The 115,343-nt window shown below is 63.8% G+C and carries 101 protein-coding genes, 8 pseudogenes and 1 riboswitch (2 of these 110 only partly in view); of the genes and pseudogenes, 67 read left to right on the top strand and 42 right to left on the bottom strand.

The window, feature by feature from the left end; genetic code table 11:
• The 5 genes from MSIMFI_RS05455 to MSIMFI_RS05435 all read left to right on the top strand — a co-directional run.
• On the top strand, positions 1-701 hold the 3' portion of the coding sequence (locus MSIMFI_RS05455; protein WP_191496435.1) for a helix-turn-helix domain-containing protein. It extends 130 nt beyond the left edge of the window; 701 of the gene's 831 nt are visible here — the last part of the coding sequence; the start codon falls outside the window, past its left edge; it ends in the stop codon at positions 699-701.
• A 38-nt stretch (positions 702-739) separates the two neighbouring features.
• Entirely contained in the window at positions 740-1,519 is a 780-nt protein-coding gene (locus MSIMFI_RS05450; RefSeq protein WP_191496434.1) for a DUF2127 domain-containing protein, read from the top strand.
• A gap of 414 nt (positions 1,520-1,933) precedes the next feature.
• Positions 1,934-2,683 carry a 5'-methylthioadenosine/adenosylhomocysteine nucleosidase gene (locus MSIMFI_RS05445; RefSeq protein WP_191496433.1) on the top strand — a complete coding sequence of 250 codons (750 nt, stop codon included), beginning with the start codon at positions 1,934-1,936 and terminating at the stop codon, positions 2,681-2,683.
• A gap of 10 nt (positions 2,684-2,693) precedes the next feature.
• Positions 2,694-3,158, top strand: coding sequence for an SRPBCC family protein (locus MSIMFI_RS05440; protein ID WP_224770089.1), 465 nt, complete (start codon positions 2,694-2,696; stop codon positions 3,156-3,158).
• Between the two features lie 39 nt (positions 3,159-3,197).
• A complete protein-coding gene (locus tag MSIMFI_RS05435; protein ID WP_191496431.1) occupies positions 3,198-4,004 on the top strand; it encodes an SDR family NAD(P)-dependent oxidoreductase in 807 nt (268 codons plus the stop codon).
• Positions 4,005-4,010: 6 nt separating this feature from the next.
• Here the strand turns inward: MSIMFI_RS05435 and MSIMFI_RS05430 are convergent.
• The 3 genes and pseudogenes from MSIMFI_RS05430 to MSIMFI_RS05420 all read right to left on the bottom strand — a co-directional run.
• Positions 4,011-4,739, bottom strand: a pseudogene (locus MSIMFI_RS05430) (AMP-binding protein); the annotation flags it as partial.
• A gap of 140 nt (positions 4,740-4,879) precedes the next feature.
• Positions 4,880-5,995, bottom strand: a complete 1,116-nt coding sequence (locus MSIMFI_RS05425) for a LuxE/PaaK family acyltransferase (RefSeq protein ID WP_224770234.1) — start codon at positions 5,993-5,995, stop codon at positions 4,880-4,882.
• A 200-nt stretch (positions 5,996-6,195) separates the two neighbouring features.
• Positions 6,196-6,831, bottom strand: coding sequence for a DUF5134 domain-containing protein (locus MSIMFI_RS05420; protein WP_191496429.1), 636 nt, complete (start codon positions 6,829-6,831; stop codon positions 6,196-6,198).
• Between the two features lie 121 nt (positions 6,832-6,952).
• On the opposite strand from MSIMFI_RS05420, the gene MSIMFI_RS05415 reads away from it, so the two are divergent.
• A complete protein-coding gene (locus MSIMFI_RS05415) occupies positions 6,953-8,866 on the top strand; it encodes a cytochrome c oxidase assembly protein (protein ID WP_191498039.1) in 1,914 nt (637 codons plus the stop codon).
• Between the two features lie 4 nt (positions 8,867-8,870).
• Here the strand turns inward: MSIMFI_RS05415 and MSIMFI_RS05410 are convergent, their stop codons facing one another.
• Positions 8,871-9,089, bottom strand: coding sequence for a heavy-metal-associated domain-containing protein (locus MSIMFI_RS05410; protein ID WP_191496428.1), 219 nt, complete (start codon positions 9,087-9,089; stop codon positions 8,871-8,873).
• Positions 9,090-9,398: 309 nt separating this feature from the next.
• Between MSIMFI_RS05410 and MSIMFI_RS05405 the strand changes: the two genes are divergently transcribed.
• Positions 9,399-11,063 (top strand): PE family protein, encoded by a 1,665-nt coding sequence (locus MSIMFI_RS05405; RefSeq protein WP_191496427.1) that lies wholly within the window; start codon positions 9,399-9,401, stop codon positions 11,061-11,063.
• Between the two features lie 130 nt (positions 11,064-11,193).
• On the opposite strand, the gene MSIMFI_RS05400 is transcribed toward MSIMFI_RS05405, so the two are convergent.
• From MSIMFI_RS05400 to MSIMFI_RS05390, 3 genes are read right to left on the bottom strand one after another with little or no spacing between them, the layout of a single operon-like run.
• Complete coding sequence (locus MSIMFI_RS05400) at positions 11,194-13,422, bottom strand: heavy metal translocating P-type ATPase (protein WP_191496426.1); 2,229 nt, start codon at positions 13,420-13,422, stop codon at positions 11,194-11,196.
• A gap of 60 nt (positions 13,423-13,482) precedes the next feature.
• Positions 13,483-14,862: an adenylate/guanylate cyclase domain-containing protein gene (locus tag MSIMFI_RS05395; RefSeq protein WP_191496425.1), complete on the bottom strand. Its 1,380-nt coding sequence runs from the start codon at positions 14,860-14,862 to the stop codon at positions 13,483-13,485.
• A 2-nt stretch (positions 14,863-14,864) separates the two neighbouring features.
• A complete protein-coding gene (locus MSIMFI_RS05390; protein ID WP_191498038.1) occupies positions 14,865-15,413 on the bottom strand; it encodes a TetR/AcrR family transcriptional regulator in 549 nt (182 codons plus the stop codon).
• Positions 15,414-15,590: 177 nt separating this feature from the next.
• Here MSIMFI_RS05390 and MSIMFI_RS05385 point away from each other — a divergent pair, with 177 nt between their 5' ends.
• Complete coding sequence (locus MSIMFI_RS05385; RefSeq protein WP_191498037.1) at positions 15,591-16,475, top strand: oxygenase MpaB family protein; 885 nt, start codon at positions 15,591-15,593, stop codon at positions 16,473-16,475.
• On the opposite strand, the pseudogene MSIMFI_RS05380 reads toward MSIMFI_RS05385, so the two are convergent.
• Positions 16,472-17,980, bottom strand: a pseudogene (locus MSIMFI_RS05380) (DUF4185 domain-containing protein). The gene MSIMFI_RS05385 and the pseudogene MSIMFI_RS05380 sit on opposite strands and share 4 nt — an antisense overlap.
• 228 nt (positions 17,981-18,208) lie before the next feature.
• Here MSIMFI_RS05380 and MSIMFI_RS05375 point away from each other — a divergent pair.
• Positions 18,209-19,114 (top strand): SDR family NAD(P)-dependent oxidoreductase, encoded by a 906-nt coding sequence (locus MSIMFI_RS05375; RefSeq protein WP_191496424.1) that lies wholly within the window; start codon positions 18,209-18,211, stop codon positions 19,112-19,114.
• Positions 19,111-20,670, top strand: a complete 1,560-nt coding sequence (locus tag MSIMFI_RS05370) for an AMP-binding protein (RefSeq protein ID WP_191496423.1) — start codon at positions 19,111-19,113, stop codon at positions 20,668-20,670. The genes MSIMFI_RS05375 and MSIMFI_RS05370 overlap by 4 nt, the downstream gene beginning before the upstream one ends.
• Here the strand turns inward: MSIMFI_RS05370 and MSIMFI_RS05365 are convergent.
• Both MSIMFI_RS05365 and MSIMFI_RS05360 read right to left on the bottom strand, forming a co-directional pair.
• On the bottom strand, positions 20,667-25,532 hold the full coding sequence (locus tag MSIMFI_RS05365) for a cation-translocating P-type ATPase (protein ID WP_224770087.1): 4,866 nt from the start codon (positions 25,530-25,532) through the stop codon (positions 20,667-20,669). The genes MSIMFI_RS05370 and MSIMFI_RS05365 overlap by 4 nt on opposite strands.
• Positions 25,533-25,693: 161 nt before the next feature.
• Positions 25,694-26,671 (bottom strand): sigma-70 family RNA polymerase sigma factor, encoded by a 978-nt coding sequence (locus tag MSIMFI_RS05360; RefSeq protein WP_191496422.1) that lies wholly within the window; start codon positions 26,669-26,671, stop codon positions 25,694-25,696.
• Positions 26,672-26,839: 168 nt separating this feature from the next.
• Between MSIMFI_RS05360 and MSIMFI_RS05355 the strand changes: the two genes are divergently transcribed.
• Positions 26,840-26,965 (top strand): hypothetical protein, encoded by a 126-nt coding sequence (locus tag MSIMFI_RS05355; RefSeq protein WP_263597331.1) that lies wholly within the window; start codon positions 26,840-26,842, stop codon positions 26,963-26,965.
• Between the two features lie 38 nt (positions 26,966-27,003).
• The gene (locus tag MSIMFI_RS05350) at positions 27,004-27,759 is read left to right on the top strand and encodes a DUF899 domain-containing protein (RefSeq protein WP_191498036.1); all 756 of its coding nucleotides are present in this window, start codon (positions 27,004-27,006) and stop codon (positions 27,757-27,759) included.
• Between the two features lie 58 nt (positions 27,760-27,817).
• Here MSIMFI_RS05350 and MSIMFI_RS05345 read toward each other — a convergent pair whose 3' ends face one another.
• Positions 27,818-28,042, bottom strand: coding sequence for a hypothetical protein (locus MSIMFI_RS05345; RefSeq protein ID WP_186241065.1), 225 nt, complete (start codon positions 28,040-28,042; stop codon positions 27,818-27,820).
• Between the two features lie 300 nt (positions 28,043-28,342).
• On the opposite strand from MSIMFI_RS05345, the gene MSIMFI_RS05340 reads away from it, so the two are divergent.
• Together MSIMFI_RS05340 and MSIMFI_RS29200 are read left to right on the top strand one after the other, a co-directional pair.
• Complete coding sequence (locus MSIMFI_RS05340; RefSeq protein ID WP_191496421.1) at positions 28,343-30,256, top strand: PPE family protein; 1,914 nt, start codon at positions 28,343-28,345, stop codon at positions 30,254-30,256.
• A gap of 135 nt (positions 30,257-30,391) precedes the next feature.
• Positions 30,392-30,934: a PE family protein gene (locus MSIMFI_RS29200; protein ID WP_318187375.1), complete on the top strand. Its 543-nt coding sequence runs from the start codon at positions 30,392-30,394 to the stop codon at positions 30,932-30,934.
• On the opposite strand, the gene MSIMFI_RS05330 is transcribed toward MSIMFI_RS29200, so the two are convergent.
• A complete protein-coding gene (locus MSIMFI_RS05330; protein ID WP_191496420.1) occupies positions 30,931-31,281 on the bottom strand; it encodes a nuclear transport factor 2 family protein in 351 nt (116 codons plus the stop codon). The genes MSIMFI_RS29200 and MSIMFI_RS05330 overlap by 4 nt on opposite strands.
• A gap of 68 nt (positions 31,282-31,349) precedes the next feature.
• On the opposite strand from MSIMFI_RS05330, the gene MSIMFI_RS05325 reads away from it, so the two are divergent.
• Both MSIMFI_RS05325 and MSIMFI_RS05320 read left to right on the top strand, forming a co-directional pair.
• Positions 31,350-32,210: a rhomboid family intramembrane serine protease gene (locus tag MSIMFI_RS05325; RefSeq protein WP_191496419.1), complete on the top strand. Its 861-nt coding sequence runs from the start codon at positions 31,350-31,352 to the stop codon at positions 32,208-32,210.
• Positions 32,165-32,680: an SRPBCC family protein gene (locus MSIMFI_RS05320; protein WP_396819461.1), complete on the top strand. Its 516-nt coding sequence runs from the start codon at positions 32,165-32,167 to the stop codon at positions 32,678-32,680. The genes MSIMFI_RS05325 and MSIMFI_RS05320 overlap by 46 nt, the downstream gene beginning before the upstream one ends.
• Here the strand turns inward: MSIMFI_RS05320 and MSIMFI_RS05315 are convergent.
• From MSIMFI_RS05315 to MSIMFI_RS05300, 4 genes are all read right to left on the bottom strand, one after another.
• Positions 32,662-33,450, bottom strand: coding sequence for an SDR family NAD(P)-dependent oxidoreductase (locus MSIMFI_RS05315; protein WP_191496417.1), 789 nt, complete (start codon positions 33,448-33,450; stop codon positions 32,662-32,664). The two genes, MSIMFI_RS05320 and MSIMFI_RS05315, sit on opposite strands and share 19 nt — an antisense overlap.
• 1 nt (position 33,451) lies before the next feature.
• Positions 33,452-35,041, bottom strand: coding sequence for an AMP-binding protein (locus tag MSIMFI_RS05310; protein WP_224770086.1), 1,590 nt, complete (start codon positions 35,039-35,041; stop codon positions 33,452-33,454).
• Positions 35,042-35,166: 125 nt separating this feature from the next.
• Entirely contained in the window at positions 35,167-35,904 is a 738-nt protein-coding gene (locus MSIMFI_RS05305) for a GntR family transcriptional regulator (protein ID WP_191496415.1), read from the bottom strand.
• On the bottom strand, positions 35,901-37,478 hold the full coding sequence (locus tag MSIMFI_RS05300) for an SMP-30/gluconolactonase/LRE family protein (protein ID WP_191498035.1): 1,578 nt from the start codon (positions 37,476-37,478) through the stop codon (positions 35,901-35,903). The genes MSIMFI_RS05305 and MSIMFI_RS05300 overlap by 4 nt, the downstream gene beginning before the upstream one ends.
• Positions 37,479-37,618: 140 nt before the next feature.
• On the opposite strand from MSIMFI_RS05300, the gene MSIMFI_RS05295 reads away from it, so the two are divergent.
• The 18 genes and pseudogenes from MSIMFI_RS05295 to MSIMFI_RS05220 all read left to right on the top strand — a co-directional run bounded on the left by MSIMFI_RS05295 (position 37,619) and on the right by MSIMFI_RS05220 (position 57,682).
• Complete coding sequence (locus tag MSIMFI_RS05295) at positions 37,619-38,506, top strand: SDR family NAD(P)-dependent oxidoreductase (RefSeq protein WP_191496414.1); 888 nt, start codon at positions 37,619-37,621, stop codon at positions 38,504-38,506.
• Positions 38,496-39,854: an aromatic ring-hydroxylating oxygenase subunit alpha gene (locus MSIMFI_RS05290; RefSeq protein ID WP_224770085.1), complete on the top strand. Its 1,359-nt coding sequence runs from the start codon at positions 38,496-38,498 to the stop codon at positions 39,852-39,854. Before MSIMFI_RS05295 ends, MSIMFI_RS05290 begins: the two co-directional genes overlap by 11 nt.
• Positions 39,851-41,026, top strand: coding sequence for an LLM class flavin-dependent oxidoreductase (locus tag MSIMFI_RS05285; RefSeq protein WP_191498034.1), 1,176 nt, complete (start codon positions 39,851-39,853; stop codon positions 41,024-41,026). The genes MSIMFI_RS05290 and MSIMFI_RS05285 overlap by 4 nt, the downstream gene beginning before the upstream one ends.
• On the top strand, positions 41,023-42,867 hold the full coding sequence (locus tag MSIMFI_RS05280; protein ID WP_191496412.1) for a flavin-containing monooxygenase: 1,845 nt from the start codon (positions 41,023-41,025) through the stop codon (positions 42,865-42,867). Before MSIMFI_RS05285 ends, MSIMFI_RS05280 begins: the two co-directional genes overlap by 4 nt.
• Positions 42,867-43,802: an SDR family NAD(P)-dependent oxidoreductase gene (locus tag MSIMFI_RS05275; protein ID WP_191496411.1), complete on the top strand. Its 936-nt coding sequence runs from the start codon at positions 42,867-42,869 to the stop codon at positions 43,800-43,802. Before MSIMFI_RS05280 ends, MSIMFI_RS05275 begins: the two co-directional genes overlap by 1 nt.
• Positions 43,795-44,967 (top strand): CaiB/BaiF CoA transferase family protein, encoded by a 1,173-nt coding sequence (locus MSIMFI_RS05270; RefSeq protein ID WP_191496410.1) that lies wholly within the window; start codon positions 43,795-43,797, stop codon positions 44,965-44,967. Before MSIMFI_RS05275 ends, MSIMFI_RS05270 begins: the two co-directional genes overlap by 8 nt.
• Before the next feature lie 186 nt (positions 44,968-45,153).
• Positions 45,154-45,537, top strand: a complete 384-nt coding sequence (locus tag MSIMFI_RS05265; RefSeq protein ID WP_224770233.1) for a type I restriction-modification system subunit M N-terminal domain-containing protein — start codon at positions 45,154-45,156, stop codon at positions 45,535-45,537.
• A pseudogene (locus tag MSIMFI_RS27825) lies at positions 45,491-45,649 on the top strand (AAA family ATPase); the annotation flags it as partial. The gene MSIMFI_RS05265 and the pseudogene MSIMFI_RS27825, both read left to right, overlap by 47 nt.
• 98 nt (positions 45,650-45,747) lie before the next feature.
• Positions 45,748-48,261, top strand: coding sequence for a S8 family peptidase (locus MSIMFI_RS05260; RefSeq protein WP_224770083.1), 2,514 nt, complete (start codon positions 45,748-45,750; stop codon positions 48,259-48,261).
• A pseudogene (locus MSIMFI_RS29575) lies at positions 48,258-49,676 on the top strand (type I restriction endonuclease subunit R); the annotation flags it as partial. The gene MSIMFI_RS05260 and the pseudogene MSIMFI_RS29575, both read left to right, overlap by 4 nt.
• 48 nt (positions 49,677-49,724) lie before the next feature.
• Entirely contained in the window at positions 49,725-51,431 is a 1,707-nt protein-coding gene (locus MSIMFI_RS29570; RefSeq protein WP_396820142.1) for a type I restriction enzyme subunit R domain-containing protein, read from the top strand.
• A complete protein-coding gene (locus MSIMFI_RS05250; protein ID WP_191496408.1) occupies positions 51,350-52,075 on the top strand; it encodes a M48 family metallopeptidase in 726 nt (241 codons plus the stop codon). Before MSIMFI_RS29570 ends, MSIMFI_RS05250 begins: the two co-directional genes overlap by 82 nt.
• A gap of 436 nt (positions 52,076-52,511) precedes the next feature.
• Positions 52,512-52,835 (top strand): WXG100 family type VII secretion target, encoded by a 324-nt coding sequence (locus tag MSIMFI_RS05245; protein WP_224770082.1) that lies wholly within the window; start codon positions 52,512-52,514, stop codon positions 52,833-52,835.
• A gap of 3 nt (positions 52,836-52,838) precedes the next feature.
• Positions 52,839-53,344: pseudogene (locus MSIMFI_RS05240) on the top strand (hypothetical protein); the annotation flags it as partial.
• On the top strand, positions 53,318-54,502 hold the full coding sequence (locus tag MSIMFI_RS05235) for an alpha/beta hydrolase (protein ID WP_318187401.1): 1,185 nt from the start codon (positions 53,318-53,320) through the stop codon (positions 54,500-54,502). The pseudogene MSIMFI_RS05240 and the gene MSIMFI_RS05235, both read left to right, overlap by 27 nt.
• 157 nt (positions 54,503-54,659) lie before the next feature.
• Positions 54,660-55,148 (top strand): hypothetical protein, encoded by a 489-nt coding sequence (locus MSIMFI_RS05230; protein WP_224770081.1) that lies wholly within the window; start codon positions 54,660-54,662, stop codon positions 55,146-55,148.
• Positions 55,149-55,275: 127 nt separating this feature from the next.
• On the top strand, positions 55,276-55,473 hold the full coding sequence (locus tag MSIMFI_RS05225; RefSeq protein ID WP_396819456.1) for a hypothetical protein: 198 nt from the start codon (positions 55,276-55,278) through the stop codon (positions 55,471-55,473).
• Between the two features lie 202 nt (positions 55,474-55,675).
• On the top strand, positions 55,676-57,682 hold the full coding sequence (locus MSIMFI_RS05220; RefSeq protein ID WP_191496403.1) for an acyltransferase family protein: 2,007 nt from the start codon (positions 55,676-55,678) through the stop codon (positions 57,680-57,682).
• Positions 57,683-57,849: 167 nt separating this feature from the next.
• Here MSIMFI_RS05220 and MSIMFI_RS05215 read toward each other — a convergent pair whose 3' ends face one another.
• Positions 57,850-58,515, bottom strand: coding sequence for an O-methyltransferase (locus tag MSIMFI_RS05215; RefSeq protein WP_191496402.1), 666 nt, complete (start codon positions 58,513-58,515; stop codon positions 57,850-57,852).
• 57 nt (positions 58,516-58,572) lie between these two features.
• Positions 58,573-58,746, top strand: a riboswitch (M-box (ykoK) riboswitch).
• Between the two features lie 239 nt (positions 58,747-58,985).
• On the opposite strand from MSIMFI_RS05215, the gene MSIMFI_RS05210 reads away from it, so the two are divergent.
• Together MSIMFI_RS05210 and MSIMFI_RS05205 are read left to right on the top strand one after the other, a co-directional pair.
• On the top strand, positions 58,986-59,174 hold the full coding sequence (locus MSIMFI_RS05210; RefSeq protein ID WP_186241082.1) for a hypothetical protein: 189 nt from the start codon (positions 58,986-58,988) through the stop codon (positions 59,172-59,174).
• Between the two features lie 104 nt (positions 59,175-59,278).
• Positions 59,279-60,955, top strand: coding sequence for an NRAMP family divalent metal transporter (locus MSIMFI_RS05205; protein ID WP_191496401.1), 1,677 nt, complete (start codon positions 59,279-59,281; stop codon positions 60,953-60,955).
• A 122-nt stretch (positions 60,956-61,077) separates the two neighbouring features.
• Here MSIMFI_RS05205 and MSIMFI_RS05200 read toward each other — a convergent pair whose 3' ends face one another.
• A complete protein-coding gene (locus MSIMFI_RS05200; RefSeq protein WP_191496400.1) occupies positions 61,078-61,833 on the bottom strand; it encodes a L,D-transpeptidase in 756 nt (251 codons plus the stop codon).
• Between the two features lie 235 nt (positions 61,834-62,068).
• On the opposite strand from MSIMFI_RS05200, the gene MSIMFI_RS05195 reads away from it, so the two are divergent.
• Positions 62,069-63,001, top strand: coding sequence for a LysR family transcriptional regulator (locus MSIMFI_RS05195; RefSeq protein ID WP_191496399.1), 933 nt, complete (start codon positions 62,069-62,071; stop codon positions 62,999-63,001).
• Here the strand turns inward: MSIMFI_RS05195 and oxc are convergent.
• On the bottom strand, positions 62,998-64,704 hold the full coding sequence (gene oxc / locus MSIMFI_RS05190) for an oxalyl-CoA decarboxylase (protein WP_263597330.1): 1,707 nt from the start codon (positions 64,702-64,704) through the stop codon (positions 62,998-63,000). The two genes, MSIMFI_RS05195 and oxc, sit on opposite strands and share 4 nt — an antisense overlap.
• A 198-nt stretch (positions 64,705-64,902) precedes the next feature.
• Here oxc and MSIMFI_RS05185 point away from each other — a divergent pair, with 198 nt between their 5' ends.
• A complete protein-coding gene (locus tag MSIMFI_RS05185) occupies positions 64,903-66,453 on the top strand; it encodes a FadD7 family fatty acid--CoA ligase (protein ID WP_191496397.1) in 1,551 nt (516 codons plus the stop codon).
• Positions 66,454-66,459: 6 nt separating this feature from the next.
• Here MSIMFI_RS05185 and MSIMFI_RS05180 read toward each other — a convergent pair whose 3' ends face one another.
• From MSIMFI_RS05180 to MSIMFI_RS29560, 5 genes and pseudogenes are all read right to left on the bottom strand, one after another.
• Positions 66,460-66,927, bottom strand: coding sequence for a DUF2231 domain-containing protein (locus MSIMFI_RS05180; RefSeq protein ID WP_191496396.1), 468 nt, complete (start codon positions 66,925-66,927; stop codon positions 66,460-66,462).
• Between the two features lie 6 nt (positions 66,928-66,933).
• Positions 66,934-69,093, bottom strand: a complete 2,160-nt coding sequence (locus MSIMFI_RS05175; protein WP_191496395.1) for an elongation factor G-like protein EF-G2 — start codon at positions 69,091-69,093, stop codon at positions 66,934-66,936.
• A gap of 127 nt (positions 69,094-69,220) precedes the next feature.
• Positions 69,221-69,628 carry a TIGR03668 family PPOX class F420-dependent oxidoreductase gene (locus MSIMFI_RS05170; RefSeq protein ID WP_191496394.1) on the bottom strand — a complete coding sequence of 136 codons (408 nt, stop codon included), beginning with the start codon at positions 69,626-69,628 and terminating at the stop codon, positions 69,221-69,223.
• Between the two features lie 350 nt (positions 69,629-69,978).
• A pseudogene (locus tag MSIMFI_RS29565) lies at positions 69,979-70,334 on the bottom strand (PGRS repeat-containing protein); the annotation flags it as partial.
• Between the two features lie 81 nt (positions 70,335-70,415).
• Positions 70,416-70,637: pseudogene (locus MSIMFI_RS29560) on the bottom strand (PE family protein); the annotation flags it as partial.
• 190 nt (positions 70,638-70,827) lie between these two features.
• Between MSIMFI_RS29560 and MSIMFI_RS05160 the strand changes: the two are divergent.
• The 5 genes from MSIMFI_RS05160 to MSIMFI_RS05140 all read left to right on the top strand — a co-directional run bounded on the left by MSIMFI_RS05160 (position 70,828) and on the right by MSIMFI_RS05140 (position 76,487).
• The gene (locus MSIMFI_RS05160) at positions 70,828-71,289 is read left to right on the top strand and encodes a nuclear transport factor 2 family protein (protein ID WP_191496392.1); all 462 of its coding nucleotides are present in this window, start codon (positions 70,828-70,830) and stop codon (positions 71,287-71,289) included.
• A 121-nt stretch (positions 71,290-71,410) separates the two neighbouring features.
• Positions 71,411-72,463, top strand: a complete 1,053-nt coding sequence (locus tag MSIMFI_RS05155; RefSeq protein WP_186241093.1) for a S1C family serine protease — start codon at positions 71,411-71,413, stop codon at positions 72,461-72,463.
• Positions 72,464-72,570: 107 nt separating this feature from the next.
• Positions 72,571-74,367, top strand: a complete 1,797-nt coding sequence (treS, locus tag MSIMFI_RS05150; protein WP_191496391.1) for a maltose alpha-D-glucosyltransferase — start codon at positions 72,571-72,573, stop codon at positions 74,365-74,367.
• Entirely contained in the window at positions 74,364-75,758 is a 1,395-nt protein-coding gene (locus MSIMFI_RS05145; protein ID WP_191496390.1) for a maltokinase N-terminal cap-like domain-containing protein, read from the top strand. The genes treS and MSIMFI_RS05145 overlap by 4 nt, the downstream gene beginning before the upstream one ends.
• Before the next feature lie 48 nt (positions 75,759-75,806).
• The gene (locus tag MSIMFI_RS05140; RefSeq protein WP_191496389.1) at positions 75,807-76,487 is read left to right on the top strand and encodes a YoaK family protein; all 681 of its coding nucleotides are present in this window, start codon (positions 75,807-75,809) and stop codon (positions 76,485-76,487) included.
• A 67-nt stretch (positions 76,488-76,554) separates the two neighbouring features.
• Here MSIMFI_RS05140 and ag85C read toward each other — a convergent pair whose 3' ends face one another.
• Positions 76,555-77,619, bottom strand: coding sequence for a diacylglycerol acyltransferase/mycolyltransferase Ag85C (gene ag85C, locus MSIMFI_RS05135; RefSeq protein WP_191496388.1), 1,065 nt, complete (start codon positions 77,617-77,619; stop codon positions 76,555-76,557).
• Between the two features lie 344 nt (positions 77,620-77,963).
• Here ag85C and MSIMFI_RS05130 point away from each other — a divergent pair, with 344 nt between their 5' ends.
• Positions 77,964-79,619, top strand: coding sequence for a PE family protein (locus MSIMFI_RS05130; RefSeq protein ID WP_191496387.1), 1,656 nt, complete (start codon positions 77,964-77,966; stop codon positions 79,617-79,619).
• On the opposite strand, the gene MSIMFI_RS05125 is transcribed toward MSIMFI_RS05130, so the two are convergent.
• The gene (locus MSIMFI_RS05125; protein ID WP_191496386.1) at positions 79,612-80,106 is read right to left on the bottom strand and encodes a metallophosphoesterase family protein; all 495 of its coding nucleotides are present in this window, start codon (positions 80,104-80,106) and stop codon (positions 79,612-79,614) included. The two genes, MSIMFI_RS05130 and MSIMFI_RS05125, sit on opposite strands and share 8 nt — an antisense overlap.
• 20 nt (positions 80,107-80,126) lie before the next feature.
• On the opposite strand from MSIMFI_RS05125, the gene MSIMFI_RS05120 reads away from it, so the two are divergent.
• A complete protein-coding gene (locus tag MSIMFI_RS05120; RefSeq protein ID WP_191496385.1) occupies positions 80,127-80,582 on the top strand; it encodes a MaoC family dehydratase in 456 nt (151 codons plus the stop codon).
• Between the two features lie 85 nt (positions 80,583-80,667).
• Here MSIMFI_RS05120 and MSIMFI_RS05115 read toward each other — a convergent pair whose 3' ends face one another.
• Positions 80,668-81,972: an acyl-CoA dehydrogenase family protein gene (locus MSIMFI_RS05115; RefSeq protein WP_191496384.1), complete on the bottom strand. Its 1,305-nt coding sequence runs from the start codon at positions 81,970-81,972 to the stop codon at positions 80,668-80,670.
• Positions 81,973-82,146: 174 nt separating this feature from the next.
• Between MSIMFI_RS05115 and MSIMFI_RS05110 the strand changes: the two genes are divergently transcribed.
• Positions 82,147-82,902, top strand: a complete 756-nt coding sequence (locus MSIMFI_RS05110) for an SDR family oxidoreductase (protein ID WP_191496383.1) — start codon at positions 82,147-82,149, stop codon at positions 82,900-82,902.
• Between the two features lie 45 nt (positions 82,903-82,947).
• Positions 82,948-83,877, top strand: coding sequence for a cation diffusion facilitator family transporter (locus MSIMFI_RS05105; protein ID WP_191496382.1), 930 nt, complete (start codon positions 82,948-82,950; stop codon positions 83,875-83,877).
• 18 nt (positions 83,878-83,895) lie between these two features.
• Here MSIMFI_RS05105 and MSIMFI_RS05100 read toward each other — a convergent pair whose 3' ends face one another.
• The 3 genes from MSIMFI_RS05100 to MSIMFI_RS05090 form a co-directional block, all read right to left on the bottom strand.
• Positions 83,896-84,120, bottom strand: coding sequence for a hypothetical protein (locus tag MSIMFI_RS05100; protein WP_186241103.1), 225 nt, complete (start codon positions 84,118-84,120; stop codon positions 83,896-83,898).
• A 43-nt stretch (positions 84,121-84,163) separates the two neighbouring features.
• Entirely contained in the window at positions 84,164-85,876 is a 1,713-nt protein-coding gene (gene ctaD / locus MSIMFI_RS05095; RefSeq protein WP_191496381.1) for an aa3-type cytochrome oxidase subunit I, read from the bottom strand.
• A 79-nt stretch (positions 85,877-85,955) separates the two neighbouring features.
• A complete protein-coding gene (locus MSIMFI_RS05090; RefSeq protein WP_186241105.1) occupies positions 85,956-87,038 on the bottom strand; it encodes a F420-dependent hydroxymycolic acid dehydrogenase in 1,083 nt (360 codons plus the stop codon).
• An 88-nt stretch (positions 87,039-87,126) separates the two neighbouring features.
• On the opposite strand from MSIMFI_RS05090, the gene MSIMFI_RS05085 reads away from it, so the two are divergent.
• Positions 87,127-87,732, top strand: coding sequence for a GNAT family N-acetyltransferase (locus tag MSIMFI_RS05085; RefSeq protein WP_191496380.1), 606 nt, complete (start codon positions 87,127-87,129; stop codon positions 87,730-87,732).
• A 254-nt stretch (positions 87,733-87,986) separates the two neighbouring features.
• Here MSIMFI_RS05085 and MSIMFI_RS05080 read toward each other — a convergent pair whose 3' ends face one another.
• Entirely contained in the window at positions 87,987-88,157 is a 171-nt protein-coding gene (locus tag MSIMFI_RS05080) for a hypothetical protein (RefSeq protein ID WP_186241107.1), read from the bottom strand.
• Positions 88,158-88,549: 392 nt separating this feature from the next.
• On the opposite strand from MSIMFI_RS05080, the gene ligD (MSIMFI_RS05075) reads away from it, so the two are divergent.
• The 3 genes from ligD (MSIMFI_RS05075) (at position 88,550) to MSIMFI_RS05065 (ending at position 91,052) form a co-directional block, all read left to right on the top strand.
• Positions 88,550-89,542 (top strand): non-homologous end-joining DNA ligase, encoded by a 993-nt coding sequence (ligD, locus tag MSIMFI_RS05075; protein ID WP_186241108.1) that lies wholly within the window; start codon positions 88,550-88,552, stop codon positions 89,540-89,542.
• The gene (gene ligD, locus MSIMFI_RS05070) at positions 89,542-90,483 is read left to right on the top strand and encodes a non-homologous end-joining DNA ligase (protein WP_191496379.1); all 942 of its coding nucleotides are present in this window, start codon (positions 89,542-89,544) and stop codon (positions 90,481-90,483) included. Before ligD (MSIMFI_RS05075) ends, ligD (MSIMFI_RS05070) begins: the two co-directional genes overlap by 1 nt.
• 80 nt (positions 90,484-90,563) lie before the next feature.
• A complete protein-coding gene (locus MSIMFI_RS05065) occupies positions 90,564-91,052 on the top strand; it encodes a DUF2231 domain-containing protein (RefSeq protein WP_191496378.1) in 489 nt (162 codons plus the stop codon).
• 138 nt (positions 91,053-91,190) lie between these two features.
• Here the strand turns inward: MSIMFI_RS05065 and MSIMFI_RS05060 are convergent, their stop codons facing one another.
• Positions 91,191-91,865, bottom strand: a complete 675-nt coding sequence (locus tag MSIMFI_RS05060; RefSeq protein WP_191496377.1) for a TetR family transcriptional regulator — start codon at positions 91,863-91,865, stop codon at positions 91,191-91,193.
• 70 nt (positions 91,866-91,935) lie between these two features.
• On the opposite strand from MSIMFI_RS05060, the gene MSIMFI_RS05055 reads away from it, so the two are divergent.
• The gene (locus tag MSIMFI_RS05055) at positions 91,936-93,021 is read left to right on the top strand and encodes a ferredoxin reductase (RefSeq protein ID WP_191496376.1); all 1,086 of its coding nucleotides are present in this window, start codon (positions 91,936-91,938) and stop codon (positions 93,019-93,021) included.
• Between the two features lie 81 nt (positions 93,022-93,102).
• A complete protein-coding gene (locus tag MSIMFI_RS05050; protein WP_191496375.1) occupies positions 93,103-94,215 on the top strand; it encodes a fatty acid desaturase family protein in 1,113 nt (370 codons plus the stop codon).
• 329 nt (positions 94,216-94,544) lie between these two features.
• Here the strand turns inward: MSIMFI_RS05050 and MSIMFI_RS27820 are convergent.
• The 3 genes and pseudogenes from MSIMFI_RS27820 to MSIMFI_RS05035 form a co-directional block, all read right to left on the bottom strand.
• Positions 94,545-95,159: pseudogene (locus MSIMFI_RS27820) on the bottom strand (PPE family protein); the annotation flags it as partial.
• Positions 95,160-95,300: 141 nt separating this feature from the next.
• On the bottom strand, positions 95,301-96,422 hold the full coding sequence (locus tag MSIMFI_RS05040) for a DUF1214 domain-containing protein (RefSeq protein WP_191496373.1): 1,122 nt from the start codon (positions 96,420-96,422) through the stop codon (positions 95,301-95,303).
• Positions 96,419-96,994 carry a TetR/AcrR family transcriptional regulator gene (locus MSIMFI_RS05035; RefSeq protein ID WP_191496372.1) on the bottom strand — a complete coding sequence of 192 codons (576 nt, stop codon included), beginning with the start codon at positions 96,992-96,994 and terminating at the stop codon, positions 96,419-96,421. Before MSIMFI_RS05035 ends, MSIMFI_RS05040 begins: the two co-directional genes overlap by 4 nt.
• Positions 96,995-97,091: 97 nt before the next feature.
• Here MSIMFI_RS05035 and MSIMFI_RS05030 point away from each other — a divergent pair, with 97 nt between their 5' ends.
• Both MSIMFI_RS05030 and MSIMFI_RS05025 read left to right on the top strand, forming a co-directional pair.
• Positions 97,092-98,255: a sulfotransferase family protein gene (locus tag MSIMFI_RS05030; RefSeq protein WP_191498033.1), complete on the top strand. Its 1,164-nt coding sequence runs from the start codon at positions 97,092-97,094 to the stop codon at positions 98,253-98,255.
• A gap of 10 nt (positions 98,256-98,265) precedes the next feature.
• Entirely contained in the window at positions 98,266-99,156 is an 891-nt protein-coding gene (locus MSIMFI_RS05025; RefSeq protein ID WP_191496371.1) for an alpha/beta fold hydrolase, read from the top strand.
• Between the two features lie 19 nt (positions 99,157-99,175).
• On the opposite strand, the gene MSIMFI_RS05020 is transcribed toward MSIMFI_RS05025, so the two are convergent.
• Positions 99,176-99,388 (bottom strand): TOBE domain-containing protein, encoded by a 213-nt coding sequence (locus tag MSIMFI_RS05020; protein ID WP_191496370.1) that lies wholly within the window; start codon positions 99,386-99,388, stop codon positions 99,176-99,178.
• 41 nt (positions 99,389-99,429) lie between these two features.
• Positions 99,430-100,035: a TetR/AcrR family transcriptional regulator gene (locus tag MSIMFI_RS05015; protein WP_191496369.1), complete on the bottom strand. Its 606-nt coding sequence runs from the start codon at positions 100,033-100,035 to the stop codon at positions 99,430-99,432.
• A 114-nt stretch (positions 100,036-100,149) separates the two neighbouring features.
• Here MSIMFI_RS05015 and MSIMFI_RS05010 point away from each other — a divergent pair, with 114 nt between their 5' ends.
• Positions 100,150-101,478 carry a cytochrome P450 gene (locus MSIMFI_RS05010; protein WP_191496368.1) on the top strand — a complete coding sequence of 443 codons (1,329 nt, stop codon included), beginning with the start codon at positions 100,150-100,152 and terminating at the stop codon, positions 101,476-101,478.
• Here the strand turns inward: MSIMFI_RS05010 and msrA are convergent.
• On the bottom strand, positions 101,472-101,987 hold the full coding sequence (msrA, locus tag MSIMFI_RS05005; protein ID WP_191496367.1) for a peptide-methionine (S)-S-oxide reductase MsrA: 516 nt from the start codon (positions 101,985-101,987) through the stop codon (positions 101,472-101,474). The genes MSIMFI_RS05010 and msrA overlap by 7 nt on opposite strands.
• Positions 101,988-102,026: 39 nt before the next feature.
• On the opposite strand from msrA, the gene MSIMFI_RS05000 reads away from it, so the two are divergent.
• The 4 genes from MSIMFI_RS05000 to MSIMFI_RS04985 are packed head-to-tail and all read left to right on the top strand — an operon-like array spanning position 102,027 to position 104,811.
• Positions 102,027-102,533, top strand: coding sequence for a nuclear transport factor 2 family protein (locus MSIMFI_RS05000; RefSeq protein ID WP_191496366.1), 507 nt, complete (start codon positions 102,027-102,029; stop codon positions 102,531-102,533).
• Complete coding sequence (locus MSIMFI_RS04995) at positions 102,530-103,570, top strand: NAD-dependent epimerase/dehydratase family protein (RefSeq protein ID WP_191496365.1); 1,041 nt, start codon at positions 102,530-102,532, stop codon at positions 103,568-103,570. Before MSIMFI_RS05000 ends, MSIMFI_RS04995 begins: the two co-directional genes overlap by 4 nt.
• Before the next feature lie 52 nt (positions 103,571-103,622).
• Positions 103,623-104,408: a class I SAM-dependent methyltransferase gene (locus tag MSIMFI_RS04990; protein WP_191498032.1), complete on the top strand. Its 786-nt coding sequence runs from the start codon at positions 103,623-103,625 to the stop codon at positions 104,406-104,408.
• A 25-nt stretch (positions 104,409-104,433) separates the two neighbouring features.
• Positions 104,434-104,811: a DUF427 domain-containing protein gene (locus MSIMFI_RS04985; protein ID WP_186241124.1), complete on the top strand. Its 378-nt coding sequence runs from the start codon at positions 104,434-104,436 to the stop codon at positions 104,809-104,811.
• On the opposite strand, the gene MSIMFI_RS04980 is transcribed toward MSIMFI_RS04985, so the two are convergent.
• Positions 104,795-105,205, bottom strand: a complete 411-nt coding sequence (locus MSIMFI_RS04980; protein WP_186241125.1) for a nuclear transport factor 2 family protein — start codon at positions 105,203-105,205, stop codon at positions 104,795-104,797. The two genes, MSIMFI_RS04985 and MSIMFI_RS04980, sit on opposite strands and share 17 nt — an antisense overlap.
• A 79-nt stretch (positions 105,206-105,284) precedes the next feature.
• On the opposite strand from MSIMFI_RS04980, the gene MSIMFI_RS04975 reads away from it, so the two are divergent.
• Positions 105,285-106,187 (top strand): DNA-3-methyladenine glycosylase family protein, encoded by a 903-nt coding sequence (locus MSIMFI_RS04975; protein WP_191496364.1) that lies wholly within the window; start codon positions 105,285-105,287, stop codon positions 106,185-106,187.
• Between the two features lie 13 nt (positions 106,188-106,200).
• Here MSIMFI_RS04975 and MSIMFI_RS04970 read toward each other — a convergent pair whose 3' ends face one another.
• Positions 106,201-107,619, bottom strand: coding sequence for a chloride channel protein (locus tag MSIMFI_RS04970; protein ID WP_191496363.1), 1,419 nt, complete (start codon positions 107,617-107,619; stop codon positions 106,201-106,203).
• 94 nt (positions 107,620-107,713) lie between these two features.
• On the opposite strand from MSIMFI_RS04970, the gene MSIMFI_RS04965 reads away from it, so the two are divergent.
• The 4 genes from MSIMFI_RS04965 (at position 107,714) to MSIMFI_RS04950 (ending at position 111,299) form a co-directional block, all read left to right on the top strand.
• Positions 107,714-108,673 carry a pirin family protein gene (locus MSIMFI_RS04965; RefSeq protein WP_191496362.1) on the top strand — a complete coding sequence of 320 codons (960 nt, stop codon included), beginning with the start codon at positions 107,714-107,716 and terminating at the stop codon, positions 108,671-108,673.
• Between the two features lie 2 nt (positions 108,674-108,675).
• On the top strand, positions 108,676-109,311 hold the full coding sequence (locus MSIMFI_RS04960; RefSeq protein ID WP_191496361.1) for a TetR/AcrR family transcriptional regulator: 636 nt from the start codon (positions 108,676-108,678) through the stop codon (positions 109,309-109,311).
• Between the two features lie 73 nt (positions 109,312-109,384).
• A complete protein-coding gene (locus tag MSIMFI_RS04955; protein WP_191496360.1) occupies positions 109,385-110,320 on the top strand; it encodes a class I SAM-dependent methyltransferase in 936 nt (311 codons plus the stop codon).
• A gap of 46 nt (positions 110,321-110,366) precedes the next feature.
• Positions 110,367-111,299 carry a class I SAM-dependent methyltransferase gene (locus MSIMFI_RS04950; RefSeq protein ID WP_191498031.1) on the top strand — a complete coding sequence of 311 codons (933 nt, stop codon included), beginning with the start codon at positions 110,367-110,369 and terminating at the stop codon, positions 111,297-111,299.
• A gap of 45 nt (positions 111,300-111,344) precedes the next feature.
• Here the strand turns inward: MSIMFI_RS04950 and MSIMFI_RS04945 are convergent, their stop codons facing one another.
• Positions 111,345-112,904, bottom strand: a complete 1,560-nt coding sequence (locus MSIMFI_RS04945; protein ID WP_191496359.1) for a MauE/DoxX family redox-associated membrane protein — start codon at positions 112,902-112,904, stop codon at positions 111,345-111,347.
• Between the two features lie 1,410 nt (positions 112,905-114,314).
• Here MSIMFI_RS04945 and MSIMFI_RS27815 point away from each other — a divergent pair.
• The gene (locus MSIMFI_RS27815; protein WP_224770080.1) at positions 114,315-114,638 is read left to right on the top strand and encodes a nitrilase-related carbon-nitrogen hydrolase; all 324 of its coding nucleotides are present in this window, start codon (positions 114,315-114,317) and stop codon (positions 114,636-114,638) included.
• Between the two features lie 99 nt (positions 114,639-114,737).
• Complete coding sequence (locus MSIMFI_RS27810) at positions 114,738-115,247, top strand: carbon-nitrogen hydrolase family protein (RefSeq protein ID WP_224770079.1); 510 nt, start codon at positions 114,738-114,740, stop codon at positions 115,245-115,247.
• Between the two features lie 22 nt (positions 115,248-115,269).
• Here the strand turns inward: MSIMFI_RS27810 and MSIMFI_RS04935 are convergent, their stop codons facing one another.
• Positions 115,270-115,343, bottom strand: the end of a protein-coding gene (locus tag MSIMFI_RS04935) for a GAF domain-containing sensor histidine kinase (RefSeq protein WP_318187374.1). It continues 1,405 nt past the right edge of the window; only the last 74 of its 1,479 coding nucleotides appear in the window; its start codon lies off the right edge, out of view; its stop codon occupies positions 115,270-115,272.

The raw sequence follows: 115,343 nt of genomic DNA, 5'->3' as shown, positions 1-115,343 counted from the left end.
GGGTCAGCCGCGATCCCGCGACGAAGACCTTTACGTTGGGCCCGGCACTGGCGGTGGTTGCGGCGCGGACGGACGCCGTGCGATCGCTCGCGCATGCCGCTCGCGGCGCGGCCATCCGAACCTCCGCCGAGGTTGGCTACGCCGGTTCTGTGGTGGAACGGTTCGACGACTCTCTCGTAATCACCGCGTTCGCGGGTCACGACGCCACCGCGCCTGCGGGACTGCCCGGTGATCGCATTCCCTATGCCCCGCCCTTCGGTGTAGCGTTCGCCGCCTGGGACACCAGCTATGGCCAGCGTGCCTGGATCGAGCGCGCGGGCTCCAACGCCGATTGCACCCGGCGTCTCGAACTCGTCTTGGCCCGCACGCGCGAACGCGGATTCGACGTTGACTGGACGACGCCCGCGCTTGCCCAAGCGGCCCAATTGGTCGGAACGCTGCATAGCGACGAAATGCCGGCGCCGGTGCGACAGATCATAGACCAGCTGCTTGCCGAGTTCACCACCATCGGTTACCTCTCCGATGACGATCCCGGCCGGGCCAGGCAACCGGTGGCCACCATCGCCGCACCGGTTTTCGACCACCACCGGCGAGTGGCCCTCATTGTGGCGGTACATCCGCTGTGCGCCCTCACGCGACGGCAGGTTCAGTCCATCGGGAAACGCCTCACCCGGGAAACGGCGGCGTTGAGCCGGTTCTGAAAGAATGATCGGCGCATTCTGGCAGCGAAGGAGCGCAAGTGGGTAAGCGTGAAAATCGTGGCACCAACCGGTGGGAGCTGATTACCTGCGCACTCAGCGGGCACGCCACCTATGCACCCGATGACGAGGCACTCGCTGAACGACTCAGCGCGAAAACGAAACTTGGTGAAGTGTGGCGGTGCCTGCGCTGCGGCGATTTCGCCCTTGGCGAGCCCCACGGTCGGGGACATCCCGAAGATGCGCCAATGATCATGCGCGGCAAGGCGTTACGTCAGGCGATCATCATTCGTGCGCTCGGGGTTGAGCGATTGTTCCGGGCGCTGGTGTTAGCGCTCGCCGCGTGGGCGGTGTGGGAGTTTCGCGGTGCGCGTGGCGCGATCCAAGCCACCCTGGACCGCAACCTGCCGGTCTTCCGCGCCGCCGGTTTCAAGGTCGATCAGATGTCTGCGATACACGAGCTGGAAAAGGCATTGGCGGCAAAGCCATCGACATTGGCCGTGATAACCGTCATGCTGGCTGTCTATGCGGTGCTGCAAGTCGTCGAAGGCGTCGGCCTGTGGTTGCTGAAGCGCTGGGGTGAGTACTTCGCGGTGGTGGCCACCTCGATCTTCCTGCCGCTGGAGATCCATGACCTAGCCAAGGGCATCACGATGACCCGCGTGGTGACCTTCACCATTAACGTGGCCGCGGTGATCTACCTGCTGGCCTCGAAACGGCTGTTCGGTCTGCGGGGTGGCCGCAAAGCCTATGACGAGGAACGCCATGGCGAGCAGCTGCTCGACCTGGAGCGGGCCGCCATGATGTCTGACGTTGCCTAACCTATTTCCTGACGCCGGCGGATTCTTGTGGCGATCCAGTCACACCAGCCCTGAGCTGTGTTTGACGCCACAAAATGCCTTTTCGCGCCGTTTACCCTCCCGCGGCGTACTCGCAATAGAGTCACGGTGAAATGTCAGTCAGGTGGCGCACTGTCGCCGGATTGACGAAGGACCGAAGCCGTGTCAACACTGCCGCCCTGGATCAGCAACAGCCCTAATAACTTCGATGTGGTCGCTCCGATCAAGGCACGCGCCTGCGACGCGCTGCACGCCGTCTTGAGAAACAGACGACGCCGGTTTGCGGGCAACCCGCGGCTCATGCGTCGGGGCGTTGAGCGCTGCTGATAGGCACTGAGCAGGCAAGCCGCCTTACCAACTCGGCCAGAAGCATCGACCGTCGATACAATCTCACGGGTGACGATCGGCATCATCTGTGCGCTCCCGCAAGAGCTGGCATACCTGCGCGGCCGGCTTCGCGACGCCAAACGCACCGAAGTCGCCCAGATTGTCTTCGACGCAGGCGAACTCAAAGCGCGCCGGGTCGTAGTGGCCACTGCGGGAATGGGAAAAGTCAACTCCGGGTTAGTAGCGACGTTGCTCGCCGACCGATTTGGTTGTGGCACTATTGTTTTCACCGGAGTCGCCGGCGGACTGGATCCGCAACTGTGCGTCGGTGACATTGTCATCGCCGATAGAGTCGTGCAGCACGATTTCGGCCTCCTCGAGAATGAGCGGTTGCTTCCCTATCAGCCTGGACACGTTCCCTTCATTAACCGCACCGAGCGCCTCGGCTACGAGATCGACCCCCAATTGTTAGCCCGTGTCCAAGATCGTCTCGAAGGCCTTGCGCTTGCGCCCCTGTCGAACGTCGCAGACGCTCGGCCGCCACGAATCCATTACGGCACCATCCTCACCGGCGACCAGTATCTGCATTGCGAGCAAACACGTATCCGCCTCCACAACGACTTTGGCGGTGCCGCTATCGATATGGAAAGCGGTGCGCTAGCGCAGATCTGCGAATCGTTTGGCATCCCTTGGCTGGTCATCCGTGGGCTCTCCGATAATGCTGGCGCCGAATCTGGGCCGGACTTCCGTCGCTATGTCAGCGAGGTGGCGGCCAGGTCGGCTCGCATTCTGCTGGAATTGCTGCCCGCTTTGGCTTAGGAGGTGGATTGTGCCTGAACGTATCGTGAGCGCCACCCGCGAAATAGCGGCCAGTGCGGACCGGATCTTCGAACTGATCGCCGATCCGTCCCGTCAGCCGAGCTGGGACGGCAACGACAACCTGGCGGTCGCGGCTCCGGGGCAGCGGGTCCGTCGGGTTGGGGACATCTTCAGCATGACGCTGAGCATGGGTGCGGTGCGGGAAAATCATGTGGTGGAGTTCACTGAAGGTCGCCAAATCGCTTGGCGTCCTGCGGAACCCGGCAAGCAGCCGCCGGGTCACCTGTGGCGCTGGGAGCTGACGCCGGTGAGCGACACCCGCACCAGCGTGACCCATACCTACGATTGGACGGCGCTGACCGACGCCAGTCGCCTCGACCGCGCGCGGGCAACGACTGCCGACATGCTTCGCGCATCGATGGACCGCCTTGCCGCGATCGCGGAGGGCTCCGATGCGGCGGCCGACACGCCTTAGCGCCTTCTACCGCAACGTTGTGCCCGGTACGGTCACCGTATGGCTCTCCCACCACCAGGAAACGACCGCGCTGCCATTGTCACCGGTGCCTCGTCAGGCATCGGCGAGGAATTCGCCAAGATACTTACCCGGCGCGGCCATCAGGTCGTCCTGGTCGCCCGCCGCGTCGATCGTCTGGAAGAAATCGCCGCACGGCTGGGCGCGAACGCGCATCCGCTGCCGACGGACCTGTCCGACCGAGACGACCGCGCGAGCCTGCCGGACCGAGTCGATGCACTTGGACTTGTTCCGGACATTCTGATCAACAACGCCGGACTATCGACCCTAGGCGTTGTCGCGAAATCTGTTCCCGAGAAAGAACTTAACCTAGTCGAGGTCGACGTGGCCGCCGTGGTCGATCTGTGCAGCAGATTCCTGCCGGGAATGGTGGACCGGCAATTGGGCGCTGTGCTCAACCTGGCATCGGTCGCCGCGTTGGGTCCGCTTCCGGGTCAAGCGGCGTATGCGGCGGCCAAGGCGTTCGTGTTGTCCTACACCCACAGTCTTCGCGGTGAGCTGCGTGGCACCGGGGTTGTCGCGACCGCGTTGTGCCCCGGACCGGTGGACACCGGCTTCGGTGACGCGGCTGGGTTCACCAAAGAGGAAGCCGACGCCGCGTTGCCGCGGGCCATGTGGGTTCCGGCCGACAAGGTCGCAAAGGCCGGAATCGATGGGCTAGCTGCCGGCAAGTCGGTCGTCGTCCCGGGTGGGGTTAATCGGGTGTCTGCGGCGCTGTTCCGGGTTGCACCGCCGGGGCTGATGCTGCCACTGTTGACACGCAACCACCCGGCGATGAAACGTAGATGACCTTCCTCACTTGGTCACCATCCGCAGGCGTCGCTGCAGATATAGCTCGCGAACCTTGACGCGCTGCAGCTTTCCGCTGGTGGTGCGTGGCAAGGACCCGCTGGGGACAAGGACGATGTCGTCAATGCAAAACCCGAAAGCGCCTCGGACGGCGGCTCCTACCTCGGCGCGGACCCGATGATGTTCGTTATCAGGGGCTTTGGTACCTACCACCGCGACAACCGATTCCCTCCCACGACTCGCATCAGGCGGCAGCGAAAAGACCGCGGTTTGACCGTCGCCGACCACGGGTAAGTCGTCGATTGTTCGCTCGACGTCGTAGGGCGGGAAGTTCCGGCCACGTACGATCAGCATCTCCTTGTGGCGACCCACCACGAAAAGCTCCCCGTCGCTGAGAAATCCGCGGTCTCCGGTGTCGAACCAGCCGTCCTTAGGGGCCTGCACGGCGCCGTCGCGCGACAGATAGCCAAGCATTATCGACGGGCCGCTGATCTGGATGTCCCCCTCCGTTCCCTCTGGGCCGGCGATCCCCTCCGAGTTCACGATTCGCACGCGGATTCCGTCGACGGGCGAACCGCACGAGACAAGGGGCGGCTGGGTGTCCTCGCTGTGCAGCGCGCGTACCCGGCCAAAGTTCGACGGACCAGGCGCTGCCTTCCGGAGGGCGACCGTGGTTGCCACCACCGACTCGGCCATCCCGTAACACGGCACCAGGACATCACGTCGCAGACCAAGGGGTGCAAAGCTTTCGGTGAAGTACTGCAGGTTGAATCGCGCCGGTCTCGTTGTTGCCGAGACGTCGGGGTGGGAAGCCGCCCGGAGTTACCAGGATTGGTGAAGTGATCGATGGCCGTCGGACTGAATCGGGGCATCGGCTACGTGCGTCCCGTTGCGTTCGCCAGTTCGCATTCGGCGGCGACTTCACGCGAATCGATGTACTTCTCGATACTGACAGCGCAGCAGCCAATTTCGGCGCAATGCCGACGACGGCGAAAACGCACCGTTTGGCCGGTTTGGCCGGAGTTGCCGCATGGGCAGTCGCCCTCGTCGACCTCACCGACGTCGTCGGAAAGCAAGAAGCCGGGATACGCAGTGTTAAGCGCGTCCAGGATGGCGATGCCGCCGGTCTTGCCCGGCGCGAGTTCGACTGCGGGGTCAGAGATGTCGCGGATCGACACGTAGCACCACGGCGGAACGTGCTTGCGATTGTGCTCGCATTCGATGGCGAGCATGTTCGACTCGATCATGCCGTACATGTCGCGGACGCGACTGCGGTCGATTCCAAGAACCGCCTCGGCTTTGTGGTCGAACCCATCGCGGCTGATGGATTTCCCGGTGTACTGTTTCCAGCCGCCGAGCATGATGATCAGCGATTCGGGGTCAAGTGTCAGCGGAATGGCTTCCGGTTCAAGGAATCTCATGAACCGTGCGATGATGAACGGCGGCCCGATGAGGTGCCGGGTCATCTTGCCCTCCCAATTACGCAGGCACGCAAGCGCTTCCTCGGGGTCGAACGAGTAGTCGCGCACGACGTAGCGATGGTCGTCCAGCATCCCGGTGAGCAGGTTGAACACCTTGACCATGCCCATCTCGGGGACCTCGGCCGTGGACGGACACAGGAACAGTCCGGCGCCTTTGGAGATGCCAAAGAAGTCTCGGTAGCAGCCGAACAACCCCACCGACGCCCGGGTGACGGTCAGTGCGTCTCGTCGGGCAACCGATGGGACCCCGCTGGTGCCGGTCGAGCGGATCTCCATCTCGACGTCGGCAAGACCGGATGTCAGCAGCACATGCCCGCCGGCTTGCTTGAACATTCCGACTGGAAGCAAGGGGATGCGATGCAGGTCTGGATAGTCGCCGATGTCAGCGGGTTGGATCTGTGCGGCCTCGCATTGTGCACGATAGAACCCGTTGCGTTGGAAATGATAAGCAAGCGCCCCACGTACGGCGTTGGTGAGCGATCGTTGCCACTCGGATCTCGGTACTCGCAGGGCACGGACATCTCCTTCGCCGGCCGCGCACGACCTATTGAGCTCACCTCGGGGCGCAGACGCGGCGACGCAGTTGACGCTACGCAACGTAGTAGTAGTACTACGCACCGTAGTAAATCCCTTTGCCGAACAACGCGGTCTGACTTACCGAGCTTCTCAGCAGTAGTCAGATCGCGACGAAAAAAGTTCCATCGGCTTACTTAGGTCGCAAATAGCATGGTGGCGAACATGGTCGCCACCCCGGCCGCCATCGTTGCCTCAACCGCGCAAGCAAGCGACTTGCGCGATGGGCGGGTCCCCCGGCCGTAACGGCGCTGCATGACGAACCGGTAGCCCCAGACTAGGGCGGCAAGCGCGAAAAAGACGGTCCATATCCAGTTGCCGGTCGCGATCCATCCGTGCAGCTCGCTGCCTGTTGGCGTGTCGGTCGAAGTCATGTCCATGTCCGGCATCGACATTCCCGGAGCCATCTCGTGGTCCGCGAGCGGTCGATCGGTTGGCAAGTGCCGATTCATAACGGCATACATCCAGGCCATGGCCCCCATCGTCACGGCGTGATACCCGCGCACCACCCGTTGTGCGATCCTGCGGGCCGCAGCGACGGCCATTGCCGCGAACCAGACCCCCGCTACCAGGAAAAACAGCGCCGGTAGCGTCGCTGGCAGCGGGACTGCCCGCGGCCATGCCATCACAGCCATCGCGATTGCCATCACGACATGCAATCCGTGGCCCACGATCGAGGTCCACGATCGGCGGTCGATGACGAGTACAAACCCGGCGCCGCTGAACAGGAACAGGCCGGTGACCAGCCAACGAAGCGGTAGGTCAGCGATCATGCGGGGCCCACGTCTCCCAGCTTCCTTCACATTCGCAAATGAACGGTCACCGAAGACTATGCGCTCCCTGACCGATGATGCACGGCCGTAAGCTGCAGGGGTGCCTCGATCCAAGGACGTAATGGCCCGAGCTTGGCTGGTAGGTGGCTTTCTCGCCATCTCGGCGGCGCTCGCCGGCCAGGGCTTGATCTCAGGGCCACGTCGTTTTGCCGAGGCCGGCAATCCCTATCCGGGTGCGTTCATCAGCGTTGCCGGGCCACTCGGGTGCTTCCTCGGGTCCCTGCTGGGCGCCAGCTGTCTTGGTGCATTGGTCTACGTCACCATGACGTCGAGGCCAGCGGCCGATGGCTTGATTGACCCCGCAGCATTTCGGATTCACCTTGTGGCAGAGCGGGTTTCGGTCGCCTGGCTGGGAATTGCCCTAGTAATGGTGGTAATTCAGGCCTCGCATGACTCTGGGGTGGCGCCGGTGCGGTTGCTGACTAGTGGAGCGCTGCGCGATGCCATCGACGCATCCGAAACCGCACCCGCGTGGTTCCTGGCGGCGATCTGCGCGCTGCTGGTAGCGGTAACGCTGCGGCTCAACACTCGTTGGCTCGGTCACGTTGTGCTGCTGGTCCCCACCGTGATTGCGGTCGTTGCGCCGGCGGTGACCGGTAATGCGGGACAGGGACCCGACCATGACTACGCGACCAGCGCTGCCATCGTCGTCGCGGTCGCAGTCGCCACCCTGACCGGCCTCAAGACCACCGCGGCGTTGGTCGGGGCGACGCCCAATCGTGCCGTACTGCTGACGCAGCTAGCTAGCGGTGCAATCGCGCTGCTGTACGGGGCGGTCCTGCTCTATCTGTTGATCCCGGGCTGGAACCTTGGTTCGGACTTCGGTCGTCTCGGCTTGGTCGCGGGGATTCTCGTGGCCTTGGTGTGGTTGTCCGACTGCTGGACTCTGTTGGGTAGTTCGGCGCGGTCTCGCGGTTCTGAGAACCTCGCTGCCCTGGCCGTGATGGCCGCTCTGGCGGCGATAGCCGCGATGGCGGTTACGACCGCGCCGCGACTACTCACCCACCAATTCACGGCCTGGGACGTCTTGCTCGGCTATGAACTGCCACACCCGCCGACTATCACCACGGTGGTTACCGTCTGGCGATTCGACAGCTTGGTCGGCGCGGCCGGCCTGGTTCTGGCCGTCGCGTATGTCGTCGGGTTTGTGCGGTTGCGCCGTGCAGGCAACTCCTGGCCCGTCGGGCGGCTGGTTGCGTGGTTGACCGGTTGTGTCGTGTTGGTGTTCACCAGCAGTTCGGGTGTACGTGCTTACGGATCAGCGATGTTCAGCGTCCACATGGCTGAGCACATGACGCTGAACATGTTCATCCCGGTCCTACTGGTTCTTGGTGGACCGGTCACGCTGGCGCTGCGGGCACTGCCTGCTGCCGGTGATGGACAGCCGCCCGGTCCCCGGGAATGGTTGACCTGGCTGCTGCACTCGCGGGTCACTGCGTTCTTCTCGAATCCGATCGTTGCATTTGTTCTCTTTGTGGGCTCGCCCTATATCGTTTACTTCACGCCGGTTTTCGATACCTTGGTCCGCTACCACTGGGGCCATGAGTTCATGGCCATCCATTTCCTGCTGGTCGGATATCTCTTCTACTGGGCCATCATTGGTATCGATCCCGGGCCGCGCAGGCTGCCGTACCCGGGGCGGATCGGGCTGCTTTTCGCGGTGATGCCGTTCCACGCCTTCTTCGGTATCGCCCTGATGACCATGGCATCGGCGGTCGGCGGCACGTTCTACCGGTCCGTCAATCTGCCCTGGCTGTCCAGTGTCATTTCCGATCAACACCTCGGCGGCGGAATTGCTTGGAGCTTAACGGAATTGCCGGTCATCATCGTAATTGTGGCGTTAGTGACCCAGTGGGCACGCCAAGACCGCCGAGTCGCGTCCCGCGAGGACCGGCACGCCGACAGCGACTACGCCGATGACGAACTGGACGCCTACAACGCGATGCTGCGGGAATTGTCGCGGATGCGTCGATGATGCGTTAGGCGATTACCGAGAAGCTTCCATTTCCGTCTAGTGCCTCCTGCACCTGCTCGCGCGTCAACTCAACGTCGGTGGTAATCCGCACTGTGGAGGTGCCTTTGGTGTCCAGGTCTATGCTGACGGCGCTGACTGGGTCCAATGAGGTCAGCGCGGTGGTGATGGTTGCTACGCATCCCTCGCAGTGCAGTCCGTCGACGGAAAAGGTTTGTTCGGCCATGGGTGCCTAGTATGTCAAGCACCTGACAGTCGACGAAATTGGGTGGTGGTGCCGCCTAGCTGGCGCGTTGCGGCATTGTTCGCCGGCTTCGTTAGGGATTTGCAAAGCATCTCGTTCCGAGAAACGGCTTGGCGCCTATTGTCGGAGGCCGAGAATGGGACCCTGGCTTATTAGGCAGTTGTCAAAGAATTCAATTGACACGCCCCGGCGCGAATGGCGCAAAACGCAGACAAGGCGGCGTCTTCGTAATACGCTTGCGGTCCAGTCTGACCGAGAAAAGACTCGTGTCACCGGGGGAAGGGACAGGCATTGACGAATTTGCTTGCCGCGCCGGAGATCATGACGGCCGTCGCCGCGGACATCGAGAGCATCGGTTCAACGATTAGTGCGGCAAGCGCAGCCGCGGCGGCGCCGACGTCCACGCTGCTGGCCGCGGCCAGCGACGAGGTGTCGGCGGCCATCGCGAATCTCTTTGGCGCGCACGGACAGGAGTTCCAGGCCGTCATCGGTCAAGTCGAGGCATATCACGCTCAGTTCCAACAGGCACTGGCCGCGGCGGCGAGCGCTTACGTGCAAACCGAGACCGCGGCCGCCGCCATCCTGCAGGGACCGGTGGGCGCGCCCGCCGCGCCCACCGCGGCGCCGGCGGCCGCGATTCCGCCTTTCTCGGCTAACCTGACCACGCTATTTATCGGCGCCACCGGCGTGCCCATTCCGCCACCGGAATATGTCACTTTCGCGAATGAGCTCTACGTCCGTTCGATGTCCGCGCCCGAATTCCTACAAAGACTGTTCACGCCCGAAGAGTTGTATCCGATCACCGGTGTCAAGAGCTCGACCCTGAACCAATCGGTGAGTGAGGGTCTCACGATTCTCGACAATGCGATCCACAATCAACTGTCTATTCCGGGCAATTCTCTTACCATCTTTGGCTACTCGCAAAGCGCTATCATCGCCTCGCTGGAAATGCAGAAACTCGCGGCGATGGGCAATCCGTATCCCCCCGGTGACCTCAACTTCGTGCTGGTCGGCAACGAGATGAATCCCAACGGCGGTATGCTCGCGCGTTTCCCCAACCTGACCCTCCCAACCCTAGGTCTGACGTTCTACGGTGCGACCCCCTCCAATACGCCCTACGAAGTGGCCATTTACACGCAGGAGTACGACGGCTTCGCTGACTTTCCGCGGTATCCGATCAATTTCATTTCCGATCTGAATGCGGTGTTCGGTATCGCCACCATCCACACCAAGTACCTGGATTTGACGCCTGCGCAAGTCAATAACGCTATCCAATTGCAGACGTCACCCGGCTACTACGAAAACGGCGGCAAGACGTACTACTACATGATTCCCACCGAGGAACTGCCGCTGCTGACACCGGTACGAGCGATACCCGTCATCGGAAGGCCACTGGCCGCTTTGATCGAGCCCAACTTGGAAGTGATCGTCAATTTGGGCTACGGCGATCCCTACCACGGTTACTCGACGAGCTACGCGGACGTGCCAACCCCGTTCGGGTTGTTCCCCGAAGTCAGCCCGAACACCCTCGTCGAGGCCTTCACCGCCGGGACCCAACAGGGTATCCACGACTTCAACGCCGAGGTGCAAGCCTTGGCCGCGCAGCCGATGATAATCCCGGCGTTCACGCCGCCGCAGCCGACGGACGTATTGGCCAAGTTGGCTGCGATGCCGTCCCCGGAGAAGATTGTGAACACGGCCGCGACGATTATCTCGACCGACTACGCCGTGCTCCTCCCGGCCGCCGATACAGCACTTGCTTTTGCCACGACACTGCCCCTATACAACTCCCAGCTGTTCGTGGAACAGCTCGCGCAGGGCAACCTCATCAACGCGATCGGGTATCCGATTGCGGCCGACGTGGGCCTGGCGACCATCGCAGGCATCGTCCAGTTCCTGGTCATCTCGAAGGCGATCTCACAAAACATCAGCGACATCCGATCCCTCATTCCCTGAGACCCAGTCGGGCGAATCGATCCGGTGTGAATTCTGGGCTTTGAGGGTGAATTCTGGGCGCGAAAAGCCGGCCGGATCCCGCCCGAGACACACACTGAAAGCCGTGAGTTCACACTCGATCTCGAGGTACTCACTGAACCTTACGCAGCCGCAAGCTGTTTGAGACTACAAAAAACGACGAGAATGCCATGGCGGCACCGGCGATCAGCGGATTGAGCAGGCCGGCGGCCGCGATCGGGATTGCGGCCACGTTGTAGCCGAACGCCCAAACCATGTTCATCCGAATCGTCCGCATGGTTGCCCGCGCCAGATCCAGCGCCTGTGGGACGATGTGCAGATCGTCGCGAACCAGGATGATGTCGGCCGCGCCGATCGCGACATCGGTGCCGCGCCCAATCGCCAAGCCCAAGTCGGCGCAGGCCAAGGCTGGGCCGTCGTTGATGCCGTCGCCGACCATGGCGACGGTGTGGCCCGCCTCGCGGAGCCGTTGGATCACTTCGACTTTGCCTTCGGGCAGCACATCGGCAATAGCGGTGTCGATGCCGACCTGTGCTGCCACCGCGTCGGCCACGGCCTGGTTGTCGCCCGTGAGCAGAATCGTGCGTAGCCCTCGGCCGCGCAAAGCGGAGACGGCGTCGGCCGCGGAATCCTTGACGGTGTCGGCAATCGCAATGGCGGCGCAGGCGACGCCATCGACCGACACGAAAACGACTGTCTCGCCGCGGGACTCGCCCTCGACTCGCGCGGACTCAAGAACGGCGTCGCACGGCCCATTACGGGTAATCCAGGACGGCTTGCCCACCTCGACGTGGCGGCTGCCGACGACTCCCGACACACCGCGCCCGGCGACCGCGGCGAACTCGGTGACGGGGCCTGGGTTTTCAGATGCTGCAACGATGGCCGTCGCCACCGCGTGCTCGGAAGCCGCTTCGACTGCGGACGCCAGGGCGAGCACCTCCCCGGGGTCCCAGCCGTCGCAGGTCGTCACGCCGGTCACGGTCAGCTGTCCCACCGTCAACGTGCCGGTCTTGTCGAATACCACGGCGTCGATCCCGCGGATGGTCTCCAGCGCTCGGTAGCCCTTGATGAAAATCCCCAGCTGCGCGCCCCGTCCGGAAGCGACCATCATCGCGGTGGGCGTAGCCAGCCCGAGCGCGCACGGGCACGCGATCACCAATACCCCGAGGGTCACCGAGAAAGCGCGATCCGCACCGGCCCCGCCGATGAGCCAGGCCGTGCCGGCCAATCCGGCGATGGCGAACACCACCGGGACGAACACCGCCGAGATGCGATCGGCGAGGCGCTGAGCTCGAGCCTTCTGCGCTTGCGCTTGCTCGACGAGCCGGACCATCGCGGCGAACTGGGTGTCGCCACCGACGGCGGTGGCCTCGATGACCAGCCGGCCGTCCAGCACGACGGTGCCACCGATGACCGTCGCCTCCGGATATGCACGCACCGGTTTAGCCTCGCCGGTCATAGCGCTCATATCGATCGCCGCGGCACCGTCGACAACCACCCCGTCGGCGGCGATGGTCTCGCCCGGCCGGGTCACAAAGCGCTGTTGCTTCTTGAGTTCGCCGGCCGGAATCACCAACTCCGCGCCGTCCGGCAGCAGGACCGTGACATTCTTGGCGCCCAACGCTGCGAGGGCGCGAAGCGCGCCGCCGGCCTTGGATTTGGCGCGGGCTTCAAAGTATCGACCCGCAAGAACGAAGACAGTGACCCCAGCAGCTACCTCGAGGTAAATCGAATCGCTATGCAGGATCGCCTGCCAAATTCCGCGGGCTTCCCGTGGCTGGTGATGCACGAAGGCCGTCGATAACGACCAGGTGGTGGCCGCCACGATGCCAACCGAGATCAGCGTTTCCATGGACGCTGTCCGGTGGCGGGCATTGCGCAGCGCCACCGAGTGGAACGGCCAGGCGGCCCATGTCACGATCGGGGCCGCCAGCGCGGTCAACAGGTAGCCCCAGCCGGCGAACCTGACGCTGGGCACGATCGCGAACATCGTCGACAGATCGGCCAGTGGCACGAACAGCACCGCCGCGACAAGCAGCCGCCGCAGCAGGCGGCGGGCGTGGTCGGCGTCGGGATCCTTTTGCTCGGCGACCGACTCGGTGTGTGGAGCCGCCTGATATCCGGCTTTCTCGACCACTTCGCACAGGTCTGCGGTAGCCATATCGACGGCGTCGATGGTCGCGATGCGAGTAGCGAAGTTGACGGATGCATGCACGCCAGGAACCTTGTTGAGCTTCGTTTCGACGCGGCTCGCGCACGCCGCGCACGACATCCCCGAGACTTCCAGCTGAACGCGCCGCACCGAGCTAAGGCCGGGGTCCTCTAAAAGCGGCGCCGTCACGGCTCTCCTCAGGTCAGCTATCTGGTCGGCATCTTTGGTACCGCCAGGGTACAAGCGCTGCTAGACCTGATTGCTGGCCGCGTGTTCCCTGATGAGCGCGTAGAGGCGCCATCGGCCCGGCACGCCTTTGAGTTCTCGTTCACCGCGCTCGAGGAATCGGTGCCGCGATCCTGCGACGATGTCACGCACCGTCGAAGACACCAGCACCTCACTGGGCCCCGCAAGCGCCGCGACGCGTGCACCGATGTGCACGGCCATGCCGGCAACGTCATTTCGCGAGGCAGGGCGCAACTCGACCTCACCGGCATGGATACCGACCCGGACGTCGATGCCGAGAACATGGACCGCGTCCACGATGGCGTCGGCGCACCCGATCGCGGCACTGGGGCTGGTGAACGTCGCGACGAAACCGTCACCGGCGGTGTTCACTTCGCGACCGCCGAAGCGCTGGATTTCATGGCGCACGATGTTGTCGTGGTTGTCGAGCAGGTCGCGCCACCGGAGGTCGCCGAGGGCGGCGGCGCGCTGGGTCGAGCCGACGATGTCGGTGAACACGATCGTGGTCAGCATGCGCTCGGCGACGGAGCCCCCGCGCACACCGGTGATGAACTCCTCGACCTCGTCGAGCAATGCCGCGGTGTGGCCGACCCAGTACAGCGCATCTGCGCCAGGAAGCTCGATGAGGCGTGAGCCGGCGATGTGCTCGGCCAGGTAGCGACCGTGCTCGATCGGGACGAAGTTCGAATCCTTGCGATGCAAGATCAGCGTCGGTGCGGTGATGTGCTGCAACGCGTCGCGCGCGTCGCAGGCCCCTATGGCGTTGATGACGGCGCGCGCCATGCTGGGCGACGCCGCCCGGTTGCCGGCGAGATCCCACCAGGTGCGGAAAGCGTCGTCATGGGCGACGCTGGGAGCGACGATGCCGAGGATGTCAAAGCCGTGCTCGACGGCATCCGGTTCGGTCCCGACGGTGAGGTAGGGGTCGGCGATCTCGGCCTCAACCCCTATTTCATAGTCGGGCGCCCACAACGTTCGCGCCGAGCCGCCGACGATCACCAGACTGCGGACCCGTTCGGGGTACTTCGCGGCGAAGACTAGTGCGGTGGTGGCGGTGAAGCCGGTCGCGAAGATCGCGGCTTGCGCGCTGCCGGCCGCGTCCATCACCGCGATCGCGTCCTCGGCCCAGAACGTCGGCCCGAGGATGTCCACCGAGGGAACCGGGGACGACAAGCCAACTCCGCGATGGTCGAACCGGATCACGCGGCTGAACGCCGCCAGACGCTGATAAAAGCGGTACATCGACGGTTCGGCGTCAATTGTGTCGATTGGGATGGACGGACCGGGCACCACAAGTAGGTCGATCGGACCCTCACCGAGGATCTGATAGGCGATTTCTAGGTCGCCGCACTTGGCGTAGCGAGTCCGGGGCACCTGCGCCACGGCTACAGGTTAATGATGGGGACCAGGTAGCGGGCGGCGTACTCGCGGACGGCAGTCTGATCGGAGGTATCGAGGCGGTCGGTGGGGAACATGATGATGCCGACGGCGACGCGCAACAGAATGTCGGCGACGTTGGCAAGGTCAGAGTCGGCCACGTGTGTGGCGCCGCACCGCCGCAGCGTGTGCGCGATCCCGTCGGCGAATTGGTTGATCGGAAAGGCGTGCGATCGCGAAAACATGCCGAACAGTTCGGGTTCACTTTCGGCGATGCGCGAATACAGCGGTGAGTCGTGGATGAGGCGCACTCCGAGCGCGAACGCCTCGATCACCGCCCCTTGCGGATTGCAGCCGTTGGTGGCCTGGTCCAGAGTGGCGAAGAAGGTTTCGGCCTCGCGCCGCACGACGCTTGCGAACAGCTCGTCCTTATTAGGAAACCGCCGGTAGATGGTGCTGCGGCTAACCCCGGCGCCCGCGGCGACGTCGTCGATATTGGCCCGGCGCACCCCGTAGGTCTCGAAGACCGTCCGGGCGGTGTCCAGGATGATGCGCATCTTCGCGTCGCCGAGATCGCCGTCGGGGCTGGGTGGTGTCACCGGTCAATGTTGACACAAAGATATGCTTTTGTTTCACTGTTCCGCAACAACCTGCCGGGTAGGTGGTGGCTAGGAGGTGGCTAGGAGGTGGCTAGGACGGCCGAACTGAATTTCGACACCGGTGTTCGCGAGGCGATGCCGTTGCTGGTTGAGGAGTCGGGTGAAGACGAGATAACACGGCTCGGGCCCGACTCGTTGATCTGGAAGTTCTACGGAGATCACCGCACGCAACTGTTCGGGTTCCAGCGCGTCGCCGGCACCGAGAACTGCATCGAACAGCTCGCTCAGGGTGTGTTCGATCACTCGGTGATCTTCAGCGACACGCTGGGTAGGGCAAAGCGGACCGCGCCGCCCATGATGAAAACCGTCTACTCCGACGATCCGCACAAGTGGGGCCGCACGGTACGGGATTTCCACAAGTCGATCAAAGGCACCATCAGCGACGGCTCGAGGTATCACGCGTTAAACCCGGAGCTGTTCTACTGGGCGCACGCCACATTCGTCGATCAGGTCATCTACAACACCGACATGTTCATCCGGCGGCTGTCCCGCGCGGAGAAGGAGCGGATCTTCGGCGAAAGCAAGGTCTGGTACCGCCTTTACGGCGTCAGTGACCGGGGGCAACCGCAAACCTATGACGAGTTCGTCGCCTATTGGGAGGGCATGCTGGACCGGTTCGTCCCGCACAAGACCGTGCTGTATGGCACGGGGTATCTCCGAAAGGGCATTCCGGGTCCCCGAAAGATCCCCGGGCCGATCTGGAAGGCCTTGTCTCGGCCGCTGAACGCCTACGCCCGCCTAGTCGTGGTGGGAACCTTGCCACCACAAATGCGTGATGTGTGCAACCTCCAATGGGATAGCAAGCGCGAGAAGCGATTTCAGCGGTTCGCTGCACTCATGCGCGCGTTGAATCCGCTGATCAACCGGCTGCCGCTGCGCCTGATCTACGCACCCTGGGCGGCCGACGCCTGGACACGCTCCGGCAGGGACCCGCGCACGCTGCACAACAACTCCGCTTAAGGCAACACCGTGTGCATCAACATGACGTTGTATGCAGACCACAGCGACAGGTTGAAGTACACGTCTTTGCCCGTCGACCAGGGGTGCATCATCGGCGCATAGATGCCGCCGGGCATCTGCCACGACGACACGAGCATCGTCTCTGGGCTCCACGGTCCTTGTGGAGCCGGCGCGGTCCTCGCCACGACGTCGTTTGCGCCGTTGGTGTACATCACCAGGTACTGCTTGAGATATGTGTTGTACTGGGCCGACATTTCGCCCACCGGACCCGGGATGACCACCGTGGCCGCCTCCGGCTTGTTGGGGACCCAGGAGTTCGAATCGCCGTTCCAATATTCGTATTTGGTGAGGTCGGGGACAAAGCGCTGTGGAACTCGAGTCAGATGTGCCGAGCCGCCGCGTCCGGGCGGCGTTCCGAACGAATAGAGGTAACCGTCGCTGGACTTAAGGAACGCCCCCATCTGGAAGTTTTCATTGCCCGGAATGAATCTGGCTCGTCCGCTGTCGGGCCCGGACGCGCGGACGGTGCCTGGATATACCCCCCAGGTCTGGCCATTGTCGTTGGACACCGCGATACCCGAGTAGTTCGTCGTCCATTCGCCGTCACGGCCCCAATCCCTGATGGACATGAAGTTGACGTACTGGGTTCTCCCGACCGAGATCGCGGACGTCGGAATGATTCCCGTCTCGTTCGGCGCCCATTTGATGCTATTGATGAGCTGTTTGGAAAATCCCGGTTGGCTTACCGGCGACCCGGAATATCTGTTGGACGGGTCGCCGGAGGCCACGTGGATTCCGTCGGCCAGGTCACGGTCTTGGCTGCGGAACATCACGTTGTATCGCCATTGGTGTTCGTGCACGGCGCAATAGCCGAACGTGTCACCGAAGATCATGAGTGTCTGACGGTTGGCGGGATCGCCGTTGTCCCAGAGGATTCCGAGGTCGGTCCCGGAGATGCCGAATCGTTCGAGCGTCTTGTTGGGGCCGTCAGGCCCGGTGACCCACTCGGCCAGCGATGTCGTAGCCCCCCCGATGTCAGCAGGTTCTGGTCCCGGCGCCGGGGCTGGGGCCGGTGCCGGGACCAGAACCTGCTGACATCGGATTGTTGGGTGCCCGGGGCGGGAGGATTCGGCCCGGGCGGCAGCACGCCCGCTTGAGGTTGCAGGGGCGCGGAGTATCGCTGACCCGGATTTGCCAACCGAGACAGCGGTCCCAGCCTAGGCAGTGGCGCACGTTCATTCGCACCACGAGGCCGGGGCCCTCGCGGTATCGGGCCGAGTGTTTTGGAACTGGGCGCGGTCACCACGGCGTTCGGCGGGGGTGGGGCGTTTGCAGCGTCGCCACTGCAGGGCACGGCGGACGCTCGTGGCGCGAGGCCTACCGCGCTGATGAGTCCGATCGCGGCCGCGGACGCCAGCGATACCGACATGATTCGAGGAATCGCCGACATGTCACACCTTCCCCGGGAGGTCGCATTTGACTTCCGCAATTGGACTCTTTGACATCCGCAATTGGATGATGTGACGATAGTGATCACTGAGGCTTTTGTGATCAGTGATTCGCGGATAGGTATGCGTCCGTAACCGTGTCGCAACTCATCCGTTCACCGAGCACTTGACCGCCGAACTGCCAAAACGGTTCGCCGCGCGAAACCACTGACGCGGCACACGCTCGGCTGCAAGAGTGGCATTGAGCGGAGATCGGTCGAACCTAATCGGGGGGACGCAGCCCAAATGAATCTGGCAGCGCAGGCCTTGACGGCGGTTACTCACAGACTGGTCAATCCGGCGCGCACAACAGATCCCGACAGGCTGCGCAGCGCCGTTTCCGGCAAGACCGTACTCGTGACCGGCGCGTCGTACGGAATCGGCGAGGCAACCGCCCGCAAACTGGCCGCGGCCGGGGCGACCGTGCTGGTCGTGGCCCGATCGGCGGAACGGCTCGACGACCTTGCCGCTTCGGTCAACGCCGGCGGCGGCCGGGCCGTCGCCTACCCCGCCGATCTCACCGACGAGACTGCCGTCAGCGAGCTAGCGAAACAGATCACCGAGAACCACGGACCGCTGGACATCGTGGTGAGCAACGCGGGCAAGTCGCTGCGGCGGTCGCTGCATCACCAATACGACCGGCCGCATGATTTTCAGCGGACCATCGACATCAATTACCTGGGCCCGATCTGGCTGCTCCTGGGATTGCTCCCGGCGATGCGCGAGAACGGTCAGGGGCACATTGTGAACGTGTCGAGCGTCGGTGTGCGCGTCGTTCCGGGTCCGCAATGGGGCGCCTACCAGGCGTCCAAGGGCGCCTTCGATCGCTGGCTGCGCAGTGTGGCGCCGGAACTGCATGTCGACGGTGTGGCCGTGACCACGGTCTACTTTGCCTTGGTCCGCACCCGAATGATTGCGCCCACTCCCATCCTGGGCACGCTTCCGGGCCTGCATCCGGATGAGGCCGCCGACACGATCGCCAAGGCAATCATCGAGCGCCCGCGCACGATCGAACCGCCCTGGATGCGGCCCGCCGAGCTAGCCTCGGTGCTGCTGGCCGGGCCCGCCGATCTCGCCGCCCGTGTATGGCATCGTCGGTTCTTCGCCGAATCCGGCCGGGAACTCGGCAGCGAGCAAGGGGATCGTCGATGACTGGCAGTGTGGCAGGTACCGCGGCTCGGGCCATGCTTCGTTCGGGTCTGCTCGGTCCGCCGAGCCCGGTCGCGGTGTTGCGGCTCGTCCGCGAGATCTATCGGGGTGGCGCGAATTTTTATACTCTGCTTGCGATTGCGGCCGCGCGATGGCCGGACAGAACGGCGATCGTCGACGACGACGGCGCATTGCGCTATTCCGAACTGCAGTCGCTCACCGAGTCTTTGGCCCACGAACTTCTTCGCGCGGATGTGGAAGCGGGCCAGGCGGTGGGCATCATGTGCCGCAATGGGCGCAACTTCGTAGCGACAGTATTCGCGACCAGCCTGGTAGGCGCCGATGTTGTGTTGGTGAACACCGAGTTTCGCCGCGACGCCCTTGCCGGCGCAGTGAACACACACCAGATCCGAACGATGTTCTGCGACAAAGAATTCGTCGACCAGATAGACCAAACTGGTGAGCCAATACGGGCTATCGATCCTCAAACCGTTGCGCCGCAGGCAGATTCGCGACCCAAGGTCGCCCCGGCGGGCCGTATCGTTCTGCTCACCTCGGGCACCACGGGTGTACCGAAGGGGGTGTCGCGCACACCCACGATGAGTTCCGGAGTCGGCGTTGGCGTCACGATTCTGGACCGCACCCAACTACGTGTCGGATCGCGAGTCGCCCTGGCGGTACCGATGTTTCACGGGCTGGGTTTCGGCATGCTGATGCTCGCCATCGGCCTGGGCGGCACGGTACTGACGCGTCGGCGTTTTGATGCCGAAGCCACACTGGCACAAGCGTCGCTGCATCGCGCCGACGCGTTGAGCGTGGTGCCGATCATGCTGGCCCGCATTCTGGACTTGCCGCAGCGGGTACGGACCCGAAATCCGCTGCCGTGCCTGCAGGTAGCGATTTCCAGCGGCGACCGACTCGATCCCAATCTGACGCGCCGGTTCATGGATGACTACGGTGACATCCTGTACAACCTCTACGGCTCCACCGAGGTCGGCATCGGCGCACTGGCAACGCCGGTCGAACTGCGACGGTTCCCGGAGACGGTGGGTAAACCCGTTGCCGGATGCCCGGTGCGAGTCTTCGACAAATACGGCAGGCCCGTCGGGCCTCGTGTCATCGGACGCGTCTTCGTCGGCGGTGAGCTGACATCACCGGGCTATACCGGGGGCGGCGGCAAAGCGGTCATCGACCGGATGACGAACACCGGAGACATGGGCTACCTCGACGAATCGGGTCGGCTGTATATCGTTGGCCGCGAAGACGACATGATCGTCTCCGGGGGCGAGAACGTCTATCCCCGCGCATTGGAGAATGCGCTGGCCCGGCACCCAGGCATCGCCGAGAATGTGGTCGTCGGAGTGCCTGACGAGCAGTTCGGACGTCGATTGGCCGCCTACGTCGTCCTGCGGCCGGGCAGCGACCTCGATACGCAGGCCCTGCGGGAGTTCTTGAAGGGCAAGGTTTCTCGTTTCGAACAGCCCAGGGACATCAACATCGTCGACAGTATTCCGCGCAATCCCGCAGGCAAGGTCGTGCGCAGGGAGCTGTCGACCTAGCCTTCGGGCTCCTCCTGATCGGGTCGCACAGCACCCACGGTCTTGGCCAACCACTTGGGCGCCAGCGCTGAGACCGCGGTGGCTCCTGCCGTGGCGGTGGCCACTCCGGTCCAGGCGACCGGTCCCAGCGGTGTGCAGCCGAAAAACTGGCTGAGAACCGGGGTTTGGATGATGCCGACCAACACGCCGGCACTGCCCAGCGCCGTCGCCACGACGAGTGGGCTGTGACTGCGGGTCAACAGAGTTTGCGCCAGCTGTGTCGTCACCAGAGCCGTCAATCCCATCGTCGACGTGCGTCTTTCGCTGCCCGGCGTCCAACGCCCGATGGCCCACGCGGCCGTTGCTCCCGCCGCCGTGACGACGCCACGGTTGACGATCTGGCGCATCAACGGCTCGTCCAGTGAAGGCTTCGCCGCGGTCAGCACTTCGCGCTGGCGTGACCGCCGCGCTTGGGCAACCTCCTCGTCGCTGAGATCCTCGTCCTCCTCCGGATCCTCGTATTGCGAGGTGACGGCCACGGCAAGCGCGGGGAACATATCCGTGAGCAGGTTCACCAGCAGCAGTTGACGAGTGCCCACCGGCGCCCGTCCGGCGCCGAACGCCGTTCCGATAATCGTGAACAGCACCTCGCCGACATTGCCGCCGACCAAGATGGTGACCGCATCGCGAACACCGGCCCACATGCTGCGGCCTTCGACCAGCGCGTCGAGCAGCACGCCGAGATCATCGTCGGTCAAGACGATGTCGGCGGCGCCGCGGGCGGCCGACGAACCGCGACCGCTGACCCCAATGCCGACGTCGGCCATCCGGATGGCGGCGGCGTCGTTGGCCCCGTCGCCGACCATCGCGGTCACTCGCCCGCAACGCTGCAGGGCCGCCACGATCTGTACCTTTTGCTCCGGGCTGACACGGGCGAACACCTGCACGTCGGCGGCGAGTTTGGCGGACGCATCTTCGTCCAGATTGGCGAGCTCGGCGCCGGTCACCACCCTGGCATCCGAGGGCAGGCCCAACTGGCGAGCGATCGCCCGCGCGGTGACGGGGTGGTCGCCGGTAATCAGCACCACGTTGCGCTCGGCGTCCAGCAAGGCTTCGATCAGCGGGCGCGATGACGCTCGCGCGGTGTCCGCCAAACCGACGTAGCCGAGCAGCTCGAGGTCGTGCGCAGCGGCGTCGACGGCGTCGGCGTCGGTCTCCTCGTCGTCGGTGGTCCCGTTCTCCCAGGGCCGCTGCGCCACCGCGAGCACCCGCAAGCCCTGCTCGGCGAGGCTGCGTACCAATGACTCGGCATGCAGCAGGTCGGCCTCGAAATCGTCCCCGGAATCGGCGAACCGGCAGCGCGGCAGGACTGTCTCCGGAGCGCCCTTCAGCATCAACATCGGTGCCGCGCCCGTGCCCGCCGTGCCGATCGCCGCGGCATAACCGCGACTGGACTCGAAAGGTACTTCGGCCAGTACCTTCCATTCCGAATCATCTTGGCTATCAATCGAACTCGCTGCAGTAAGGATTGCCTCGTCGGTGGCGTGCGCATGCCCTTCCCCGTTGTGGGGCTGCGTGGACGCGCGGGCCGCGGCCCGCAGTACCTCGATGGAGCGCTGATCGGTGATCTTCGGCAACGGACCCTTAGGGCTGGCCGTGCCGGGCACGGCGCAAACAACGCGCAACCGGTTCTCGGTTAGCGTGCCGGTTTTGTCGAAACAGATGGTGTCGACCCGGCCCAGCGCCTCGATGGTGCGCGGAGAGCGCACCAGCACGCCGTGCGCCGTCAGGCGCTGGGCCGCGGCAAGCTGGGACAGGGTCGCCACCAATGGCAGGCCCTCGGGAACCGCGGCCACCGCGATTGCCACTCCGTCGGCTACCGCCTGACGCAGCGATGCGCGGCGCAGCAGCGCCAGACCGGTTACCGCCGCGCCACCGGCAAGTGTCAGCGGGAGGACCTTGCTGGTCAGCTCGCGCAGCCGAGCCTGCACGCCGGCCGAGGTTTCGACGTCGGCGACCGCCGAGATGGCGCGGTGCGCGGCGGTGCCGACTCCGGTGGCGACGACGATCGCGCGGGCCCGTCCCGCGACGATCGTGCTGCCTTCGAACAGCATGCTGGCCCGGTCCGGGTCGGCGACGGCGACGGGCTCGACCTGCTTATCGACCGGCAACGACTCACCGGTGAGGAAGGACTCGTCGACCTCGAGGTCCTCAGCCACCAGTAGCCGGGCATCCGCCGGGCCCACCTCCGGGGCGGCCAGGTCAATGACGTCGCCGGGTCGCAGCGACTTCGCGGAGACGGTGGCCGTGCGGGTGGCGTGCCGGGCGGCCTCCAACCGGCGACGCGTCGTCGCTACCGCCGGGACCACAACGCGGCGCACCAACTGGTCTTGTTCAGCGAACAGTTCGGCGGCCGCGGCCTCGGCTCGCAACCGCTGCACCCCGCCCGTGAGGGCGTTGACGGCCATCACGCCCGCGACCAGCAGCGCGTCGATATTGCTGCCGACGATCGCCGATGCCGCCGCTCCGACCGCCAGGATGGGTGTCAGCGGATCGGCGAGTTCGTGCCTGGTGGCGACGGCAAGTCGCCCCAGGCTTTGTGCCGGGCCGCGCAGGGGGGCCATCAGCGGCTCGTAGGACAGGTCGTTGAGACGGCGGCGCCATGTCGAAGTTCCGGTCTCCACAGCCAGGGGGCGAGCGCCGCCGGCTAGGCGCGAGTAAACGATCTCGGGGTCCAGCGCGTGCCACGCGGTCAGCGGTTGCGGGGTCGGATCCGGCAGCCGCAGCACCCTTGCGGCCGACCAGGTTCCCGACACCAAAGCCGTTGCGGCGGCCGCGTTGACCGGATTGAGCCAGCGACGGAAGCTCGCCGGATTCGTGGATCGATCTTGTTCGCCGGTAACCAGCAGCAGCCCAGCCAACGTGGTGCCGCCCTGCGCGAGGTGTACCGCCGATTCGCTCGCGGAGCGGGCCACCGGGATCGCGGACAGGATCCGCACCGCCGCGGCGAGATCGGTGTCGGTAATGATGTCGGCGGTCCATGGTGTAGCCGCGCGGGGGTCGTCGAGAGCGACTCCGACGTCGGCGATGGCAAGCGCGGCCAAGGTGTCGGTCGATGCGCAGTCCCGGTGCAGTGCCGTGATCAGCAATACCGGTCCGCGATCCGCGCGCAGCTCCCGTACCAAATTCAGCAGCGGCGTACCCGGCGGATGCGTCGAGCCAACGCTGGCGGACAGATCTTCGGTGCCGGCTACATGGCGCAACACCACCCGGGCTCCGGTCCGGTGCGCCGTCTGCAGTAGCGGGATCGCGTATGGGTCGACCTCCCACCCAACGTCGACGCTGCCCACGGATTGGCCGTCGCAGATCAGGTCGGCGTGTTCGAGGCCCTGTGCGGGTGCCGCCGACGGGCCCTGCGTCCTAACCCAGCGCAGCCGTGCGCCGGTGGCAGGCAACTCATCGGGGTCGGGGTCGGGGGCCTCCTCACCATGGAGCAGGGCATCGGCAACCTCGTAGACGCGTTCGGCATCCCAGCCGGGTTCATCTCCGAGCGCACGCAAGACAGCGCGGTGATCGCCGCGCAGCGCAGCGCCGTCGATGACGACCACCTTCACCCGATCCAGGCGGCGCAGCGCGCCCGGGTCGAGAACGAGTAGCCCGGCGTTTGCCAGACCGCGACCGAGTGTGGCGGCGAAGGCCTGCCGGCCGAGATGCGCGGCCTTCGGTACGCCGGCGAGGATCGCCTCCGCGGCCTCCCCGGCGCCGCCGCCGGCGAACAACGCACCTGCCGCGGCAATCACCGAGCCACCGGCCGCTTGACCCACGTATTCCTCCACCGGGCCCGCCATGGACCCCTTGGCGGTATCGATCGCGGCGTCGATTGCGCCATCGACGACGACGTGCGAGGCCTCACCCGCCGCTGCCGCTGCCCAGTTGTGTCGCGGCGCTTGCGATTCGGCTCCCGCAGAGGAGAGGACCGGCACCACCGGAGCCTGTGGCCGGCTGGGCGAGGCGAGTTCGGGCTCTCGGTCGCGCCACCGCTGCCGGTGTGCCGCCGCCTCGGAGAGCTGAAGGCCGCGTTGCAGTAGGTCCAGCATGGGCGTGCCCACTGACTGGCTCAGTCCGTACGCCAACGCCGTCGACCCGCTGAGCGCGATGTCGGTGCCTACTCGGCCCAGCTTCGATTCCAGGACGGACACCACCCGCGGTTGATAGTTCAGCAGTGCCGCCGCGGCTCGTGCGCTCCGCGGTGCCATGGGCAGCCGGGTGACCCAGCCGGTCACCGCGGCACCGACCGCCACGACGTCCATCGCCGCCGCGGTGAGCGGGACCAGAATCGCCAGCGGGTTACCCGGGTCGGCGAACGGCGCCGCCGGAGGCGCCGACGTCGGTCCCGTCAGTGATATGTCGGTCGCTACCGCGGCAACCGTTTCCCGCACTTCGTCTAGGACGATGTCGCTGTCCGCATCCTCGTCGAATTCGACGACCAACCGGCCCAATGACCCCTCGACGTGGGCCTTGGCCACGCCCGTAATCCTGCGAACCGGCTCCTCCACCACCGCCGCGTGGTCATGCCAGCGGGGGAACGGCAACAACGGATCCAGGTCGAAATGAACCCGGCGCCCGCTATGCCAACGCACCGGCGGCTCGATGCGGTCAGGAGATCCATCCGGGGACACCCTCAGTCCCAGCGCCCGGCCGGTCGAGTGAGCTGCTGACTGCACCACCGGGCCAACTAGCTCCACCACCGGGCTGGCCAACGTCTGCACGGCACCCGCTGCGCCGGCCGCGGTTTGCACGCCGGCTCGCACTGCCTGCATCGCCGCTCCGGTCAGACCGCCGGCTACATCGCCGACGAGGCTGGGCACACCCGGAATCTTCACACCGTCACCCTTCAGATACACCTACCGCGCTAATACTGGTGGCGCCATAAGAACGTGTCCACCGATGGGGGCCATAGATGTGCGGCGTGTTGACATCAATGACTGTGGTGCCCCGGAGAATGGCTTCCAAAACCGAGGCGATCGCACACGCGCGATCCCGACTACCGTATCGACGGCAATCCAAATGCGCTAAACAGCGTGGCATCGAGAAAGACGGTCATGGCGGCGATCCCGGTCTCGCCCGTGGTGAGCACGTGTATGGAGTGGGCCCGCATGAGGTGATCTTGGCTGCGGCGGTACTCGGCAACGGCGGGTTGCCCATTCGCGGCGGTCGGAATCATCACGATATCGCCGGCCCTTGTGAACGCGCGCGCGGCCAGGAAGCGCAGCACGGCGTCTCGGCCGGTGAACCACACTGGCACCGGCGGCATTTCGAGCTTGATGTCCGCTTGCAGTAGCTCGGTGAGGGCGGCCATGTCCGCGTTTTCGAATGCCGCACAGTAACGGTCGAGTAATTCACGGCGCTGGGCCGGGTTGTCCCAGTCGGGTTCGACCACGTCTTCCTCGGCGGGGGAGATCTCGGCGAGATGTGCGCGGGCCCGTTGCAACGAGCTGTTGACGGCTGCGGGCGTGGTTTCGAGCAGTTCGGCAACCTCGGCGGCGCTGAACTGCGCGACGTCGCGCAGGATCAACGCGGCTCGCTGGCGCGCCGGCAGTTCCTGCAGGGCCGTCATCACCGCCAGCCGGACACTCTGTCGTGTGGCGAAAGCCGTTTCGGGTGTCAGGGCGTCGGGGATCGGCTCGAGCCAGGCGTGTGCCGTGCCATCAAAGGCCGCGCCATCGAGGCGGGCATCCGGGTCCACCGAGGCGCCGCCCAACCCGGCCGGCAGCACCCGCCGCGCGCGGCCCTGCAACGCACGCAGGCACGCGGTCGTCGCGATCCGGTACAACCAGGTCCGCAGGGCCGCGCGTTCTTCGAACGCTTCGTACCCGCGCCAGGCCCGCAGGTAAGTCTCCTGAACCAGATCCTCGGCATCATGCACCGAACCCAGCATGCGATAGCAGTGCGCGATCAGTTCGGCGCGAAAGGGCGCCGCCGCCTCGATGAAGTTCTCCTGGACCGGCACGTCGTGCTCCATCTGTCGGGTGCGGCGGGGGCGAGGGCCCCGTCGGCCCCGTCGGCCCCGCTATCCACGTAGACAGCTGCGGCGGCCAAAAATCATCGGGGACCTGGGCAGCGATGAATCGTCGCGCCGACATGTATCTGCATGGATGACCACAATCCAACATCGAAAGCGAGCACGACCGTGAACCAACCCATACAAACCCATGCCGACGGCCTCGCCGGCACGACGGCGATCGTGACCGGGGCGAGCCGCGGATTCGGCCGCGCGATCTCGGCGTCGCTGTCGTCGGCCGGTGCTCACGTCTGAGTGGGTAAACAACAAGAACAGAAAGGTGGATGACCGAAATGAAGAGACCCCCGATCGTGTCGGCGCAGGAATGGGAAGCCGCGCACCAGCAAATGCTCGTCAAGGAAAAGGAGCTGACGCGTGCCCGGGACGCGCTGGCCGCGCAGCGTCGGCGCATGCCATGGCTCGCTGTGGATAAGGAGTACGTGTTCGACGGGCCCGAGGGAAGGGTCAATCTGCTGGGCTTGTTCGCTGGCCGGCGCCAACTCATCGTCTACCGCGCCTTCTTCCAGCCCGACGTGCATGGCTGGCCCGATCACGCCTGCCGAGGCTGCTCCATGGTTGCCGACAACATCGGCCACGTCGCGCATCTGAACGCCCGGGATACCACGCTGGTGTTCGCCTCGCGTGCGCCGCAGGCAGACATCGATCGGCTGAAGGCGCGGATGGGCTGGCAGATGCCGTGGTACACGATCACCGACGACAGTGGCCATTCATGGGACGCGGACTTCGGCGTGGACGAGTGGCATGGCACCAACGCGTTCATCCGCGACGGTTCCCGGGTGTTCCGCACTTACTTCATCAACAGCCGGGGTGACGAGGCGCTGGGGACGACCTGGAGCTTCCTGGACATGACGGCACTTGGGCGGCAGGAGCTCTGGGAGGATTCCCCGGAGGGCTACCCGCAGACCCCGCCCTATGAGTGGTGGGATTGGCATGACGAATACGGTCAGCATGAGCCCTCGCGCTGGTTTGGCGAACCAGACCCGAACGATCCCAACGATCAACGTCCGCCGCGCAGTGAAACTGCATGAGCTAGCGGCGGCCCGCGCACGGGCCCCGCTGCCGCAGTATTCGGACTACAGATGCGGTTTAGAGAATTCGGTGGTTTGCCTTGCCGACGTGGTACCCGGTTGGGAACGATTTCTCGATGACCTGAAGTTGATGGTCAACTCTGGACTCGAGTTCGAGGACCACGCAGCTGTCGCCGACGGCCTTCGACTCAAGAACTATGTAACGTTGACCGCCGTCAGTGATCGGGTCACCTGAGTGCAATGTTTCGACGGGCACCAATTCGGGCGTTGCGTGTGACTCCACGCAATTCACAGTAAGGCAATTCCGCTGACCAGGGAACACCTCGAGTAGTTACAAGACGTGTCGCTTTATAGGTGGGGTCGTCGGGCAATGCCGAAACGCTAGCCGTAGTTTGTGGGAGCGGTGGTGGTGAGCCGCAGTGCGTCGAAGAGGAACCCCACGAGGCGCCACCAACCGCGAATTTACAAGTGCGACTTGTAAATACGTTGCGGCAGACGAGCATTCTCATTTGCCTGACACGTGTCAAATCGCACTGCTACGCTCCGCCGACACAGGGTTGTTGTCGTCGAGAGGGTCGTGGTGATGAATTATTCGGTGTTGCCTCCAGAGATCAATTCCTTGCGGATGTTCACCGGTGCGGGGTCAGGTCCGATGCTGCAGGCTGCGGTCGGGTGGGACGGATTGGCCGCGGAGTTGGGTTCGGCCGCAGACTCGTTCGGGTCGATGACGTCGGCGTTAGCCAGCCAGGCCTGGCAGGGCCCGGCCTCGCAGGCGATGATCACCGCGGCAGCGCCGTATGCTGGGTGGCTGAGCGCCGCAGCGGCGCAAGCTGCCGGGGCGGCAGCCCAGGCCAAAGCGATAGCGAACGCATTCGAGGCCGCTCGAGTAGCCACGATTCATCCGCTGGCGGTGGCCGCCAATCGCAATGCGTTTGTGCAGTTGGTGCTTTCGAATGTGTTCGGGCAAAACGCTCCGGCAATCGCGGCTGCCGAAGGCGTGTACGAGGAGATGTGGGCCCAGGATGTGGCCGCCATGGTCGGATACCACGGCGGCGCTTCGGCGGCCGCCTCGGCATTGCAGTCGTGGCAACAGGTCCTGCAGACCGTGCCGGGCCTGTCCGACGGCAACTTGGGCATCGGCAACACCGGCAACAACAACCTCGGCTCTGGAAACACCGGCGACGACAACCTCGGCATGGGCAACCGCGGTAACGCCAACCTGGGCAGCGGAAACCGGGGCGACGCCAACACGGGTTCGGGAAACCTCGGCAATACCAATCTGGGCTCGGGAAATACCGGAAACTACAACCTGGGGAGCGGCAACGCCGGTGACCGAAATCTGGGTTCCGGAAACACTGGCAACAACAATCTGGGGTCAGGCAACAACGGGGCCCGCAACCTCGGCAACGGAAATACAGGCGATTCCAACGTCGGATCGGGCAACATCGGCGACAGCAATTTCGGCAGCGGAAACCTAGGCGATCGAAATTTCGGCTTCGGTAATTCGGGCCCCGGCTGGACCCCGGGTGACGGCAACATTGGGTTCGGCAACACCGGCAACAACAACATCGGCTTCGGAAACACCGGCAGCAACAACTTCGGCATCGGGCTTACCGGCGACAATCAGTTCGGTATCGGCGGGCTGAACTCCGGTAGCGGAAACATCGGTTTGTTCAACTCCGGCACCAACAATATCGGCTTCTTCAACTCCGGTGAGGGAAACCTCGGCATCGGGAACTCGGGTCTCATCAACACCGGCCTCTTCAACTCGGGCAACGTCAACACGGGTTTCTCGAACTCAGGCGGCCTGAATACGGGCTTCGCGAACTCGGGCGACACAAGCATGGGTAGCTTCAATTCCGGTAGCGGCGGCTTCAACGTTGGTAGTTTCAACTCCGGGGGCGGCGGCAACGTGGGCAACTTCAACTCGTCGTTCGGTAATAACGTGGGCAACTTCAACTCGGGCGACGGCTTCAACTTTGGTAGTTTCAACTCGGGCCTCGGGCAAGGCAGCAACACGGGCTCCTTCAATTCAGGCGCCCACAACACCGGTTGGGCCAATTCAGGCAACACCAACACCGGTGTTTTCAACTCGGGTACGTACAACACGGCTATTGGCGCTACGGAGTTACTCGATCTCGATAACTCAGGATATGGAAACATCGGTGTCGGAAACTCGGGTTTCTTCAACACCGGAGACTTTAACTCGGGCGTGGGAAATAATACGAGCGAAGGTGATTTGAACGTCGGCTTGTTTAATTCCGGCATCGGTAAGAACAGCACAGGCATCGGAAACACCGGCGGCAACAACGTGGGCTTCTTTAATTCGGGCGCTCTCAGCAGGGGTTTCTTTAATCCGGGCATGAGCGACGTGGGCATCCTCAACGTGGGCGTCTCAAACACGGGCTTTCTCAACCTGGGCTTCATCACTTCGGGTGCCTTGAACATGGCCACCCAGCGGTCGGGTTTCCTCCATGGTTTGATCCCGGGCTGGTAAGCCGGCATCAAGGGGTCCAAGAAAATTAGTGCACGAGGCACCTCTGGGGCCCGGTTACGATTTATTTCGGCTGATCTTTGGCAATGGCGACCGTATGAATCCGATAGGTCCTCGGGCCTGGTGAAAGGTGTCTAAATGTCGTTTGTAAACGCGTACCCGGAGCTGGTGGCGGCGGCGGCATCGGATCTTGCGGCCATCGGTTCGGCGATCAGCACGGCCAACGCGGCCGCAGCGATCCCGACATCGGGGGTTCAGGCTCCGGGCGCCGACGCGGTATCGGCCGTGATCGCGGCGTTATTCGGCGCGCACGCCCAGGCCTATCAGACGCTGAGCGCTCAGGCGGTCACGTTTCACGATGAGATTGTTCAGACGCTGAACAAGGGAGCTAACTCATATGCGGCCGCCGAAGCCGCCAACGCGTCTCCTCTCCAGTCCGTCCAGGCCGTGCAGGCCGCACAGCAGGACCTGCTGGCCACGCGATCCGGCGCTCTGGCCAGGGCGGGGATAGAGCCGCCGGCGGCACCGAAACCGTCGGCGCAGCCACCGGCGGCCCCGGCGGCGGCACCGAAACCGGCGGCGCCAGCGGGCGCAGCAGCACCGCCGGCCACACCGGCACCGCCGCGACCGGTGGCGCAGCCGCCGCGAATGCCAGCTGGGCGCCTCCCTGGCGCGCGTTAACTGAGCTGCTTGAAGAACACGCTGACGTGTGAGATCAGCCCGTCGGCATCCTGCTCGAAAAGCAGGCACTCGGGCCACATCTTGGGAACTCCGTCGATCTCGAATGCCTCGGTCAGCTCGACGTAGGACACCCGGTTATCCACGTGGGAGATGCGTTGTACATCCAGCCGATGGCCCTTGAGGTCGGTGAGGACCTTGCGCAGGTAGGCGGTGTAGTGGTCTTTGCCCTCGATGAGGTCGCCGAATGGGCCCTCGCGGGTCAAGCCTACGTCGGCGATGGTGGCGGCCAGGCCGTCCCAATCGTGAGCGGCCAGGCACGCCAGATAGCGCTCAACCACCCCGGTCATGTCCCGACGGACTCCACGGAACCCACGGTAGGTCAACGCACCTGGGATGCCCAAGCAACAATGGTGCGATGAGTGGGCCCAGCACGTCGGAGTCGCCAGCCTGCTACCGCCACCCCGGGCGCCGGACCTACGTCCGCTGCACCCGATGTGACCGGTACATCTGCGGGGAATGTATGCGGGTGAGCCCCGTCGGCCACCAGTGCGCCGAGTGCGTCGAAGCGGGCGCCCGGACCGTTCGCCAGCCCCAAACGCACTTCGGCGGACAGCAGCGCTCGGTCAACCCGATAGCAACATACTTGCTGATCGCGCTGAACTTGGCGGCCTTCACGCTGCAGGTGACCTCGGGGGACCTGGAGAGGCAGCTCGCCCTGTGGCCGCCGGCGGTCGCCGACGGCCAGCTGTACCGGTTGGTGACGGCGGCGTTCTTGCACTACGGCGTGATGCACCTGCTGCTGAACATGTGGGCGCTATACGTTGTGGGTCCGCCGCTGGAGATGTGGCTGGGTGGGCTGCGGTTCGTCGCGCTGTATGCGCTGAGCGCCCTGGGTGGCTCGGTGCTGGTCTACCTCATCGCACCGCTGAACACGGCGACGGCCGGGGCCTCGGGGGCGGTGTTCGGCCTCTTTGGCGCCACCTTCGTGGTGGCAAAGCGGCTCCATCTCGACGTGCGCTGGGTCGTCGCGCTCATCGTGATCAACTTGGCCTTCACCTTCGTCGCCCCGGCGGTCGGTTCCCAGCTGATCAGCTGGCAGGCACACGTAGGCGGGTTGATCACGGGTGCATTCGTCGCCGCGGCCTTCGTATACGCGCCCCGGGAACGGCGAAACATGATCCAAGTCGGCGTGACGATCGCCGTCTTGACTGTCTTCGCCGCCCTGGTCTGGTGGCGCACCACCGAGCTGCTCGCCGTGTTCGGCGGGCACCAGTGAGCTGGTGGATCGTCCACACCGAGCGGACCCTCACCGAAGAGATCGCCGCGCCGCCGGACGCCGTCCGCGATTTCTATGTGGACTTGGACAACATCAAGGTCGTGCACCCGCTGATCGTGTCCGTGGAAACGCTGTCTCGCACCGAAAGCCCGGACGGCTACCAGCAGAGCTATCGGGTGGTCGATCGAATTCGTCTGGGCCCGTTCACCACTCGGGTCTCCTACCGGGCGCGGCTGGATGTCCCCGTGGCAGGTCCCTTGACCAGCATCGTGAGGACCGAAGCCGATCAATGGCCAGGGGTGCGCCTGCGCGGAACGGTAACCTTTGCGCCGACCAACGGCGGCACCCGTCTTACCGAGCGGATACGGATAGCCGCACCGCGGCCCCTGGCGGCATTCACGGTCCGCGAGGCGGTTAAAGCCCACGCCGCGATGCTTTCCGGCATTCGGCGTCACTTCGAGTCAGGTTGAGCCGCCGTCCATTCCGAGTTGAGCGCGAAGTCCGAGAGGTACCTGGTGGCACTCCACCCACCGTCGACGACAATGGTCTGGCCGTTGATGAAGGCTCCGCCGGGAGAGCACAGGAACGCCACCGTGCTCGCGACGTCGTCGACGGTGCCCAACCGCTGATGCGGTGTCATTTCGGTATTGATCCGCCGGAACCGCTGGTCCTGCAACCGATGCTCGGTCATAGGCGTCTGGATGACTCCGGGAGCGACTGCGTTGCAGCGTATTCCGCGTGCGCCGTACTGGCAGGCGATGTGGGTGGTCAGGGCCGTGAGGCCGCCCTTGGCGGCCGAGTAGGCGCCGCCGCGCATGCCGCCCACCACGGCGAACGTCGATGTGATGTTGATGATCGCTGAGCCCGGCCGCAGGTGCGGCAGCACTTCGCGCGTCAGGCGAAACGGTGCGCGCAGCATCAAACCCAAGAAGTGATCCAATGATTGGTCGTCGGTTTCGTGGAGCGGCTTGGGGCTACCCACCCCGGCGCTGTTAATCAGGAAGTCGATCCGGCCCCAACGGGTGAGCGCGGCCTTCGTGATCTGCGTGGGCGCGTCGTCATCGGTGAGATCGACGGCGTGTGTGGCAACCCGATCGGGATCGTTGATCGCGTGCGTCAGTGTGGCGAGCTTGTCCTCGTCGCGCCCGGTCGCCAACACCGCGATGCCGATCTCGGCGAGCCTTGTCGTGCAACCGAAACCGATTCCGCCGGTCGCGCCCGTGACGATCGCTACTTGCATGTCAATGTTCTGCCTTCATCAGCGCCGACTTGATCTCGTATTTGAGGATCTTTCCCGCGTCGTTCTTCGGTAGCACATCCCAGATAACCACTTGCTCGGGCGCTTTGAACCGCGCAACGCCCGCGGCCTGAAGGAAGCTGCGCAAACTCGTGACGTCCGGGCCGGGTGCCGCGGTGGGTACGACGACGGCGCACGCCCGCTCGCCGGTGCGATCGTCGGGAAGTCCGACGATGGCGATCTCGGAGATTTCGGGATGGCCGGCCAGGATGTCCTCGACCTCCTTGGGTGAGATGTTCTCGCCGTTGCGAATGATGATGTCCTTGGCCCGGCCGGTGACCATGAGGTACTCGTCGTCGACCCAGCGGCCGAGGTCTCCGGTGCGGAAGTATCCGTCGGCATCGAAGGCGTCGGCCTCGTCGTCAGGGTGTTGATAGCCGACCAGCATCTGCGGCCCGCGTACTCGTATCTCGCTGGCGACGAGCTTGACGTCGGCTATGCCTAGGTGTCCGTCGGTGTCCGCGGCGTAGTCGGGGTGATCCGGTGCCCCGATCGTGGTGACCGGCACTTCCGTCGAGCCGTATACCCGGGTGACGGCGGCGTGATCGAAATAGGCTGCGGCCCTGTTGATCAACGACGGGGAAACCGACGCGCCGCCGCAGACGAACAGCTTCAGGTCGGGCAGTCGGGTACCGCTGCGTTGCGCGGCCGCCAGCAGTTGTTCGAGGAACGGCGTTGCTCCGGCCATGTGGGTGCACCGTAGCGCCTGCATGAGCGCGACCGCGTCGTCAGCGTTCCACTGATCCATCAACACCGCGGTGGTGCCCAGCAGCAACGGGCATTCGAACGCGTAGATGGAACCGCCGATGTGCGCGATCGGCGAGGCAACCAGAAATGTGTCACCCGGCTCGACCAGCCAGTGCTGACCGATCTGGCGAATCAGTGCATGGATCGAGTTATGGGTGTGCAGAACGCCTTTCGCGTAGCCGGTGGTTCCCGAGGTGTACAGGATCATGCGCACGGCATCGGGATAAAGAGCGGGCAGCCGCGCGCTGACCGCGTGGGTGAGCAGTGACTCGAAAGGAATCTGGCCGGCACCGGCATGCCCGCGCACAGCGACGACTTCCGGCGGTGATTCCAACTGGGCGGTGACCCGGTCCAGCATCGCGGTGTAGTCGTGTCCACCGAAATGTGCTGGGACAAAGACGATGCGGCTGTCGGCGTCCTCGAGGATGAATCGCAGTTCGCGGTCTCTCATGGACGGCAGGATGGGATTGGCCACCATTCCGGCCAACGTCGTGGCGAGGTAGATCACTGTGGCTTCATGCCAGTTGGGCAGCATGAACGACACCACGCTGCTCGGCGGAATGCGCGCGTGCAGGGCCTGCGCCAGCGTCGTCGCCTGTTGGCAGAGGGTCTGACAGTCCACGCGCAGATCCGCATCGATCAACGCCACCCGCTCTGGCGTGTTTTGCGCGGCCTCGCGCAGCGAATCGGCCAGGGTCGCGCCGACCCACCAACCCCGCGCATAGGCGTCGGCGGCGAGTTCGTCGTCCCACCGGACCCGGCGTCCGCAGATCGACTTGGTGCTCACGCGCCTGGACATTGCGCGCCGACTATCCGGCCTCGAGCGCTCGCCGAGCCTGTATTTCTGCAGCGAAAGTTCGAGTAGACCCCTGCAAAATTACAGGCTCGGTGTTGGTCAGTGCCGGCAACAACTTAGCCACGTACCCGTCGCATCGTCATCGAGTGCCGGAAGCGGGACGCGGGATGGGTATTGATGGTGACTTGAGCAACTTGCCCGTCGGACGTCGTGTAGGTGCGTTGCACCTGCAGTGCTGGGGTTCCGGATTCGACATTGAGGCCCTCAGCCAATCCCGGTGAAATGAGTACCGCGGTGATTTCTTGATGAACCTCAACGATACTCAACCCGAACAAGTCTTCGATCAGCGGGAAGATGGGGCCTTCGTGGCGCTGTAGCAGCCTGCCGACCGCCGCGAATGCACGGTTAATGTAGTACTCCGTGCGGCAGAGCGCAGCCTTGGACGGCTCGTCATCGCCTGCTCGCCGATAGCCGCGGACGGTCAGCCACTGCTCGCCGGTGGCAAGGCCGGTGCGAGCCGCCGCCTCATCGTCAATGGTGATCATGGTGATGGATTCGATCGCGAAGCGGGTGCCGGCGGCAAATGCCAGCAAGTCGTTGATCGACATGACGTGCTGAACGTAGGAGTCCGACGACGGCCGTGGTACCACCAGGGTTCCGGTGCGCGGACGCGACGACACCAGGTTGTCGTCGCGCAGTCGTCGTAGTGCCTCCCGAATGGTGTACCGGCTGACCTCGAACCGCTCACACAGCTCGTGTTCGGTCGGCAGCTGCGATCCAACCGGATACACCCCGTCCACGATCTCCTTCCGCAAGGTATGTGCGACCTGCAGATAGCGGTGATCCGTCGTCATGGCATGTCATCCCGCCGCAATGCCACTACGCTGCCGTCGGCGTCTGCCGAGACATACAGCGTGCCATCGGTTCCGGCGGCGATGCCGGCGAACGGACCCTGCGGACCGGAGAACGGCGGCATTCCGCGCAGCGGCTTGGGCACAATACCCGGCGGGGCGCCCACCGGTAGTTGGTCAGCGATGGTGCGCCGGATACCGGTATCCAGATCGACCTCGATGAGCTCCTTGGAGCCGGCGTCGACGACATAGGCGTGTCCGTTGTGCACGAGAATGCCTTGGGGACGCTGTAAGTCGTCGATCAGGGGACCGGTTCCGTCGAGTTTGAGCACCCGTCCGGCTTCGGAAACCAGGCAGGTCCCGTCTTCGGTCAGCGCCACGCCGACCGGATCGTCGAGGCCCGATGCGAGAACCTCGACCTGGCTCTGCCGGATGGACAGCACCCGCCCGGCTCCCAGTTCGGCCACCACGATCGTTCCGTTCGGAGCAACCGCGACACCATAGAGCTGATCGAAACCCTCAGCCAGTACCTCGCTTTCGTTGCTGCCGGGTCGGTAGCGCGAAATTTGGCCATTGGACGTGGTGACCACGAACTCGCCGGGTCCAGTTGCCGCGACCCCACGCAGAAACCCCGGATAGCCAGGTGTGAACAACATTCCGGCGGTCCGCAGCGTGCGGGCCCCCAGCACATAGAAGTAGGTGCCGTCGGCGATATAGAGGTTCCCGTCGCTGCCGACGGTCAGATCCAGTGGCCAGTTCAACCCGCCGGGCAGCACGGTGCGAGATTCTCCGTGGCTGAGGATTTCGGTGATTTCGCCGGTGAAGTTCGAGACGAACAGTCGCTCACCTACAAACGTCAGGTTGTCCAGGCCGGGATTGGAGGTTGCCAGCACGGTGCGGTCGCCGGTGCGGGGGTCGATGCGCAGGACCTGGCCGCTGTGCACCTGCGTCGAGACGATGTACCCGTCGGAGTCGAACTTCACCGCATCGGGGATGCCAAGGTCGCCCGCTACGCGTTCGGGCATACCGCCTTCGGGGTCGATGCGCCAAATCTCGTTGGCGCCCATCACCGGGAAGTACAACAAGCCGTCCGGCCCGACCTCCATGGCGTTGGGCGACGGCACGTTGTCCAGCAGCACTCGCGGCGCCCCGCCATTGCGATCGAGTTCCAACAGGCGCCCGCCCTCGCGACATTCGCCGATGAACAACCTGCCCCGGTGGAATGTGATGCCGTTCGCGGATGGGACGTCATCACGAATCACCCGGGTGCGCCCGGCGGAGTCGCGCACGCTGACCCGTCCGTCCATCACCTCTGTCGCGTAGAGGTTGCCATCCGGGTCGAAAGCCACGTCGTCGGGCGCGATGATCTCGCCACCCTTGGCGCTGACGGTTTCGAGCCGGCCAGTGTCCAGGTCGAGCGCGCTGATCTGGCTGCCGGTCACCTGCGCGATGTAGATCCTGCCGTCGGGACCGGTGCGTAGACCGTTCGCGCCGAACAGCCGGCTCGGTTCGGTGAGCCGCGTCAAAGTCCACCCGTCGGCAAGGTTCGGCGGCCGAGCCGGCGAGTAACGGCCCATCACCGCTCGGACGATAGCAATCACGCATTGGTCCAGACAATAGCTAGGACGCAATTCGATAGCACCCTTGACGTGCTGGCCGATCCGAGAGAATCATACTCTCTAATGGTTGCACGTCATTATCTTGTCCGGACAAATCTGTGAATAACGATCTGCTGAGCCTGGATGGGCGCGTTGTCGTGGTCGCTGGCGCGGCGGGCGGCGGTATCGGCACCACCGTGACGCGTTTGGTTGCGCGTGCCGGAGCCACCGTGATCGCGGTGAGTCGTTGCCCGGACAATCTCGACGAACACCTCGGCCCCCTGGTTGCCCAGGGTCTGCCGGTGGTGCCGGTGGTCGCCGACGTGTCCACCGATGATGGCGTGGACGCCACCATGGAGGCGGTGCGGCGCGCGGGCGGTGAGCCGCACGGCCTGGTCAATGTCGCTGGCGGTGCGGACCCGTCGACGTGGATGCCGTCGACGCGGGTGACCCGCGGCGACTGGCGTGCACTGTTCAACCGGAATCTGGAGACCATGTTCTTCATGAGCCAGGCCGTGGCCGCGGAACTAAGGCGCCGCAGCAGGCCGGGCTCGATCGTCTCGATCTCGTCCATCAGCGGGATGAACGCCGCGCCCTTCCACATTGCCTATGGCACAGCGAAAGCCGCGATTGCGGCAGTGACCCGCACCATGGCGCTGGAACTAGCCTGCGATGACGACGGTGCGGCGATCCGGGTCAATGCCGTGGCTCCTGGGGTCACCGAAACACCGGCGTCGCGGACCTACACCGACGACGACCCGGAACGTGACCGGCGTGCCATTGCGATGGGCCGTCGGGGCCGCCCGGACGAGGTGGCCGGTGCCGTCCTGTTCCTACTGTCAGACCTGTCGAGCTATATCACCGGGCAGACGTTGCTGGTAGATGGCGGCCTGAACCTCAAATGGGGCCATCTGGGTGCGGACAACACCTCGTTGTTCCTCAAGGACGAGTCGTTCCGTTCGGCGATTAAGCGTTGGGATGGGAAGGGAGGATCAGATGGACGCTGACGAGCTGACCGCACCGGTCACAATTGGCGTCGAGGCCTACATTTCCGAAGACTATGCCCGTGCCGAACGCGACAACCTGTGGCGAAAGGTTTGGCAGCAGGTCGGGCGGGTGGAAGATCTACCCAAAGTGGGCAGCTACCTCACCTACGACATTCTCGATGACTCGGTTGTAGTGGTGCGTACGGCAGATAACACGTTCAGGGCACACCACAACGTGTGCATGCACCGCGGCCGCCGGCTGGTCGACACGCCCGAAGGCGCCAAAACTGCTTGCGGGCACAAGAAGTCGTTCGTTTGCGGCTTTCACGGCTGGACCTACGACCAGGACGGCAACTGTATACACATCCCCGAGAAGGCGGATTGGCAGGGCTCACTAACACCGGGGAACACCCATCTTGCCCCGGTCAATGTCGACACCTGGGGCGGCTGGGTGTGGATCAACATGGATCCGGCCGCGGGGCCACTGCGCGATTATCTCGAACCCGCTGCCACCATGCTGGACCCGTTCCGGTTGCAGGACATGCGCTGCAAATGGCGAAAGTGGCTGCATTTCCAGTGCAACTGGAAGGTGGCGATGGAGGCCTTCAACGAGACCTACCACGTCGCGACCACCCATCCGCAGTTCAACAAGTTCGGCAACTTTCGCGGCTGGGCCGCCGCGCATGGCAGGCACAGCAACATCGGCTACGACGCGCCCAAGGACCTGGAAGAGACCAAATCCAAGATCAGGCTCGGCACGGGCTCCGACCCTCGGGTCTCGACCGCCGAAATGCAGCTCTACACATTGGAAGAAACCAATGCCACCACCACGAAGACGTTGGTCGACGCGGCGAAACGACTCGTCGACGAGCTACCCGAAGACGCCGCCGCTGACAAGGTACTCGAGCACTGGCTTGCCTCGGCGCGACGCGACGATGCCGCCCGCGGCGTGATCTGGCCGACCATCGATCCCCAACATCTGGCGGACAGTGGCACTGCGTGGCAGATCTTTCCCAACTTCCAGATTGGGCAGGGCCCTACCACCGCACTGTGCTACAGCGCCCGGCCACATGGGTATGACCCCGACCAATGCATCTTCGAAGCCGCATGCTACGAGCTGTTTCCGAAAGGCGAAGAGCCCCAGACCGAATGGGTGTATGCGCCACCGGATGACCCGGGCTGGCGCAGCGTGCTGCCGCAGGATTTCTCTAACATGGCCGCGGTTCAGCAAGGCATGAAATCGTTGGGCTTCGGCGGCCCCAGGCCCAACCCCTACATGGAGCGCAGTACCGCCAACCTGCATCGCAACCTCGCTCAGTACATGGGGACGGGGGCACCCCGACAACTAGCAACGGAGTTAGAATGTTGAAAGTCAATCTTGGGTTCGGATCGCACAATTCGCACGACTGGGAACGCGTGCTGGCCGAAGATTTCAGCCGCCCGCCCGCGACACCCGACTGGGAGTGCGTCCAGGGCACGCTCGCGATTGCCGATCTAGCCGAACCGCTCGGATTCGACGGAATCTGGATGCCCGAGCACTGCGGAACCCCGTATGGCATGACGCCCAATCCGATTCAGACCCTGAGCTACATAGCCGGACGCACCGAGCGCGTCAGCCTTGGCACCTTCGTCGTAGTCGCACCGTGGTGGCATCCGGTCCGGCTGGCGCACCAGATCGCCTACCTCGACATCCTCTGCAACGGCCGATACACGACAATCGGGATCGGCCGTGGGGTCTCGAAGGGAGAGTTTGCCGCCGTCGGCGTTCCGCGCGAGGAGAGCCGGCAGCGGTTCAACGAAACCCTCGACATTCTCGAGTTAGCGCTCTCCGGAAAGCGATTCTCCTACGAAGGCGAGATTTTCACGGTGCCCGAGATGTCGCTGCGGCCCGAACCCCAGAGCCGCGACCTGTTCTCCCGCATCTATAGCTCATCGTCGACCGCCGAGTCCCTGGAGATCCTTGCGCGCCGCGGCATGGTGCCACTCTTCGTGGGGAACAAGCCGATCGAGGACGCCGGGCGAGAGGTGCAGCAGGTGAACATCTTTCGTAAGGAGGAAGGTCTGCCACCCTGTCAGCCGAAGAACGTCATGTTCATGTACTGCACTGCGGAAGACCCGGCCAGATCCGAGGAATGGATCTGGACCGCCAACCGAGATGTGACCGTGCACTACGGATTCGCCGACGCATCGAACTTCAAGGGCGTCAAGGGTTATGAGGCGTATGCGGCCCGCGAAGCGAGTGCGACGGCGGTGCTGGCTTCGGCTGTTACCGGTGATCGCAACGCGCGGCCCTCGAAAACCCCTGGATATCATGCCTCCAATCTGCTGATCGGGACACCGGAAGAGATCTTCAATCGGATCACCGCGGCCCAGGAAGCCTGCTCGTTCTCAGAGCTGACAATCGTCCCGCAGTTCGGCACCATGCCGTACGCGGAGGCCATGGCCAGCACCCGGATGTTCGCCAAAGAGGTACTGCCGGCCGTCCACGAGATGAACGCACCATTGCACGCGGCGGCGCTTCCGGAGAACGCACTGGCATGACCGGAACCCCCCATTGCCCACCGACGAAGACGCCCGACGATATCGATATCGTGGCGCTCCGCGAGAAGTACCGTCAGGAGCGCGAAAAGCGGCTGCGTCCGGAAGGTTCCAAGCAGTACATCGAACTCGTCGACGAGTTCGCGGGATACTACGAAACCGATCCGCACTCGCCACCATTGGTCCGTGATCCCATAACGGCGGACATCGACGTCGCCGTGCTCGGCGGCGGCTTTGGGGGTCTGCTGTGTGGCGCCTATCTGAAGAAGGCAGGCGTCAATGACGTTCGGATCATCGAGTTGGGTGGCGACTTCGGCGGGGTTTGGTACTGGAACCGCTTCCCTGGCATCCAATGTGACAACGAATCCTATTGCTACATACCGTTACTCGAGGAACTGAATTTCATTCCGTCGAAGAAGTTCGCCGACGGCGCCGAGATACACGAGCATTGCCGGCGCATCGGAAAACACTATGGCCTCTACGATTCCGCGATCTTCTCCACCCAGGTCCGGGCGTTGCGCTGGGACGAGGAGGGCAAGCGCTGGCGGGTAAGCACCAATCGCGACGACGACATCCGGGCCCGGTTCGTGGTCGTCGCCTCGGGACCGTTCCACCGGCCGAAGCTACCCGGCATCCCGGGGATCAGGGATTTCCGTGGGCACAGCTTTCACAGTTCCCGCTGGGACTACGAATACACCGGCGGGGACAGCAGCGGCGGCCTGCACAGACTGAGCGACAAGTGCGTCGCGGTCGTGGGCACCGGGGCGACAGCGGTCCAGATCGTGCCTTTCCTGGGCCGGCATGCCAAGCATCTCTACGTCTTTCAGCGCACGCCGTCGTCGGTCGGTGCACGCAATAACGCGCCGACCGATCCGGAGTGGGCGAAATCGCTTAAGCCTGGCTGGCAGAAGGAACGGCAGCGCAACTTCCACGCGTGGACCTTCGAGGGGATGGCGCTGGGTCAACCCGATTACGTCTGCGACTTCTGGACCGAACTGGGCCGGAACACGGCCGCGCGGGTTCTGGCACTGCAAGATCCGGCGGCGATAACGCCCGAGCAGTTCATGGAAATCCGCGAGGAGGAAGACTTTCGTGTCATGGAACGGCTGCGGCGGCGGGTCGCCGACATCGTCGACGACCCGGCGACCGCCGAAGCGCTCAAGCCCTACTACCGGTTTCTGTGCAAGCGGCCGTGCACCAACGACGACTATCTGCAGACCTTTAACCGGCCCAACGTGACGCTGGTCGACGTGTCGGAGACCAAGGGTGTGGAGCGTGTGACCGAAAAGGGTTTGATGGCCAACGGTGTCGAATACGAGGTCGACTGCATCATCTACGCCAGCGGCTTTGAAATCACGACCGAGATCAGCCGCCGATATTCGATCGGCGCCATCGAAGGCCGCGACGGCATGTCGTTGTTCGATCACTGGCGCAACGGATATCAAACGCTACACGGCATGACCAGCCGTAGATTTCCCAACCAATTCTTCACCGGTTTCACCCAGGTCGGGATCTCTGCAAACATCGCCGCCAATTACGAGTTGCAGGGCGAGCACATCGCCTACATTATTTCCGAAGCGCTCAACCGCGGCGCGGCAACTGTGGAGCCCAGCCAAGAAGCCCAAGACGAGTGGTGTCGGACTATCCGGGAGACCGCGATTGACAACAGCAAATTCGACTTGCAATGTACGCCAGGCTATTACAACAACGAAGGTGGCGGCGGCGGGGAAGGCATTCGGTCACACCTCGGCGAACCATACGGGCCCGGGTTCTATGCCTTCGGTGAGCTGCTCGCGCAGTGGCGCGATAAGGGCGACCTCGACGGCCTCGTCCTGGGATCGTGATGGCTGAACTCCGATTCGACAATCGGGTCGCGGTGGTGACCGGCGGCGGCAGGGGACTGGGCCGCGCCTATGCCCTGATGCTGGCGTCCCGGGGCGCCAAAGTCGTCGTCAATGACACCGGCGCCGCGCTGACCGGAGACGGCGTCAACGCCGGACCTGCCCACGAGGTGGTGGCCGAGATCCAGGCTGCGGGTGGCGAGGCGGTCGCATCCGTCGAGTCGGTGACGACGGCCGCCGGCGGCCAGGCGATTATCCAGACGGCACTGGACCATTACGGGCGCATTGACATCCTGATCCATAATGCTGGCAACGTCCGGCGCGGGTCCCTGAAGGAGATGACCTATCAGGACTTCGATGCCGTCATCGATGTGCACCTGAGGGGCGGCTTCCATGTCGTGCGGCCCGCGTTTCCGCTGATGTGCGCCGCTCACTACGGTCGCATCGTGTTGACGTCCTCGATCGGCGGCCTGTACGGCAACCATGGCGTCGTGAATTATGCCGCCGCCAAGGCGGGCCTGGTCGGCCTGTCGAATGTCGTGGCACTCGAGGGTGCGGTCGACGGCGTGCTGTGCAACGTGATTGTTCCGTCCGCCGTCACGAGAATGGCTGACGGCCTAGATATTTCGGCGTATCCCCCGATGAGCACCGACCTGGTGGCGCCGGTGGTGGGGCTACTGGCTCATGAGTCCTGCCCGATCAATGGTGAGATGTTGATTGCCATCGCAGGCCGGGTTGCCCGCGCAGTGGTGGCTGAATCACCTGGTGTGCAACGTCTTTCGTGGTCAATCGAGGACGTGGCCGAACAGCTGTATGCCATCCGGGATTTGAGCGCACCGCTGGTTTTCCCCACCGTCCCAGAGGGGCATGCGGACCACATCCGCTACAGCTTCGAGTCCGCCACATGGGCAAGGCGGGAAGGTGTGCATCATGCCTAGCGCCGGGCCGCTGGCGGGTGTGCGGGTCGTCGATCTCACCGCAATGGTGATGGGACCCTATTGCACGCAGATCATGGCCGACATGGGCGCCGACGTGATTAAGGTCGAGCCCCCACAGGGCGATGACACCCGCTACATCTCGGTCGGGCCGGCACCTGGCATGAGCGGAGTGTTCGTCAACGTGAACCGCGGCAAGCGTGGCGTCACCCTCGATTTGAAGTCCGACTCCGGCCAGACCGCCCTACGCGCGCTCATCGAAGGCGCCGACGTGTTCATCCACTCGATGCGGGCCAAGGCGGTTGCCCGGCTCGGATTCAGCTATGCTGAGGTCGCCGCCATCAACCCGGCCATCGTCTACACCAACTGCTACGGATATGGGCGGCGTGGACCGAACAAGGACCTGCCCGCCTATGACGACACCATCCAGGCGGCCTGCGGGATCCCGTCGGTTCAGGAACAGCTGACGGGCGAGGCCAACTACGTCGGAACCATATTGGCGGACAAGGTCGCCGGCCTCACGGCGCTCTACGCGACGATGATGGCGCTGTTCCACCGCGAGCGCACCGGCGAAGGCCAAGAGGTAGAGGTCGGAATGTTCGAGGCGGTGGCCTCGTTCATGCTGGTCGAGCACGCCAACGGCGCCATGTTCGAGCCCCCGCTGGGCCCGGCCGTCTATCCCCGCACTGTGGCGCCCAACCGGCGGCCGTATCGAACCAGCGACGGCCACATAGCCGCGCTTATCTACAACGACCGGCATTGGGCCGCCTTCATCGACGCGGTGCAGCCGGCGTGGGCGTGCGAACGGTACGCGACGCTGGAGGCGCGGGCGCGAGAGATCGACACCGTGTATGCGTTGCTGGCCGAGACGATCTCGCAGCGCAGCACCGAGGAGTGGCTAAAACTGTTCCGTGAGTTGGAAATACCCGCGTCGGCGTTGTCGAGTCCGGCGGCGTTGTTCGATGATCCGCACCTCAATGCCGTCGGCTTCTTCGAGACGGTGCAAACTTCAGACGGCCCGGTGCGGTTCCCTGGCGTACCGACCTGGTTTTCCCGAACGCCGGGGCGAGTGGCCGGCCCGGCCCCGCAGCTGGGGGCTCACACCGCCGAGGTGCTTGGTGAGCTTGGTTTGAGTACTGCAGATGCCGAACCGGTGGGCCCTGTATAGCCGGAGTAGCGGCTATAGTCGATCTGGCTGTCGTTTCGCGCCGCTCGTGACACCGAGCCGGCACGCGACCGTCTGAAACTGAATGCGACCAACGTGTCGGTTCTCCCCGATGAGCTCTGCACGGCGATACGCTGGCCCGCGAATACGTGGTTCAAGCACCAGCGAGGATATACGGGAGCTTCGCCTGTGGCCCTGAAGAAGTCGGACCTGTACAGCTCACTGTGGAAAAGCTGCGACGAGCTGCGCGGCGGCATGGACGCCAGCCAGTACAAGGATTACACCCTGACCTTGCTTTTCGTGAAGTACGTATCGGACAAGGCCAAGGCCGATCCCAACAGCCTCATTGACGTCCCCAAGGGCGGGTCGTTCGACGACATGCTTGCCGTTAAGGGCGACAAGGAGATTGGCGACCGGATCAACAAGATCATCGCCAAACTGGCCGAGGCCAACGACCTGCAGAAGGTCATCGACCTGGCGGACTTTAACGACGAGGAGAAACTCGGCAAGGGCAAGGAGATGCAGGAGGACTATCGCCGACAAGTTGTCGGGCGCCAGCTTTGCCGAATTTGAAGAGTTCGCGCTCGACGTTCGCCGCCGCGCTGTGCTCGAACTTCCAGACGCAGATTTGCGCCGAATCGTTCGAGAAAGGCTTCAGCACTGGCACGCCCAGGCGAGCGGGTGACCGGGGATCCCCGCCCACTTCTGGCTCTTGGGACACCGGAAATTGGCGAGCGATTTAGGCAGCCAACGAGGGACCTGCCACGGCTGTCCAAGCCTGGAGTGTCGCGACAAGGCGAACGACTCTCTCCACAGTTCCGAGAACTTGCCGACGCCTTCGACAATGAACGCGCGAGGCTGTCAGATGGTCAAGTCGAAGAGGTGGACCCGGAACTCGTACTCGTGTTCGACCTTGCGGGGACGGTCAAGGATTTCCGCAATGCCATCAACCAGATCGAGGGGTTGGAGTTTCTCTCCGAGTTCCTCGACGAAGAGTCCGAACCGGACGACGACTTTTACATGGTCACCCGACGAGATGGTCGAGTTGATGGTTCGGTGCAGCATTCGTTGTACCTGGTGATGTCAAACGCCGAGGCAGTGTCTCAGCTCATTCGGCTTTTCGAGCGATGGCAGGCCGACCCAGCCATGGTGTTCGGGCGCGGGCTCGCGAAGTTCCGGTCGGCATTTGAGCAACTGCGTGCCATCCGCCGATGGGGTCCTACCGACAGAGTCCGCGACACTGGCCTTATCGACGAGTGGCGTGAGCGCCTGGAAGTCGTCGGTCAGTCCGTCAGTTCCCTCCTCATAGAGATCGAACTTTGGTACCGGCGTGACACGAACCGTAGAACTGCGGCGGAGGAAAGCCTCGAAGCGATTGTTCGCGCGGCCGGTGGCGAGGTCCGAGATCGTGCGCAGATTGGTGAGATCGCTTACCACGCACTGTTAGTCGACCTCCCGGTTCAGCAGGTGCAATCGGTGCTGCGAGACGGCGCTGACGCGATTCAACTGTTGAACGCCGATGAGATCATGTTTGTCAGCCCCTACACGCCGATGACTGTGCAGCCATCATCGGTGGAACCTGTTGCAGACCCGAACTTGCCGCCATCCGCAGAAGGATTGGGGCAACCCAGAATCGCATTGCTAGACGGCCTGCCTTTCGTCAACCACGACGTGCTCGCGAGGCGGTTGACGATTGATGATCCTGACGGGCTCGGCGAGAACTACGGTGTCGTGTCCCGGCAGCACGGGACTGCGATGGCGTCGCTCATAATCCACGGTGACCTCTCGAATCCCGGCGAACCCTTGCAGCGGCCGCTCTATGTGCGGCCAATCATGCGACCGCACGAGGTTTTGACCGGACACGAGCGCGTGGTAGACGACAAGCTGCTGACCGATCTGCTGCACCGAGCTATCCGACGAATGGTCGATGGCGAAGCTGGTCGAGAACCTGCTGCGCCGAGCGTCCGTATCGTCAACTTGTCAATCGGCGCAGAATCCCGAGCGCTCGTCCGGAGGATGAGCCCGCTCGGCCGACTCATCGATTGGCTGTCCGTCGAATACAACCGGCTATTTATCGTCAGTGCCGGGAACCATCGCAGTCAGCCCATCATAGTCTCAGCTGCTGCGGCCACGGACCCGGAAAGAGCTAAGACCGAGGCGCTGAGGGCAGCAAAGAGCACCAGTCGATTGCGAGGAATCCTCCCACCAGGCGACGCCCTCAATGCACTGACAGTCGGCGCCACGCATATGGACCAGGCCGGTGAGATCGAGTTGCCGGATACAGTTTGGGACATCGTCGATCCAGGCATTCCTGCTCTGTATGGAGCGGCCGGCCCCGGGGTCGGCCGGTCCGTCAAGCCGGACTTGCACCACAGCGGCGGTCGTGCGTTATACGTCAGGCCGGTGTTGGCACCCGACTCGGACACCGTTGAGCTGGCGTTGGCGCAGACGACCAATAAGGGGCCTGGACATCGAGTTGCAGCTCCGAGCCGAGCCGGCGCGACCAACGGCGTTGCGTTCACGCACGGTACAAGCAACGCGACAGCCCTCGTAACCCGTGAGGCCAGCCGGCTGTTCGACATCCTGGAGGCTGGCGCAGAGACCGCTGTGGACGAGTCGTTCCCGGACCCTTTGTTTCACCCTGTCTTGGTGAAGGCCCTGCTAATACATGCCAGCAGTTGGGGCGAACCCGGAGAACGGCTACGCCATGTTCTAAACCTTGACAACCGGCGCGCCCGTCGTGAACTCACTGCAATTCTTGGGTACGGCAGCCTCGACGTCGACCGGCTGGGAGTCGCTGCAACAAACCGAGCTGTGTTGATTGCTGGTGGACTGATCGGCCGTGAACAACGGCACACTTATCATGTGCCATTGCCAATCTCGTTGCGAGCCAAGGCCGAATGGCACAGGTTCACTGTCACCCTCACATCCATGGCGCCGACCGTAGGCCAGTTGTCGAGATATCGTGCCGCAAAGGTGTTCTTCGAAAAGCTCGATGACAAAGATGTCGGTGGCACCCGGCCCGAGCGAGAGCACCATGCTGTCCGGCGAGGCACCTGCCAGCACGAAATCATCGACGGATCGCAAGCATTGGTGTTCGCCGATGATGGAACGTTGCCCATCCATGTTCAGTGCATGGACGACGCGCAACGACTCAAATCGGGAGCCACCATTCGCTACGGTTTGGTCGTCTCTGTCGAGACATTGGTCGCGACCTCGCAAACCATCCACGAGGAGATCCGAGCTCGACTGCAGACTCAATTGCGTACACGAACTCGGCCGCGCGTTCAGCAATGAGGCGGGTGGTGGCAACCATGAGCAATGTCGGTCAACCCGAGCGCAAAACACAGGATCACGTTATTGAGTTGTTCCGCGATTCTCTCGGCTACGAGTACCTCGGCAACTGGGCGCACCGCGAGAACAATTCCAACGTCGAAACCGCGCTCCTAGAACGAATCCTGCAAAAGCGCGGCGAAAGCGACGTCTTGATCGCCAAGGCGATCGCCAAGCTGGAGAGCGACGCCTCGCTCGGCGGTGGCCGCGACTTGTACGAAGCAAACCGCGACGTCTACGGGCTGCTGCGGTACGGCGTGAAAATCAAGTCGGGGGTCGGCGAGCATAACGAGACCGTGTGGCTCGTCGACTGGAAGCATCCGGAAAGCAATCACTTCGGCATTGCCGAAGAGGTCACCATCGCAGGCAATCACGTCAAGCGACCCGACCTGGTGCTCTACGTCAACGGCATCGCCCTCGCCACCATCGAGCTCAAGCGCTCCAAAGTGGCTGTCTCCGAGGGGATACGGCAGACCATAGGCAACCAGAAAGCAGACTTCATCCGGCCGTTTTTCACCACCGTCCAGCTCACGTTCGCCGGCAACGACATCGAGGGCGTGCGCTACGCCATCATCGACACCCCAGAGAAGTGTTGGCTGGCCTGGAAGGAACCGTCCGATATCGAGGCACCGCTCGACCGCGGGCTGACCCAGTTGTGCTCGAAGGAGCGACTGCTCGAAATCGTGCATGACTTCATGGTCTTCGATGCGGGCGTCAAGAAGACCGCCCGGCACAACCAGTACTTCGGCGTCAAGGCCGCCCAAGAACGGATTGCCAAGCGCGAGGGTGGCATCATCTGGCACACCCAGGGCTCTGGCAAGTCCCTGACGATGGTGTGGCTGGCCAAGTGGATTCGCGAACATCAGCACGACGCGCGGGTGCTGCTGATCACCGACCGCACCGAACTGGACGAGTAGATCGAAAAGGTCTTCGGCGGGGTCAACGAGCAGATCTACCGCACCACTTCCGGCGCTGACCTGCTCGCCACCCTCAGCCGGAGCGCTCCGTGGCTCATCTGCTCGTTGATCCACAAGTTCCGCGCCTCTGAGGAAGACGGCGCCCGCGACGCAGATGAAGCCAGATTCATCGCCGAGCTGACCTCCAAGATTCCGAAAGACTTTGCCGCCAAGGGCGATATCTTCGTCTTCATCGACGAGGCGCACCGTACCCAGTCGAGCAAGATGCACGAGGCGATGAAGGAACTGCTGCCGGGCGCAATGTTCATCGGCTTCACCGGCACCCCCCTACTCAAAGCCGACAAAGCCACCGGCATCGAAACTTTCGGCAGCTTCATCCACACGTACAAGTTTGACGAAGCGGTCCAAGACGGCGTCGTCGTCGATCTGCGCTACGAGGCTCGCAATATCGACCAGGACCTAACCTCTCCAGCCAAGGTCGACCAGTGGTTCGACGCGAAGACCAAAGGCATGACCGACCTGTCGAAAGCCGAACTCAAAAATCGTTGGGGCACAATGCAGAAGGTCGTGAGTTCCGAGCCTCGTGCGCGGCAGATCGTCGACGACATCCTTCTCGACATGGAAACCAAGCCTCGGCTGATGGACGGTCGCGGCAACGCCATGCTGGTCGGGTCGAGCATCTACCAGGCCCGCAAGTTCTACGAACTGTTCTGCCAGGCCGGTTTTCAGGGCAAGTGCGCCATCGTGACGAGCTACGTGCCGACCGCCGGTGACATCTCGAAGGAGGACTCCGGTCACGGGGCAACGGAGAAGCTGCGCCAGTACAAGATTTACCGCCGGATGCTGGCCGATCACTTCGGCGAGTCCGAAGACGCCGCGATGAACAAGGTCGAGCAATTCGAGAAGGATGTCAAACAGAAGTTCGTCAACGAACCGGGCCAGATGCGGCTGCTCATCGTCGTCGACAAGCTGCTCACCGGCTTCGACGCCCCCAGCGCCACCTATCTGTACATAGACAAGAAGATGGCCGACCACGGCTTGTTCCAAGCCATTTGCCGGGTGAACCGCCTCGACGGCGACGACAAGGAGTACGGCTACATCGTCGACTACCGCGACCTGTTCAACTCGCTGCAATCGGCGATCATCGACTATGCCGGTGGCGCGCTCGACGGCTATGACAAGATCGACATCGAGGGCTTGCTCACCGATCGAATCGCGGGTGCGCGTGAGGATCTCGATGAGGCGTTAGAACAGATTCGTGCGCTGTGCGAGCCGGTCGCACCGCCGAAAGACACACTGCGATACCAGCAGTACTTTTGCGCCCTGGAGGCAGGCAATGCCGAGCAGCTCAAAGCCAACGAGCCCAAGCGTGTCAAGCTCTACAAGGCGATCACGGCCGTTGCCCGCGCCTACGCCAACCTGGCAAACCAGATGGCCGCCGCCGGCTACAGCGACGCCGAAGCCGCAGCCATCAAAGCAGAGGTCACCCACTACACGTCCGTGCGCGACGAGGTGAAACTGGGTGCCGGCGAGAACGTCGATTTCAAACAGTATGAAGCGGGGATGCGGCACCTCCTGGACACATACATCAGCGCCAAACCGTCCGAAGTGGTATCGAACGCCGACACCGGACTCATCCAACTCATCGTCAAGCTCGGCAAGGGCGCTATCGACAAGCTGCCCGAGGGGATCAAGAAGGACCCCAATGCCGTCTCGGAAACGATCGTCAACAACATGCGCAAGCTGATTATCGACGAGCGCCCCACCAACCCCAAGTACTACGACAAGATGTCCCACCTGCTCGACGCACTGCTCGAAGAGCGCCGCAAGGGCGCGCTGGAATATAAGGAGTACCTCGCCAAGTTGCTCGAACACGCCACCAAGCTTGGAACGGGCGTGTCCGACACCGTCTACCCCGAGTGGGCCGACAACCGCGCCAGGCGCGCCCTGATTGATTTCGGCTGGCCCGATCTGGCCACGCCCATCAAGGTCGACACAGCAATTCTGACCAGCAAGCCCCATGACTGGGTCTGTAACACGCTGAAAGAGAAGGTTGTCAAGCGTGCGATCAGTGGGGTCTTGCCGGATGGGTTTGACCGGCTCGATGAGCCTTTTCGACTTGGTGAAGGCACAAGATGGGTACCAGTAGCGGATATCTCAGCGTCGCCGGCGTCGACATCGACGTTGTCTATAAGGACATCAAAAACCTGCACATAGCGGTCTACCCTCCTCTGGGCAGGGTGCGGGTGGCCGCGCCGTGGCGGCTTGACGACGACCTGGTACGGTTGGCAGTGATCGAGCGCTTGCCGTGGATCAAGAAGCAGCGCAAGCAACTTCACGATGCGCAGCGCCAATCCGAGCGAGAGATGCTGACCGGCGAGTCGCACCACGTGTGGGGGGTGCGTCACCGTCTCAAGGTTGTGGAGCGACCTGGGCGGCCACACTTCGAGACCGACGCCGACCGGCTGATCCTGTACGTGCCTGAGGGCACAAGCCCTGAACAGCGGCGCTCCCTGCTCGATCAGTGGTACCGGCAGCAATTTCGTTTGGCGCTCCCGACGCTGATCGCCAAGTGGGAACCTGTGCTTGGCGTGACCGTGCCCCGCTGGAGCCTGCGGCGCATGAAGACCAAGTGGGGCTCGTGTAACCGGGAGAGCCGGCACATCTGGTTCAACGTCGAACTAGCCAAGAAACACCCTGACTGCCTGGAATACATTGCTGTTCACGAGATGACGCACTATCTCGAACGCAACCACGGCGAGCGATTCACGAAGCTAATGGACGGCCTCATGCCGGACTGGCGTGCCCGGCGCGATCAGCTGAACGAGTCGCCACTTGCTCACGAGCAATGGGCCGGGTGACCGAGACTCACTGTTGCTGAAGGGCCCTAGCTAGCACCGGCCGGTAGCAACCCCGATCCGGCCAAGGAATTGCAACCTCTAGATCTAGATCACTGAAACAACTTGTGCTACATAGATTTACCGGTGTATAGCCGGTAGCCAGAGGTGCCATGTTCCGGCAACATGTCGAACACACAGGTGTTCGAGTAGCCAAGAGGAGATCGTCGAGGTGCCCCTGACTACCAATGCGCGACCTCGAAATCATCGACGGGCAACTTCGCCTTGTAGCCGGCGCGTGGCGCGGAACTCGGGAGGTAAACTGCACGCCAACCGCTGTGCTGATCGACCAGTTGCTGGACGAGTGAGCAGCAGTAGTCGCCCTCTGCTGTGATCCTTCAGGTGAACTGTGCATGCAGAATTGTGGTATCGCGTTATCACATGCCGGGAAGGGATGACGGTGCTTGACGTTGATTTAGAGCAGTTGATGTCCTCGGGAAGGCACGCGAGCGGACAGGCCGAGGACTTGGCGTCAGGGTTTCTGTCGGCCGACAATCGGGTCGAAGCGGCTCAGTACGGATGGACCGGCGCATCGGCGATGGCGCTCAACGCCAGGATGGCCCACTGGCTAACAGCATCGCAGGCCCTGGTTGCCAAGCTGGGGGATCACGGGTTCGCGATGCAAGATGCCGCAGTACGGTATGCGGCCGCCGAGGCACAACGCGCGCAGGCACTCGCCGACGTGGCTGCCGCAGCCGATACCCGGGCTTCGCTAAAGCCCTGAAGCATGACTCTATCGGTGGCCGACATCGATCGGTGGAACGCCGAGGCGGTGCGCGAGGTTTTTCACGCGGCAACCGCGCGCTCCCAGGCCGCAAATGGGGCCTCTCGTGAGTTGTCGTCGCTATCGATATTTGCGACCTGGCAGGGCGCAACCCGTGACGCCGCCGTACACCAAAATGCGACGATCCGCCAAGACCTTGATGACCACGGCAACGAGGCGCTGGCGGTGGCACGGGCCGCTGGCAAAGCGGCCGACGACATCGACAAGGTCAAAGGCGACCTGGCGAAGTTGCGGGCGATGCTGCGGCCGCGGATCTCGAAGTCGATGCCGCGACCAGCCAAGTGGAGGCTATTCCCCGGTTGCGATATTCCGCTGCCGAGTGGGCGAAGATGCAGGAAAAGCGCGCGGCACTGCAGGCGCGTTTGACTGCGATTGTGGCCGAGGCCAACGTCGTGGATCAGGAGTTGGCAACGGCAATCAATATGGCCGATGGCGACGCACCCATTCCCCCAGGGCCACATGACAATCGGCCAGATGTTCAACAGGCGTTGTCAAAGCGACTGCCGGATGACCCCAACCAGTTCACCGACCTGTGGAACAAGCTCACCCCAGAGGAAAAGGACTGGCTCTACAGCCAAGACCACAACATCGGCAATCACCCCGGGATGCCGTGGGACCCGCCGGACCACTTGGGCAAGGACCACTACAACCGGCTTCATCTGCCGGAACTCCAGCAACAGGCAGAAGCCAACGTCGACAGTTTGCAGCAGCGTGTCGACGCGCTGGCACGCCAGATTTACATGGGCGATCATAGCCAAGCAACTACCAACGAATTCAACGCCCTAGCGCCCCAGCTGCTGGCCGCCAGGCACACTCTCGACGGGTATAAGGCGGTGCAGGCCGACTTGAACCGCAAGGATGGCGTGCAGCGTTACCTTGGCCTTATCGACGACAAGGGCCACGCCGCGGTCGCGATCGGGAACCCCGACTACGCTAAGCGCAATGCAATATTGGTGCCCGGCACCGGCCAGGACCTCTCAACGTTCGAAGGCAGCGATTCGAAATCATTGGCCATGTACGGCGCCGCACTGCGGGCCGATCCTGGTCTCAGGCCGGGCGACGTGGCGGTAACAACGTGGATGGGCTATGACCGTCCGATGGACCTCTTCCAAGCGGCATGGCCCGATCGTGCTCAGGCGGGCGGGGCCGCTTTGGATGCCTTCGAAGCCGGGCAGCGCGCCTCCCACGTCGGAGCCCCGTCCATCGACACCGTGGTCGGACACAGCTATGGCTCAACCCTGGTCGGTGGGGCCGCGTCAGGCGGGCATCAACTGGACGCCAACTACGTCATCGCGGTCGGAAGCCCCGGGATGCTCGTCCATCACGCGGGCGACCTCAATCTCGATCCGGGTGCCAACGTTTATTCAATGAGGGCACGCAACGACATCATCGAGTTGGTCACCGACATGACACTGGGCCACGATCCCGCGGCCGGCGAGTTTGGTGCGACACGATTGTTTGCGGCAGCAGGCCCCAGTAGCGACCCGCTCGGGTTGACGCCCAGCGTCGCGGCGCACAGCAGCTACTGGGATTACGACAACCCGGCGCTGCGGAACATGGGCGCCGTTATCGCCGGCGTTCCGCCTCCCCAGCCCATCCCCAAATGATGGAGGACGTTAAGCACCAATGAGCTATTTCAGCCAGCGACTCGGGGTGCGTGTTATCGGCGCTGTTTTGATGGTCGTGCTCGTCAGTGCCTGCAGTCACGAACGCCCGCTCGGGCCCCCTACGCCAACTGGCGCTACCGTCCTTGGAGGACCGCCCATGGAATCAGCACCACCACCGCCACCGGGATGGAAGCTGCAACCCGTCATCCCCAAAAGCCAACAGCAGGCCCAGGATACGGTGATCAGCTACCTGAAAAAGACTCTGCAGGCGCTTCCACCGGGAACAACGCTTGATGCCACCCGCTACAGCGGTGGTACCAACACCGCCCCTTGCAAAGACGTCATCAGCGGCACGCCACCCCTGGAGTTCTCCACGGTGGGAGACCTCAAGCCTCCTCCCGGTACCGATTTCGGCGCCCTCGTTGTTAAGGCCGGTGACATCTGGAAGAGCTGGGGCTGGCATGTCTACGAACGCGACGGCTTCTACAAGCCCAACCGCTTTGGTTATGCCCCGGACGGGTACAGCCTGAGCATCGAGTCGACGTCCCGGCCGGACTACCCTCCCACCCTTGGTGGAGTCTCACCCTGCTTTCCACCCGATGTGTCCGCGGACCGAAGCCCCTTCCCGATGATCCTTAGCGGGTGACTGAGAGCCGATTTTACCTGTCAAGGCTGGACCAAGTTGTCGCGCCTATTCAGCGACCAACTAACCGCGCCGCATCCGGGGGTTCTCAGATCAGATCGTCCACCGAGAAAGCGCCACTCTGGAAGTAGTGAATATCGACGAACTGACCCAAAGCTCCGGCCCGCACCACAAACTGGCCATATCCGGCGGCTGGCAAACGCGAAAACGTAAAGACGGCACCACGGAATGGTTACCACTTGCCCATCTGGACTACGGGCAGGCCCGGACCAACATTCACCATCCAGAAAAACATCTGCTCGTCGACGAAGACGACCACGGACGGTAGGCCCGGCTGAGCGTGTCGTCCGCTGATCCGTCGTTGCCGCCTCTAAGCTTGCTGAGGTCAAGAGGAGGGGCAACGACGTATTGGCGGCAACTACGGCGCCGGGCGACAACGTGGTCGGAGCGCGCTAACAGCGAGCACTGAGCCGGGCGGGAAGCACCCCGCACCGGCGCGTTCTGCTAGGCGGCCCCGATGGGTGGCCCCGGTGCGCCGTGTTGGTCGGCTGGCGATCTGGGATCAGCCGGAGCGACGCAGTGGCATTCCCGCGCTGAATGGCCTTCGTGCGATAGCCGTCGCGCTGGTTCTTGTTGGCCACGGAGGCATCCCGGGTGTGAACGGCGGCTTCATCGGCGTCGACATCTTCTTCGTCCTCAGCGGATTCCTGATCACGTCGTTATTGCTCGACGAGCTCGGCCGCACCGGTCGCATCGACCTGACCGGGTTCTGGATTCGTCGTGCGCGCCGACTGCTTCCGGCGCTGGTGTTGATGGTGCTCATCGTCGCTGCGGCGCGCGAACTGCTTCCCTACCAAGCCCTTACCGGGTTACGAAGCGACGCGATCGCCGCATTCCTGTGGATTGCCAACTGGCGCTTTGTGGTACAGAAGACCGACTACTTCACCCAGGGCGCTCCCCCCTCACCCCTGCAGCACACCTGGTCGCTGGGTGTCGAGGAGCAGTACTACTTTGTCTGGCCACTGCTGCTGATCGCGGTCACCCTATTGCTGGCGGCGCGGGCCAAGCGCTACTTCGCCAAGACCACCGTGGGCCACGTTCGATTCACAACCTTTGTTATCGCCACCCTCGGCGCGATAGCCTCAGCCGCGGCCGCCGTGGTCTTCACTTCAGACACCACACGAGATCGTATCTATTTCGGCACCGATACCCGTGCCCAGGCATTGTTGGTCGGCGCCGCGGCATCGGCTCTGCTGGTTCGGGATTGGCCGTCACTGAATCGGGGTTGGTGTCTGATCCGGACCCGGTGGGCGCGGCGGATCGCGCGTCTGCTGCCGGTCGTCGGCCTGGCTGGGTTGGCGGCGGTCACTCACTATGCAACAGGAAGCGCCGGTGAGTTCCGCCGTGGTCTGCTGATCGTGGTGGCGATTGCCGCCATCCTCGTCGTCGCACCGGTCGCAATGGAGCAGCGCGGGCTGGTGGCCCGGATCCTGGCCTGGCGCCCGTTGGTGTGGCTGGGCACCATCTCGTACGGCGTTTACCTATGGCACTGGCCAATCTTCCTGGCGCTCAACGGTGAACGCACCGGGTGGACCGGCCTGGCATTGTTCGGTGCCCGGTGCGCAGTCACCGTGGCGGTGGCCTTTGCGTCGTGGTGGCTGATCGAACAACCGATCCGGCGCTGGCGACCGGAACGTGTGCCGCTGCTGCCGCTAGCGGCGGCTACAGTTGCGACCGCTGCCGCGGCGACGATGCTGGTGGTCCCCGTCGGCACCGGTCCGGGGCTTCACGAGGTCGGCCTTCCGCCCGGCGTGTCCGCGGTAGCCGCGGTGTCCCCATCACCGCCGGGTCAGCCAGGGCCGGCTCCCGGGCCGCGAGACCCCAACCAGCCGTTCACCGTTTCGGTATTCGGCGACTCGATCGGGTGGACGTTGATGCATTACCTACCGCCGACACCCGGATTCAGGTTCATCGATCACACCGTCATCGGCTGCAGCCTGGTGCGCGGCACGCCATATCGCTACATCGGACAAACCCTGGAACAGAGAGCGGAATGTGATACCTGGCCCGGCCGATGGTCCACCCAGATCGGCCAGGACGGGCCGGACGTCGCGCTACTCATCATCGGTCGCTGGGAGACGGTGGATCGGGTCAACGAAGGAAAGTGGACCCACATCGGCGACCCAACCTTCGATGCATACCTCAACTTCGAGCTGCATCGAGCGTTGAATATCGTGGGCTCCACCGGTGTTCGAGTGATGGTCGCTACCGTGCCCTACAGCCGGGGTGGTGAGAAGCCGGACGGCCGCTTGTACCCAGAAGATCAACCCGATCGGGTGAACCAGTGGAACACCATGTTGCGCAACGCGGTTGGCGAACATCCCAATGTCGGGATCATCGATCTGAACAAAAAGCTATGCCCGGACGGTGTTTACACCGCTAAGGTCGACGGCATCAAGGTGCGCAGTGACGGGGTTCACCTCACGCCGGAGGGCGCGAAATGGCTACTCCCGTGGCTCGAAGAATCGCTGCGGTAGTTGAACCTGACCTTTATGGCGTCTCGAGATCGAGTGTGAACTTAGGGCTTTCAGCGTGCGTGCAGGTCGGGATCCGGTCGGTTTTCGCGCCCAGAATTCACGATCAATGCCCTACGATTCACACTGGATCGACTCGCCTAATGCACACCAGCCTGACGAAACTCGGGTTAAATGCTTGCCCAGCAGCTGAGTTCCATGCTGTCGCTTTGTCTGGCGGGGAAGTTGAAACTCACGTAGCCGTTATCGGGGCTACGCACGTAGTCCAGGTAGGACCGTGTATCGGCAGCCTCGGCGTTGTCCGCGACGATCAACGCACCAGGCGACAATCGCGGCTCCAGCAGCTTGATGACAGGTAGGTACAGGTCCTTCCAACCGTCGAGCAGCACGAAATTGACCGGACCGTCCAGGTTCGCCAACGTGGAAAGCGCATCGCCTTCCAGGATGGTGATCAGATCGTCCAGCCCGGTTTCGCCGAATGTCCGCTTCGCGGCGGCGATCTTGGCTCCGCTGAGCTCGGTGGTCACCACCCGGCCGTTGCCGTTGTCGCGCACGGCCGAAGCCAAATGGATCGCGGAGATACCGAAGGACATCCCGAATTCGACGACCGTCGTAGGACGAGTTGCCCGAACCAGCGCATACAGCAGTTGGCCGGCTTCGGGGGTCACCGGGATGTAGAACTCGCTCAGTGCGTCGGCCCGTTCCTGTGAGGTTGCTGCCGATAGCCGTTCGAGTTCGCCGTGTATCTCGCGCAACTTTGGCATCTGGTTCTTCGTCTCGGCATACATCCGGGCGAGTGCCGCTGCGACGCTGTGACTCTGCAACGTTGTGGCCATGCTTTGAGGGTAGGCGAGTTTGACGTGCGCGAGCTTTGGGTGTAAGCATGGAACCCGCAAACACCTCGGTAGGTGAGGCGTCTGCATGGACACAGGCCACTGACCCCGAACGTCGAGAGACGCCCCGGGTCAGGACAGCTCTTCCCGGCCTAAGGGTTGAGCCCAAGTGGCTTCCGGACGATGGTCTGGATACGCCGTGCAGTGCCGAAGCTCCGTCGAGTGGGGTGTTCGGCGGTTGACCGCCGGGCGTTTCGCCCCCTTTTCGGATCCCTATCGTGCAGTGACTGTGGTGGCACCCGCGTGTGTCCTGGCCGAGAGGAGGTGAGGGCGAGATGAGTCCTAGTGATAGTCCCTATCCCAAATCCGTCTTGTCCCGATCCGGTTCCGGCATTCTTTCCTTTGCCTGAGCGCGTTTTGGCGCGCAGGAATGACGCACGCATGCCGGGTTGGGCCTCCGGCAGGAGACGACCATGACCACAATGACCATGAATTTTATTGCTGCACACCGTGTTATCCGTGTAAGGAATGGGCGGGAATCGATGCTGCAGCGGATACGTCGTCGGTTGACCGACAAGTTGCGCGTATCGCTTGACATGACGGCGCAGGACCGGGCCGATCGGTACGTGGCAATGACACCGATCGCGGTGCTCGCCGCCTAGCGCGGCACAACGAACGCGATTCATTTCGCCGCCATCAACTCAGCGGCGGGCGCTTGCCCCGCGCCCGCCGCTGTCCCCTCCCTCGTTGAGATAGCGAGAATCCAATGACCTCAATTTCCACCCAGCTTCGTGGTGGCTTGCCGACGCCTACCACGCCTCTATCCGGTCAACCGGTGCTGGACGCGGCGCACGCCGGCGACATCGTCGGCGCGTTCGGCCGCATCAGCCGCGACGACACCGGCGCGATCAGCGGACGTTGGCAACGGCTGCGGACACTGCTGGTCATCATTGGGCCGGGCCTGATCGTGATGGTCGGCGACAACGATGCCGGTGGCGTCGCGACCTACGCACAGGCTGGACAGAACTACGGGATGGCCCTGCTATGGACGCTGACATTGCTCATTCCGGTGTTGTATGTCAATCAGGAAATGGTGTTGCGGTTGGGTGCAGTCACTCGAGTTGGGCACGCGCGTCTGATATTTGAGCGATTCGGCAAGTTCTGGGGCGCCTTCAGCGTCGGTGATCTGTTGCTGCTCAACGCATTGACGATAGTCACCGAATTCATCGGCGTATCAATGGCATTGGGGTTCTTGGGATGCCCGAAGATCATTGCGATCCCAGCCGCTGCCGTGTTGTTGTTCGCTGTGGTTGCCGGGGGCTCGTTCCGGCGGTGGGAAAGGCTGATGTTCCTGCTGATTGGGGTGAACGTGGTAATCGTCCCAATGACGCTGCTGGTGCATCCGACGTGGAAAGGGACCGTCGGGGGGTTGATGCCGCAGTTCCCCAACGGGCTCAACTCCACCGTGCTGCTGTTGATCGTGGCGATCGTGGGCACCACGGTTGCCCCGTGGCAGCTGTTCTTCCAGCAGTCCAACGTGGTGGACAAGCGCATCACCACGCGCTGGATTCCATACGCACGAGCCGATTTGATCCTCGGCATCGTGGTAGTAATGGTCGGGGCCACCGCGCTCATGGCGGTCAGCGCGTTCGGGTTAGCCGGCACCACCGACGCTGGAAACTTCACCGACGCGGGAGCCGTCGCTACCGGTCTGGCCAACCACCTCGGCAGCACAGTGGGGGCGCTGTTCGCGATAATCCTGCTGGATGCATCGTTGATCGGAGCGAACGCTATCGGACTGGCCACCACCTACGCCGTTGGTGATGCACTGGGCAGGCGGCACTCACTGCATTGGAAGATCGGCGAAGCTCCCTTGTTCTACGGTGGCTACGCCGCCCTCCTTGCGATTTCGGCCGCCATCGCGTTCAGCCCCGACCACGTCCTCGGGTTGGTGACCCAAGGCGTGCAAGCGCTCGCCGGTGTGCTGTTGCCGTCCGCGACGGTGTTCCTGGTTCTGCTTTGCAACGACCGCGCGGTCATGGGCCCATGGTCTAACACGGTGCGGCAGAACGTTGTTGCTTGGACGATCGTGTGGTCCTTGGTGCTGTTGTCGCTAGCGCTGACTGCGACGACGTTCTTTCCGAACCTGTCGACGGCCGCCATTGAGATTGGGCTGGTGGCCGGCGCATTGACCGGTGTGATTGGCGGCGCCGCGATGATCATCGCGGGTCGCCGGGGCGACCACACACCGCTGCTGACGCGCGCCGAGCGGCGTGCTCTTCGCGAACAGGACCGGGCGAACTGGTACACCCCTGACCTGACCACCCTGGACCGTCCCGTGATGTCGCCAGCGCGTCGAGCGGGTCTATTCACGCTGCGCGGCTATCTCGCCCTAGCCGTTGGGCTGGTCGTCATCAAGATCGTCGAGGCCGGCATGTCCTGAACCGCTCGGCTCACCTGCGCGAGCAGACGCAAAACCACCCTTTTTGGCACGGTTTTGGGGGCTTTTGCGTCTGCTCGGCAGAGATTGGTGTGACCGTCGCCACGACCGGAGCACGACTGCGGTCAGCCGATCACCTGGATGGGATCGCCGATAGTGACGGCGTTGAAGTACCACGCGGCGTTGTCGGGGCTCAGATTGATGCACCCATGGCTGACGTTGGCGTAGCCTTGCGAATTCACCGACCACGGGGCCGAGTGCACGTATACGCCGCTCGAGGTGACGCGGACCGCGTACGAGGCGGTGATCAGGTACCCGTCGGGGGAATTCAGCGGGATGCCGATGGTCCGCGAGTCCATCACGACGGTGCGTTCCTTGGACATCGCGTTGAAGCTACCGATCGGCGTCGGGCGGCTCGGCTTGCCCAACGACGCAGGCATTGTGCGCAGCACTTCCCCGTTCCTGCTGACGGTAAAGGTGTGTGCGGAGACGCTGGCAACACCAAGCAACTGGTCGCCGGTCTCGAAGCCTTCAGTCAGTTCCTGTACACCGACCGAGACATGGGTGTGGGCCGGCCAATAGTGGTCCGGAACCCACTGAACGACATTGCTATTGACCCATTCGAAGTGTCCGGTCATGTTGTTCGGCGAGATGACGCGGATCCTCCGCTCGACGGCGCGACGATTGGTCACGGGTGCGGTGAATGTCACCACCACCGGGTGTGCCACGCCCACCACCGTGCCATTGGCCGGCAAAATCGAAGCGACGCCGGGGGCCGGCGTGGGCACCGGCACAGCGCCGGTAGCGGGATTACCGGACACTGCCACGGCCATTACCGTAATCGCCACCATAACGAATAGATAACGTACAGCTCGAGGCATAGCGTCCACCCTTCGAGATGGTGCGATCAACACAATGGCATCCTAGTGTCTGTCTACCCGTTAGGTGTCGCAGCAAACAATGCTAGCCAGCGACCCGGCTTAGCTTGGTCGCCATGGTAGCCGGGTGCGCCTGCCGCGCGCTTGGTCGAAAGTCATTGCAAACCAAGTCGTTGCCGAGCCGTTGGCGACACGTTAACCTCAGCGAGATCGGTACCCGAATGCCGGGGAGGTGCGGATGCTGTTCCGTCAGCTGGAGTACTTCGTTGCCGTCGCCCAGGAGCGGCACTTCGCCCGGGCCGCCGAGAAGTGCTATGTGTCGCAACCCGCGTTGTCGTCGGCGATTGCCAAGCTGGAACGCGAACTCAACGTCACCCTGATCAACCGCGGGCGCAGCTTCGAGGGCCTCACTCCCGAGGGGGAGCGGCTGGTGGTGTGGGCCAAGCGGATTCTCGCCGAGCACGATGCGTTCAAGGCCGAGGTGGACGCCGTGCGGTCCGGGATCACCGGGACGCTTCGGCTGGGGACGGTTCCGACCGCCTCGACGACGGCGTCGCTAGTGCTGGAGGCCTTCTGTTCGGCACATCCATTGGCAAAGGTGCACATCAGTTCTCGGTTGGCAACCACCGAGTTGTACCGACGGCTGCGCGACTTCGAACTCGACGCTGTCATGGTGCATCCCGTGCCCGAGGACTCGATCGACGTGGATCTAGTTCCGCTGTATGAAGAGCATTTCGTGCTGCTGTCGCCGGCGGACATGTTGCCGCCCGGTGTGTCGACGCTGGGGTGGCGGGACGCCGCGCAACTGCCCCTCGCCTTGCTCACACCGGACATGACGGACCGGCAGGTCATCGACGCGGCTTTCGCCGAACACGCCATCACGGTCAGCCCCCAGGTCGAGACAGACTCCGTGGCTTCGCTGTTTGCACAGGTGGTAACCGGCAACTCGGCGTGTATTGTGCCACACACCTGGTTGTGGATGACGGCGACAAGCGGCGAGGTCCGTGCGGTCGAGCTGGTCGACCCGCCCGTGAAAGTCCAAATCGCCCTTGCCACCAACGCGGCGGGGCCGGGATCCCCGGTGGCGCGCGCGCTCACCACGTGTGCGCAAAGGCTGAAGCTGAACGAATTCTTCGACGCGCAGCTACGAGCGATTGCGCAGCGGCACTAGCTTTTTGCCGCGCTGGTGGGGTTCAGGTTCGCCAGGTGTCCGCTTTCCACTCCCGCGGTCGGGTCGAGTTCGCAGTCGATGATCGCGGGGCCGTTCGACGCAAGCGCCTCGGCGAGCGCCGACTCTAGCTCAGTCGGGGTGGTCACGTGATATCCCTTGCCGCCGAAGGCCTCTGCGATCAGCTCGTGCCGCGCCGCGGCGTTGAGCACGGTGGGGGCGGGGTCCTTTCCGGATGCGGCCGCACCGGTCGCGATCTCGTCGCCGCGGTAGACGCCGCCGTTGTTGAGGATGACGACGGTGACCGGCAGCCGGTAGCGGCAGATGGTTTCGATTTCCATGCCGCTGAAGCCGAACGCGCTGTCACCTTCGATCGCGACGACGGGTCGTCCGGTCTCGACGGCCGCGGCGATCGAGTAGCCCATCCCGATGCCCATCACGCCCCATGTTCCGGTGTCGAGCCGGTGTCGTGGCAACTGAATGTCGATGACGTTGCGGGCCAGGTCCAGCGCGTTGGCGCCTTCGTTGACCACATACACATCCGGGTTACGTTGCAGCACAGCGCGAATCGCGCCAAGAGCGTTGTAAAACCGCATCGGGTGCGGATCTTCGGCCAGCCGCTCCCGCATCTTGTTGTCATTGCGGGCCTTGCGGTCGGTGAGCTCCCTCACCCACGCCGTAGGCGGGATGATCGGATGGGTGGACACCCCGTCCAGCAGGGCCGACATCACCGAACCGATGTCGCCGGTCAGTGGCGCCGCGATCGGCCGGTTGCTGTCAAATTCCGACGCTGCGACATCGACCTGAATGAATTTGACGTCCGCCGACCACTGTGGCGACTCTCCGTGTCCGAGTAGCCAATTCAGCCGGGCTCCGACCAATAGGACCGCGTCGGCGCGGGCTATCGCCAGCGATCGGGCCGCGGCCGCCGACTGCGGATGCGAGTCGGGCAACAGCCCTTTGGCCATCGACATCGGTAGGAAGGGAATGCTGGTCTTTTCGACGAACTCCCGAATCACGTTGTCGGCCTGTGCGTATGCCGCGCCCTTGCCCAGCACTATCAGTGGCCGCTGCGCCTGTGCGAGCACGTCCAGGGCGCGATCGACCGCGTCCGGCGCCGGTAGCTGGCGTGGAGCCGGGTCGACCAGCCGCCAGATAGTGTCGGCAGCGACACGAGCGTCCATGGCTTGGCCGAGCACCTCGCCAGGGATGTCGAGGTAGACACCGCCCGGCCGGCCGGAGATCGCGGTGCGAATGGCTCGAGCGACACCAAGCCCGATGTCCTCGACCCGGCCGATACGGTACGCCGCCTTCGCGAACGGTCGAGCCGCGTTTAACTGGTCGATGTCCTGGTAGTCGCCGCGCTGCAGGTCCACGATTGGGCGCTGGCTCGAACCCGAGATCTGGATCATCGGGAAGCAGTTCGCAGTGGCGTTCGCCAGCGCGGGCAGGCCGTTGAGAAAACCGGGGCCGGACGTCGTCAGGCACACGCCGGGCCGCTGGGTGAGGAACCCGGCGGCCGCGGCCGCATTGCCGGCCGAGGTCTCGTGGCGGAAGCCGATATAGCGGATCCCCGCCGCTTGGGCGGTGCGAGCCAGGTCGGTGATCGGGATGCCGACAACCCCGTAGATGGTGTCGACGTCGTTGGCCTTGAGCGCGTCCACCATGAGGTGGAATCCGTCGGTCAGTCGCGACGATGTGGTCATGGTCATTACTGTTGTCTGGTCATCCAGGCCGTGTCCAAGACCGGGTCGCTATTCGGCGATTCACGCCGTCTATCGAACCTGATGACGCCGCGGATTCCGGGCTCAATAGCTGTCGGCTATTAAGCGTTAGCGGATGGGTATTGGACGTAGCGGCGAGTAGGCGGCTCAATGGGAGCTATTACGGAAGGAGCGCACGCGATGACATCAGACGTGATCACAACCAGCCCGCGTATCGCCGATCTGGTGGCGGCAGCGGCGGCCCGGTTGCCGGATGCGCCGGCGCTGATTGTCACCGCTGACCGCATCGCAGTCACCTACCAGGAGTTGATCCGGTTAGCCGATGACCTGGCCCAGCAGTTGATGCGAGCCGGCCTGATGCCGGGTGACCGCGTGGGGTTGCGGACGGCCAGCAACGCCGAATTCGTCGTCGGGTTGTTGGCGGCATCACGAGCGGATCTGATTGTGGTTCCGTTGGATCCAGCGTTGCCGGTCAGCGACCAGCGCGCCCGCAGCGAGGCTGTGGGAGCCCGGGCTGTGCTCACCGACGGCGAGGGTCCCGGCGATAGCGGAGAGCCGACGGTCCGCTGGTGGCCGATCGCCGTGGCGATCGCCGACGGCACGCGCTCGGTCCACTTGGACGCGGTCACCGAGCCGACTCCGGTCATCTCGGCGCCTGAGGGGCTGCGGCGCGACGACGCCATGATCATGTTCACCGGGGGGACCACCGGGTTTCCCAAAATGGTGCCCTGGACGCACGGAAACATCGCCAGTTCGGTGCGGGCCATTGTTGCCGGGTACCGGATGGGCCCCCAGGACGCGACTGTCGCCGTGATGCCGCTCTACCACGGCCACGGTTTGATGGCCGCGTTGCTGTCCAGCCTGGCGTCCGGCGGGACGGTGTTGCTTCCCGCCGGCGGGCGGTTCTCGGCCCACACGTTCTGGGACGACATAGACGCCGTTGGCGCCACGTGGTACACGGCGGTGCCGACGATTCACCAGATCCTGCTGGAGCGTGTCGGAGCTGAACCGTCAGGACGCAAGCGGGCACTGCGGTTCATCCGCAGTTGTAGCGCGCCGCTCACTTCCGAAGCGGCGCAGGCGCTGCAGACCGAGTTCGCCGCGCCCGTGGTTTGCGCCTTCGGCATGACCGAAGCCACTCACCAAGTGACGACGACGGGTCTCGATCAAAGTGAAAATCCCGCTGAGTCAACCGGTCTCGTCGGCCAATCAACCGGAGCTGAGATCCGTATCGTCGGGCCCGATGGATCGACGTTGCCGACGGGTGCGGTCGGGGAGATTTGGCTCCATGGCAGCGCCATCGTGCGTGGCTACCTGGGCGACCCGAAGATTACCGCTGCGAACTTCACCGACGGTTGGCTGCGTACCGGTGATCTGGGGTCACTGTCGGCGGCCGGTGACCTGAGCATCCGCGGCCGGATCAAGGAACTCATCAACCGGGGGGGTGAGAAGATCTCGCCCGAGCGCGTCGAGGGAATCCTGGCCAGCCATCCCAACGTCATGGAGGCGGCGGTGTTCGGGGTCCCGCACCCGATCTACGGGGAGGCGGTCGCGTCGGCAATCGTGCCCCGCGAGACGGCCCCGACACCGGAGGAACTGACGGCGTTCTGCCGGGACCGGTTGGCGCCCTTCGAGATTCCCGCCAGCTTTGAGGTGACGGCCGAGTTGCCGCATACCGCCAAAGGTTCGCTCGACCGCCGCGCGGTGGCGCAGCAGTTCGGCGGCCAGTAAGCGCGGTTACTGCGACGATGCGAGTGAGCCCCACGCGGCGCGGGCACCGGATTCGCCGACGCGATAGGTCTGCACCAGCGTGGCGGCCGCGGTAGCGATAACCAAGACCGCGACCACCACGTGCGCAGCGGATTTCACGGTACGCCCGCGTGCCTGGTGCAGGTGCACGGCGGCCAGCACGGTGACCGCGGCTACGAGTGTCGCGATGATGTAGACCAGGGTGTCGCCGAGCCTGGCATGGCTGTCGATCGCGGGTGAGTTCCCGATCTTTCCCGCTAGCCACCCACCGGAGCTGGTGGTCAGGGGGGTCACGATCAGCGTGACAGCGCTGAGCACCAGGACCAGCCAGATGAGCCTGCGTCGGGCGGCTGGCCACACCGCGCAGAGGATCGCGAGGATCGCTGCCAGCGGGCCTAGGACAACGACCACATGGTTGAGCAGGATGTGCGCCGGAAGCCCGTTGACCGTCGACATGAGTTCCTACGCGGTTGTCTTCACCTTGGCCGCGGCGGATTCGGGCATGGGCTCATAGCGCGCGAACGAACGGGTGAATGACGCAGCCCCGTGTGCCAGTGAACGCAAGTCGATTGCGTACCGGGTCAATTCGACCTGGGGCACCTCGGCCTTGACCACCGTGCGTTCGTGACCGGCAGTGTCGGTACCGAGTACCCGGCCACGGCGACCGGACAGGTCACCCATCACCGCGCCGACGTAATCGTCGGGCACCAGCACCGAGATCTCGTCGATCGGCTCGAGCAGGATCACCTTCGTCGCGGCTGCCGCTTCCCGCAACGCCAGCGAACCGGCCATCTGGAACGCGAAATCCGAGGAGTCGACGCTGTGCGCCTTACCGTCGAGCAATGTGACCCGGATGTCGACCACCGGATAGCCGGCGTGCACCCCCTTTTCCATCTGGGCGCGGACGCCCTTCTCCACGCTGGGTATGAATTGCCGCGGCACGGCTCCGCCGACCACCTTGTCGAGGAATTCGAAGCCGGCGCCCTCCGGCAGCGGTTCGACCTCGATGTCGCAGACCGCGTACTGGCCGTGCCCGCCGGACTGCTTGATGTGACGGCCATGGCCTTTCGCGTGGCCGCCGAGGGTTTCCCGCAGCGGTACCCGGAGCTCGACCGTGTCGACGGTGACGCCGTATCGATTGGCCAGTGCATCGAGGACAACGCCGGCGTGGGCCTCGCCCATGCACCAGAGCACGACCTGATGGGTCTCCTGGTTCTGCTCGATCCGCAGTGTCGGGTCTTCGGCGGCCAGCCGACCCAACCCCACCGACAACTTGTCCTCGTCGGTCTTGGCGTGTGCCTGAATAGCGATCGGCAGCAGGGGCTCCGGCATGGTCCAGGGTTTGAGGACCAGCGGTTCGGACCTGTCCGACAGCGTGTCGCCGGTCTCGGCCCGGCTCAGTTTGCCGATCGCACAGATGTCACCCGCAACCACTGCTGGGGCTGGACGCTGCTGCTTGCCGAGCGGGAACGACAGGACTCCGATGCGCTCGTCTTCGTCATGGTCGGGATGGGTATGGGCCGCCCCGCCGCCATTGCCGTTGCCTTCCCCGAAAAAGGATGAGAAATGGCCCGACACATGAACCGTCGCGTCCGGCCGGATGGTTCCGGAAAACACCCGCACCAGGCTGACCCTGCCGACGTACGGGTCGGACGTCGTCTTCACGACCTCTGCCAGCAAGGGTGCGTCAACGTCGCAGGCCAACTCGGCATGCGCAGCGCCCTGCGGTGTAAAGACCTCTGGCAGTGGGTGTTCCATCGGCGAGGGAAATCCGCGGGTGGCCACCTCCAGCAATTCCAGGGTTCCGACACCGGTGCTGCTGCACACCGGGATCACCGGGAAAAACGAGGCGTGCGCAACGGCCTTTTCCAGATCCTGAATCAACACCGCTTCGTCTATCGCTTCACCGCCGAGGTAGCGCTCCATCAACGACTCGTCCTCGGACTCTTCGATGATTCCTTCGATCAGGCTGCCGCGCGCCTCCTCAATGCGATCGGCTTCCGATGAGTTCGGGGGCCCCTCGGCCCGCTTGCCGCCGGAGTACGTGTACTGGGTTTGCGACAGCAACCCGATCAGGCCGTCACCGGTGGGCAGGTACAGTGGTAAAACCTTGTCCCCGAACGCGTCTTGCGCGGCGGCCAGTGCCTCCGGGTAGTTCGCCCGAGCGTGGTCGAGTTTGGTGATCACCACCGCTCGCGGCATGCCGACCTGGCTGCATTCCTGCCACAGCGACTTGGTTGGCTCGTCGACACCCTCGTTTGCCGCGATCACGAACAGCGCACAGTCCGCGGCCCGCAACCCGGCGCGCAGTTCACCCACGAAGTCGGCGTAGCCCGGGGTGTCGACGATGTTGACCTTGATGCCGTCGTGCGACAGCGAGGCCACCGCGACGCCAACCGAGCGCTGTTGCCGGATCTCTGCGTCGTCGAAGTCGCAGACCGTGGTGCCGTCCACGATTGAGCCCGGTCGAGACAACACCCCGCCCGCGACCAGTAGGGCCTCGACGAGGGTGGTTTTGCCGCCGCCAGAGGGGCCCACCAGAACCACGTTGCGAACGGATTCCGGACCCTCCGCGGTGGGAGCCGCTCCCGCGCCCTGGGAAGCACTCGCTCTGTCGGCCATGACTTTCCTCCAGTTCCCCCGGGGTGTCCCGCTGATGCGCACGCGGTGTATTCCAGCCCACAGGACGCAGTAGCAACTTTTCCCCCAACCGCCGCGCAACACAAGGCCCGGGCCGATATCGCCCGTGTCAGGCGTGCCAGCTGGACCAGCGGCGTACGGCGACCGCGATTACCGGCCCGTTCAACGGAACTGATTGGTACTGAGGGTATTTGGCGCGCAGCAGTCGGTATCCGGTGTGCATCGCTTCGCCGTCGCGATGGATCGCGGCGATGCCGTCGACCCGAACCCACCACAATTGCGTCCAATCATCGGCGTAGTGGTCGACGAGCACGCTGGCCTGGGGATTGGTCTCGATGTTGGTCAGACGGCGCAGCCGTTGTGTTGTTTTCGGCTTGGCGTCGACGGCGGTGTAGACGACGTCGTGGTCTACGGCAAATACCACTGGAACCAGGTGCGGCATGCCGTCGGGCGTGATGGTGGCCAGTCGTGCCACCAGGGCCTGGGTGAACCTGACCTTCGGGTCGAATTCGGCCACCGGGTCAGCTTAGAGCGGGAGGTGTGGTCTGCCTGGTGACGTAGCCGCCCACCGATTATCGTTGCCGCCCGCCGATTATGTCGACCCGTTCATCCCGTCCTCGCCGAGCAGCTGACCTCCGTTGCCGCCGGTGCCGGGGCTGCCCATCGTTGCGCCAGTGCCTGCGTTGCCACCGTTGCCCCCGCTGCAGAGGTAGATTAGTGGTGCTGGCGAAGTCTCGTGTAGACGCGCAGTCGCGGCTCAGCTATTTTTTTTTGTGACGGCTCGGCGGCACAGCAGAATCGCACAAAGGGAGTGGGGCGGGACGGGCGAGTGGGGAAAAAAAGAGGGGAACGAACCGGCCGGCCGCCCCCCCCCCCCCCCCCGACTCCGCCGACCCCGTTGTGGCTCCGATGGGCAGCGACCCGCCGATGCCTCCCGCGCCACCGGTGCCGAACAGCAACCCGCCAGCGCCACCATTACCGCCGGCCCCGACGGTAGCGCCGCTCGCACCGGCCCCACCGGCCCCGCCATTGCCGATCAGCCCGGCGGCCCCGCCATTGCCTCCGGCGAGATGCGAGCCGCCGCCGGACCCTCCGGCCCCGCCGTTGCCGAACAAGATCCCGCCCGGGGCACCGTCCTGCCCGGTTCCGGGGGCCCCGTTGGCCCCGTTGCCGATCAGCGGCCGTCCCAATAGCGCCTGGGTGGGCGCATTCACCGCGCCCAGCAAAGTCTGTAGCGGTGAGGTGTTGGTGGCCTCTGCAGTCGCATACCAGCCCGCGGCATCATGTAAGGCCTGCGCAAACTGCTGATGAAACGCTGTGGCCTGCGCGCTGAGGGTCTGATATCCCTGGGCGTGCGAGGAAAACAGCGCCGCGATGCCCGCCGACACCTGATCGACGGCTGCGGGCAGCACACTGATCGTTGGGGCGGCCGCCGCGGCGTTGGCCGCGCTGATCGCCGAAGCGATACTCCGCAAATCCGTCGCCGCCGCGACCAGCGTCTCCGGTGCCGCGATCACAAACGACATGTGAATCCTCCTGCAGCTCATGACAAGCCGGAGACTGCCCGGCCCGCCAGCGACCAATGGCGAGCAGGACTCTATCGCGACCCTCGGCAAATTGACCGAGTTTTCCCAATATGCAAACCAACCTCTGACCTGGCCAATGGTCAGCCGACATGCCTGCGGTTCGCTGATCGGTTTTGATTAGGTTGGCGTCATGCCGGCGGAGACACAGATCGCCAATCTCCTGTATCGCTATGCCGAATGCATCGACGGCGGCGACTTGGCGGCGGCGGCCGCGCTCTTCGAGCACGCACGGATCCGGATCGGTGCGGACGAAACCATTGACGCGGCGCGGCTGCTAGACATCTGGAAGTCGTTGATTGTGCTCTATCCGGACGGAACGCCGCGAACCAAGCACCTGGTCAGCAATCCGATCGTCGAGGTCGACGAGGACGCTGGTACCGCACGTTGCCGCAGTTACTACACGGTGCTACAGCAAACCGAAGAGCTGCCGCTGCAGCCGATTGTCGCCGGCCGCTACCACGACCATTTCGAACGCGTCGACGGCCAGTGGCGCTTCTCGTATCGGGACCTCACCCTCATCGACATGGTCGGCAACCTCAGCCACCACCTCAGGTATCCCATTACGCCGGTCCCGCCGGGACCCGGGGCCTGACGGGGGCTTACCAAGCGACTTCGATCGCGATCTGGACTACGGTGGATAGGTAAAGTTACGCCGCCCGGACCCCAAGGGCTGGGACTATTCCGACTCTTACCCCGACGCAGGAGGTTACGGGATGAGCAAATCGCGCCACCGTTCGCTCAGGTGGACATGGTTGGTGGCCGTGCTTGCGGTGCTTGGCGTTGGTCTGGCCACGCCGCCGGTGCCCGCGCAGGCAGCCCCGGTCAAGAACTTCCCGGCGCTGCCACTCGACCCCGTAGCCGCCGTCGCCCAGGTGGGCCCGCAGGTGGTCAATATCAACACCAAACTGGGCTACAACAACGCGGTAGGAGCCGGTACGGGCATCGTCATCGATCCCAACGGCGTCGTGCTGACCAATAATCACGTGATCTCTGGCGCCACCGACATCAGCGCGTTCAGTGTCGCCGACGGCCGAACCTATGGCGTCGACGTCGTGGGTTACGACCGCTCCCAAGACATTGCGGTGCTGCAGCTTCGTGGTGCCGGTGGCCTGCCCAGCGCCGCGATCGGTGGTGGGGTCACGGTGGGCGAGCCGGTCGTGGCCATGGGCAACACCGGTGGGCAAGGCGGAACGCCGCGTGCGCTGGCCGGCAAGGTGGTTGCTGTCGGCCAGACCGTACAGGCATCCGACGCCCTTACCGGCGCCGAAGAAACGCTGAACGGGTTGATCCAATTCGACGCCGCGATCCAGCCCGGCGACTCGGGTGGGCCGGTCGTCAACAATGCTGGGCAGGTGGTCGGCATCAACACGGCCGCTTCCGAAAACTTCCAGCTGTCCCAGGGCGGGCAGGGCTTTGCCATCCCGATAGGTCAGGCGATGTCGGTCGCCGGCCAGATCCGGTCTGGCGGCGGATCGCCCACCGTGCATGTTGGACCAACGGCCTTCCTCGGCCTCGGCGTTGTCGACAACAACGGCAACGGCGCGAAGGTGCAACGCGTGGTGGGCAGCGCTCCCGCCGCGTCCGTCGGGATCTCCAACGGTGACGTGATCACCGCGATCGACGGCGTGCCGATCAACTCGGCCACCGCGATGTCGGATGCGCTCACTCCGCACCACCCCGGGGACGTGGTCTCGATTAGCTGGACATCCAAGTCGGGCGTTGCGCGCACCGAGAACGTGACCTTGGCGGAGGGGCCGCCGGCCTAACCTGCCCTCCTGTGAGCCAATTCGTTTGGTGCCAGGCGTGATTCATAGCTTGTTCCGGGCGTGATTCCGATAGTCGCACCTCGGGTACCCATGGCATCGTGGAATCGATGAACGACGAGGGGGACGCCTTCAGGCAGGATCCAGAGCACCATCCCGCAGAGGGCAGTCACGTCGAAGGAGGCGTGGTCGAGCATCCGACTGCCGAGGACTTCGGCAACGCGGCCATCTTGCCCGCGGACCCGACCTGGTTCAAGCACGCGGTGTTCTACGAGGTGCTGGTACGGGCGTTCTTCGATGCCAGCGCGGACGGTTCCGGTGACCTGCGTGGACTTATCGACCGCCTGGACTATCTGCAGTGGCTCGGCATCGACTGCATCTGGCTGCCGCCGTTTTATGACTCACCGCTGCGTGACGGTGGCTATGACATCCGGGACTTCTACAAGGTGCTGGCCGAATTCGGGACCGTCGACGACTTCGTCGCACTCGTCGACGCCGCACACCGGCGTGGCATCCGGGTCATCACCGACCTGGTGATGAATCACACCTCCGAGTCGCACCCGTGGTTCCAGGAGTCACGTCACGACCCCGACGGACCCTACGGTGAGTACTACGTCTGGAGCGACACCAGCGAGAAGTACACCGACGCCCGGATCATCTTCGTCGACACCGAAGAATCGAACTGGACGTTCGATCCGGTTCGCCGCCAGTTTTATTGGCACCGGTTCTTCTCCCACCAGCCGGACCTGAATTACGACAACCCGGCCGTGCAGGAGGCGATGATCGATGTCCTGCGCTTCTGGCTCGGCCTGGGGATCGACGGGTTTCGTCTGGACGCGGTGCCATACCTCTTCGAACGGGAGGGCACCAACTGCGAGAACCTGCCCGAGACGCACGCCTTCCTCAAGCGCGTCCGCAAGGTGGTGGACGACGAATTCCCGGGCCGGGTGCTGCTGGCCGAGGCCAACCAGTGGCCAGCCGATGTCGTCGAGTATTTCGGCGAAGCCAGCACCGGCGGCGACGAATGCCACATGGCCTTTCACTTCCCGCTGATGCCGCGCATCTTCATGGCGGTCCGCCGCGAATCGCGGTTTCCGATCTCGGAGATCCTGGCGCAGACGCCGCCCATCCCGGAAATGGCTCAGTGGGGAATCTTCCTGCGCAACCATGACGAGTTGACGTTGGAAATGGTCACCGACGAAGAACGTGACTACATGTATTCGGAGTACGCCAAGGATCCGCGGATGAAGGCGAATGTCGGAATCCGCCGCCGCCTGGCGCCGCTGCTGGAAAACGACCGCAATCAGATGCAGTTGTTCACCGCACTACTACTTTCGCTGCCCGGCTCGCCGGTGTTGTATTACGGCGACGAAATCGGCATGGGTGACGTCATCTGGCTCGGGGACCGCGATGGAGTGCGGACTCCGATGCAGTGGACACCGGACCGCAACGCCGGATTCTCCACCGCCACCCCGGGCCGGCTCTCCCTGCCGCCGAGCCAAGACCCGGTCTACGGCTACCAGGCCGTCAACGTCGAGGCGCAACGCGACACCTCGACATCGTTGCTCAACTGGACCCGCACCATGCTCGCCGTGCGGCGCCGCCACGCCGCGTTCGCCGTCGGGTCATTCGACGAACTGGGTGGGTCTAACCCGTCGGTCCTCGCGTTTGTGCGAGAAACCCGAGCTAACGACGGTGCCGAGCGTGACGTGGTGCTGTGCGTCAACAACCTGTCGCGGTTCCCCCAGCCCATCGAACTGAACCTGCAGCAGTGGAACAACTACACACCCGTCGAGTTGACCGGGCAGGTCGAGTTTCCACGTATCGGGCACCTGCCGTACCTACTGACACTTCCAGGACACGGGTTCTACTGGTTCCAGTTGTCCGCATCCGAGGAGGAGCAATGACCCGCCCCGGCGACGATCCAGAGCACGCCACGCTGTCAGCCAAGTTGCCCTGGTCAGAATGGCTTCCGCAGCAACGGTGGTATGCGGGACGCAACCGCGAACTGTCGTCCGCCGCGCCCGGCGTAGTGGTGCAATTGCGAGATGATCTGGACCTCGTGCTAGTCGACGTCGGCTATACCGACGGCTCCGCGGAGCGGTACCAGGTGATCGTCGGGTGGGATTCCGAACCGGTCTCCGAGTACAGTGCGCTGGCCACCATTGGCTCCGCTGACGATCACACCGCTTTCGACGCGCTGTATGACGGCGCGTCCGCCCAGTATCTGCTGTCGCTGATCGATTCGTCGGCGGTCCGCGGTTCGTCCGACGCCGAGGTGACGTTTGCCAGGGAGCCAGACGTCGAGCTCCCGCTGGAAGCGTTTCCCCGAGTATCAGATGCCGAGCAGAGCAACACCAGCGTGATATTCGATCGCGCACCGGCGGCCATCTTCAAGGTGTTCCGCCGGGTCAGCCGCGGGATCAATCCGGATATCGAGCTCAACCGGGTGCTTGGCCGGGCCGGCAACCCGCATGTGGCCCGGCTGCTCGGCAGCTACGAGATCGCTTGGCGGGATGGCGGATCCGGTGCAGATCCTGACGCGGTGTGTCCGCTGGGTATGGCGACGGCGTTCGCAGCCAATGCCGCCGAAGGCTGGGCGATGGCCACCGCCAGCGTTCGTGACCTGTTCGCCGAAGGCGACCTGTACGCCCACGAGGTCGGCGGGGACTTCGCCGGAGAGTCCTATCGGCTTGGCGAAGCGGTCGCATCGGTGCACGCCACCCTGGCCGACCGCCTCGGAACGGCGCAGGCGGAGTTTCCCGTGGACCATGTGCTGGCCAGGTTGTCGTCGGCCGCGGCGGCGGTGCCCGAACTGAGGGAGTATTTCACCACCATCGAAGAACGATTCGGCAAGCTCGCGGGTGAAACGATCACCGTTCAGCGGGTGCACGGGGATCTGCATCTCGGACAAGTACTGCGCACTCCGGAGAGCTGGCTGCTGATCGACTTCGAAGGTGAGCCTGGTCAGCCCCTCGACGAACGGCGAGCACCGGATTCGCCACTGCGGGACGTGGCCGGCGTATTGCGCTCGTTCGAATACGCGGCCTACGGGCCGCTGGTGGACCAGGGCAGCGACAAGCAACTGGCCGCCCGCGCCCGGGAATGGGTCGAGCGCAACCGCACCGCGTTCTGCGACGGCTATGCGGCCGCCTCCGGCATCGACCCGCGAGATTCGGCGTTGCTGCTGGCCGCATACGAACTCGACAAGGCCGTCTATGAGACGGGGTATGAGTCGCGGCACCGGCCGACCTGGTTGCCGATTCCGCTGCGGTCGATCGCGCGCCTGACGGCCTAGCTGGCCGCTCGGCCGGCACACACCGCGAGTGTCTGGCAGCATGCTCGTGTGCAAAAGGAGATCTACGACAGCGAGGCGAGATTGTCCTGGGTGCTGGCGGGGCTGGCCGGCGTATTGGGGGCAACTGCATTCACTCACTCCGCCGGATACTTCGTGACCTTCATGACCGGGAATTCGCAGCGCGCAGTGTTGGGCGTCTTCCGTGACGATGTGTGGATGTCGATTACCGCATCGTTGCTCATTGTGTGTTTCGTTGCCGGCGTGGTGATCGCGTCGGTGTGCCGCCGCCATTTCTGGGTGGCGCATCCGCACGGGCCGACCGTGCTGACCACGTTCTGTCTGGTGTTCGCCACGGCGCTTGACATCGTCGTTGGTGGCTGGGACGAGGGCATGGTTGATTTCGTGCCGATCCTGTTCGTGGTCTTCGGTATTGGCGCGTTGAACACCTCGTTCGTCAAAGACGGCGAGGTGTCGGTCCCGTTGAGCTATGTGACCGGCACCTTGGTCAAGATGGGCCAGGGTATCGAGCGCCACATCGCCGGCGGCAAAGTGGAGGACTGGCTCGGGTACTTCCTGCTCCAGGCCAGTTTCACCGTGGGCGCCGCCGTCGGCGGCGCCATCAGCGTGATGGTCACCGGATCCCAGATGCTGGCGGTCGCCTCGATCATTTGCGCTGCGACAACGGGTTACACCTATTTCCACGCCGACCGGCGAGGTTTGTTGCGTTAGCCACCGGCAAAAGAACATCGGCAGCAGCGCTGGCCGTTGCGCTGCTGCCGATGCTGGCTGGGTTATCTCAGGCGGGTCCGACCGGGGTGAGGGCTGGTGCCGGGGCAGCCGGGGCAGCCGGGGCGGCCGGGGCGGGTGCTGCGGGTGCGGCGTTGAGCACCTGCAGGATGTCGGGCTTCATGGCGACCAGCTGTTGGTTCCAGTAGGGCCACGAGTGTGTCCCATTGGTCGGGAAGTTGAACACGCCGTTTCGTCCACCCGAAGCCTGGTAGGTGTCCTTGAAGGTTTGGTTGGTGCGCAGTGTGAGGCCTTCCAGGAACTTCGCCGGCATGTTGTCGCCACCCAAGTCGCTCGGTGTGCCATTACCGCAGTAGACCCAGATCCGGGTGTTGTTGGCCACCAGGCGCGGAATCTGAACCATCGGGTCGTTGCGCTTCCAGGCCGGATCGCTTGACGGGCCCCACATACTGTTGGCGCTGTAGCCGCCCGAGTCGTTCATCGCCAGGCCGATCAGCGTCGGCCACCAGCCCTCGGATGGGTTGAGGAAGCCTGACAATGACGCTGCGTACGGGAACTGTTGCGGGTAGTACGCGGCGAGGATCAGCGATGAGCCGCCGGACATCGAAAGCCCCACTGCCGCATTGCCGGTCGGCGAAAGGCCCTTGTTGGCCTGCAGCCAGGCGGGCATCTCCCGGGTCAGGAAGGTCTCCCACTTGTAGGTGTAGTTTTGGCCGTTACCCGACGAAGGCTGGTACCAGTCGCTGTAGAAACTGGACTGGCCGCCGACGGGCATGACCACCGATAGGCCGGACTGGTAGTACTCCTCGAAGGCCGGGGTGTTGATGTCCCAGCCGCTGTAGTCGTCCTGTGCGCGAAGGCCGTCGAGCATATAGACCGCGTGCGGCCCGCCACCCTGAAACTGGACCTTGATGTTGCGGCCCATCGACGGCGACGGCACCTGGAGGTATTCCACCGGGAGGCCCGGCCGGGAGAATGCTCCCGCGGTCGCCGAACCGCCGACGGCGCTGACGAGCCCGGTCAACAGGGCAGCCCCGATAGCCACGATAGCCAGCCGGCGCGGCGCACTGGCCGCTGCGCAACGCAACCTCGGCACCTCTGTCAAGAACGACATAGTTCCACCCATCCCAACTTTCATCGTCTTTTGGTGCCGCGCACCACGGTCGAATCCGTTCTGGGGGAGTGAAACACAGCTGCGACGCACAGTTCGCTTGTCACGGCCGCAGTGCAACATCGCGGTTGGCTAACGATTGAGCGTCGAGCTGGACAAGGCGATCTGCGGTCAGGAGACGAGCCGTCGCAAAAGCGTTGACGCCATGGCAATTCCGATCACCGGCGCCACCAACACGACGCGCGCCATCTAAATCAGCAAAGGCCAGACACCATCGGGGAATCCCTTTACCCTCGACGGGTACCTGGTTTCACGCGTGGTGGACTCCGTCGCGGGAGGGAGGCACGTTGACATTCGCGTTCGCCCAGCCGCCGCTATTGGCAGCAGCGGCCGCCGATCTTACGGGAATCGGTTCAGCGGTCACTGAGGCCACCGTCGCTGCGGCGGCTCCGACGACCGGCCTGCTGGCGGCCGCCACGGACGAGGTTTCTACGGGCATCGCGGAGGTGTTTGGCGCTTATGGCCAGGAGTTCCAGGCGATCGGCGCGCAACTCGCCGCGTTTCACAATCAGTTCGTCCAAAGTTTGACGGCAGCGGCCGACGCCTACATCAATGCGGAGGCCATCAACGCGGCTGGGCTGGTGCAAGGGGCGCTGGGCGGGCTCCATACCCCGACCTCACCCCCGGCGTTACCGCCAGTCTTCGCCCAAGACACGGCCCTAGTCATGGGTGCCACCGGACTGCCGATACCCACCGCCGATTACATCAATGCCGTCAACAACTTATTCATTCAGCACATTCAGCCCGGTGCCATTCCAAAAGCGCTGGTCACTCCTGAACAGCTATATCCCAACACCGGTGTGAAGTCTTTGACCTTCCAAGCCTCGGTGGAGCAGGGCGTCAAGATCCTCGACAGCGCGATCTGGGAGCAAATCACGGCCGGAAACCATGTCACCGTTTTCGGCTATTCCCAAAGCGCCGCCATCGCCTCGCTGGAAATGCAGCATCTAATTTCGCTGGGCGCTAACGCGCCAGACCCGAGCCAACTCAGCTTCATACTGCTCGGCAACGAAATGAATCCCAACGGGGGCATACTCGCAAGATTCCCAGGTCTGAACATTGCATCCATCGGCCTGCCGTTCTACGGGGCCACCCCGGACAATCCGTATCCGACGACGACCTACACGATCGAGTACGACGGCTATGCCGACTTCCCTCGGTATCCCCTCAATCTGGTATCTGTCTTCAACGCCTTGATAGGGACTTACACGCTCCACCCCACCTATCCACTCCTCACGGCCGACCAGATCGCGTCGGCCACGCCGTTGCCGACGCAGGGCGCGACGTCGAACACCTACTACATGATTCGCACCGAGGATTTGCCGCTGCTCGCCCCGGTGCGGGCACTCCCTGTCATCGGAGAACCCCTGGCTGCGCTGGTCCAACCGAATTTGAAGGTGATCGTAAATCTAGGCTACGGCGACCCGTACCACGGCTATTCGACGAGCCCGGCGAACGTGCCCACACCGTTCGGATTGTTCCCCGACGTCCCCCCGGAAGTTGTCGTCGATGCGCTGGCCGCTGGAACGCAGCAAGGCATCCAGGATTTCACCGCCGCTCTACCGAAGGCGCTTGGCAGCCTACCCACTATTGCGCCCCTCGAGCTGTCACCGGATCCGTTGGGAGCCTCACCCGCGCTGCCGCCCGCGCTGCCGGCGCTGCCGACGCCGCTCGAAGTCGCGAACACTTTCGCGGCGATTGTCTCGACCGACTACGCGGTTCTGCTTCCCGCGGCGGATCTCACTCTCGCCCTCCTCACCACCGTGCCTGCATACAACGCCACCCTGTTCTTGAGCCAGCTGTTACAGGGCAATCTCGTCAACGCGATCGGATATCCGCCCGCCGCCACTGTCACGCTGGTCACACTCAGCGGTTTCATTGAATTCGTCGTGGTCACGCAGGCGCTGGTCACCAACATTGGGCAGCTGCAGGCCCTCACCTGACCTGCCACAGAACGACACTGGTCAGGGCCTGATTTTCCACCGTCACGGTCATGTACGTGCAGTGGGGTTGTCGCCGACGATCCGTCGGCGACCCCGGGTTGAGCAACCGCAGTCCCGTTTTTGTCGTCGTGTCCCAAGGGATATGGCTATGGCCGAATACCAGCACGTCCGTGTCCGGATAGAGCCGCGACATGCGCGTCTCCCGGCCGGCCGCCGCGCCCGTTTCATGGACCACGGTGAAGCGCAGCCCGTGCAGCGTCGCGTCGGCACGTTCGGGCAGGCGGGAGCGCAACTGTGGGCCGTCGTTGTTTCCCCAGCACGCCACCAGCCGAGCAGCCCTGGCTTCCAGTGCGTCGAGTAACTCGGGTGCTACCCAGTCGCCGGCGTGCATGACCACATCCGCCGTGGCGACTTCATCCCATACTTGCGCGGGCAGGTCCCGTGCGCGTTGCGGGACATGGGTATCGGAAATCAGCAGCAGCCTCACGGGTTCTATGCTTACCCCTCATGCGCACCTTCGAGTCAGTCGGCGACCTCGCTGCGGCTGCGGGCGAGACCATCGGGCAGAGCGACTGGGTGACCATCACGCAAGAGGACGTCAACCTATTCGCCGATGCGACCGGCGATCACCAATGGATCCACGTCGACCCGGAAAGAGCGGCCACGGGTCCATTCGGCAAAACCATCGCCCACGGCTTCATGACACTGTCACTATTGCCCCGGCTGCAGCATGAGATGTACACGGTCAAGGGCATCAAGCTCGCCATCAACTATGGCCTCAACAAGGTTCGCTTCCCCGCGCCGGTCCCGGTGGGATCTCGGGTGCGTGCGCAAAGTTCGCTGGTCTCCGTCGACGATCTCGGCGACGGGGCCGTGCAGGCGACGGTGTCGACCACCGTCGAGGTCGAGGGGTCGCCCAAGCCGGCGTGTGTAGCCGAAAGTGTGGTTCGCTACATCACGTGAGATCGCGAAACTCGCGAAACTAAAGCTACGGCTCTGCTTTTCGGCGTGTCCAATGCGTGATGTGAGTGTCGCGGAACCGCGCGAATCAGAACTCGGCGATCGCGTGTTCCAGACGTTCGGCCAGCCGAGCTTCCGCCTCCGCCCGCCGGGTCGGAATGTGTGCAGAGGGGAAAGGCGTTGACACAGGCTGATATTCACGTAATGTGCGCCGGGCGACCGTCATCTTGTGCAGCTCGGTGGCCCCGTCGGCGATCCCCAATGATTCGGCGGCCACCATCATCTTGACGAACGGCATCTCGTCGGAGACGCCAAGCGCACCGTGCAGATGCATGGCCCGTTGTACCACGTCGTGGAGCACTTGCGGCATCGCGACCTTTACCGCGGCGATGTCGCGGCGCACCTTCTGGTAGTCGTGGTGCTTATCGATCAACCAGGCTGTGCGCAGCACCAGCAGCCGGAACTGCTCGATCTGGATCCAGCTGTCGGCGATCTTTTCCTGGGTCATCTGAAAGTCGGAAAGTCGCCCGTGTCTAGTCTGACGAGACACCGCGCGCTCGCACATCATGTCAAATGCCCTGCGCGCCAGTGCAATCGATCGCATTGCGTGATGGATGCGGCCGCCGCCGAGCCGAGTCTGCGCGATCATGAAAGCCTGGCCCTCGCCACCCAGCACGTGATCGGCGGGCACGCGGACGTTGTGGTAGCGGACGTAGCCGTGACTGGCAGCCTTGGTAGATTCTGCGCCCACGCCGACATTGCGCACGATCTCGATGCCCGGTGTCTCCGCCGGAACGATGAATAGCGACATCTTTTCGTATGTGCGCGCATCCGGGTTGGTGACGGCCATGACGATGAAGAACGACGCGTGTTTTGCGTTGGTGGAGAACCATTTCTCTCCGTTGATGATCCAGTCCCCAATTCCGGAGCTGTCACGGGTTGCTGCGGTGACGAATAGTCCCGGATCGGAACCGCCCTGTGGCTCGGTCATCGAATAGCACGAGGTGATCTCGCCGTCGAGCAGCGGTCGCAGGTAGCGGGCCTTCTGCTCGTCGGTACCGAACAGCGCCAGGATCTCGGCGTTCCCGGAGTCCGGTGCCTGACAACCGAACACCGACGGCGCCCAGCGGGAGCGACCAAGAATCTCGTTGAGCAATGCGAGCTCGACCTGCCCGAAACCCTGCCCACCGAGTTCGGGCCGCAGATGGGCGGCCCACAGGCCCTGGTCCTTCACCTGCTGCTGCAACGGCCGCAGGATCGCCATCATCTCGGCGTTCTTCTTGTCATAGGGGTCGAGGGCCACCAGATCGAGCGGTTCGAGTTCGTCGACCATGAACTTTTCGACCCAGTCCAGCTTCGCCTGGTATTCCGGGTCGGTTTCGAAATCCCACACTTCTCGGCCGCCGTTCCCCGGCGCACCGTTGCACCGGCATCGTGAATCGCGTCACACCATCGTAAGCGCGGCGGCAAGTTTGGAGTTTCAAGGGTTTTTCTTCGCGGCCGGAAGGGCATACCTGCGTGCGGTGTGACACGTATCCGGGGCGGACCCGGCAGGAAGGAATGCGCCATGGGGAGAATCGTCGTTGTCGGCGGCACCGGGCTGATCGGTTCCAAGATCGTGACCAAGCTGAGCGAACAACGGATCGAATCCGTTGCGGCCTCACCGAAGTCCGGCGTAAATGCCGTGACCGCTGAGGGATTGGTTGACGCGCTCAGCGCGGCAGACGTCGTCGTCGATGCATCAAATACCTCGTCCTTCGACGACAAACCCGCGATCGAATATTTCGCGACCTCCACGATGAACCTGCTGGGCGCTGAGCGGGCCACCGGCGTGGGCCACCACGTCGCATTGTCGGCCATCGCGACGGATCGACTGCAGGGCGGCGGATATTTCCGGGCCAAACTCGCGCAAGAGGAACTGATCAAGGCTGCCGGCATCCCCTATTCGATCGTGCGGGCCGCTCCGGTGTACGACTTCGTCGAGGCCATCGCCGATGCCGCTACCGAAGACGCCACGGTGCGGCTGCCGGACGCGCTCGTCCAGCCCACAGACGCGAGCGATCTCGCGGACCTGGTGGTTGATATCGCAATGGGCCAGCCCCTGAACGGCATCGTGGAGGTGGCGGGCCCGGAGCGGTTCACCCTCGATGAACTCATCAGCGAAGTCCTCAGCGCCAAACATAACCCCCGAGAGGTCGTCGCCGACGCGCATACCAGCTACTTCGGAGCCTTGCTCGATGAGTCCACGCTGCTACCGGGAGATGGCGCCGTCATTACCAGCACGTCGCTGGACGATTGGATCGCACATAGCCTCCCGGGCTGAGCCGGGGGCAGTTCCGCTGCAAGTCATCGAGGGTAGCTCTAGGCAATGGCGCCCAACGGCACAACCAGGGCCATTACGGTCGCATTCGGCGCCAACGCCGGGATTGCCGTGGCGAAGTTCGCGGGCTATTTGCTGACCGGAAGTTCGGCGATGCTGGCCGAATCACTGCATTCGCTGGCCGATGGCGTCAACGAATTGCTGCTGATGATCGGCAAACGCCGATCGCGCAAGAGCCCAGATACCTTGCATCAGTTTGGTTATGGCCGAAGCCGGTACTTCTATTCGTTTGTGGTGGCATTGGCAGTATTCGCGATCGGATCGGTCTTCGTAATATACGAGGGCTATCGCAAGATCACCCACCCCGAGCCATTGACCGCGCCGGCGGTTGCCCTTGCGATCCTCATTGTCGCGGCATTGCTCGATGGTTACAGTCTGCGAACCGCGAAGGTGCAATCCAAGGGGCTCAAGGGTTCTGGTAGCTGGTGGCAGTTCATCCGCAATTCTCGCACTCCGGAACCACCCGTCGTGCTGCTCGAAGACAGCGCTGCGCTGCTGGGCTTGAGCCTGGCGTTTGCGGGCGTCTCATTGACGGCCGTGACCGGGAACCCGTTGTGGGACGCGCTGAGCACCCTTGCCATCGGCGTGCTGCTCGGTGGCATCGCGGTTGTCCTGATCGTCGAGACGCACAGCCTACTGATTGGCGAAGGCGCAACCAGCAAGCAGTGCAACATGATTAGGTCAGCATTGCAGCACGCCAAACATGTCGATGGTGTCATCGACATGCGTACCCAATACCTCGCGCCCGACGAACTTCTGGTGGGCGCCAAAGTCGCTTTCGGCCCCGACATGGAATGGCGGACCGTGGCGGACGTGATCAGGAACGCCGAAGCACGGGTCCGCGAAGCGGTGCCCGCGGTCCGGGTCGTCTACATTCAGCCGGATGTCGAGCCGCGACCAGATGTCGAGCGGCGATAGGCCTCGCAGGGCGAATTGCTACAGACGCTGTGCCAGCAGCTGTTTGGCCATTTCCGCGCCCTTACGACTGTCGGCTTGTGCTTTGCGGAAAAGGTCAGCCACCTGCTGGTCGCCGTCTCGTTCGGCGTCTGCGATGTAAGTCTCCAGCCGCAACGCGTTGTCCAAGCACTTTTCCGTGTACCAGATCAGGTCGTAGGTCTTGTCGCCGGTTCCAGTCACTTGACCTGTCTCGGTGATGCTCACGTTCAATCTCCCTTCCGTCGCGTTCTTCGAGACATCCTTGGTGCTACCCACCCGGGTGGCGCTCAAACGAGGCGCGTACATGGGATTCGCTGCGCAAGCGTTCCACCATGTGCGGATAGTGCATTTCGAACGCCGGGCGCTGTGAGCGGATGCGGGGCAATTCGGAAAAGTTGTGCCGTGGCGGCGGGCAGCTGGTGGCCCATTCCAACGAATTGCCGTAACCCCATGGATCGTCGACGGTTACCGGTTCGCCGTAGCGATAGCTGCGAAAGACGTTCCAAATAAAGGGAACCATCGATACGCCAAGGATGAACGCGCCCAGCGTCGAGACGAAGTTGAGGGCCTGAAAGTCGTCCGTGGGCAGGTAGTCGGCGTAGCGACGGGGCATTCCCATGTCGCCGAGCCAGTGTTGCACCAGAAAAGTTGTGTGAAAGCCGATCAGTGTCAGCCAGAAGTGCAGCTTGCCGAGCCGCTCGTCAAGGAGTCGCCCGGTCATCTTCGGGAACCAGAAATAGATGCCGGCGAAAGTTGAGAACACGATCGTGCCGAATAGCACGTAGTGGAAGTGGGCGACAACGAAGTAGGTGTCGGTGATGTGAAAATCCAGCGGCGGGCTGGCCAGCAACACCCCGGACAGGCCACCGAGCAGAAACGTCACCAGGAACCCCGTCGAGAACAGCATCGGCGTTTCAAAGGTCAGCTGGCCCTTCCACATGGTGCCGATCCAGTTGAAGAATTTGATCCCCGTCGGCACCGCGATCAGATAGGTCATGAAGGAAAAGAAGGGCAACAGCACCGCGCCGGTGGCGAACATGTGGTGCGCCCAGACTGCTGCCGAGAGAAAGACGATGGCCCATGTTGCGTAAACCAGCGTCGTGTAGCCGAAGATCGGTTTGCGGGAAAACACCGGGATGATTTCGGTGACGATGCCAAAGAACGGCAGCGCGACGATGTACACCTCGGGGTGACCGAAGAACCAGAACACGTGTTGCCACAGGATCGGGCCGCCGTTGGCCGGGTCGTAGATGTGCGCTCCGAGGTGGCGATCGGCGGCCAAGCCGAACAACGCCGCGGTCAGGATGGGGAACGCGATGAAGATCAGAACGCTGGTCCCCAAGATGTTCCAGGTGAAGATCGGCAGCCGGAACATTGTCATACCGGGGGCGCGCATGCAGACGATCGTGGTGACCATGTTGACCCCGCCCAGAATGGTTCCCAATCCAGACACGATCAGTCCCACGATCCACAAGTCACCACCCGCACCCGGCGAGTGGATGGCGTCGGACAGCGGCGTGTAAGCGGTCCAGCCGAAGTCGGCGGCGCCGCCCGGGGTGACGAAGCCCGCCAAGACGATTAGTCCGCCAAACAGAAACAGCCAGTAGGAAAGCGCGTTAAGCCGCGGGAACGCGACGTCCGGCGACCCGATCTGCAGCGGCAACGCCACGTTGGCGAAGCCGAACAGGATCGGCGTCGCATACAGCAACAGCATGATCGTGCCGTGAATCGTGAACAGCTGGTTGTACTGCTCGTTGGACACGAACTGCAGCCCGGGGGCGGCCAACTCGGCGCGCATCAGCAACGCCATCAGGCCCGCCGTCAGGAAGAAGCCGAACGCGGTGACAAGGTAAAGCTGGCCAATCAACTTGTGGTCGGTTGTCGTGACGACATTGAGCAGCGCACCACCGAGTGACTGGCGGCGCGGTGGGAAGGGCCGGCGCGCTACCGGAGGTCGCACCAGGGCGGCTTCGGAGACCATTCTGCTCGCTCACAGTCTGGATTGCCCGTATTCCGGCCGTGGGTACCCGCGAACGGCGAGCTCAAAACTCATCGACGACTCAGCGCAGCTTGGGTAAGACGTTGCTGCGGTAGAAGTCGATCGCGGTCATCGGGTCGTCCTGGGGAAAATGCACAAACGGGATGGCGCCGCCGTCGAGAACCGTTTGCAGCGCACCGATGTGGATTGCGGGATCGCTGCCGACCGTCCAATTGGTGAGCACCTTATCGATCGGATTGGACTCGGCTGCCCGCTGTATCTCGACCGGATTGGGCTGGTCGATGGCGCCTGCGGTAAATCGCCACAACGTGGCGGCGCGGGTGGCCACGTCGTTGTCTCCGACGACGGCGAACAGCTCCGCGCGTCTGCCCATGCTGGCGGGATCGCGTCCGGCCGCCCGCGCGCCTGCAGTGAATGCGTCGAGCAGCTTTGAGTCCTTGATGTCGTGGGCTTGGGCGATCCACCCGTCGCCGTAGCGGCCCGCCAGAGTGGCGCTTTTGGGGCCGCTGGCGGCCACGAAAATCGGCGGCGGCGTCGAAGGCACGTCGTAAAGCTTCAACGCGTTCGTCTGAAAGTAGCGGCCCGTGAACGAGATCCGCTCGCCGCTCCACAGCTGGCGGATCAGTCCGATGGCCTCGACCAGTCGGTCGTGGCGCTCGGTGTAATTGCCGAAGACGGTGGTGGCGGCCTGCTCGTTGAGCCGTTCGCCGGTGCCCAGCCCCAGAAATACCCGCCCGGGACTCAGAATCGCCAGGGAAGCGAATGCCTGAGCGACCGTGGCCGGGTGATAGCGGTAACTGGGACAAGTCACCCCGGTGCCAAACGAGATGCGGCTGGTGCGCTGACCCACCAGAGCCAGAGTCAGCCAGGGGAACATCGAGTGGCCCTGGTTGTCCTGCCATGGCTGGAGGTGGTCGCTGGCCCACACGTACCGGAAGCCGGCTTGTTCGGCCGCCTGAGCCTGGGCGACCAGCTGGTCGGTGCGAAATTGCTCATGCGCCAACACGAACCCCACACCCTTGCCTGACGGTGGCGCAGGACTGGTGGGGGCGCCGCGATCGGCGTCGCGTGTGTGACAGGCGGCGGCTAGCGCGCCAGCCGCAGCGGCCATCCGTCCGAATGCCCGTCTCGAGATGCCGGTCATCAGCTCGGGATACCCGTCAAAGCAGCCACCACACGTCGGGCTCGGGGTGCTCGTGCTGCCACCGGGGTAACCCACTAGCCTCACTTATGTGACCCCACAGGCCCGCCCCGCGCGCAGAGCCGATGTCCGCGAACTCTCGCGGACCATGGCCCGGGCCTTTTATGACGATCCGGTGATTATCTGGCTGCTTCCCGACGATGAGGCCCGAACCACACAGCTGCGTCGGTTGTTCGCGACGATGACCCGCCACCACCATCTGTCCCGGGGCGGCGTTGAGGTTGCCTGCGACGGCCCGGGCATCGGCGCGGCGGCGCTGTGGGATCCACCGAACCAATGGCGGGAAACGCGCCTGGGGGAGCTGGCGATGACACCAGCATTGCTGCGGGTGTTCGGCGCGAGGATGGCTAAGGGACGTGCCGTGCAGGAAGTGATGAAGCGTGCGCACCCCGAAGAACCGCACTGGTATCTGGCCGCCGTCGGTAGTGACCCGACCGTCCGCGGCCAAGGCTTCGGCCAGGCGCTGCTGCAGTCACGGCTAGAGCGCTGCGATGCCGAGTACTGTCCGGCCTATCTCGAGTCGAGCAAGCCCGAAAACGTGCCCTACTACGAGCGTTTCGGTTTCACCGTCACCGGCGAGATCGCGTTGCCCGACGGCGGCCCCTCGATGTGGCCGATGTGGCGAGAACCGCGGTAACGAACCTCGCCGCGGTTTAGGGCGGCATCCTGGGGCACCCAATGCAGATGCAAGGCGATCCCACGGCGACACCGTCGTCGACCCACCCGAGGACTGGAGCGAAGCCGACCCGGCACGGAATGACGGCGAGCGGAGAGCGAGAGGGGGAATCCCTCGAGGACAGACTCGCCGCCGAGGAACCGGACTTTAACGAGACGAGGTTGTCGATGATGAGTAATCCGAAGCGGCGGTGCTAGCGGCGCGCCGCTTAGCAATCAAGCGGGGTTGTCGAGTCGAAAGCCTTCGGGAATACCGCTACGCGAACCGTCATCGACGTCGTCTATCTCGGCGTTCCAGCCGAATGCGTTCGCGGCCCGCAACGCTGTCAACACTTGCGCTTCGCCACGCAGTCCTTCGCGAACGACTCGGATAATCTTCGTCAACATTGGAATTCGCTCCAGTCAACATTGCGACAACAGCGTCGGCCAGATGGACAACTGCCGCCGAGCGAGCCCCTTTCCTGTATGAGAATGGCCGAAGCGAACCGGCTCGCCGCATCCTGCATGTTCACTCCGATCGCCAGCGGTCTATCGATATTCGTGTACCCGCGATGGAGGGCGGGAAACCTTGGCGGAGCGTCGCACGCAGCGCAGTTACAGCAGCCGGCCGTTGTCTTCTGTCCCCGGGCATACGGTGCACCACCACGCGGGTGGGGCGCGCACCCGGATCGACCACTGACGGCCCCGTTTCCGCGGCGCGCCAACCGGGTAGTGCCGTTGGTATGGGATCAGGAGTAGCCCGCGTCCGTGCTGTCCGGGGGCGATCTCGACCAACTGTCGTGACCGATCGCCTCCCCGACGAGCTGCGCACGGCGCTCCGGAAGGAGAACCTGCCCGGGTGGCGGGATCCGACGCTCGCCACGCTGACCGACAACCGGTTCTCCGATTCGGAGTGGATCTTCGAGCGCAAGTTCGACGGGGAGCGATGCCTGGCCTTCCGCGATGGCCACCGGTTACGGCTGCTGTCTCGGAAGCGCCAGTCGCTCAACGGAACTTACCCCGAACTGGTCGATGCTCTGGCAAGTCAGGAACCCTCCCGGTTCGTTGTGGACGGCGAGGTCGTGGCGTTCGAAGGACGGCGTACCAGCTTCGCCAGGCTGCAGGGCCGGCTGGGCATCACGAACCCCAGCGCGGCCCGGGCGACTGGAGTCCCGATCTTCTTCTATCTGTTCGACTTGTTGCACCTCGACGGCCAGGCCACCACCGATCTGCCGCTGACCTGGCGTAAGCGGCTGCTGCGCAACGCATTTGAATTCACCGATCCGCTGCGCTACACCACACACCGCGAGAAGAACGGCGAGGCCGCCTACCGGGCGGCATGTGAACGCGGCGACGAGGGCGTGATCGCCAAACTGGCCGATTCGCGATACGAGGGTCGCCGCTCGTCGAACTGGCTGAAGTTCAAGTGCGTCCGCGATCAGGAGTTTGTGATCGGCGGCTACACCCGTCCCAAGGGAAGCCGCGTGGGGCTGGGCGCGCTACTGGTGGGCTATCACGACGGCCGCGACCTCGTCTACGCGGGCAAGGTGGGCACCGGGTTCGACGACAGCACGCTGCGCCACCTGCATAAGCGGCTGTCGGGCATCGAGCGGAAGGCGTCCGCATTCACCCGTGGCCACGTCGGCGAACCCGGCGTGCGGTGGGTGCGCCCGGAGCTGGTCGCTCAGATCGCGTTCACCGAGTGGACGCGCGACGGCAAGTTGCGTCATCCACGCTATGCCGGCCTGCGCACCGATAAGGACGCCCGCGAAGTGGTAAGGGAGACAAGCTGATGAGCCATATTGACATCGAGATCACCAATCAAGACCGGGTGTTGTTCCCCGACGACGGCATTACCAAAGGCGACCTCGTCGACTACTACTCGGAGGTGGCTCGGGTGATGTTGCGGCATCTGCGGGATCGTCCGTTGATGCTGCAGCGGTTCCCTCGCGGGATCGACGAACAGGGCTTCGTTCAAAAGGACTTCGCGCAATCCCTTCCAGATTGGATGGGCGGGGCCGAAGTCGGCAAGGAGGGCGGCGGCACCGTGATGCACCCGGTGGCCGTACGCCGCGAGGCACTCGAGTGGCTGGCCAACCAGGATTGCATCACGCCACACGTGTTTCTGTCGCGACGCGACCGGCTGGACCACCCCGACCGTCTGGTATTCGACCTGGACCCCTCCGACGGCAACTTCGGTACCGTGCGGGCGACCGCTCGCGCCCTTGCCGACATGCTGGATGATCTCGGACTAACGACGTATGTGCAGACCACCGGTTCGCGGGGGCTGCATGTCGTGGCGCCGCTGAACGGCGACGCAGACTTCGACACCGCCCGGCAATTCGCCCGCGATGTCGCCGACTGGGTGGCCGCCGACGACCCCGACCACCGCACCGTCGAGGTCCGCAAGGACAAGCGCGGCGACCGCGTGTACCTCGACGTGATGCGCAACGCATACGCGCAGACCGCGGTAGCGCCCTACGCCGTACGGCCCCGCCGCCGCGCGCCCGTCGCCACCCCGCTGGCGTGGGACGAGCTGGACAGCGAGGACATCCGGCCGGACCGGTTCACCATTCGAGACATTCCGAAGCGAGTTGCCGGGCAGGGCGATCCGTGGGCCGACATCCAGCGCCATGCTCGGTCGCTGACCCGGCCGGTGCAACGTCTGTCGAAACTTCAAGAAGCCCGACGGGATTGGCCGGTGGGTATGTCGGCCGAGCGTCTTCCGAGGTGAACCGGGTTTCGCGGATACCCGCGCGGGTACATCCCGTCTAGTTGATCGCACATTGACCACACGAGGGCAAGGAGGCGGCAATGGAAAGTCGCGTGAAACTGCTCGGCCACGCCATCCATCCGATGTTGATCCCGTTTCCATTGGGTCTGCTCGCCACCGCCGTAGGCTTCGACGTGCTGTACCTGATCACCGACCGGCCCGGGTTCACTGTTGCGGCGGGGTTCGCGATCGCGGCGGGAATCATCGGTGGCCTGGTGGCGGCTCCATTCGGATGGGTTGACTGGTTCAAAATACCGGCGGGCACCCGTGCTAAGCGGATTGGTCTGCTCCATGGTCTCGTTAACGGAGTGGTGCTGGTGCTCTTCGCGGTGAGCTGGCTGTTTCGCAGCTACGCCGAGAGCTGGGTACCCAACGGTTGGGCCTTGGTGTGCAGCTTCCTTGCCGTGGCGGTAGCTGTCGTGGCCGCGTGGATGGGCGGGGAGCTGGTGGAACGGCTCGCGGTGAGTGTCGATGACGGCGCCAACGTCGATGCGCCGAACTCGCTGACCCACAAGCGTGTGGCTGCCTAGGAATCGGGCCGAAACGCAACGGAAGGTTCAGCGCCGCGGCGTCTTTGCGTCAGCATGACCCGTGCACTTATCCGCCGAACACCAGCCCGGCGACGGCGGCCGCCAGCTCGTGGTCGACAAGGTTCAGTTACCGCGTGATCAGGGATTGCTTTTCCAGCCGGCGACGCCGATGGCAATCATTCGCAATTGCTTTATGGCAATACGCCGGATCTCTTCCAGCGCATCGGTGCTCTGCGCGTCCTCGACCGCCTCGGCAATGACGATCATGGCGTTGACAAACAAAGTCGCCAGCACGTTGAGGTCTTCCGTGCTCCAAGCGTTTAGCCCCGGAAAGCGCGCGAGGTCGGTGGCCAGTTCGGAAGTGATCAACCGGATTTCGGTGCGGATGGCATAGCGCAGCACGGAGAGTCCGGTGGAGCGCTCTCGGACAATGAAGCGCCAGTGTTCGCGTCTCTCGGCGACGCTGGCGATCAGGATCTCGACGGACGACTCGATCACCCGGTTCGGGTCGAGCTTCCCGGCGCGCGCGCCGCGCAGCGTATCGCGCAGGGTGCGGAACGACTCGTCGATCAGGACCAGACCGAGGGCCTCCATGGACTCGAAGTGACGGTAGAAAGCCGCTGGCACGATCCCGGCCTCCCGGGTCACCTCGCGCAGGCTCAGGCCGCTGAAGCTGCGGTCGTTGAGCAGCTTCAACGCGGCCGCGATGATCGCGCGCCGCGTGGCTTCTTTGCGCTCCTCCCGCGACAGGCTCACACGGGTACGGTCGCGCCCAGATCGATGCGGGCGTGAGCTAGGAGTACGGTCGTTCACTGTGTGAACCCTACCACAGAGCTGGTCAAATTCCTTGACGACCTGCATCGTCCCGCAGCACTGTGTACATATGTTCACTCAAACTTTGAAGAAGCGAGTCCTGGGTTCCAACCTAGTCGACTTGCTTACCGGACCCCACGGCGTGGATCGCTACACCGAGCTGGTGGCGCCCACGTGGACGCTAGGTGAGGGCCGCGCCAAGGTCGTCGACGTGCGACGGACGACGCCGCGCAGCGTCACCCTCACCCTCGTGCCCAACGACACATTCACGGCCGCCCACAGCGTCAAGGCCGGGCAGTACGTCAACCTCACGGTCGAGATCGACGGTCGCCGGCACACGCGGTGCTACTCACCGGCCAACAGCGAAGGCAGCACCCACCTTGAGCTGACGATCGGCCACCACGAAGGCGGGCTGGTCTCGAACTACCTGTATGAGCGGGCTGGCCGAGGCATGGTGGTCGGCCTGGACGGCGTCGGCGGCGACTTCGTGTTGCCGGCGCTGGGCCCATCTGGGAGGGGCCCGAGGCGCATTCTCTTCGTCTCCGGCGGCAGCGGTATCACGCCCGTCATGGCGATGCTGCGCACCCTGCTTGCCGAGCGCCACGCCGGTGAGATTGCGTTCGTGCACTACGCGCGCTGTGCCGCCGAGGCATGCTACCGCGAGGAACTTGCCGCCCTGCATGGCCGGCCCGGCGTGCGGGTGCTGCACGGCTACACCCGCTCGGATGCCGGTGACCTTGTGGGCCGCTTCGGCGCCGAACACCTGGCCGCGGCCATGCCGGCGCCGGATGCGGTGTTCGTCTGCGGGCCGACAGCTTTGGTCGAGGCCGTGCAGAAACACTGCGACAACGTGCACACCGAGAGCTTCGTGCCGCCGGTGTTCGAGCCGCCGGCGAATCCGTCGGGAGGACGAGTCACGTTCGCCGACAGCGGGATTGACGTCGCCGACGACGGTCGCCCGCTATTGGAGCAGGCCGAATCGGCTGGTCTGAAGCCGGAGAACGGCTGCCGAATGGGCATTTGTCACACCTGCACACGGCGAAAGACCGCCGGCGCCGTGCGCAACCTGATCACCGGCGCCGTCTCGACCGGACCCGACGAGGACGTGCAGATCTGTGTATCTGTCCCGGTCGGCGACGTCGATCTATCCCTCTAAACCCAAACGCGACTGTGAATCTGGCGACGGCCGCACGGCGTGTCGCGTCGCGATATTCACAGTCGCGGTGAAAGGAAAGTCATGACACACAACACGATTACCCTGACCCCCGAACAGGCCGACGCCTTCGGCCGCGAACTTGACGCCATCAAGGAACGCGTGATGGCCGACCTCGGCGAACAAGATGCCGACTACATCCGTCGCGTCATCAAGAGCCAGCGGGCCTTAGAAGTAGGTGGACGCGTGCTGCTATTCCTGCCGCCGGCTTGGCTATTGGGTACCGCGATGCTCGGGGTCGCCAAGATTCTGGACAACATGGAGATAGGCCACAACGTCATGCACGGTCAGTACGACTGGATGCGTGACCCGGCGATCTCCGGCCGCTCGTTCGAGTGGGACACCGCCTGCCCGGCCGACCAGTGGCGGCACTCGCACAACTACATGCACCACACCCACACCAACATCGTGGGGATGGACCGCGACATCGGCTACGGCATCCTGCGGATGAGCGAAGACCAGCGGTGGACTCCGTATTTTCTGGGCAACCCGGTCTACGCCTTCCTGCTGATGGTGCTGTTCCAGTACGGCGTTGCGCTGCACGAGCTGGAAAGCGAGCGCATTCGCTCCGGCGAGATCAAGCTACGTGACAAGCGCGAGACGTTAAAGGCCATCTGGAAGAAGACGCGCCGACAGACGCTCAAGGACTACGTCGCGTTCCCCTTGTTGGCCGGTCCGTTTGCGCCGTTCGTGTTCGCCGGCAACCTGTCGGCCAATCTGATGCGCAACGTCTGGTCATACATGATCATTTTCTGCGGCCACTTCCCGGACGGCACCCAGGAGTTCACCGTCGAAGAGACCAAGGACGAGTCGCGCGGCATGTGGTACTTCCGCCAGGTCCTCGGCTCGGCGAATCTGACCGGCGGCAAGGTCTTCCACCTGTTGTCGGGCAACCTTTCGCACCAGATCGAGCACCACCTCTTCCCAGACATGCCGGCCCGTAGGTACGCCGAGATCGCACCCGAGGTGGAACAGATCTGCGAGCGTTACGGGATCCCGTACAACAAGGGCCCGCTGCCGCGGCAGTTCGGCACCGTCGTCCGCAAGATCGTCAAGCTGACCTTTCCGGACTCGTGGTCAACCCTGCGGAATGCCGGGAGCGGCAAGCGAGTCCAACAAGAGCTTGTGGCCCCGTAATCTGGCGGGCGCGGCACCGGCCCAGCGGGGACAAGGGCCCATCTAGCTGGTCCGCGGGGTCTAGCGCAATACCTCTGGTCGCCGCGTTACAAGCCCAGCGCCCTACGGAGCCGCTCTGACGCTCGAACATAGCGATCAAAGCCGCCCGTTGCGTTTTTGACGAGGACATCCTCTCCGTGGAGGATGAAGGTCCGCCCGTTGCGGACGATTGTGCGGCCGTTGCGCACTGCGTGCTCCAACTGCGAGGCGAGGTTTTCCGCCTTCTTCGCGAGATTTTGGCCCCGCTGTTCCACGCGCTTAATCGATGCGAATATGTCGCGGTCGGGGGTCAGATTGGACTTGACCCTGTTGCCCAGCCTGAAGTTGTCTGCTTGTTTGGCAGCGTCTTTGATGATTTTCGCTAGGACAGCGAAAGGATCGCGCTTGCCCGCGATGACTCCCAACGGCGTCAAAGCCGCCGCCGCCTGCGACGCTCCGGCATGATAGCCGAGCATCGCGCTGACATCTTGAGCCCACATCTCCTCGTAGACGGACTCCGCTGCCGCGATCGCAGGGGCGTTCTGGCCGAAGAAGTTGGACATGACCAACCCCACAAGGCCATTGCGGTTGGCTGCGACGGCCAGCGGATGGACGACGGATGCTTGTGCCGCCTCGAAGACACCCACGACCGTGCGGGCCTGCTGGGCCGCATTGTCCGCGTGAGCCGCCGCGGCGCTCAACCAACCTGCGTATGGAGCCGCCGCTGCCGCCATCGCCTGAGAGGTTGGACCCTGCCACGCCTGATCAGTCAACCCCGAAGTCAGCGAGGTAAATGAGGTCGCAGCGGACCCCAATTCGGCGGCTAACCCGTCCCACGCCCAAGCGGCCTGCAGCATCGGGGTCGACCCGGCGCCGGTGTACATCGATAACGAGTTGAGTTCAGGCGGCATTACCAAAAAGTTCACACTTGCTCCCGCGTAGTCCAACGCTTACCGCGAATGTCCCGATCATTCGCCAAACCCGACGAGAGTATGTCACAGCACTTTTGCTAGGTGGACGCGATTCGCTTTACCGAGCGGTGAACAAATGGTCGTTAACGCCGCTGGTTAGTGCACGTCGGTTGGCGCGTCCGACACCTTCACGAGCTGGACCTCGGGCCGCGCCGGTACCGCGTCGGCGAGGAACCACCGGAACGCGAGGTTGCCACGCGGATAGTCCAGTGCCGTAAGTGAATTGGGGTGTGTCGTCATCCCACGGGACAAGACGACCGTCACGGAGCCGTCACTATTGAGCACCGCGCTATGGCCGTTGATGGAACACCGGGCATCGGGGCCCTCCGAGGCGCCGTAGGTGGCCATGAACTGATTCCAGACCACCAGATTCCAGAATCTGCACGCCGGCGGTCGGTGCGTGATGACCAGCGCTTCGTCGTCCTCGAGCACGAAGCTGCCGTAGGAGTAGCAGGCGTCGCGCGCCGACCAACCGAAGTTGGCGTCGGGCACTTGGTAGGGTTCGGCGAATTGGTTTGCCGCGTAATTGGTTTCGTGCCCTAGCGTGTGCTTGTCGTCGACCCGGGTTCCGACTGCAAGCGGCAATATGGCGAACATGGTGCGCATCCAGGCGGCGGTCGCCCGCAGGCGTGCCGCGGTCTCCGCGTCGCCGTGTCGTATCGGCTCCGGTTCGTCGAGCGCCTCGATGTGCCAGGTGACCGGGCGGCCGGTCAGGGGATCGGCTTGGTAGTCACGGGTCATCAGCACGGCGGCGTCAGGCTCGAGTTCCCCAGGCGGGAATTCGAAGCTGAAGTTACCGTCGGCGTCTACGTCGAGATCGGTGTCACGGACAAGCGCAACGATCCGGTCCGACCATGCGCCGGGCGATGGTTCGTTGTAGGCGGTCACCGAGAAATACACGCTGTCACCCTTATTGCCACTGATGCGGTACCGCCGCTGCGGATCGACCGGGCACATGAAGTAATAGGCGTCGGTGTTGTCGCCGCCCCACCGGCGGTCGCGACGAAACGGCGTGTTCACCGCCACGAACTGTGGCCGACCCGGTTCGGCGAACAGGTAGGTGTCGAAGGCCACGCCGAGGGTGGTGGCGAGCATCCGGTAGCCGTCGGCAATGTGCCGGTCGTCGGTCACTGCGCGGTCGCCTACCAAGAACGAGCGATCAAGGGCGCCAAGGGTTTCGAGTAGTTCCTTCCAAGCGGCAGTCGATTCGTGCGTCATGCGCCAATTCCTTTCAGGAGCAATGTGGTTGTGCGATCGACCCAGGTGTCATCGAGTTCGGTGGCGCGGGTGAGCAGGGCAATTAAGGTGAGTCCGGCAATCCCTTCGGCCAATTCGGTGGCGGTCACGTCTGATCGGATCTCGTCCGATGCCGCGGCCTGCTGCAGCCACTCGGCAAGGCCACCGGCGAAGATGCCTGCGAACCGCTCCAAGAGCGCTGAATGCAGTGTCGGGGCTGCCGCCATCTCGCCGACCAGCCCCGGCAGGGCCGCCCTGGCGGCCGGGGTGGTCAGGAAAGCCATTGTGCGGCAGACCATCTCGCGCAGGTCCTCGCGCAACGATCCGGTATCGGGGATTTCGGTTGCGGAGCCAATCGGGAACACCGCCTCGTGCACGAGGTGCGCTTTGCTCGGCCAGCGCCGGTAGATCGCGGGCTTGCTGGTCCCGGCTCGCTCGGCAATAGCGGCGACCGAAAGGCCCGGATATCCGGTTTCGGCGAGCAGCTCAACCGTCGCCCGAAGCACCGCGCCGTCGATACGTGGGTCACGAGGTCTGCCAAAATCAACTACCATTACGTAACTCAAAGTAACATAAGTCCTCGTGACACAAGTCCGCCTGGACGACCTCGCTCAGCCCCGATTCAGCGCCGAGGCCCGGCAAATCCTCGACATGATGGCCGCGATGGCACCGGAGTGCCCGCTGGATGCCGACGCGCTGCATGCCAGGGCCAGTGCCGACACCGGTCTGCACGATTTCGGTCCGGGAGACTACCGAGAGCGACTCAACGTCTACCTCGCCGCGCTGCGGGACATCGACGGGCTGCACGATGCCGGCGCGGTCAACTTCTTTGCGCAACTGCTGCAGTTGCTCAAGAACCGGCTGCTGCTGACCGACCTGCTGCGCCGCCACCCCGAGATCGACGACATCGAGCTGCGATCGCCAGTGGTGATCGCCGGCCTACCGCGCACCGGAACCACCCATCTGCACAACCTGCTGGCGACGCCGCCCACCTTCCGCACCATGCCGTACTGGGAAAGCGTCGAGCCCTTTCCGTTGCCGAATGAGGTTGGCGTCCAACCGGATCCGCGGCGGACGCGGACGGACGTCGCGGTCGGCGTGATCGACACCGTGATGCCGCACTTTCGGCTCATGCATGAGATGACCACCGATCACGTCCACGAAGAGATCCAGCTGCTGGCCAACGATGTCTCCACGATGCTGCTGGAGACACTCGCCGACGTGCCGCGCTGGCGGGATTACTACCAAGCCCACGACCAGACGCCCCACTACGAATACCTCGCCCGGCAACTCAAAGCGATGCAGTTCCTGCGCGGGGGGCGGCGCTGGCTGCTCAAGTCGCCCCAGCACCTCGAGCAGGTGCCGGTACTCGATCGTGTCTTCCCCGACAGCATCGTCGTGTTCACGCACCGCGACCCGGTGCCGGTTGCGCTGTCGATGATCGCGATGATCACCTACTCCGCCCGCATGCATCGCTGCCCGGTGCCGGTCGAACCGATCGCGGTTTACTGGATCGACCGTCTTGAAACGATGCTTACCGCCCTGGTCCGCGACCGGGACACCATCGGCCCGGACCGCTCGATCGATGTCCGGTTCGGCGACTTCATGGTCAACGAATTCGGTGTTGCCGAGCAGGTGTACGCCCTGGCGGGCGAACCGTTCACCGAAGACGTACGCACAGCGATCGCCGGCTATCTGTCGGGCCACCGACGCGGCCGACTGGGAAGCGTCGAAACATCGTGCGCGATGTTCGGGCTCGACGAGGACGACCTGCGTGCCCGGTTCGCGCCGTATGTCGAACGGTTCCTGGCATAGCCTTCTCAATATGACCGCTTTGCCTGCCCTAGAAGGCGTCGAGCACAAGTACATCGATGTAGGGGATGGTGTCACGATCCATGTGGCAGACGCCGGCCCGCCCGATGGTCCCGCGGTGATGTTGGTGCACGGCTTCCCCGAGAACTGGTGGGAGTGGCACGAGCTGATCGGTCCGCTGGCCGCCGACGGCTACCGGGTGTTGTGTCCCGACCTGCGCGGCGCGGGCTGGAGTTCGGCGCCCCGCTCGCGATACCTGAAAAGCGAAATGGCCGAAGATCTGGCCGCGGTTCTGGATCACTTGGGTGTCGTAACGGTCAAGCTGGTGGCCCATGACTGGGGTGGACCGGTGGCCTTCATCATGATGTTGCGCCATCCGGAAAAGGTCACCGGCTTCTTCGGCGTGAATACCGTGGCGCCCTGGGTGAAGCGCGACCTGTCGGCGATCCGCAACCTCTGGCGGTTCTGGTATCAAATCCCGATGTCGCTGCCGGTTATCGGTCCGCGGATGATCAGCGATCCCAAGGCCCGCTACTTCCGAATGCTGGCGTCATGGGTCGGCGGCGGGTTCTCGGTGCCAGACGACGATGTGCGCATGTACGTCGAATGCTTACGCCAACCGGGACACGCGGAGGCCGGTTCGCGGTGGTATCGCAGCTTTCAGACCACGGAAATGCTGCGCTGGGTGCGCGGCGAATTTGACGACGCTCGCGTCGAAGTACCGGTCCGTTGGCTGACCGGCACCAAGGACCCGGTGATCACGCCCGATCTGACCGACGGATACGCCGACCGCATAACCGATTTCGAGGTCGAATTGGTCGACGGCGTTGGCCACTGGATCGTCGAGCAGCGCCCCGATCTGGTATTGGACCGGGTGCGCGCGTTCCTTCGCCTCGAGGCTTGACCTCGCGGGCGCCGTCGGCCTACTCGACGCCGATCGTCACTTCGGTCGACTTGATGAACACCGTCGCGGGCTGACCGACCGCAAGGCCCAGGTCAACCGCGGCATCTTTGGTGATCGAGGACGTGATCACCTGGTCCCCGCCGTCGAGTCGAACCTTCACGATGGCCATGACGCTGCCCAGGTTGACTTCGGTGATGGTGCCCCTGAGCTGGTTCCGGGTCGAAAGGCGCATAGCACGGTCCTCCAGTGCTCGACGGTTCTGGCAATCGAAGCCTAGTGACGCGGGCCGAGCAACGCGATCGACGCGTCCACCGCCGGTTCGACGATGTCGCGGACCGGTCTGCCATCCTCTACGGCCAGTGCGACTAGCTCGCGTAGACCGCCCACCAGGATCACCGCCAGCGGCGCGGTCAGGGGCGGCAGATTGGCGCGCCGAAAACCTGGGCTGCCGCTCAGATCGATCAAAAGGCTCGTCAGAAGCTCCAGCCCCTGACGCTGCACGGGACGCGCGACGTCGCCTATGGACGGAAGCTCGCGAATCCAGCTCAGCGTGATGGCCGGCCGCGACTCGATATTGCCGACGTAACCCTCGACAGCCTGACGAATCTGGTCGTGCCAATCAGCCTCGGGATCAACCGCCCTCCGGATGTCTCCGGCCATGACCTCGATCTCGACCTGTAGCAGTTCCAGAAAGCACTGCTGCTTGCTGGCGAACTGGTCGTAGAACGTGCGCTTTGACGTGCGCGCGTGGCGGACGATGTCGGCCACGGTGGTGGCGCCGTAGCCGCGCTCCCGAATGGAGTCGGTAAGGCCGTCGAGCAGCCGACGCCGAAACGGATCGAGCTCAACCTGAATCGCGTCACCAGCCAGTGCCGTCACGACTGTCCCCCTTCCGGCGAAACGCTTGTCAGGCTTGGTACCACAGAGTACCGTACCGTGGAAAGGCTAGCGGTACGTCGCAGTACCAGACCGGACGTTGGGAGTCATACCCGCATGAGCCAAGCAGTCACCGAGACGCCAGCGCTGCCCGCCGTCAACCTGCCTCCGGCGGTCCGAATCCCGAAGCTGCTCCAAGGCTTGGCCTTCGCGATGTCACGGCGGGGCATGATGCCACGGCTGGCACGCCGCTACGGCAACTCCTTTACGCTGAACATCCCGATGTACGGCCGCATTGTGGTGGTCGGCGAACCGCAGTTGGCCAAGCAGGTCTTCACCACCAGCCCGGACAGTCTCGGCAACATTCAGCCAAATCTGAGCCGGTTGTTCGGGTCAGGCTCGGTCTTCGCGCTCGACGGCGACGATCACCGCCGCCGGCGGCGGCTGTTGGCGCCGCCGTTCCACGGCAAGAGCATGAAGTACTATGAGGCCATCATCGAGGCGGAAACTCTGCGCGAGACCGCGAATTGGCCTGAGGGCCAATCTTTCCCGACGTTGCCGTCGATGAACCACATCACCCTCAACGCCATCCTGCGCGCGATCTTCGGAGCCGACGGCGCTGAACTCGACGAGTTGCGCCGGCTCATCCCGCCGTGGGTCACGCTGGGCTCTCGATTGGCGGCAATGCCGAAACCCAAACGAAACTATGGCCGTTTCGGCCCTTGGGGCCGGCTTGCCGAGTATCGACGAAAGTACGACCTCGTCATCGACAGGCTGATCGACTACGAACGGTCAGACCCAAACTTCGCCGATCGGACCGACGTGCTGGCACTGATGCTGCGCAGCACCTACGAGGATGGTTCGGTCATGTCCCGCAAGGACATTGGTGACGAGCTGCTCACCCTGCTGGCCGCCGGACACGAAACCACCGCGGCCACGCTGGCATGGGCCTTCGAGCGATTGACACGTCACCCCGATGTGCTGGCGGCGTTGGTCGAAGAGGTGGATAGCGGCGGCAGCGAGTTGCGCCAGGCGGCGATCCTGGAAGTCCAGCGGTCCCGGACCGTCATCGATTTCGCGGCTCGGCGCGTCTACCCAGAGGTGTATCAGCTTGGCGAGTGGGTGATTCCGCGCGGAGACTCGATCATCGTCAACATCGCGCACATCCACGACAACCCCGACGTCTTTCCCAACCCGGAGCGCTTCGACCCGCAGCGCTACATCGGCGGCAAGCCGTCCGCGTTCGCGTGGGTCCCCTTCGGCGGCGGGACCCGTCGTTGTGTCGGGGCGGCGTTCGCCAACATGGAAATGGATGTGGTGCTGCGAACGGTGTTGCGCCACTTCATAATCGAGACCACGACTGCTCCGGACGAGCCACTGCACTGCCGCGGCGTTGCCACCATTCCAAAGTACGGAGGACGGGTAGTCGTTCGCCGGCGCTATTGATCCGCGGTGGCCCGGCGGGGCAGCTTCCAGCCGGGACGAACGAAGTGGCAGGTGTATCCGTTGGGGTAGCGCTGCAGGTAGTCCTGGTGCTCGGGTTCGGCCTCCCAGAAATCCCCGGCCGGACTGACCTCGGTCACGACCTTGCCGGGCCACAGGCCTGAGGCCTCGATATCGGCGATGGTATCCAGCGCGATCCGTTTTTGCTCGTCGTCGATGTAGAAGATCGCTGACCGGTAGCTGGTCCCACGGTCGTTGCCTTGGCGGTCCTTCGTCGTCGGGTCATGGATTTGGAAGAAGAACTCCAGCAACGCCCGGTAGTCGGTGACCGTGGGGTCGTAGACGATCTCGACAGCCTCGGCGTGTGTGCCGTGATCGCGGTACGTCGCATGGGGTACATCGCCGCCGCTGTAGCCGACACGGGTCGAGACCACGCCGGGCTGCTTGCGAATCAGTTCCTGCATTCCCCAGAAGCAGCCGCCGGCCAGAATCGCCCTTTGGTTCTCAGCCATGGGCCCAGGCTACACTCCGGCCGTGAGGTGTAACGGCGCGTGAGCGGCCCGCAATTCTCCCGAAGCGAACTGTCCACGGCCTTCCAAAGGTTCGAGGACACCGTCGCCCGGGCCGCCGAGACACGAGACTGGGATGCGTGGGTTGAGCACTACAGCCCCGATGTCGAGTACATCGAGCATGCGGCGGGCACCATGCGTGGACGCGAGCAGGTGCGCGACTGGATTCAGCGAACGATGACGACCTTTCCGGGCAGTCACATGGTGGCGTTTCCGTCGTTGTGGTCGGTCATCGACGAACCTACCGGGCGGATCATCATGGAACTGGACAACCCGATGCGCGACCCCGGCGACGGCAGCGTGATTAGCGCGACCAACATCTCGATCATCACCTATGCAGGCGAGGGCCACTGGTGCCGCCAAGAAGACATCTACAACCCACTGCGCTTCGTGAAGGCGGGCATGAAGTGGTGTCGCACGGCGCGGGCGCTGGGCACGCTTGACGACGACGCGGCGCGTTGGATGCAGCAGTACGGAGGAACTCAATGAGCGCACCCAAGCTAGTCATAGGCGCCAACGGCTTCCTCGGGTCACATGTGACCCGCCAGCTCATTGACGCCGGCAACGATGTGCGGGTGATGGTGCGGCCCAAAGCCAATACCCGCGCCATCGACGACCTGGAACCCACCCGATGCACCCGTTTCCATGGCGACGTGTTCGACACCGCCACCGTCCGCGAGGCAATGGACGGTTGCGATGACGTGTACTACTGCGTCGTCGACACCCGCGCATGGCTGCGTGACCCGTCACCGCTATTTCGCACCAACGTGGCAGGTCTGCGCAACGTCCTTGACGTTGCCATCGAAAAACCGATAGCCGCCAACTTGCGCAGATTCGTCTTCACCAGCACCTACGCGACGGTGGGGCGCCGGCATGGGCACGTGGCCACCGAGGACGACGTGGTCGACGTCCGCCGGGTGAGTCCCTACGTCCAATCCCGCGTTCAGGCCGAGGATCTGGTGATGGAGTACGTCGCCAAGTTCGGCCTGCCGGCCGTTGCCATGTGTGTCTCAACGACCTACGGCAACGGCGACTGGGGCCGCACCCCGCACGGCGCCTTCATTGCCGGCGCCGTCTTCGGCAAGCTCCCATTTCAGATGAACGGCATCCAGCTGGAAGTCGTCGGTGTCGACGATGCCGCCCGGGCAATGATTCTGGCCGCCGAACGGGGACGTAACGGCGAGAAGTACCTCATCTCCGAGCGCATGATGCCGTTGAAAGACGTCGTGCGGATTGCGGCCGACGAGGCCGGTGTGCCACCGCCGCGACGGTCGATCTCGGTACCCGTGCTGTATGCCCTGGGTGCGCTGGGCAGCCTGAGGGCGCGGCTTTCCGGAAAAGATGCCGAACTCAGCCTCCAGTCGGTGCGAATGATGCGCTCCGAGGCCGATGTCGACCACAGCAAGGCCGTCCGCGAATTGGGCTGGCAGCCACGCCCGGTCGAGGAATCGATCCGCGAGGCCGCCCGATTCTGGGCCGCGATGCGCAAGACCGGCAGAACTAGCACGGTCAGCCGATCCGAATAAGCTCGCGGGAGTGGAACGCGTTCATGTTGACCTCACCGGACCGCCCCAGACCATGCTTGCGACGCTGTACGCCAGGGCGGTCGATGCCGACGCTCCCCGATCGATTCTGCGGGATGAGTACGCGAAGGCCGCCGTGGCGCGCATCGATTACGACTGGGACGCAACGACGATCACGCCCCGACGGGCGCCTTCGGTAGCGATCCGCACCGCGCATTTCGACAACTGGACGCGTCAGTTCCTAGCCGCACACGACGAAGCGACGGTGTTGCACGTGGGCTGTGGTCTGGATGCCCGGGTGTATCGGCTCGATCCGCCCGCGGGTGTGCGGTGGTACGACATCGACTACCCGGACGTGATCGGGCTGCGCGAACGGGTGTACCCCGGCCGCGACAGCTACCGGATGGTTCCGGCGTCGGTGACCGACCCACACTGGCTGGCCGAGATTCCGGCCGGCCGTCCCACACTGTTCATCGGTGAGGGCCTGACGATGTATCTGACAAAGGACGACGGGCTGGCGCTGCTGCGCCGCGTCGTGGATCGATTCGGCGTGGGTGAGCTGCAGTTCGACGCGTTCAATACGTTCGGGATCCGGACGCAGGTGATCAACTCGGTGGTGCGCCGCTCCGGATCGAGGTTGCACTGGGGGATCAACGGTCCCGACGACATCATCGACGAGGTGCCCGGCGTGCGTCTGTTGGTGTGGCAGTCGGTGTTCGACAGCGACACGTTTGCCCTCGTGTCGCCGTCAGTTCGCTGGATGGGCCGGGTGATGGCGGCGGTGCCGGCATTGCGGACCATGGCGCAATACCACCGCTACGCGTTCGGTCGGGAATGTTGAATGCCGACTGGCGTTGCAGCTAAACATGAGCCACCGCAAAGTCTTAGAACCCAACGCAGGACACCCGATCACCATCGAGCCCACCCACGGGCGGGTACAGGTTCGCGTCAAAGGCGAACTCGTTGCAGACACATCCGCGGCCCTGCAATTGCAGGAGGCCACGTTGCCGCCGGTGCAATACATTCCACTAGGCGATGTAGTCCAGGATGTGCTGACCCGCACCGACACCAGCACCTACTGCCCGTTTAAGGGAGAAGCCAGCTACTACAGCGTGACCACTGCGGCCGGCGACACCGTCAATGACGTGATCTGGACATACGAACAGCCGTATCCCGCCGTCGCAGCGATCGCCGGCCACGTGGCGTTTTACCCCGACAAGGCTGAGATCAGGGTGACCCACTAGCAGTGCCGGCCTCCGGGTACACCTGCGCCAACGACTGAGTATCGCTGTATTCGCGCAATGACACGATCATGCCGTCGCGGGTATCGAAGATGAAGACGAACGGGCTGTCGTATCGGGCGCCGTCGGTGGTCAGGCCGTCACAATGCCCCTCTACCACTACGGTTTCGCCTTCGTTGACGCAGCGGCGCAGCTCGATGTTGACCTCGAAGACCTTCTTGCGCCGCTCGACCGCCCGGCGCAGCGTCTGCTTGTCGTGGGCCTCGCGGGTGACGATGCTCCAGTAGGTGAAGTCGTCGCTGAGCAGTGCGAAGCCCTCGTCAAGGTCTCCGCCCTCGCACATGCTTTGCATGAACATCCATGCCAGTTCGGCCTGCGGGTCGTCGAACGGCGTCATCACAACCGCCATCCTGGCTCGCGAGATAGTTTGTGGTCAATTTGATGGACCATCCAGCGGAGTTATCGGGTTGAAGAGCATGCGCACGGTCACCTTCCCCGGGGCGGCCGCCTTCGGTCATGCGTTGGCGCCGCTGCGCCGCGGCCGCGGCGATCCGTGCTTCCGGGTCCCCGGCGACGGCACCATCTGGCGGACCAGCCTGCTGTCCACCGGGCCCGTGACCGCCCGGATCGGCCGGGCGGCACCTGATAGGGCCGACTGCATTGCGTGGGGCAGTGGTGCCGAGGAGTTCCTCGACATGCTCCCCGCGATGCTGGGCGCCGACGACGACGCCTCGGATTTCGTGCCGCAGGATCCGACGGTGGCCGCCGCGCACCGGCGGCTTCCGCAGTTGCGGCTGGGCCGCACCGGGCAGGTGCTGGAAGCTTTGATTCCGGCGGTCATCGAGCAACGCGTGCCCGGCGCCGACGCCTTTCGGTCGTGGCGAGCGCTGGTGACCAAGTACGGGACGCCGGCCCCGGGGCCCGCGCCGGACGGGATGCGGGTGCCACCCTCGCCCGAGGTATGGCGACGCATCCCGTCCTGGGAGTTCCACCGTGCCAACGTTGACCCGAGGCGTGCCCAGACGGTGGTGGGCTGCGCGCAACGGGCGGCGTCGCTGGAGCGGCTGGTAGCGCTGCCGGCGGCGCAGGCACGCGAGGCGCTCACGTCAGTGCCGGGAGTGGGAGCGTGGACCGCGGCCGAGACCTTGCAACGTGCCTTCGGCGATGCCGATGCGGTGTCTGTGGGCGACTACCACATTCCGAAAATGGTCGGCTGGACATTGCTCGGCCGTCCGGTCGACGACGCGGGCATGCTTGAGCTGCTGGAACCGATGCGTCCCCATCGCCATCGGGTGGTGCGGTTGCTTGAAGCCAGCGGTCTGGCCTACGAACCGCGGCGTGGTCCCCGGCTGCCGGTGCAGAAGATCAGCTCGCTCTAACCGAGCGAGTGGGTCACGAGGCTCCGGCCTCACGTCTGCGTTCGGCCGCGGCGGTCTCCCGGTTCAGCCGCTGCGCTTCGTAGATGGTGACGTTGGTTCGCGACATCAGCAGCGACGCGATGCCGACGGCGATGATCGCTCCGGGTACCACCGAGAACGAGCCGGTCATCTCCGCAACCATGATCATGATTGCCAGCGGCGCACGCGCGACGCTCCCAAAACACGCCATCATCCCGACCACGACGAAGATCCCCGGCTCGTCCGGCACCCCCGGCAGCGCGGTCAGCTCGCCCAGGCGCCAGACCGCGGCCCCCACGAAGGCGCCGATAACGATTCCGGGCCCGAACAACCCGCCGGATCCGCCGGTACCGATTGACAGCGACGTGGCAACGATCTTGGCGATGGGCAGGACGATGATGATCCACAACGGAATCGTCATCAGCGATCCGCGATCGGCGGCCAGCTGCGCCCAGCCATAGCCACTGCTCAGGACCTGGGGGATCAGCAGCCCCAACAGGCCGACCAAGAGTCCGCCGATCGTCGGCTTGATGACGGGCCCGCCGGGAAGCCGGTGGGTCAGCGCCACCGAGGCGTGGAAGATTCGTGCATACAGATAGCCCACGGCCGCGGCGATCAGACCGAGGACGACGAACCACAACAGCGGCCATGCTCTTTCGAAGCGATACTCGGCGTCGATGTAGCCGAACAGCGGGTCGAATCCCAAGAATGAGCCGAGCACCGCATACGCCGTCCCCGAGGTGATGAAACCGGGCAGCAGGATGCGGTAGTCGAAGTCGTCGCGGTAGGCGATCGACGCGGCCAGTACCGCCCCGCCAAGTGGTGCGGCGAAGATGGCGCCGATGCCCGCGCCGATACCCAATGCCACTGCGGTCCGACCGTCCTCGTCGGACACGCCGAGCCGGCGGGTCAGCAAGGAGCTGAAGCCGGCCGAGATCTGCGCGGTAGGCCCCTCGCGGCCACCCGATCCGCCAGAGCCGATGGTCAGCGCGCTGGCCACCATCTTCACCAGCACAGCGCGGCCACGAATGGCGCGAGGGTCGCCGTGTACCGCCTCGATCGCCTCGTCGGTGCCGTGACCGGTGGCCTCCGGGGCGAACTTGGCCACGATGACCGCCGACAGCAGGGCACCTCCCGTCGTCACCAACGGAACCGCCCACGGCCGGATGAAGCCGGCCGACCCGCGACTACCGCCGCCCTCCCCAACGGGCCTGGGGATGTGGTATCCCGCCAGGTAGCCGAGCAGAAATTCGCCGGTGTATCGCAGTGCGAGGTAGAAGAGCACCGCTCCCAGGCCCGCGATGACGCCGATCGTGATACCCAGCAGGAACCACTTGCGTAGGTAACCCGCGCTTCTGATCGATGCACCGAATCGTCCGCCGGCGGCTCCCTCGGTATCGAAGGGTGGGGTCATTGCGTGGGCCTGACGAACACCCGGCCATCCTAAACAACGGGGAATAACCGGACCGAGGTCCGGTTATACGGATGACTGTAGCAAGGAGGTAAACATGCCTGCTGTCACCGCAGACACGCTGACGTTGCCGCGGGTGGGATCGGCCAATCCCGCTGACATCGAGCGCCCGGTCCGATCGATCACCACCGGTCCCCGAGGATATGAAGGCCTGGGCTTCCCGGTGGTAAGGGCCTTCGCCGGGGTTAGCGCCGCAGCCCTGGATCCCTTTGTCCACATGGACCAGATGGGTGAGGTGGAGTACCAGCCCGGCGACCCCAAGGGCACCGACTGGCATCCGCACCGTGGCTTCGAAACCGTCACCTACATGATCGACGGCAAGCTCGCGCACCAGGATTCGCACGGCGGCGGCGGCCTGATCGCGGACGGTGCCACGCAGTGGATGACCGCGGGAGCCGGCATTATACATATCGAAACGCCACCCGTCGAGATGGTAAATAGCGGAGGAACATTTCATGGCGTACAGCTCTGGGTGAATCTGCCGAGGCGCGACAAGTTCACCTCACCTCGGTACCAGGCCATCGAAGGGTGCCACGCCAGGTTGATCGCTTCCGACGACGGCGGCGCGCTGGTCCGCATCATCGCCGGTGAGATCGACGGCCACCGCGGGCCGGGGGTCACCCACACGCCGATCACGCTGGCGCACGCGACGATCGAAAGCGCTGCGCGGCTTAACATTCCGTGGCGGCGTGATTTCAATGCGCTGGTTTACGTGTTGTCCGGACAGGGATCTGTCGGTCCGGCGGGACATCCGATTCGGCACGGGCAGCTCGCCGTTTTGGGGCCCGGCGACCGAATCACCATCGCTGCCCAGTCGACTCTTGACGTGCTGATCCTTGGCGGACAACCGATTCGGGAGCCGATTTTTCACTACGGACCCTTCGTCATGAACACTCGAGCCGAAGTGATCGAGGCGATCGAGGACTACCAAACTGGGAAGTTCCGTAGCATCCCGCCGAACGCACTGATGCCGCACCATCGTGATGGCACACTTTAAAAATGCGGGTTACGGCCAGTCGCGGCCCGGGGCGTCCCCCAGCGGCGAAGGCAGACGAGACGCGGAGGCGCATTTTGCGTGCCGCTCGTCAAGTCTTCAGCGAACGTGGCTACGACGGGGCGACCTTCCAGGCGATCGCGATACGGGCGGATCTGACGAGGCCGGCGATTAATCACTACTTCCCAAGCAAGCGGGCGCTGTATCGGGAGGTGGTTGAGCGCACCAACGAACTCGTCATGACGGCCGGTATCGACGAGGCACGGCGTGAGACGACGCTTATGGGACGGTTGGCGGTGTTCATCGCTGTCGCGATGAAGGCTAATTCCGAGTATCCGTCCGCATCCGCGTTCCTGATTACCAACGTCCTCGAATCTCAGCGCCATCCGGAATTGAGCCAGACCGAAAACGACGCCGTTCTGGTGAGCCGGGAATTTCTGACATTGGCCGTCAATGATGCGATCGAACGCGGTGAAGTCGTCGCCGATATCGATGTACCCGCACTGGTCGAGACATTGCTCGTCGTACTCTGTGGCGTCGGATTCTATGCAGGTTACGTGCGGAGTGCCGAAGAAATGGCCGCCCTCATCGACATGTTGCGGCGGGTGCTGGGCGGCAGGGTCTGGCGGTCCAACGCCTAACCCGCGCCCGCGCCGGTGACGTCGCGCACAAAGCGTATAGATTGCCTAACTTATTAGGTAGCATGGTCGAGAAATGACACAACTCGACGACTTGCCTTCGTTGCGCACCGCCGGTGACACCTGGTCAATCACCGAAAGCGTTGGCGCGACCGCGTTGGGGGTCGCCGCGTCGCGTGCAGTGGAAACCGCCGGAGCCAACCCGCTGATTCGTGACGAGTTCGCCGAACTGCTGGTTTCCTCGGCCGGTCCGATCTGGGCCCGGCTGGCCGACGCCGAAGTTGCCTGGCTCGAGGGCGACCCGCATGGTCAACGGGTGCATCGACTCGGCTGCGACTACCAGGCGGTGCGCACGCACTTCTTCGACGAGTACTTCAACGCCGCGGGTAAGGCAGGCATCCGGCAAGTGGTGATCCTCGCCGCTGGTTTGGACTCCCGGGCTTACCGCCTCGATTGGCCTTCGGGCACAGTGGTTTACGAGATCGACCAGCCTAAAGTGCTGGATTACAAGACCGAAATCTTGGGATCGCAGGGAGCGGTTCCCGCGGCGAAACGATGTGCGGTCGCGGTGGATTTGCGCGACGACTGGCCGGGTGCGCTGACGAGCGCCGGATTTGATCGCACCCAACCGACCGCGTGGCTGGCCGAGGGTCTGCTGCCCTACTTGCCCAGCGATGCTGCCGACCGGCTGTTTGAGATGATCAACTCGCTGAGTGCGGCCGGCAGTCAGGTCGCCGTCGAGGCGTTCAACATGAAAACCAATGGCAATACCGGGCGTTGGCGTCGGATGCGGGAGCGGCTAGGGCTGGATATCGACGTGGAAGCGCTGACCTACCACGAGCCCGACCGTTCGGATGCCGCTGAGTGGCTTGCTGACCATGGCTGGCGGGTGCGCAGCGTGAGCAACCGCGAGGAGATGGCCCGACTGGGCCGGCCGGTACCTGAAGACCTGGCCGACGAGGCCGTGCGCAGCACGCTGCTGCGAGCGCGTCTCGGCGGGCCGTTCGACTGAACAGAGTTAGGCGTTCGCAACAGAGCGGGAGTATGCGATGAGCACAATGCGCACCCATGACGACACCTGGGACATCAGGACCAGTGTCGGCACCACCGCCGTTATGGTGGCGGCTGCCCGAGCTGTCGAAACCGACCGGCCCGACCCGTTGATCCGCGACCCGTACGCCAAACTGCTGGTCACCAACGCCGGTGCGGGCGTCATATGGGAAGCCATGCTCGATCAGTCGATGGTGGCCAAGGTGGAAGCTATCGACACCGACACGGCGGCGATCGTCCAGCACATGCGCAGCTATCAGGCGGTGCGGACAAACTTCTTCGACACATTCTTCAACAACGCGGTCGCCGACGGAGTCCGCCAGATTGTGATCCTGGCGTCGGGACTGGATTCCCGCGCGTACCGGCTCGACTGGCCGGTGGGCACCACCGTGTATGAGATCGATCAGCCGAAGGTGCTTGCTTATAAGTCCACGACGCTGGCGAAAAACGGCGTGACGCCCGCGGCCGACCGGCGTGAGGTGCCCATCGACCTACGTCAGGACTGGCCGGGTGCGCTGTGTGCGGCGGGCTTCGACCCGGCAGCGCGCACCGCCTGGTTGGCCGAGGGGCTTTTGATGTATTTGCCCGCCGACGCGCAAGACCGGCTGTTCACACAGGTCGGTGAGCTGAGCGCGACAGGCAGCCGGATCGCGGTCGAAACCTCGCCGCTGCACGGCGAGGAGCGGCGCCAAGAAATGCGCGAGCGGTTCAAGAGGGTGGCCGATGTGCTCGGCTTGGAACAGACCGTCGATGTGCAGGAGTTGATCTACCATGACCAGGACCGAGCGGTTGTTGCCGACTGGCTCAACGGCCACGGTTGGCGCGCGGCGGCGCAAAACGCGCGTGACGAAATGCGCCGGGTGGGTCGCTGGATCGACGGCGTGCCGATGGCCGATGACAAGGAAGCGTTCGCCGAGTTTGTGACCGCAGAGCGGTTGTAACGGCGCGTACCAGGAACGCGGTGGCTCGTTGACCTTGGCGTTGGCCTACCGGTGTGGCGCGGGACAGGTCTTGGGGAAGTTGACTGGCTGACCGAGCTTCTTCATGCCTTTTTTGTATTGCGCGCTGCCTGGCAGATCGGGCGTCGCGGCCGACCATATCGTCGATGTACAGGTGGCGGTGTCGCACCCGCCGCCGAAGGTCAACGACTCGCCAGTCTTCACCGTGATGCATTGGCATTTCGCCCGGGCTGGGTTGGTGGGATCGATTTCACACTCCACGTCAAGACAATTCGCCCAAGGCACTCCTGAGGGACAACTCAACACGCCGAAGTTGGGGTTGACGTTCACCGTCGAAAACGCCGACCGCACTTTGGTTCCCGACTGAGCCCGCTCGGGGCAGGACGTGAAACCGACCGAATGGCCATTGACAACAACGCAATCGCACACCGAGATGTTGGGATCAGTTGCGGACGGAACACATGGCGCAGTCGTGCACAGCGCGAAGCTTTGATTGCATATCCAAGCGCCGTCAACCTCCAGGGCATTGACATCCGAAGGTGAGGTGTTGGCACTGTTGTCGCAGGCGGCGACGGCCGGAAGGACCCCGGCGGAAGCCAGGCCGAGTGAGGCGTTGCGCAGTAGTCTCCTGCGCGTGAACCTGGACTCCCCGGAGACCTGTGCCGCCCGCTCGACGAGGTCCCTGATGGCCGGCGCACCGCTCGCCGCGGCCAGCCTTCGACCGTCGTCGATGAGCACCGCGCTGGGTGTGGCGGTAATGCCGTAGGCGGCGAACGTCGTTCGCCGCTCATCGACAAGTTCTAGCGGCACACCGTGATTGGCAGGGCCGCCGCTGATCAGGACGACGGTGACGCGCTCGTCCAGGTCATGTTGCCATTGGTCCACCTCTGGCAGCAACGCCTCGCATGCGCCGCAGCCGGGCTGACTGAAGATGAGCACAACCGGCCGGTGCGCTTGCGACAGTCTGGCCAACGTCCACATTTGCCCCGTCTGGTCCGGCAGCGCCAGGCCTGACGCGGTGGCGCCCGCGCGTGTCCTCCAGCGTCGGTATGCGGCAGGGACGATCCACAGGGCAAGCATGACGACTGCGAAAGTCGTTAGAGGCCACCGCACATGACCGTTGAGTGCCACGAACGCGGCGAGCGACGCGAGGCATCCGTTCCTGGCGAGGGTCGGCCATCCGGTCGTCCCCGACGACAGCCGCCCGAAGCAGTGGCAGTCCAGGCGTCGGCCGCGGGCGAGGTTCACCAAGACTGCCGCGCTGAATCCCGTCAGCATCAGTAATGCGAGGACTGCACTTTCATAAGGCCATGGCCCCGCTTGCAGTAGCACGACACCGAATTCCATTGCAATGATCATCGGTCCTAAAATCGCGGCCACGGGTCTAGGCACACCGAATGCCACGACCGCCCGGCGCACGCCGTCCGTATCTGACAGCTTCGCCACCGCGGCGATCGCGAATATTCCTCCCAGAAGAATTCGCGCTGCCAACATCATCATTTGCCGCTCACCTCCGGTCTTGATGAGCACAGCGCAGATGCGCTGGCCCCCACACTCGACCCAACTCGAACCGGGGCGAGTCGTCACTGATCGTGCTTTGCAAACACAACATAACGGCGTTGGGTGACCTCCGAAATCCCTGGCAGCAGGGGGGCTATGTCCCCCGATCGGGGGACAACAGGTGGTGTGGGGCACCGACGTGCGCAGCGGGCGAGTCGATCCGGTGTGAATGCTGGCCTTTGAGAGTGAATTCCGGGCGCGAAAACCGGGGCGGATCCCGCCCTGGACACACACTGAAAGCCGTGAGTTCACACTCGATCTCGACGCCGACCCCAGCCGAAGGTCAAGGCACTATGCGACCGCTGGAACGGTTCGTAACTCTTGCCGGCGATTCAAAAGAGTTAGGGCGCTTGGTCGCTCGAGACCCGCAAGGTAGCTGCGATGGTGGATCTCCACTAGCGTTGTCGCTCAACAGCAGAGCCTGCCTCAGTCGACCATGCTCTGGGAAGCGATGACCTCGAAGCCGGGAAGTGTGTAAGGTGACTCGATCTCGGCAAACAGAAGTTCGTGGGGCATGTAATCACCTCCTTCCGTTACTGGCGTTCTTTGAACATAGACGGCGAGGATGCAATGCGAATCCCTGGCAGCGGGCATTGCAACATCCCCCAGTCGGGGGACAGTCGCGTGGCTATGCGGGACCCGTAATGCCGACGTCGAAGGCGGCGTTACAACGCGTCCACGGTCAGCACACCGAGCCCGGTATCAATTCGATACCGGGCTACCGGGTACCCAACGCTTGCCCAAGAGGTTGAGTTGCTTCGGCTCTGGCGCTATAGATTCAAATATGGCTTTTGGCACGCTAATTCGTCAGGTTTGGTTAATGATCTAGATCAACGCTGCGCACTCGGAGCCCGCAGCATATCGTCGAGTGGGAAGTCGAATAGCGTCGACCCGGTCTCGCCGCTGGCCAATGTGGCACTAGTTCCCAGTTCTGGTGGCCGAGTAATAGGGTCGTAGGTCTGGCTGGACACGAGATTCGTTGTGTCCGTGGATAATAGGTCGCAGCCCTGTGGCTGCAGTCCAAAACGCAAGCAGGACACGGTATTGCGGCCAAAAATCTCAGGCCGGCGCATCCACGGTTACGTCGGGAGATGCCGACCAACTCCCATCGCGCCGGACCATGACTACCGACGAATATCGCCATACGCTACCCAGCTAGCTGGGTAGCTGGCGCTGGCCGTCCGTGAAACCGTAGCGGTTTGGTATTTGCTTGGAGCTGAGCGTGCTGCGTGGCGGGGCTGTAGCCGCCTCCGAAGTCCAGGCGGGCCGTCTTGATGAAGGAGATGAAGGAGGTTGGCGATGATTGAACCTTACACGGTGGTCGGTTTGGTACCCAATTTTTGGGGGATCCGCAGCCGTGCCGACATCACTAACAATCTCGATCATATCGGAGGCCTTATGAAAGCGGCCTTTTAGCTGGCAAATCTAGATATTCCCGTGCGCCTTATTGCCATCCCTGAAGGTGGCTTACAGGGATTCAACGACGAGATTCTTGACGTCGATCATGCCGAGTTCGCAAATACCTGTGCGATCGACATTCGCGGCCCGGAAACCGACCGGCTTGGTCAACTGGCACGTACCTGGAATGTGTTTATCATGGCTCAGGCCAAGGCGCGCCATGAAGATTGGCCAAATCGATTCTTCAACGTTGGCTTTCTTATCGATCCTGACGGCGCAATCGTTCTCAAGCACTACAAGATCTCTGCCCTGTTACCTTGTGAACGATCGGTGTCTCCCATGATGTGTTCGATTGGTGGATAGATAGGTACGGTCGAACACTGCAGGCATTCTGGCCGGTCACCGATACCCCAATCGGACGACTTGGGGTCATGATGGCGATGGAGGGTAACTACCCTGAAAATGGCCGCGGCCTCGCGCTTAACGGGGGCCGAAGTGGTCTATCGCGCATCACTACCCGCACCATTCACCCAGCACGATTTCTTTGAAATTTCGAACAAAGCGCGAGCCCTAGAGAATAACATGTATATCGTTGCGCCTAACATGAGCGGCTATTATTTGTACCCTGAGACCCCGGTTCCCATCGACGCCGAGGGCGGTCAGTCAATGATCGTCGACTATCGTGGTGCGATTATCGGTCGACAACCTTTTTCTAACAACTCGACTTTTGTTACTGGCGTCATCAATATCGAGGCGCTGCGTCACCATCGCGAGAATGCGCAAGTCACAAACTGGCTTAAAGACATTCGCTCGGAATTGGCACAGATAATTTATGAGCGGCCCATTTATCCCAAAAATCTTTATGCGCATCGCATCCCAGGAAGGCACGTCGACTACAAACAAGAGGTCATCGATCGGCAGGTCCAGCTGATGCATGAACTTGGCATTTGGAAGGCGCCCTCGCATGGTTGACGCCCCTTGGGCAGCCACCTGGTCATTGCGGGATAACGATGTCCAGCGTGGTGCCGGCGCCAGGGGGGCTTAGTATCCGCAGGTGGCCACCTAGGG

The organism is Mycobacterium simulans, assembly GCF_900232995.1.
Classification (GTDB): Bacteria; Actinomycetota; Actinomycetes; order Mycobacteriales; family Mycobacteriaceae; genus Mycobacterium; species Mycobacterium simulans.
This window is presented reverse-complemented; position numbering and strand designations above follow the sequence as displayed.

Bases quoted from the DNA above. Each gene is read 5' to 3' on its own strand.
- oxc (WP_263597330.1), bottom strand. From the start codon at position 64,704: ATGACCACATCGTCGCGACTGACCGACGGATTCCACCTCATGGTGGAC.
- MSIMFI_RS05385 (WP_191498037.1), top strand. From the start codon at position 15,591: ATGCCGTTGCTGGTTGAGGAGTCGGGTGAAGACGAGATAACACGGCTC.
- MSIMFI_RS04960 (WP_191496361.1), top strand. From the start codon at position 108,676: ATGCGGGTTACGGCCAGTCGCGGCCCGGGGCGTCCCCCAGCGGCGAAG.
- MSIMFI_RS05175 (WP_191496395.1), bottom strand. From the start codon at position 69,093: ATGGCCGACAGAGCGAGTGCTTCCCAGGGCGCGGGAGCGGCTCCCACC.
- MSIMFI_RS05235 (WP_318187401.1), top strand. From the start codon at position 53,318: ATGGCCGATGGCGACGCACCCATTCCCCCAGGGCCACATGACAATCGG.
- MSIMFI_RS05370 (WP_191496423.1), top strand. From the start codon at position 19,111: ATGACTGGCAGTGTGGCAGGTACCGCGGCTCGGGCCATGCTTCGTTCG.
- MSIMFI_RS05090 (WP_186241105.1), bottom strand. From the start codon at position 87,038: ATGACCGGCATCTCGAGACGGGCATTCGGACGGATGGCCGCTGCGGCT.
- MSIMFI_RS05065 (WP_191496378.1), top strand. From the start codon at position 90,564: ATGGAAAGTCGCGTGAAACTGCTCGGCCACGCCATCCATCCGATGTTG.
- MSIMFI_RS05205 (WP_191496401.1), top strand. From the start codon at position 59,279: ATGACCTCAATTTCCACCCAGCTTCGTGGTGGCTTGCCGACGCCTACC.
- MSIMFI_RS05280 (WP_191496412.1), top strand. From the start codon at position 41,023: ATGACCGGAACCCCCCATTGCCCACCGACGAAGACGCCCGACGATATC.
- MSIMFI_RS05105 (WP_191496382.1), top strand. From the start codon at position 82,948: ATGGCGCCCAACGGCACAACCAGGGCCATTACGGTCGCATTCGGCGCC.
- MSIMFI_RS04950 (WP_191498031.1), top strand. From the start codon at position 110,367: ATGCGCACCCATGACGACACCTGGGACATCAGGACCAGTGTCGGCACC.
- MSIMFI_RS05145 (WP_191496390.1), top strand. From the start codon at position 74,364: ATGACCCGCCCCGGCGACGATCCAGAGCACGCCACGCTGTCAGCCAAG.
- MSIMFI_RS05010 (WP_191496368.1), top strand. From the start codon at position 100,150: ATGAGCCAAGCAGTCACCGAGACGCCAGCGCTGCCCGCCGTCAACCTG.
- MSIMFI_RS05080 (WP_186241107.1), bottom strand. From the start codon at position 88,157: ATGTTGACGAAGATTATCCGAGTCGTTCGCGAAGGACTGCGTGGCGAA.
- MSIMFI_RS27810 (WP_224770079.1), top strand. From the start codon at position 114,738: ATGGCCGCGGCCTCGCGCTTAACGGGGGCCGAAGTGGTCTATCGCGCA.
- MSIMFI_RS05410 (WP_191496428.1), bottom strand. From the start codon at position 9,089: ATGGCCGAACAAACCTTTTCCGTCGACGGACTGCACTGCGAGGGATGC.
- MSIMFI_RS05390 (WP_191498038.1), bottom strand. From the start codon at position 15,413: ATGCGCATCATCCTGGACACCGCCCGGACGGTCTTCGAGACCTACGGG.
- MSIMFI_RS29570 (WP_396820142.1), top strand. From the start codon at position 49,725: ATGACCGACCTGTCGAAAGCCGAACTCAAAAATCGTTGGGGCACAATG.
- MSIMFI_RS05330 (WP_191496420.1), bottom strand. From the start codon at position 31,281: ATGACCGGGGTGGTTGAGCGCTATCTGGCGTGCCTGGCCGCTCACGAT.
- MSIMFI_RS04990 (WP_191498032.1), top strand. From the start codon at position 103,623: ATGCTTGCGACGCTGTACGCCAGGGCGGTCGATGCCGACGCTCCCCGA.
- MSIMFI_RS05420 (WP_191496429.1), bottom strand. From the start codon at position 6,831: ATGATCGCTGACCTACCGCTTCGTTGGCTGGTCACCGGCCTGTTCCTG.
- MSIMFI_RS05110 (WP_191496383.1), top strand. From the start codon at position 82,147: ATGGGGAGAATCGTCGTTGTCGGCGGCACCGGGCTGATCGGTTCCAAG.
- MSIMFI_RS05050 (WP_191496375.1), top strand. From the start codon at position 93,103: ATGACACACAACACGATTACCCTGACCCCCGAACAGGCCGACGCCTTC.
- ag85C (WP_191496388.1), bottom strand. From the start codon at position 77,619: ATGTCGTTCTTGACAGAGGTGCCGAGGTTGCGTTGCGCAGCGGCCAGT.
- MSIMFI_RS05055 (WP_191496376.1), top strand. From the start codon at position 91,936: ATGTTCACTCAAACTTTGAAGAAGCGAGTCCTGGGTTCCAACCTAGTC.
- MSIMFI_RS05230 (WP_224770081.1), top strand. From the start codon at position 54,660: ATGGAATCAGCACCACCACCGCCACCGGGATGGAAGCTGCAACCCGTC.
- MSIMFI_RS05300 (WP_191498035.1), bottom strand. From the start codon at position 37,478: ATGGGCCGTTACTCGCCGGCTCGGCCGCCGAACCTTGCCGACGGGTGG.
- MSIMFI_RS05340 (WP_191496421.1), top strand. From the start codon at position 28,343: ATGAATTATTCGGTGTTGCCTCCAGAGATCAATTCCTTGCGGATGTTC.
- MSIMFI_RS05200 (WP_191496400.1), bottom strand. From the start codon at position 61,833: ATGCCTCGAGCTGTACGTTATCTATTCGTTATGGTGGCGATTACGGTA.
- MSIMFI_RS05290 (WP_224770085.1), top strand. From the start codon at position 38,496: ATGGACGCTGACGAGCTGACCGCACCGGTCACAATTGGCGTCGAGGCC.
- MSIMFI_RS05415 (WP_191498039.1), top strand. From the start codon at position 6,953: ATGGCCCGAGCTTGGCTGGTAGGTGGCTTTCTCGCCATCTCGGCGGCG.
- MSIMFI_RS05315 (WP_191496417.1), bottom strand. From the start codon at position 33,450: ATGCAAGTAGCGATCGTCACGGGCGCGACCGGCGGAATCGGTTTCGGT.
- MSIMFI_RS05360 (WP_191496422.1), bottom strand. From the start codon at position 26,671: ATGGAGCACGACGTGCCGGTCCAGGAGAACTTCATCGAGGCGGCGGCG.
- MSIMFI_RS05215 (WP_191496402.1), bottom strand. From the start codon at position 58,515: ATGGCCACAACGTTGCAGAGTCACAGCGTCGCAGCGGCACTCGCCCGG.
- MSIMFI_RS04975 (WP_191496364.1), top strand. From the start codon at position 105,285: ATGCGCACGGTCACCTTCCCCGGGGCGGCCGCCTTCGGTCATGCGTTG.
- MSIMFI_RS05020 (WP_191496370.1), bottom strand. From the start codon at position 99,388: ATGCGCCTTTCGACCCGGAACCAGCTCAGGGGCACCATCACCGAAGTC.
- MSIMFI_RS29200 (WP_318187375.1), top strand. From the start codon at position 30,392: ATGTCGTTTGTAAACGCGTACCCGGAGCTGGTGGCGGCGGCGGCATCG.
- MSIMFI_RS05275 (WP_191496411.1), top strand. From the start codon at position 42,867: ATGGCTGAACTCCGATTCGACAATCGGGTCGCGGTGGTGACCGGCGGC.
- MSIMFI_RS05180 (WP_191496396.1), bottom strand. From the start codon at position 66,927: ATGTCGACGGTCAACGGGCTTCCGGCGCACATCCTGCTCAACCATGTG.
- MSIMFI_RS05025 (WP_191496371.1), top strand. From the start codon at position 98,266: ATGACCGCTTTGCCTGCCCTAGAAGGCGTCGAGCACAAGTACATCGAT.
- ctaD (WP_191496381.1), bottom strand. From the start codon at position 85,876: ATGGTCTCCGAAGCCGCCCTGGTGCGACCTCCGGTAGCGCGCCGGCCC.
- MSIMFI_RS05030 (WP_191498033.1), top strand. From the start codon at position 97,092: ATGATGGCCGCGATGGCACCGGAGTGCCCGCTGGATGCCGACGCGCTG.
- MSIMFI_RS05120 (WP_191496385.1), top strand. From the start codon at position 80,127: ATGCGCACCTTCGAGTCAGTCGGCGACCTCGCTGCGGCTGCGGGCGAG.
- MSIMFI_RS05185 (WP_191496397.1), top strand. From the start codon at position 64,903: ATGACATCAGACGTGATCACAACCAGCCCGCGTATCGCCGATCTGGTG.
- msrA (WP_191496367.1), bottom strand. From the start codon at position 101,987: ATGGCTGAGAACCAAAGGGCGATTCTGGCCGGCGGCTGCTTCTGGGGA.
- MSIMFI_RS04965 (WP_191496362.1), top strand. From the start codon at position 107,714: ATGCCTGCTGTCACCGCAGACACGCTGACGTTGCCGCGGGTGGGATCG.
- MSIMFI_RS04985 (WP_186241124.1), top strand. From the start codon at position 104,434: ATGAGCCACCGCAAAGTCTTAGAACCCAACGCAGGACACCCGATCACC.
- MSIMFI_RS05325 (WP_191496419.1), top strand. From the start codon at position 31,350: ATGAGTGGGCCCAGCACGTCGGAGTCGCCAGCCTGCTACCGCCACCCC.
- MSIMFI_RS05270 (WP_191496410.1), top strand. From the start codon at position 43,795: ATGCCTAGCGCCGGGCCGCTGGCGGGTGTGCGGGTCGTCGATCTCACC.
- MSIMFI_RS05155 (WP_186241093.1), top strand. From the start codon at position 71,411: ATGAGCAAATCGCGCCACCGTTCGCTCAGGTGGACATGGTTGGTGGCC.
- MSIMFI_RS05160 (WP_191496392.1), top strand. From the start codon at position 70,828: ATGCCGGCGGAGACACAGATCGCCAATCTCCTGTATCGCTATGCCGAA.
- MSIMFI_RS05305 (WP_191496415.1), bottom strand. From the start codon at position 35,904: ATGACGACGGATCACCGCTATCTGCAGGTCGCACATACCTTGCGGAAG.
- treS (WP_191496391.1), top strand. From the start codon at position 72,571: ATGAACGACGAGGGGGACGCCTTCAGGCAGGATCCAGAGCACCATCCC.
- MSIMFI_RS05035 (WP_191496372.1), bottom strand. From the start codon at position 96,994: ATGGTAGTTGATTTTGGCAGACCTCGTGACCCACGTATCGACGGCGCG.
- MSIMFI_RS04980 (WP_186241125.1), bottom strand. From the start codon at position 105,205: ATGACGCCGTTCGACGACCCGCAGGCCGAACTGGCATGGATGTTCATG.
- ligD (WP_191496379.1), top strand. From the start codon at position 89,542: ATGAGCCATATTGACATCGAGATCACCAATCAAGACCGGGTGTTGTTC.
- MSIMFI_RS04995 (WP_191496365.1), top strand. From the start codon at position 102,530: ATGAGCGCACCCAAGCTAGTCATAGGCGCCAACGGCTTCCTCGGGTCA.
- MSIMFI_RS05250 (WP_191496408.1), top strand. From the start codon at position 51,350: ATGGGTACCAGTAGCGGATATCTCAGCGTCGCCGGCGTCGACATCGAC.
- MSIMFI_RS05040 (WP_191496373.1), bottom strand. From the start codon at position 96,422: ATGACGCACGAATCGACTGCCGCTTGGAAGGAACTACTCGAAACCCTT.
- MSIMFI_RS05195 (WP_191496399.1), top strand. From the start codon at position 62,069: ATGCTGTTCCGTCAGCTGGAGTACTTCGTTGCCGTCGCCCAGGAGCGG.
- MSIMFI_RS04970 (WP_191496363.1), bottom strand. From the start codon at position 107,619: ATGACCCCACCCTTCGATACCGAGGGAGCCGCCGGCGGACGATTCGGT.
- MSIMFI_RS05435 (WP_191496431.1), top strand. From the start codon at position 3,198: ATGGCTCTCCCACCACCAGGAAACGACCGCGCTGCCATTGTCACCGGT.
- MSIMFI_RS04955 (WP_191496360.1), top strand. From the start codon at position 109,385: ATGACACAACTCGACGACTTGCCTTCGTTGCGCACCGCCGGTGACACC.
- MSIMFI_RS05350 (WP_191498036.1), top strand. From the start codon at position 27,004: ATGAAGAGACCCCCGATCGTGTCGGCGCAGGAATGGGAAGCCGCGCAC.
- MSIMFI_RS05210 (WP_186241082.1), top strand. From the start codon at position 58,986: ATGACCACAATGACCATGAATTTTATTGCTGCACACCGTGTTATCCGT.
- MSIMFI_RS05375 (WP_191496424.1), top strand. From the start codon at position 18,209: ATGAATCTGGCAGCGCAGGCCTTGACGGCGGTTACTCACAGACTGGTC.